This window comes from Clostridioides sp. ES-S-0006-03, from assembly GCF_020662275.1.
Lineage (GTDB): Bacteria > Bacillota > Clostridia > Peptostreptococcales > Peptostreptococcaceae > Clostridioides.
The window spans coordinates 1-115,343 of sequence record NZ_JADGMM010000006.1 but is presented as its reverse complement, the minus strand read 5'-3'; the positions used below and the strand labels follow the sequence as shown (position 1 = coordinate 115,343).

The 115,343-nt window shown below is 29.2% G+C and carries 94 protein-coding genes, 1 pseudogene and 2 riboswitches (1 of these 97 running past the window's edge); of the genes and pseudogenes, 19 read left to right on the top strand and 76 right to left on the bottom strand.

Going from position 1 to position 115,343, the window contains the following annotated elements; all coding sequences use genetic code 11:
- Both IR151_RS10220 and IR151_RS10215 read left to right on the top strand, forming a co-directional pair.
- Nucleotides 1–23 carry the 3' end of a DUF1540 domain-containing protein gene (locus IR151_RS10220; RefSeq protein WP_227434424.1) on the top strand. It extends 301 nt beyond the left edge of the window, so 23 of the gene's 324 nt are visible here — the last part of the coding sequence; its start codon lies off the left edge, out of view; it ends in the stop codon at nt 21–23.
- 284 nt (nt 24–307) lie between these two features.
- Nucleotides 308–1,138, top strand: coding sequence for a putative ABC transporter permease (locus tag IR151_RS10215; protein ID WP_227434423.1), 831 nt, complete (start codon nt 308–310; stop codon nt 1,136–1,138).
- Between the two features lie 106 nt (nt 1,139–1,244).
- Here the strand turns inward: IR151_RS10215 and IR151_RS10210 are convergent, their stop codons facing one another.
- The 3 genes and pseudogenes from IR151_RS10210 to garR all read right to left on the bottom strand — a co-directional run.
- Nucleotides 1,245–2,681: a four-carbon acid sugar kinase family protein gene (locus IR151_RS10210; RefSeq protein WP_227434422.1), complete on the bottom strand. Its 1,437-nt coding sequence runs from the start codon at nt 2,679–2,681 to the stop codon at nt 1,245–1,247.
- 58 nt (nt 2,682–2,739) lie between these two features.
- On the bottom strand, nt 2,740–4,122 hold the full coding sequence (locus IR151_RS10205) for a gluconate:H+ symporter (protein ID WP_227434421.1): 1,383 nt from the start codon (nt 4,120–4,122) through the stop codon (nt 2,740–2,742).
- Between the two features lie 147 nt (nt 4,123–4,269).
- Nucleotides 4,270–5,178 (bottom strand): annotated as a pseudogene (gene garR / locus IR151_RS10200) (2-hydroxy-3-oxopropionate reductase); the annotation flags it as partial.
- 399 nt (nt 5,179–5,577) lie between these two features.
- On the opposite strand from garR, the gene IR151_RS10195 reads away from it, so the two are divergent.
- The 3 genes from IR151_RS10195 to IR151_RS10185 all read left to right on the top strand — a co-directional run bounded on the left by IR151_RS10195 (nt 5,578) and on the right by IR151_RS10185 (nt 7,470).
- A complete protein-coding gene (locus IR151_RS10195) occupies nt 5,578–6,249 on the top strand; it encodes a GntR family transcriptional regulator (protein ID WP_227434419.1) in 672 nt (223 codons plus the stop codon).
- Between the two features lie 100 nt (nt 6,250–6,349).
- Nucleotides 6,350–6,898, top strand: coding sequence for an L-2-amino-thiazoline-4-carboxylic acid hydrolase (locus IR151_RS10190; protein WP_227434418.1), 549 nt, complete (start codon nt 6,350–6,352; stop codon nt 6,896–6,898).
- 263 nt (nt 6,899–7,161) lie between these two features.
- A complete protein-coding gene (locus IR151_RS10185; protein ID WP_227434417.1) occupies nt 7,162–7,470 on the top strand; it encodes a hypothetical protein in 309 nt (102 codons plus the stop codon).
- 144 nt (nt 7,471–7,614) lie between these two features.
- On the opposite strand, the gene IR151_RS10180 is transcribed toward IR151_RS10185, so the two are convergent.
- The 3 genes from IR151_RS10180 to IR151_RS10170 form a co-directional block, all read right to left on the bottom strand.
- The gene (locus IR151_RS10180; protein ID WP_227434416.1) at nt 7,615–9,405 is read right to left on the bottom strand and encodes an ABC transporter ATP-binding protein; all 1,791 of its coding nucleotides are present in this window, start codon (nt 9,403–9,405) and stop codon (nt 7,615–7,617) included.
- Nucleotides 9,405–11,132, bottom strand: a complete 1,728-nt coding sequence (locus IR151_RS10175) for an ABC transporter ATP-binding protein (protein ID WP_227434415.1) — start codon at nt 11,130–11,132, stop codon at nt 9,405–9,407. Before IR151_RS10175 ends, IR151_RS10180 begins: the two co-directional genes overlap by 1 nt.
- A 247-nt stretch (nt 11,133–11,379) precedes the next feature.
- Nucleotides 11,380–11,916 (bottom strand): dihydrofolate reductase family protein, encoded by a 537-nt coding sequence (locus tag IR151_RS10170; RefSeq protein WP_227434414.1) that lies wholly within the window; start codon nt 11,914–11,916, stop codon nt 11,380–11,382.
- Between the two features lie 340 nt (nt 11,917–12,256).
- Between IR151_RS10170 and IR151_RS10165 the strand changes: the two genes are divergently transcribed.
- Nucleotides 12,257–13,369, top strand: a complete 1,113-nt coding sequence (locus IR151_RS10165) for an alanine racemase (RefSeq protein WP_227434413.1) — start codon at nt 12,257–12,259, stop codon at nt 13,367–13,369.
- Between the two features lie 228 nt (nt 13,370–13,597).
- On the opposite strand, the gene IR151_RS10160 is transcribed toward IR151_RS10165, so the two are convergent.
- The 3 genes from IR151_RS10160 to IR151_RS10150 are packed head-to-tail and all read right to left on the bottom strand — an operon-like array spanning nt 13,598 to nt 15,943.
- Complete coding sequence (locus IR151_RS10160) at nt 13,598–14,107, bottom strand: nucleoside recognition domain-containing protein (protein ID WP_227434412.1); 510 nt, start codon at nt 14,105–14,107, stop codon at nt 13,598–13,600.
- A gap of 1 nt (nt 14,108) precedes the next feature.
- On the bottom strand, nt 14,109–14,756 hold the full coding sequence (locus IR151_RS10155; protein ID WP_227434411.1) for a nucleoside recognition domain-containing protein: 648 nt from the start codon (nt 14,754–14,756) through the stop codon (nt 14,109–14,111).
- 14 nt (nt 14,757–14,770) lie between these two features.
- Nucleotides 14,771–15,943: a M20 family metallopeptidase gene (locus IR151_RS10150; RefSeq protein ID WP_227434410.1), complete on the bottom strand. Its 1,173-nt coding sequence runs from the start codon at nt 15,941–15,943 to the stop codon at nt 14,771–14,773.
- 263 nt (nt 15,944–16,206) lie between these two features.
- Between IR151_RS10150 and IR151_RS10145 the strand changes: the two genes are divergently transcribed.
- Nucleotides 16,207–17,568 (top strand): hypothetical protein, encoded by a 1,362-nt coding sequence (locus tag IR151_RS10145; protein WP_227434409.1) that lies wholly within the window; start codon nt 16,207–16,209, stop codon nt 17,566–17,568.
- Between the two features lie 277 nt (nt 17,569–17,845).
- On the opposite strand, the gene IR151_RS10140 is transcribed toward IR151_RS10145, so the two are convergent.
- From IR151_RS10140 to bilQ, 6 genes are all read right to left on the bottom strand, one after another.
- Nucleotides 17,846–18,703 (bottom strand): MerR family transcriptional regulator, encoded by an 858-nt coding sequence (locus IR151_RS10140; protein WP_227434408.1) that lies wholly within the window; start codon nt 18,701–18,703, stop codon nt 17,846–17,848.
- Nucleotides 18,704–19,074: 371 nt separating this feature from the next.
- Complete coding sequence (locus IR151_RS10135; protein ID WP_227434407.1) at nt 19,075–20,634, bottom strand: ABC-F family ATP-binding cassette domain-containing protein; 1,560 nt, start codon at nt 20,632–20,634, stop codon at nt 19,075–19,077.
- Between the two features lie 183 nt (nt 20,635–20,817).
- The gene (locus tag IR151_RS10130) at nt 20,818–21,090 is read right to left on the bottom strand and encodes a CD3324 family protein (protein ID WP_227434406.1); all 273 of its coding nucleotides are present in this window, start codon (nt 21,088–21,090) and stop codon (nt 20,818–20,820) included.
- 209 nt (nt 21,091–21,299) lie between these two features.
- A complete protein-coding gene (gene bilS, locus IR151_RS10125; RefSeq protein ID WP_227434405.1) occupies nt 21,300–21,830 on the bottom strand; it encodes a flavodoxin family protein BilS in 531 nt (176 codons plus the stop codon).
- Between the two features lie 77 nt (nt 21,831–21,907).
- Nucleotides 21,908–23,002 carry a bilirubin reductase gene (gene bilR, locus IR151_RS10120; RefSeq protein ID WP_227434404.1) on the bottom strand — a complete coding sequence of 365 codons (1,095 nt, stop codon included), beginning with the start codon at nt 23,000–23,002 and terminating at the stop codon, nt 21,908–21,910.
- Nucleotide 23,003: 1 nt separating this feature from the next.
- Nucleotides 23,004–23,450 (bottom strand): bilirubin utilization transcriptional regulator BilQ, encoded by a 447-nt coding sequence (gene bilQ, locus IR151_RS10115; protein WP_227434403.1) that lies wholly within the window; start codon nt 23,448–23,450, stop codon nt 23,004–23,006.
- 310 nt (nt 23,451–23,760) lie between these two features.
- On the opposite strand from bilQ, the gene IR151_RS10110 reads away from it, so the two are divergent.
- Nucleotides 23,761–24,951, top strand: a complete 1,191-nt coding sequence (locus IR151_RS10110) for a pyridoxal phosphate-dependent aminotransferase (protein WP_227434402.1) — start codon at nt 23,761–23,763, stop codon at nt 24,949–24,951.
- 166 nt (nt 24,952–25,117) lie between these two features.
- Nucleotides 25,118–26,083, top strand: coding sequence for a DMT family transporter (locus IR151_RS10105; RefSeq protein WP_227434401.1), 966 nt, complete (start codon nt 25,118–25,120; stop codon nt 26,081–26,083).
- A gap of 95 nt (nt 26,084–26,178) precedes the next feature.
- On the opposite strand, the gene IR151_RS10100 is transcribed toward IR151_RS10105, so the two are convergent.
- The 4 genes from IR151_RS10100 to IR151_RS10085 all read right to left on the bottom strand — a co-directional run bounded on the left by IR151_RS10100 (nt 26,179) and on the right by IR151_RS10085 (nt 33,466).
- Complete coding sequence (locus IR151_RS10100) at nt 26,179–26,841, bottom strand: anthrax toxin lethal factor-related metalloendopeptidase (protein WP_227434400.1); 663 nt, start codon at nt 26,839–26,841, stop codon at nt 26,179–26,181.
- 99 nt (nt 26,842–26,940) lie between these two features.
- Nucleotides 26,941–27,027: riboswitch (cyclic di-GMP riboswitch) on the bottom strand.
- 184 nt (nt 27,028–27,211) lie between these two features.
- The gene (locus IR151_RS10095; protein ID WP_227434399.1) at nt 27,212–30,112 is read right to left on the bottom strand and encodes an SrtB-anchored collagen-binding adhesin; all 2,901 of its coding nucleotides are present in this window, start codon (nt 30,110–30,112) and stop codon (nt 27,212–27,214) included.
- Nucleotides 30,113–30,228: 116 nt separating this feature from the next.
- Nucleotides 30,229–30,314, bottom strand: a riboswitch (cyclic di-GMP riboswitch).
- A gap of 120 nt (nt 30,315–30,434) precedes the next feature.
- Nucleotides 30,435–31,613: a cation diffusion facilitator family transporter gene (locus IR151_RS10090; RefSeq protein ID WP_227434398.1), complete on the bottom strand. Its 1,179-nt coding sequence runs from the start codon at nt 31,611–31,613 to the stop codon at nt 30,435–30,437.
- Nucleotides 31,614–31,846: 233 nt separating this feature from the next.
- Nucleotides 31,847–33,466 carry a hypothetical protein gene (locus tag IR151_RS10085; protein ID WP_227434397.1) on the bottom strand — a complete coding sequence of 540 codons (1,620 nt, stop codon included), beginning with the start codon at nt 33,464–33,466 and terminating at the stop codon, nt 31,847–31,849.
- A gap of 482 nt (nt 33,467–33,948) precedes the next feature.
- Here IR151_RS10085 and IR151_RS10080 point away from each other — a divergent pair, with 482 nt between their 5' ends.
- Complete coding sequence (locus IR151_RS10080) at nt 33,949–34,710, top strand: EFR1 family ferrodoxin (RefSeq protein ID WP_227434396.1); 762 nt, start codon at nt 33,949–33,951, stop codon at nt 34,708–34,710.
- A gap of 183 nt (nt 34,711–34,893) precedes the next feature.
- On the opposite strand, the gene IR151_RS10075 is transcribed toward IR151_RS10080, so the two are convergent.
- The 15 genes from IR151_RS10075 to serS all read right to left on the bottom strand — a co-directional run bounded on the left by IR151_RS10075 (nt 34,894) and on the right by serS (nt 56,215).
- Nucleotides 34,894–35,646, bottom strand: a complete 753-nt coding sequence (locus IR151_RS10075) for an EFR1 family ferrodoxin (RefSeq protein WP_227434395.1) — start codon at nt 35,644–35,646, stop codon at nt 34,894–34,896.
- A gap of 497 nt (nt 35,647–36,143) precedes the next feature.
- Complete coding sequence (locus IR151_RS10070; RefSeq protein WP_227434394.1) at nt 36,144–38,918, bottom strand: calcium-translocating P-type ATPase, PMCA-type; 2,775 nt, start codon at nt 38,916–38,918, stop codon at nt 36,144–36,146.
- Nucleotides 38,919–39,186: 268 nt separating this feature from the next.
- Nucleotides 39,187–40,167, bottom strand: coding sequence for an ABC transporter ATP-binding protein (locus tag IR151_RS10065; protein WP_227434393.1), 981 nt, complete (start codon nt 40,165–40,167; stop codon nt 39,187–39,189).
- Nucleotides 40,151–41,155, bottom strand: a complete 1,005-nt coding sequence (locus IR151_RS10060) for an ABC transporter ATP-binding protein (RefSeq protein ID WP_227434392.1) — start codon at nt 41,153–41,155, stop codon at nt 40,151–40,153. Before IR151_RS10060 ends, IR151_RS10065 begins: the two co-directional genes overlap by 17 nt.
- Entirely contained in the window at nt 41,133–42,128 is a 996-nt protein-coding gene (locus tag IR151_RS10055) for an ABC transporter permease (protein ID WP_227434391.1), read from the bottom strand. The genes IR151_RS10060 and IR151_RS10055 overlap by 23 nt, the downstream gene beginning before the upstream one ends.
- On the bottom strand, nt 42,112–43,068 hold the full coding sequence (locus IR151_RS10050) for an ABC transporter permease (protein WP_227434390.1): 957 nt from the start codon (nt 43,066–43,068) through the stop codon (nt 42,112–42,114). The genes IR151_RS10055 and IR151_RS10050 overlap by 17 nt, the downstream gene beginning before the upstream one ends.
- Before the next feature lie 27 nt (nt 43,069–43,095).
- On the bottom strand, nt 43,096–44,742 hold the full coding sequence (locus tag IR151_RS10045; protein WP_227434389.1) for a peptide ABC transporter substrate-binding protein: 1,647 nt from the start codon (nt 44,740–44,742) through the stop codon (nt 43,096–43,098).
- 36 nt (nt 44,743–44,778) lie between these two features.
- Nucleotides 44,779–46,068, bottom strand: a complete 1,290-nt coding sequence (locus IR151_RS10040; RefSeq protein ID WP_227434388.1) for a GGDEF domain-containing phosphodiesterase — start codon at nt 46,066–46,068, stop codon at nt 44,779–44,781.
- A complete protein-coding gene (locus IR151_RS10035; protein ID WP_227434387.1) occupies nt 46,068–47,546 on the bottom strand; it encodes a GGDEF domain-containing protein in 1,479 nt (492 codons plus the stop codon). Before IR151_RS10035 ends, IR151_RS10040 begins: the two co-directional genes overlap by 1 nt.
- Nucleotides 47,547–47,649: 103 nt before the next feature.
- Nucleotides 47,650–49,251 (bottom strand): GGDEF domain-containing protein, encoded by a 1,602-nt coding sequence (locus IR151_RS10030; RefSeq protein ID WP_227434386.1) that lies wholly within the window; start codon nt 49,249–49,251, stop codon nt 47,650–47,652.
- 356 nt (nt 49,252–49,607) lie between these two features.
- Nucleotides 49,608–50,864 carry a serine hydroxymethyltransferase gene (gene glyA, locus IR151_RS10025; RefSeq protein ID WP_227434385.1) on the bottom strand — a complete coding sequence of 419 codons (1,257 nt, stop codon included), beginning with the start codon at nt 50,862–50,864 and terminating at the stop codon, nt 49,608–49,610.
- 186 nt (nt 50,865–51,050) lie between these two features.
- A complete protein-coding gene (locus IR151_RS10020) occupies nt 51,051–52,139 on the bottom strand; it encodes a hypothetical protein (protein ID WP_227434384.1) in 1,089 nt (362 codons plus the stop codon).
- 285 nt (nt 52,140–52,424) lie between these two features.
- On the bottom strand, nt 52,425–53,123 hold the full coding sequence (locus IR151_RS10015) for a response regulator transcription factor (protein WP_227434383.1): 699 nt from the start codon (nt 53,121–53,123) through the stop codon (nt 52,425–52,427).
- Nucleotides 53,124–53,251: 128 nt separating this feature from the next.
- Nucleotides 53,252–54,745 (bottom strand): histidine kinase, encoded by a 1,494-nt coding sequence (locus tag IR151_RS10010; RefSeq protein ID WP_227434382.1) that lies wholly within the window; start codon nt 54,743–54,745, stop codon nt 53,252–53,254.
- Between the two features lie 198 nt (nt 54,746–54,943).
- Complete coding sequence (serS, locus tag IR151_RS10005) at nt 54,944–56,215, bottom strand: serine--tRNA ligase (RefSeq protein ID WP_227434381.1); 1,272 nt, start codon at nt 56,213–56,215, stop codon at nt 54,944–54,946.
- Nucleotides 56,216–56,585: 370 nt separating this feature from the next.
- On the opposite strand from serS, the gene IR151_RS10000 reads away from it, so the two are divergent.
- Nucleotides 56,586–57,128, top strand: a complete 543-nt coding sequence (locus tag IR151_RS10000) for a helix-turn-helix domain-containing protein (RefSeq protein ID WP_227434380.1) — start codon at nt 56,586–56,588, stop codon at nt 57,126–57,128.
- Nucleotides 57,129–57,308: 180 nt separating this feature from the next.
- Here the strand turns inward: IR151_RS10000 and IR151_RS09995 are convergent, their stop codons facing one another.
- On the bottom strand, nt 57,309–58,907 hold the full coding sequence (locus IR151_RS09995; protein ID WP_227434379.1) for an amidohydrolase: 1,599 nt from the start codon (nt 58,905–58,907) through the stop codon (nt 57,309–57,311).
- 398 nt (nt 58,908–59,305) lie between these two features.
- Here IR151_RS09995 and IR151_RS09990 point away from each other — a divergent pair, with 398 nt between their 5' ends.
- Nucleotides 59,306–60,232: a carbon-nitrogen hydrolase family protein gene (locus IR151_RS09990; RefSeq protein ID WP_227434378.1), complete on the top strand. Its 927-nt coding sequence runs from the start codon at nt 59,306–59,308 to the stop codon at nt 60,230–60,232.
- 199 nt (nt 60,233–60,431) lie between these two features.
- On the opposite strand, the gene IR151_RS09985 is transcribed toward IR151_RS09990, so the two are convergent.
- Nucleotides 60,432–61,427: a YhdH/YhfP family quinone oxidoreductase gene (locus IR151_RS09985; protein WP_227434377.1), complete on the bottom strand. Its 996-nt coding sequence runs from the start codon at nt 61,425–61,427 to the stop codon at nt 60,432–60,434.
- Between the two features lie 120 nt (nt 61,428–61,547).
- Between IR151_RS09985 and IR151_RS09980 the strand changes: the two genes are divergently transcribed.
- On the top strand, nt 61,548–61,985 hold the full coding sequence (locus IR151_RS09980; protein ID WP_227434376.1) for a MarR family winged helix-turn-helix transcriptional regulator: 438 nt from the start codon (nt 61,548–61,550) through the stop codon (nt 61,983–61,985).
- Between the two features lie 86 nt (nt 61,986–62,071).
- Nucleotides 62,072–62,659, top strand: a complete 588-nt coding sequence (gene rbr, locus IR151_RS09975) for a rubrerythrin (RefSeq protein ID WP_227434375.1) — start codon at nt 62,072–62,074, stop codon at nt 62,657–62,659.
- 395 nt (nt 62,660–63,054) lie between these two features.
- Here the strand turns inward: rbr and IR151_RS09970 are convergent, their stop codons facing one another.
- From IR151_RS09970 to IR151_RS09775, 40 genes are all read right to left on the bottom strand, one after another.
- On the bottom strand, nt 63,055–64,386 hold the full coding sequence (locus IR151_RS09970; RefSeq protein WP_227434374.1) for an MATE family efflux transporter: 1,332 nt from the start codon (nt 64,384–64,386) through the stop codon (nt 63,055–63,057).
- Complete coding sequence (locus tag IR151_RS09965; protein WP_227434373.1) at nt 64,379–64,813, bottom strand: MarR family winged helix-turn-helix transcriptional regulator; 435 nt, start codon at nt 64,811–64,813, stop codon at nt 64,379–64,381. Before IR151_RS09965 ends, IR151_RS09970 begins: the two co-directional genes overlap by 8 nt.
- Nucleotides 64,814–65,027: 214 nt before the next feature.
- The gene (locus tag IR151_RS09960; RefSeq protein ID WP_227434372.1) at nt 65,028–65,648 is read right to left on the bottom strand and encodes a YhbD family protein; all 621 of its coding nucleotides are present in this window, start codon (nt 65,646–65,648) and stop codon (nt 65,028–65,030) included.
- Nucleotides 65,649–65,655: 7 nt separating this feature from the next.
- Complete coding sequence (locus IR151_RS09955) at nt 65,656–66,426, bottom strand: polymer-forming cytoskeletal protein (protein WP_227434371.1); 771 nt, start codon at nt 66,424–66,426, stop codon at nt 65,656–65,658.
- Between the two features lie 39 nt (nt 66,427–66,465).
- The gene (locus IR151_RS09950) at nt 66,466–67,308 is read right to left on the bottom strand and encodes a hypothetical protein (protein WP_227434370.1); all 843 of its coding nucleotides are present in this window, start codon (nt 67,306–67,308) and stop codon (nt 66,466–66,468) included.
- A 255-nt stretch (nt 67,309–67,563) separates the two neighbouring features.
- Nucleotides 67,564–69,474 (bottom strand): 2-aminoethylphosphonate--pyruvate transaminase, encoded by a 1,911-nt coding sequence (phnW, locus tag IR151_RS20455; protein WP_227434369.1) that lies wholly within the window; start codon nt 69,472–69,474, stop codon nt 67,564–67,566.
- A 241-nt stretch (nt 69,475–69,715) separates the two neighbouring features.
- Nucleotides 69,716–70,501: a DeoR/GlpR family DNA-binding transcription regulator gene (locus IR151_RS09940; RefSeq protein WP_227434368.1), complete on the bottom strand. Its 786-nt coding sequence runs from the start codon at nt 70,499–70,501 to the stop codon at nt 69,716–69,718.
- Between the two features lie 308 nt (nt 70,502–70,809).
- Complete coding sequence (dltC, locus tag IR151_RS09935) at nt 70,810–71,040, bottom strand: D-alanine--poly(phosphoribitol) ligase subunit DltC (protein WP_227434367.1); 231 nt, start codon at nt 71,038–71,040, stop codon at nt 70,810–70,812.
- An 18-nt stretch (nt 71,041–71,058) separates the two neighbouring features.
- Nucleotides 71,059–72,207 carry a D-alanyl-lipoteichoic acid biosynthesis protein DltB gene (gene dltB, locus IR151_RS09930; RefSeq protein ID WP_227434366.1) on the bottom strand — a complete coding sequence of 383 codons (1,149 nt, stop codon included), beginning with the start codon at nt 72,205–72,207 and terminating at the stop codon, nt 71,059–71,061.
- A complete protein-coding gene (locus IR151_RS09925; RefSeq protein ID WP_227434365.1) occupies nt 72,207–73,721 on the bottom strand; it encodes a D-alanine--poly(phosphoribitol) ligase in 1,515 nt (504 codons plus the stop codon). Before IR151_RS09925 ends, dltB begins: the two co-directional genes overlap by 1 nt.
- A gap of 14 nt (nt 73,722–73,735) precedes the next feature.
- Nucleotides 73,736–73,876 (bottom strand): hypothetical protein, encoded by a 141-nt coding sequence (locus tag IR151_RS09920; RefSeq protein WP_227434522.1) that lies wholly within the window; start codon nt 73,874–73,876, stop codon nt 73,736–73,738.
- Nucleotides 73,842–75,032, bottom strand: coding sequence for a D-alanyl-lipoteichoic acid biosynthesis protein DltD (gene dltD / locus IR151_RS09915; protein WP_227434364.1), 1,191 nt, complete (start codon nt 75,030–75,032; stop codon nt 73,842–73,844). Before dltD ends, IR151_RS09920 begins: the two co-directional genes overlap by 35 nt.
- Before the next feature lie 242 nt (nt 75,033–75,274).
- Complete coding sequence (locus tag IR151_RS09910; protein ID WP_227434363.1) at nt 75,275–76,246, bottom strand: Gfo/Idh/MocA family protein; 972 nt, start codon at nt 76,244–76,246, stop codon at nt 75,275–75,277.
- Nucleotides 76,247–76,282: 36 nt separating this feature from the next.
- Nucleotides 76,283–77,302 (bottom strand): Gfo/Idh/MocA family protein, encoded by a 1,020-nt coding sequence (locus IR151_RS09905; protein WP_227434362.1) that lies wholly within the window; start codon nt 77,300–77,302, stop codon nt 76,283–76,285.
- A 195-nt stretch (nt 77,303–77,497) separates the two neighbouring features.
- Complete coding sequence (locus IR151_RS09900; RefSeq protein WP_227434361.1) at nt 77,498–78,031, bottom strand: putative ABC transporter permease; 534 nt, start codon at nt 78,029–78,031, stop codon at nt 77,498–77,500.
- Between the two features lie 101 nt (nt 78,032–78,132).
- Entirely contained in the window at nt 78,133–78,813 is a 681-nt protein-coding gene (locus tag IR151_RS09895; RefSeq protein ID WP_227434360.1) for an HAD family hydrolase, read from the bottom strand.
- 28 nt (nt 78,814–78,841) lie between these two features.
- On the bottom strand, nt 78,842–80,131 hold the full coding sequence (locus IR151_RS09890; protein WP_227434359.1) for a hemolysin family protein: 1,290 nt from the start codon (nt 80,129–80,131) through the stop codon (nt 78,842–78,844).
- Between the two features lie 230 nt (nt 80,132–80,361).
- Nucleotides 80,362–81,036, bottom strand: coding sequence for a flavodoxin family protein (locus IR151_RS09885; protein WP_227434358.1), 675 nt, complete (start codon nt 81,034–81,036; stop codon nt 80,362–80,364).
- Nucleotides 81,037–81,061: 25 nt separating this feature from the next.
- Nucleotides 81,062–82,405, bottom strand: coding sequence for a uracil-xanthine permease family protein (locus tag IR151_RS09880; RefSeq protein WP_227434357.1), 1,344 nt, complete (start codon nt 82,403–82,405; stop codon nt 81,062–81,064).
- A 163-nt stretch (nt 82,406–82,568) separates the two neighbouring features.
- On the bottom strand, nt 82,569–82,916 hold the full coding sequence (locus IR151_RS09875) for a TIGR03792 family protein (protein WP_227434356.1): 348 nt from the start codon (nt 82,914–82,916) through the stop codon (nt 82,569–82,571).
- Nucleotides 82,917–83,035: 119 nt separating this feature from the next.
- Nucleotides 83,036–84,436, bottom strand: coding sequence for a dihydrolipoyl dehydrogenase (gene lpdA / locus IR151_RS09870; RefSeq protein WP_227434355.1), 1,401 nt, complete (start codon nt 84,434–84,436; stop codon nt 83,036–83,038).
- Nucleotides 84,437–84,494: 58 nt separating this feature from the next.
- Nucleotides 84,495–85,502 carry a dihydrofolate reductase family protein gene (locus tag IR151_RS09865; RefSeq protein ID WP_227434354.1) on the bottom strand — a complete coding sequence of 336 codons (1,008 nt, stop codon included), beginning with the start codon at nt 85,500–85,502 and terminating at the stop codon, nt 84,495–84,497.
- Nucleotides 85,503–85,530: 28 nt separating this feature from the next.
- Nucleotides 85,531–86,928 carry an amidohydrolase gene (locus IR151_RS09860; RefSeq protein ID WP_227434353.1) on the bottom strand — a complete coding sequence of 466 codons (1,398 nt, stop codon included), beginning with the start codon at nt 86,926–86,928 and terminating at the stop codon, nt 85,531–85,533.
- 138 nt (nt 86,929–87,066) lie between these two features.
- A complete protein-coding gene (locus IR151_RS09855; protein WP_227434352.1) occupies nt 87,067–88,332 on the bottom strand; it encodes a dihydrolipoamide acetyltransferase family protein in 1,266 nt (421 codons plus the stop codon).
- Between the two features lie 17 nt (nt 88,333–88,349).
- Entirely contained in the window at nt 88,350–89,327 is a 978-nt protein-coding gene (locus tag IR151_RS09850) for an alpha-ketoacid dehydrogenase subunit beta (protein WP_227434351.1), read from the bottom strand.
- Complete coding sequence (locus IR151_RS09845) at nt 89,327–90,307, bottom strand: thiamine pyrophosphate-dependent dehydrogenase E1 component subunit alpha (RefSeq protein ID WP_227434350.1); 981 nt, start codon at nt 90,305–90,307, stop codon at nt 89,327–89,329. Before IR151_RS09845 ends, IR151_RS09850 begins: the two co-directional genes overlap by 1 nt.
- Before the next feature lie 36 nt (nt 90,308–90,343).
- Nucleotides 90,344–91,303: a methenyltetrahydromethanopterin cyclohydrolase gene (gene mch, locus IR151_RS09840; protein ID WP_227434349.1), complete on the bottom strand. Its 960-nt coding sequence runs from the start codon at nt 91,301–91,303 to the stop codon at nt 90,344–90,346.
- Nucleotides 91,304–91,330: 27 nt separating this feature from the next.
- The gene (locus IR151_RS09835; protein WP_227434348.1) at nt 91,331–92,065 is read right to left on the bottom strand and encodes an SDR family NAD(P)-dependent oxidoreductase; all 735 of its coding nucleotides are present in this window, start codon (nt 92,063–92,065) and stop codon (nt 91,331–91,333) included.
- Between the two features lie 133 nt (nt 92,066–92,198).
- A complete protein-coding gene (locus IR151_RS09830; RefSeq protein WP_227434347.1) occupies nt 92,199–94,451 on the bottom strand; it encodes a molybdopterin cofactor-binding domain-containing protein in 2,253 nt (750 codons plus the stop codon).
- Nucleotides 94,444–94,932 carry a (2Fe-2S)-binding protein gene (locus IR151_RS09825; protein WP_413927357.1) on the bottom strand — a complete coding sequence of 163 codons (489 nt, stop codon included), beginning with the start codon at nt 94,930–94,932 and terminating at the stop codon, nt 94,444–94,446. The genes IR151_RS09830 and IR151_RS09825 overlap by 8 nt, the downstream gene beginning before the upstream one ends.
- Nucleotides 94,933–95,306: 374 nt before the next feature.
- Nucleotides 95,307–96,632: a uracil-xanthine permease family protein gene (locus IR151_RS09820; RefSeq protein ID WP_227434346.1), complete on the bottom strand. Its 1,326-nt coding sequence runs from the start codon at nt 96,630–96,632 to the stop codon at nt 95,307–95,309.
- Between the two features lie 1,024 nt (nt 96,633–97,656).
- Nucleotides 97,657–99,258, bottom strand: a complete 1,602-nt coding sequence (locus IR151_RS09815) for an N-acyl-D-amino-acid deacylase family protein (RefSeq protein WP_227434345.1) — start codon at nt 99,256–99,258, stop codon at nt 97,657–97,659.
- Between the two features lie 86 nt (nt 99,259–99,344).
- Nucleotides 99,345–100,022, bottom strand: coding sequence for a hypothetical protein (locus tag IR151_RS09810; protein ID WP_227434344.1), 678 nt, complete (start codon nt 100,020–100,022; stop codon nt 99,345–99,347).
- Between the two features lie 12 nt (nt 100,023–100,034).
- The gene (locus tag IR151_RS09805) at nt 100,035–100,730 is read right to left on the bottom strand and encodes a DUF5058 family protein (RefSeq protein ID WP_227434343.1); all 696 of its coding nucleotides are present in this window, start codon (nt 100,728–100,730) and stop codon (nt 100,035–100,037) included.
- Between the two features lie 50 nt (nt 100,731–100,780).
- A complete protein-coding gene (locus IR151_RS09800) occupies nt 100,781–101,980 on the bottom strand; it encodes a membrane dipeptidase (RefSeq protein ID WP_227434342.1) in 1,200 nt (399 codons plus the stop codon).
- Nucleotides 101,981–102,237: 257 nt separating this feature from the next.
- The gene (locus IR151_RS09795; RefSeq protein WP_227434341.1) at nt 102,238–104,283 is read right to left on the bottom strand and encodes a sigma-54 interaction domain-containing protein; all 2,046 of its coding nucleotides are present in this window, start codon (nt 104,281–104,283) and stop codon (nt 102,238–102,240) included.
- Between the two features lie 197 nt (nt 104,284–104,480).
- Nucleotides 104,481–105,290: an alpha/beta fold hydrolase gene (locus IR151_RS09790; RefSeq protein WP_227434340.1), complete on the bottom strand. Its 810-nt coding sequence runs from the start codon at nt 105,288–105,290 to the stop codon at nt 104,481–104,483.
- Between the two features lie 83 nt (nt 105,291–105,373).
- Complete coding sequence (locus tag IR151_RS09785; RefSeq protein WP_227434339.1) at nt 105,374–105,907, bottom strand: ferritin-like domain-containing protein; 534 nt, start codon at nt 105,905–105,907, stop codon at nt 105,374–105,376.
- Nucleotides 105,908–106,086: 179 nt separating this feature from the next.
- The gene (locus IR151_RS09780; RefSeq protein WP_227434338.1) at nt 106,087–107,436 is read right to left on the bottom strand and encodes a TldD/PmbA family protein; all 1,350 of its coding nucleotides are present in this window, start codon (nt 107,434–107,436) and stop codon (nt 106,087–106,089) included.
- Between the two features lie 11 nt (nt 107,437–107,447).
- Nucleotides 107,448–108,830, bottom strand: a complete 1,383-nt coding sequence (locus IR151_RS09775) for a TldD/PmbA family protein (RefSeq protein WP_227434337.1) — start codon at nt 108,828–108,830, stop codon at nt 107,448–107,450.
- Nucleotides 108,831–109,061: 231 nt separating this feature from the next.
- On the opposite strand from IR151_RS09775, the gene IR151_RS09770 reads away from it, so the two are divergent.
- From IR151_RS09770 to IR151_RS09750, 5 genes are all read left to right on the top strand, one after another.
- Nucleotides 109,062–110,276 carry an FAD-dependent oxidoreductase gene (locus IR151_RS09770; protein ID WP_227434336.1) on the top strand — a complete coding sequence of 405 codons (1,215 nt, stop codon included), beginning with the start codon at nt 109,062–109,064 and terminating at the stop codon, nt 110,274–110,276.
- A 199-nt stretch (nt 110,277–110,475) separates the two neighbouring features.
- A complete protein-coding gene (locus IR151_RS09765) occupies nt 110,476–112,368 on the top strand; it encodes a sigma 54-interacting transcriptional regulator (protein WP_227434335.1) in 1,893 nt (630 codons plus the stop codon).
- Between the two features lie 268 nt (nt 112,369–112,636).
- The gene (locus IR151_RS09760; protein WP_227434334.1) at nt 112,637–113,611 is read left to right on the top strand and encodes a 2-keto-3-deoxygluconate permease; all 975 of its coding nucleotides are present in this window, start codon (nt 112,637–112,639) and stop codon (nt 113,609–113,611) included.
- Nucleotides 113,612–113,631: 20 nt separating this feature from the next.
- Complete coding sequence (locus IR151_RS09755; RefSeq protein ID WP_009891186.1) at nt 113,632–113,907, top strand: UxaA family hydrolase; 276 nt, start codon at nt 113,632–113,634, stop codon at nt 113,905–113,907.
- A 12-nt stretch (nt 113,908–113,919) separates the two neighbouring features.
- A complete protein-coding gene (locus IR151_RS09750; protein WP_227434333.1) occupies nt 113,920–115,083 on the top strand; it encodes a UxaA family hydrolase in 1,164 nt (387 codons plus the stop codon).
- The last annotated feature ends 260 nt before the right edge of the window (nt 115,084–115,343 follow it).

Genomic DNA, 115,343 nt, shown 5'->3' with positions numbered 1-115,343 from the left:
GTTCTAGTTTTAAATGTAAATAAACAAAATATAAATAATATAGGGTGTCAAAGGTAATCAAAACAATATACTGTAGAGTATCTACAGATATTGATTTGATTATACTTGACACCCTTATTTATTTTAAATAAAATCTCATTATTATAGTTTTGCATATAATATTATAATTGCAATTAAATTTGATAAATTTCTATAAATTGGTATAATCAATATGTAAATTAAATTTAAAGTAATATAGTTAATTGTGAAAGAAAATACCAGATATATAGTATTATATAATGTTATATTAACTAGAAATGAGGTGCTTATGAGTACATTTTATATCCAATTTCTTTATTTTGTAATTTATAGTTTTATAGGGTGGTGTTGTGAGACTACATATTGTTCTGTTTTACAAAAACAATTTGTAAATAGAGGTTTTTTAAATGGGCCATTTTGTCCTATATATGGATTTGGAGCACTAGCAATAGTAGCTACATTAACTCCTTTTGTTCATAATATTCCCTTATTATTTGTGTTTAGTATAATTATCACCAGCATAATGGAGTATTTTACAAGTTTTGTATTAGAAAAAATATTTAATATGAAGTGGTGGGATTATTCCAATCACAAGTTCAACATTCATGGAAGAGTGTGCCTAGAAAATTCACTTATGTTTGGTGTGTTGTCATTAATTGTAATGCTGATAATACATCCTATTGTAGTTGATTTCATAGATTATATTCCTAAAAATATACTATTTATTCTTGGTATATCCATAGAAATTTATTTTGTTTTAGATTTAATAATTACAGTACACACAATTTTACAATTAAATGGTAAATTAAAACAAATCAATCTTATAATTAAGGAATTAAAAGATAAAAAGGAATACTACAAAATTATTACACAAGAAACTATTGAGAATAAACTTGAGACTTTAGAGGATAGATTTGAAATATTAAAAGAAAGAGAAAATTATCGTTATGCTAAAAATAGAATTGAAGAACTTAAAAACAAGCTTAATACTCTACTATCTAGCCACAAATTACTTCATAGACGTATTATTAAGGCGTTCCCTAATATAAGCTCTAATAAGCATAAAGATATTTTAAATAAAATCAAAGAAGATATTAAATCAATCAAAAAAAATAAATAATCTAAATTATATGCCATATTATAATATAAATATTTATAAATACAAATAAGGTTTAGAATATTCTAAAACTTACTATTGACTTATCCTTATTTTTAAATCAAATCTTCTAGCCCATTAATACTTCAACAGCTTCTCTAAGTGTACTAACTTCTCCAACATTTCCAGGGAAAATTATATATGGCATATTAGGAAATTTACTTTCTTCTCCTGTCATCCATACTGGTATACCAGGTTTTATTTGACCCATTACAGTAGCCTTTTTTACTTTTAGCGCCTTAGTTCCAACATCACTAGATGTAATTCCACCTTTTGCTATAATAAAATTTGGTCTTACATTAAGCATACCAACTATACTAGTTACAGCATCTGAAATTTCTACAGAAACCATAAGTTGTTTATCTTTATCATTCGTATCTAAATCAAAACGCTCACGTCTAGTATACACAGCAACAGTCTTTCCATTAGTTATTTTCTCTTCTACAACTTGTATAACTCTTTTTACTTCATTTTTTAATCCATCTTCTCTCAAAACTAAATGTTGATTAAACTCTATAAATTCTATAGGATGTTTACAATTTTTAAGTTCTTCTAGTTGTTGAGTAGTTTTATTTACATGTGAACCAACAAGTATAATACCTCCATTAGTATTATCTTTTGATACTAATTCCTCTTTAGTAAGTAATTCCTTATCACTTACACCTCCAAGTATCTTTGTTATAGCAGCAGCGCTTCTAAATATAAATTCTTTGCCACTGTTTACTGCACGTATAAACGCAATTGTAAATACCTTTACATCTACATAATCTATTGCATTTACAATGATTTTGTTGAAATTCTTTGCCATTTTAAGCTTTTCTGTTATCCTATCAATATTTAAACTTCTAAGTTCCTCTAATGAAATGTATATCATATCACTAGATTTATATTCTCCATTTGTTTTTTCTTCACACCATTCTCCTATATCAGAAGATTTATATCCAAAAGATTTATCTTTTGCAAATTCAGTCATTCCCGCTGGTACAAGCATTTCTCCTTCTTTTACATAATGTACATTGTCTATCGTAAATCTTCCACCTTCTTTGAAAAATGGCATTATTATTTCACCATCAAATATTTTCCCTGATAATTTTTCCACCTCATTTTTCAACAGATTAGTTTCAAGAGGATAATGCCCCCTCATTGTTGAATCACTTCGGCTTATAATAATAAAATCCTTATTAACTTTTTGAGAAATATCCACAATATTTTTTGAAATTTTCTTATGCACTTCTGTTGTTTGAGAAACTGTAAATCCCCTTGAGTTAGTAAGTATAAAAAACATACTATTTTCTTCATCAAAACCTTGTTCTATGCTATTCTTATCCCAATCAGTATATACAGAAACATCATGAACTGTTTGTACTCCAGTTGGGTCATCATCTAATACAATAATTTTTCTATTTAAATTTTTAAGTTCATTTACAAGTAATTTATTTAATTTATCTTCATCTACGTTCTTAAAAGTATCGAGTATATCTATGTTAATTGAATTGACTTCTCTCACTAAAAATCCCCCTTTATGCAATTTATTACAGTATGCATATGTTTAATATTTATATTTTTTATAAGCCTGGAAGTGGTATAATACCATTTATAACACTAAGTAATAAAACCATTGCAAATGCTGTAATACCAGCTATTGTACCTCCTATTGTCCATGAATTTAAAGTATCTTTAACTGACAATCCACTAAATCTTGAAAGTACCCAGAATCCAGAATCGTTTGGAAGAGAAAAACCAACACCACCAGCACATATAGCAAGCCCTACTAAAACTGGTGACATCCCAGTTGCTAAAATTGTCGGTCCTAAAATTGATGATGTAGTCACTAGTGCTACAGTAGCAGAACCCTGAGAAATTCTAAGTAATGCACTTAATAAGAATCCAAGTACTACAACTGATATACTAAGACCAGACATAGTGTCAACTAAGAAGTTTCCTATTCCACTAGCATTTATAACACTACCAAATGCTCCCCCTGAACCTGTTATTAATAGTATCAATCCTGCTGAATCGGCAGCTTCAATAACAACATCTCCCATAGGTTTACTTATGTACTTCTTTAAAAATACTATTGCTACCAATATTCCAAGTAATATTGCTATATTCTTATCGCCTATAAAAGCAAGTATTCCACTCATTTTAGAACCTTTTTCTAAAAACATACTAAATACATTTGATACAAGTATAAGAAGTATTGGGAATAATAAAGAAAACATAGAAACTCCAAAACCAGGGACTTTATTAGAGTTATCATCTTCAAGTTCAATACTCTCTTTTTCTTGTTCTAAATTTTTTTCTCTATTATTTTCGTCAATTGCATAAGCTGGATATTTTTCAAAACGTTTTCCATAAATCCATCCTCCTGCAAGAACTGCTGGAAATGCAACAATTATAGAATAAAGTATAAAACTACCTACATTTGCATTTACATTTGCTGCAACAGCTAAAGGCCCTGGTGTTGGTATTACAAGTGCATGACCTACTATTGTACCAACGCCTAATGCACATACAAAAACCATAAGAGACTTCTTAGTTACTCTCGAAACATATTTAACTATAGGCATCATTATAACAAATGCAGCATCCATAAACACTGGAATTGAAATTAAAAATCCTGCTGTAGTTATAGCTAACGCACTATTTTTTTCTCCAGTTCTAGCCAACAATCCCTTTGCAATAGATTCTGTTGCTCTTGATTCTGAAAGTATATTTCCAAATATTATTCCAAGTCCAATTACAATACCAATACTACCTAATGTATTTCCAAATCCAGTTGATATTGTAGTTGAAATTTCATTTATAGGCATTTTAACCATAAATCCTGTAATTATTGATGTTATAAGTAATGCCAAAAATGGGTTTACTTTAAACTTGATAATTGACACAAGCAAAATTCCTATAGATATAATAAATGCTATCAAAAGTCCATATCCTGTAATCATAATCTTTTCCCCTTTATAATTTACTTTATTATCTCTTGACCTTATTTTTTCTTTTATTATGATATTGTAACTCTATCATCTCTGTATAATATAATCTAAATCTAATTTTTATAATACATATCTACTATATCATCAATATCTTTGCCCTTAGTTATTGTGTTTTTTTATTTCAACACCTGCTAATTTTTCAAAATATTGAGCTATTCCACCATGGTCATCTTCTAAGTGTCCATGTACTTTTAATGTTTGCATAATTTCTAATAGCTGACTTGTCATAGGTAGTGGCACATCCAAATTATGTGCTGTCTGCATTACATTTTTTATATCTTTTAGATTGATAGATATTTTCCCACCTGGTTTAAAATCACGATTCATAATCATTGGTATTTTTGCATCCAATATTGTACTGCCAGCTAAACCTCCCCTTATCGCTTTGTACACTTTTTCTGGGTCTGCTCCTGCTTTGGCTGCAAGTACAAATGCTTCAGATACTGCTGCTATTGTAAGATTAACTATTACTTGATTTGTAAGTTTTGTAACACTTCCACTACCATTATCTCCAATTAAGATAGCTGAGCTTCCCATTATATTAAAGAATGGCTCTACTTTTTTATATACCTCTTCTTTACCACCAGCCATAAAAGCAAGTGTTCCATCAATTGCTTTTGGTTCACCTCCACTTACTGGCGAATCTATAAATTCTAAGTTCATTTGCTTTAATTTTTCTGCACATAACATAGATTCTGTAGGTGTAACTGAACTCATATCTACAATTATACTTCCCTCTTTTAAAGTATTTGTTAAACCATTAGCTCCAAATAATATATCTTGAACAATAGCTCCATTTGGAAGTATTGTAAATACAATCTCACACTCTTCACCTATTTCTGAAAGACTTGCATATTTTGCACCATACGATACAAGCTCATCTACAGCACATTTATTAATGTCATATACTAAAAGATTACATCCATCTTTTAGTAAGTTTTTGGCCATTGGTTTTCCCATTATTCCTAATCCGATAAATCCTAATTTCATTATATACCCCTCCATATTTTCATATTTTTGAAAACGTTTTTTATGATTTAAAGTATACTACACACCAGTATACCGGTCAATATAAAATATAAAAGTATTTATTTTAACAATAAAACACGATTTTTAGATTTATATAATAGATTTTATCTATAATCATTATATTTAACGCATACTATTTATGTTAAATAAACCACACTATTTTTATATTATATTTAATCATACTTTATATTAATTATTTTTCTTTATATCAACTATTTTTATCAATAATTAAGTATCATTCAACTAAACCTTTATTTATATCGCCATATCATCCAATATATAATTTAAATTTCAAAGGATTGACCTTAATTTTACTATGTTGTATTCTTAACATTATATAAGTTTTTGTATTTTTACATTGTTTAGGAGGGGTAAAATATGGCTACATTTAAAAGATTACAAGAACAAGCATATGACTATTTAAAAGAATTAATACTATCTGGTGAAATAATAGAAAATGAAATATATTCTGAAACAAAGCTTGCAAGTGAAATAGGAATCTCAAGAACTCCTATAAGAGATGCTCTTCAAAGACTCAGTCAAGATGGTTTTATAGATATCATTCCAAGTAAGGGTTTCAAAATTCATCAAATCACAGCCAATGAAATTGTAGAGATATTTCAAATACGTTCTGCAATAGAAGGATTTTGTACTTTTTTGATTACGAGCCAATACAAAGAGCCTAGAGCAATTCAAACTATAGATAAATTAAAGTATCTTTTAGATAAACAAAAAGAGATTGTATCAAGTGATAAGAATTTAAACACATTTGCAGAATATGATACTTTATTTCACACAACAATCGTCTCATATGCTCAAAATACTGAATTTGATAAGATGTTCAACAGCTATATGTACAGAATAAAAAAATTAGCTCTTGATTCATTATCACATGAGGGAAGACTAGAAACAACATTAAAAGAGCATACAGATATTTTTAATAATATATCTAATGGATGTACTGAAGATATTTACAAAACAACACTTATTCATATGGAGACTCCTAAATACATCAATTTAGAAGATTTTTGTAATAATAAATTATTTTAATAATCTATTTACATTTACTAAAATGTTATTTATCTCAAATCAATTTCTTATTTATAAAAAATACTCTATAATTATAATGTAACTACTATTATTTTAAGGAGTGATTTTTTTGAACAAAGATACTGTAACTAATGAAACTATTGACAAAGATTATGCTATTGAAGAAGTTCGTATGGCTTGTAAACATTTTGGTGATTTATATTTTTATTTTACCAAAGTATTAGTTGAGGAATTTGGAAATGAAAAAACTGCTGAAATATTAAAAAAAGTTTTGTTTGAAAGATCAGAAGAAAGAGCTATTTCTATGAGAGAAAGAGCCAATGAAAATGGAGATGAATTGATTGCTGACAATATTGCTAGTATAACTGATGTTCCATTTTTAGGTTGGGTTCCTGAATTTGAAGAGTTACACTGTCCTTATGGAGCTTCCTGGCTTTCACGCTTTGAAGAAAATCCTTGGTTTAAGCAGTTTGCATCCCTTTATTGTGATGTTACTGATACCACTGTTGCTGAGGTATTTACAGGAGATACATCACATAAAATAACAAAAAATATTCTATGGGGTGATAAAGTTTGTGAGAGAATATATTTTCATGATGATAATATATCTCAAGGTAAATATACTTACGGAACTAGAAACTGCAAGTAAATAATTTAATTTTTCTATATTTTTATACTATATTTTGTACTTTTTCATATAAATATTATAACTAGTCTTTTATTTTACTTTTGTTTAACTTAAAGATAATTTACTTTTAACTTCTATGAATTAACATATAAGTAATAAAAAATTTATCTTTATAAAATTATAGCCTTTAGGTCTATAATTTACATAATATTTATACTCTTTATAAAATTTTTTAGAAGCTTCTATTGTTATACTATAAAACTATCTTGAGAAAGGCTGATTAAATGTTTAATAAAATATATGAAAAAAAAGAATTTATAGTTTTTCAAGTTAAAAAAGGTTATGTAGTTTATAATACTAGAAAGAATTTTGAAGAAGGTCATACACACTTAAAACATTTTGAAGCAGCAAAGACAGCTATTGACTTAGCTATAAACAAAAAAATTCCTCGAAGTAAAGACGGATATTATCTAACTAGTTTAATTCGAATAAGCGATGATTGTTATTACATTGATAAGTTAAGTGAGTTATTATATGTCAGAGAACAAAAAGGTAAAAAAGAAAAATACTGCAATTCTAGCTATCAGATATAACAAGATTAATTGTCAAATATAAATATTTTTAAGCTTAAATATAAAGAGTATCAGTAAGTTTATTAAAAAATAACTTTGCTGATACTCTTTTCAATTCTAACATTATCAATTTAAATTTTAGCTATTATTCATGCAGATATTTTACTATTCAGATTCTGTATCTGCAAATTGGCTATTATAAAGCTTCTCATAAAATCCGCCTTTTTCCATTAGTTCATCATGATTACCTTGCTCTATAATACTTCCATTATTCATAACCAAAATCAAATCAGCATTACGAATTGTAGAAAGTCTATGTGCTATAACAAAACTAGTTCTACCATTCATAAGATTTCTCATTGCCTTTTGAAGCATCAATTCTAATCTAGTATCAACAGAGCTAGTAGCCTCATCTAATATCAATATTGAAGGGTCTGATATAAAAGCTCTAGCTATAGTTAAAAGTTGTTTTTCTCCCAACGATATATTAGATGCTTCTTCATTTAAAAACATATTGTAGCCATCTGGAAGTGTAGTTATAAAGTGATGTACATTTGCTACTTTTGCTGCTTGTATAATTTCTTCCTTAGTAGCTCCAAATCTACCATATTCTATATTTTCAAAAATAGTACCATTAAATAACCATGTATCTTGAAGTACCATTCCAAACATTGAACGTAAATCTTCACGTCTCATATTTCTGATATCTACTCCATCTACTTTAATAGCTCCTCCCTTTACATCATAAAACCTCATCAATAAGTTTATTAATGTTGTTTTACCTGCTCCAGTAGGACCAACAATAGCTACCATTTGACCACTTTTTATTTCTACATTTAAATCTTCTATTAAAGTCTCACTTTCTCCATATCCAAAATTCACATGTTCAAATGTAACATTTCCTTGTACATTTTCTATCTTAACTGGATTTTCAACATCAGGAGTTTCCTCTTCTTCATCCAAAATTTCAAATACACGCTCTATTGCTGCAAAAGAAGATTGTATTACAGTTGATAATTGTGTCATCTGTGAAAGAGGCTGATTTATTTGCCATATGTAACGTACAAATGCTTGTAAATTTCCAACTGTTATCCCTCCACTCACTGCATATATAGAACCAACTACTGCTACTGCTGCAATTCCAAAATAAGTTACTAATGAAACCATTGGATTCATCATACTTGATATAAATTGTGCCTTAAATCCATTTTCACAAAGTTCTTGATTTACTTTTTTAAATTCTTCTATAGAGTCTTCTTCTTTACCATATAATTTTATTTCATTAAATCCAGTATACATCTCTTGTACTTTTCCATTTAATTTTCCAAGAGCATTTTGTTGTAATGAAAATCGCTTTTGTGATTTTTTTACTATAAACTTAGATACAAAATAACTAATTGGAATTATAAAAAGAGCTATAAATGCCATATATACATTAATTGTAAACATCATAGAAATTGCCAAAATTATTACTAAAATTGAGTTAATAATTTGCATAAAACTCTGTTGTAAGGCATTTGATATTGTATCTACATCATTTGATATACGGCTTAGTACATCTCCAAAACTATTGCTGTCAAAGTAACTAATAGGCAGTTTTCTTATCTTATTTTCTACTTCATTTCTTAAGTCTCTCATAGTATTTTGAATAGCATTTGTAAGTAAAAAACTTGAAGCATACGTAAAAATTGCATTAGCAACATATATACATGCTAAGAGTGCCAAAATTTTTACTACATAGTTAAAATTCACAGATGCTCCTGGTATTCCTTTTGCTATACGAATTACATCTTTAGTTAATTGTGTTATTATTAATCCCTCTGTTTTAGGAGCAATTGCATTCATAGTAGCTGCTAAAATTATACATATAATAGCTATAATAAATGAAAATTTATATTGCTTTACAAATGGAAGAAGTCTACCAATTGTTTTTTTAAAACCTTTAGACTTTTTCATTATTCCAATTCCTCCTTTTTCAACTGAGATGTTGCAATTTCATAGTATATTTCACAATTTTTCAATAATTCCTTATGAGTTCCCATTCCAACAACTTGTCCTTCATTTAGTACTACAATTTTATCAGCATCAATAATTGAGCTGATTCTCTGTGCAACAATCAATACAATTGCATCTTTTGTTTCTTTTTTTAGCTTAGAACGAAGTATTGCATCAGTCTTAAAATCTAATGCAGAGAAGCTATCATCAAATATATATATTTCAGGTTTTCTTATAATAGCTCTGGCAATAGAAAGTCTTTGCTTTTGACCTCCAGATACATTAGCTCCACCTTCACTAATTAATTCATCAAATTTTCTAGGTTTTTTTGATATAAACTCATATGCCTGTGCAACTTTGGCTGAATGTTCTAATTCTGATGTTCCTGCTTTATTTTTACCAAATCTAATATTATTTGCTATACTACCAGTAAAAAGCAATGCCTTCTGAGGTATAAACCCTATCTTTTTTCTTAAAGCCTTTAAGTCATATTCCCTTATATCTACTCCATTTATCTTAATACTACCTTCTGTTACATCATAAAATCTAGGTATCAAGTTAATTAAGGTACTTTTTCCACTACCAGTACTACCTATAAAGGCAACTGTTTCACCAGTCTTTGCAGTAAACGAAATATCTTTAAGCACAGAAGCTTCTCCATCTGGATAAGTAAATGTTACATTGTCAAATTCTATAAGTCCTTTATTTTCAGTATCTTTTACTCCATTTTTAGGATTTTTTATAAGTGGTTCTTCTTCTAAAATTTCCTTTATTCTATTTGCTGAAACTTCTGCTCTTGGATACATGATAAATACCATTGAAAAAAGCATAATTGAAAACATAGCATGGAAAAGATATTCCAAAAATGCAACCAATTGTCCAACTTGAATTTCTCCAATATTTATTTTTTCACTTGAAATCCAAAACACAGCCAAAACAGCTATATTTAATAATAAAAAGAATGCGGGTTGAGTAATTGACATAAGCTTAAACAATTTTTTAGAAACATTAGCATAATATGTATTTGTTTCTTCAAATCTTTTTGTCTCATAGTCATCATTCCCAAATGCTCTGATTACTCTTATTCCCGTTAAATTTTCTCTTGATATAAGGTTTAGTTTATCCAGTCCTTTTTGTTGTTTAGACGATATTGATTGAGAAATTTTTGCTATTACTGCTACTCCAATAATTATAAAAGGAACTGATATAGCTAATACCAAAGAAAGCTCTACACTTGTTCTAATTGTCATGATTATACTTATAATAAACATGACTGGAGTTAATAAAGCTGTTCTAAGAAGTATATTTACAAATTGTTGAATTTGAAATGCATCATTTGTAGTTCTTGTAATCATTGAAGAAATCCCAAATTTATTGTATTCAGTGTGTGAAAATTCTTGAGATTTTTTAAATATATCATTTCTTATATCTCTAGTTACTCCTGTTGATATTTTTGCAGAACAATAACCCAATAATACACTACCTACAACTCCTATAATAGAAATAACAACTATTACTATTCCCATTTGTTTTATGTAAGTTGTGTTTTGATTTGCAATACCATTATCAATTATTTTAGCTATTATTGTTGGTATACCTAATTCAACTAATGCAAAACTAAATATAGCCAGTATATTTAATGCTATTAATAACTTATAATTTTTTAAATAATTTAAAATTAATTTCATATTCTACTCCTTTCTTAATTTTTGAGACAGTGTAATTATTATGTAGTAATGCCAAGCTTATGAATACTTGCTTTTATAAAAAAAGGAGAAAAGAGTTAGTGCACTCTCTTCTCCAGCATATTCTTTTTAATACACCCTCCGATAAGTCGCTTCTATGTTACCATATTTGACAAGTAATGTCAATTTATATATAATTTAAGCTTTTAAATACTTTATTTTATAAAATGATAACAAGCCAGCACATACTTTATACTTGTTTTTTACTATATTCTAATTTTACAAGTTGTTCTATATTACTAACCTTTTTAAGATTTAAGTTTGTTCTCTGTATTCCAGCTTTAAATAATGGAATTCCTCTACCTAATATTATTGGCAATACATATACAAAATAATCATCAATTAGATTATCTTTTGTAAATAATTCTACTATTTCACTTCCTCCAATTATCCAGATATCTTTCCCATTTTTCTCTGCTCTAATTTGCTCAATTAGTTTTTTAGGTTCCAAATTGGTATACTTTACATTTTCATTAACTCCACTAGTAGTCTTTGAATACACATAACATTCTTTCCCTTTATAAAACCATTCATTTGGGCTTAGTTCATTTATTATTTGTGTATATGTTGAATTTCCCATAATAACTGTATCAATTGTATCGTAAAAAGTATTATAATCTTCCTGTTGAGAATCTGAAGCTACTTCATCTAAAAAAGCTACACTACCATCTTCTTCTGCTATATAACCATCTAAACTCATTGCAATATAAAGTACCACTTTTCTCATATTTGCTACCTCCAAAATTTATAATATAAGTTTTTTATGCTGAAATAAAATTTTCACTTATTTAAAATACCCTATTAAATAAAACTCAAACAGTTTTAAGTAAAACCACAAAAATAAAACATTATTATATATACAGTTTAATAGTTACATAATTTGATAACCAATAAATATATTGAAAATTCTAATTAATCTAAATAAATATTGCTCTAACCTCATACTGGTTCTATAATATAATTAGAAGATATTTATATTATAAAATTAATCTTATCATAATATTTATTAATATCGTAAAATTAAGACCTGTGATTGATTTTATTTTTATTGAAAGGTGGTAAACAATATGAAAATTTCAGAAATTGCTACACCAAGCTTTTTACTAGATTTAGACCAGTTAGAAGAAAATATAAATACAATACAAGAAATTTGTACAAAGAATAACAAACAGCTTTGGCCTATGCTTAAAACTCATAAAAGTACATATATTGCAAAACTTCAAAAAGATACAGGTGCTACTGGATTTCTTGTTGGAACTCTTGATGAAGCTGAAGCTTTGATAAATGCTGGCTTTAAAGATATTATGTTGGCTTACCCTTACATGGGAGATGCAAATATAAATAGGGTAGTAACCATGGCTTCAAAAATAAATTTAATATGTGCTACAGATAATATAGAATGTGCAAGAGCTTACAGCAAGGCTTTTTCTCTAGCTAAAATTGAATGTAAACTACTTCTTATTGTAGATTGCGGATTACACCGTTTTGGTGTTAAACCAGAAAAAGTAGTAGAACTTGCTATTGAAATTTCAAAACTAGAAAGTATAAAGATTGTTGGAATAAGCTCACATCCAGGTCAAGTATACGGTTGCAGTTCTCCAGAAGGTGTACCAGATGTTTGTGTTCAAGAAAATTCTGCTATGGAAAAAGCATCTAAATTATTAACTGATAATGGATTTAATATAGATATTGTAGCTTCTGGAAGCACTCCAACAGTTGAAACTGAAGCTACTTCTAAAACTATCACTGCTGTAAGACCTGGAAACTATGTATATTATGATGCTATACAAATAGCTTTAGGATGTGCTACTGAAAAGATGTGTGCTCTTACTGTTGTATGTACTGTAATATCAAAAAATAGTGATGGATATTATTTAGTTGATTGTGGAAGTAAATGCCTTGGACTAGATAAGGGTGCTCATGGAAATAGTAGTATTGTTGGCTATGGTATAGTTTGTGGACATCCAGAACTTATTATTGATTCACTTTCAGAAGAAGTTGGCAAAATTAAAGTAAATGGAAAAACTAATATAAAAATAGGTGATAGGATAAGAATCATACCTAACCACTCTTGTTCTACTGCAAACTTAACAAGTAATTTACTAGGCTTTAGAGGAGATACAATAGAAAAAGTCATTGAAGTAGATATACGTGAAAATTCAAAACATATTGTACTTTAAAAATAAAATCATAATAAATTTATATTGATATTAACTAAAAATGAATTTAATTTATTGTTGATTTAAAGATATTAAAACAAAACATAGAAAGTTTTAAAAAAAAGCTCTAAAAACATAGAAAATCTAAAAGAAGTTTACTACTATACTAGTAAACTTCTTTTTTAATTAACATATCATTTTTTAATTAGTACATCATCATGACATTATTATGTTAGTTTTATTTAATTTTTACATTAATCCCATAAAAGTAAGTAAAACTCTAACTATCAACATACCTACCACTGCATCAAATATAGGAACTGCTAATAGTAACATTCTATACTTAGTGCTAGTATTAGCTACAAGAACTATTCTAGCGTAATGACCAACTAGAGTACCCATTAACATACATGGCATAATCAAAATAGTTGCTTGTGATGCTGCAATTATACCTTGCGCAAATAAATTTGCGGCTGTAGCTGCTCCTGCTGCCTTAGCAAAGAAAGCCGCTATCAAAACTACGACTGATTCTCCAGGTAGTCCAAAAATCCCCATTACTGGACCAAAAACATTTCCTAAAATATCAACTATACCAGTCAATTGTAGAAATTGTACTATTACATACCCCATTATCATGGCTGGCAATATTTGTTCAACACCTATGTAAAAACCTTTTTTTGCGCCTCCCATAAATGTTTCAACAACAGTTTTTTTTGGTTTACTATTTACAATTGTACTTCCAGTATTTTGTTGACTCATATTACGCAGCCTCCTTATTTTTATTCTTTTTATTTTTTATATTTATAATTAGTCTAACTAGATTGGCACCAAGTATCTTACAGAATATCTCTATAAGTATTATTGGACCTAATGCCAATAATGCTATTGGCAAAAGTGGAGCTTGAGTATTTATTGTATTTAATATAACTGCTGAACCAGCATATTGATAAGCTACAAATATAGTTCTTTCATCATCCGTTATTTCTCCGCTTTCACATAATTCTTTTGTCATTATTGAGGCTACATCTGAACTAGTAAATGAAGATACAAATGCTATACCCGCTATTCCAGGTATCCCAAGTAAAGGTTTAAGTAATGGATTAAATATTTTTGATGCAGCTTTCATCCCTCCCATAGATTCAACTACATCAATAAGTCCTACAGCAAAACACACAGTTGGTATTAAAGTAAGTGCAAATAAAAAACCATCCTTTGCACCAGTTCCACCCTTTCCCATAAAGTCTACGCCATCTGAAATAGTACCAAATGAGCCAGTTAAGTTAGCAAAGTCTAAAGCTTTTAGAAATCCTTGACTCTCCTTAAAAATACCAGAAAATAGTATTATCAATACAAATAAAGACATATATCCTTTCCATGTTACCTTATTATCTCCAGCTGTTGTATCCATATAAAATCCCCCTTTTATATATCAAATTTATCTAAATTTAAAACAATTGTAGAAATCAATTTTACCCTTTCAAACATAGAATCTACTAATGCATATTCTCTTGAGGTATGATTCCATTCTCCTTTTACTCCAAAAGAACATATCGCAGGAACGTTTGCAATAGTTAAATAGCTAGCATCTGAACTTCCTCCAAGTCTCTTAGAATTTATTTCACCAAACCCATTTTCTTTTGATACTGTATTTACAAATTTGTGAAACTTCATAACATCCTCTGTAGTTTCAAATGGCATCATTTCACTTACAAAATCAACATGTGTAGAGGTTCCTTCTATGTAAGTATCTTCACATATTTCTTGAATTCTTTTTTTAACATTCTCCATTTCTTCTACTTTTTCAAATCTAAGGTCTACTTCTATACTACAATCTTCAGGAATAGAATTTGATACTCTTCCTCCTTTAATTATACTTACACTTGCTGTAGTCCCAACTTCAAGATTAGTCAATTTTTGTATTTGTAATATCTTATTAGCCATTTCTTCTATTGCATTTCTTCCACCTTCAAAATCATTTCCTGCATGTGTTTCTACACCTTTTACATTTATATTACACCCGATTCTTCCTTTTCTACCTACACATAAGCTATTATCTACCAACCCAGTTTCCATATTAAATGCACATAGACCACCTTTTGCTTCTTTTAATATAATGTCTCCTCCGTTTGAATCCTTATGTCCTATCTCTTCATCACCTGAAAAGACTATTTTTATTGGTCTATCTTTGTATCCTATCTTATTTAAAGCCTTGATAACGTATAAAGAAATTACTATTCCACCTTTCATATCTAACACACCTGGCCCATATGCTTTTCCTTCCATTATTTTAAATGGATTTTCTCCAAATGTACCTATTTCAAAGACAGTATCCATATGCCCTGAAAAAATTATTGGTTTCTTATTTCTGTTAGAACCAAGTGTACCTATTAATGTACTGCCATTATTTCCAGCATCTATTAAATCACAATCTAATCCTTCTTTTTCAAACTCACATTTTAATCTCTCAGCCAATTTATTTACACTCTCTTTACAGTTTGTATAGCTTTCAATATTAACAATCTCTTTCCACAGTGAAATTATTTCTTCTCTATTCTCGTCAACAAATTTAGAAATCTCCTTTAAATATGTAATCATAATAATCTCCTTTATTTTTGAATAAAATTTTTTTCCTAAAAGCTGAGTTTATACTTTAGGAAATTCTAAAAGACTAGTCCTTAATTACAAAATAACACAATTATTTTCATCAGTCAACATTTTTTCAGTATATTTTTTATTTTCTGATTTTTCTTTTAATTATTACTTTGTAAAATAAATTGACGCTTTTTATCTACTATTATAAAATGAGGTTATAAATTGATAATTAGTTACAATACTTTCGAAATTTTAAAGGAGGTTTTATGAAATATAAGATTGGCTTTTTAACAACATCTTATTTTATGGCAGATAACTTTAAACAAGCTCTCGAAGAATTAAAAGATATTTGCGAAATTACATACATTGAACTAAAAGGCGAAAATCCTTTTAGTAATTTGCCAAATATATATAATGAACAAGTAGATAATTTTGATGGATTTGTTTGTAGTGGTCTAATTCCATATAGTGAGCTTATAATAAATATAGAGGATATAAAGGTCCCATTAAGTTTCTTAAAGCTTGATGAAAGAGATTTTTATAAATACTTATTTAAACTATTAAATAGTAAAAGAGAGATTGATTTTACAAAATCATTTATTGATTTTTTAAGAGAAGATAATAACTATTATGACATCTATTCATTGATAGATTCTAAAAACTGTCCATATACAATTAGAGATTTCAATATTCCTCAACCTGTATATGACTTTAAAAAATTAAATGATAAATTATTGGAGATACACTTAGATTTATTAAAAAATAATAAGATTAACCTTTCTATTACTAGAAATTATATAATTAATTGTGAATTAAATAGACTTGGATATGATTGTATTTATATGGTGCCATCTACTGAATCAATCTTAAACACATTTAAATCTGTAATAAACGAAATAACATTAAAAAATTTAGATAAAAATAAATCTGCAACTTGTATAGTCACAATAAATAGCTCAGAGTATATAAATGATGACCTAATATTTAAAAATGATGAGATACAAAATCAAATATACAATACTATCTTAAATTCTTTATCAAGAAATGGGTTCTATGGAGTTCAAGTCAAAAAAAATGACATGAAAATAGAAATACATACTACTAAAGAAATGCTAAATAATATGACTAAGGATTATACAGAATTTTTTATTTCAGAAGACTTAAAAGAAATCAAGTATAGCTTAAATATTGGTTGGGGAATTGGCAACACAAATATTCATGCAGAACAGAACGCTCGTCAGGCAAATAGTAAATCAGCTTCTCTAGGTGGAAATTGTACGTTTATAGTAAATGACACTAATAATATAATAGGACCTTTATATTCAAATAAAAATTCTAATGACCTGGAAGAAAGTTCAATAGCTAATAAAGTTGCTTCTTTCATTCCTTTATCTAATGTAAATGTATCTAAAATTATGAGTATGATTAATGATAGAAATTCAAATAATGTATCAGCAGAAATATTATCAGACTATATGAATATAACTCTTAGAAGTGCAAATAGAATCCTAAGTATCTTATATAAGGCTGGTATTGCAACTATTGTAAACACAAAACTGGATAATCAAAGAGGTAGACCACGAAAAATATACAAAGTTGATTTCTTAGCTTTTTTAGATAATATGTAGAGAGATAACATGTAGAGATTGAAGTCTGAATTATTAGCTTTTCCAATAAAAATAATAATTTTCCACTGATTCTCAATAAGCAAAGTTTTTAAATATGAATATACAAAATGCCAGAATCCTCATAAACACTATATTTTTATCAACTCTGGCATTCTTTTTTATTTCGCTATCAAAATTTAAACAAATGATGCTAAAGTAAGCTTTTACTTTTATCTTACTTCATCAACATGGAAAATGTACCTTAGCACGTACCCTAAATTCTTTATGGAAAGTAAGTTCACTCCTTACTCATTTTTTGAGAGTTGCTTGTTTTTTGGTATATTTTATTCCATCCTACTAGTAATAAAATCATAAATACACAGGTATCTACAAAAAGAATAACGGTAACGTTCTTGACAATATTGTAGACAAAAAATATTGAGAATACTTCTACGGATAAAGCTACAAAACATAAAAAGTTCGTCAAATAATCTGCAATAGTATCACTATAGAAAGCTCGTATTTGTAACCATCTACATGTAAATGGACGTAAAATAAATCTGAATACAACACAAATAATTGGATAAGCATAAATAAATTTTTTATCTACACTATTGGCTACACCATTATTCCATTGCACAGGAATTTGAGTTGGCAGTTTTGGAAATGCTATGATTGCAATCAGTAAACAAGCAATGGTTATAATTCCCCATGTAATATTTCCTCCCCACATATATAAGAAACTTACAGAGTCCAGTTTTAAAGTATGTTTATTTTCATTCCAATATTCTGGTATCTCAGTTATATATTCTTCTACTTTTAAATTTAGATAACTTAGTTCATTAAATTTAAGCATTTTTTCACACATAGTTTTTGCATTTTCCAAATCATATATTTGAGTTTTGAGAACTTGTTCCTGTTTTTCAACAATCTCATATAAAGATATTTGCTGAAGTATAATATTACGAATATCATCAATAGAAATCCCTAATGTACGTAAATATGCAATTTTTTTGATGTCCTCTATATTTTCATCTGAATACTCTCTATAACCATTACTCTCATTACGAATGGGCTGAATTAGCATTTCTTTCTCATAAAATCGAATATTAGAACGTGTTAGTCCAGTTTTTTCTTCAACTTCTTTAATTATCATTTTTAAACACCACCTTTCGATTTATTGAATTACCTAATATCTTTCTTTTTTATTACTCTAAGTCTTCTTTAATGTTTTATTTCATTATTTTATTCGCCAATATTCCATTATCAATAATACCACACTTTGTAATAATCTCCTCCTTGTGTGTATCTAAAACTGCTTGATTATTATATAAGATACAGTATAAACATGGTTTACAGTCAAGTATTTTTATCATTTTTTTGATTCTATTAAAAAAGGCATCGCAAATAAATGCCATGCCTTTCTATTAATTTAGTCTTTTCATATCTTTCTCAGTCCAAAAGTCAAATTAGCCTGTCTTATATTAAAATTGATAAAAGATATAACAAGTCGTATAAGATTTTCTATCATATTAAATAATTAATTGCCCACTTCTCACAATCCCAAATTTTATTAACTATATCATTATAAAACTCTGGCTCATGGCAGACTAAAATTATACTGCCTTCATATGATATTAAAGCTTTTTTTAGTTCTTCCTTTGCTTCAGAATCTAAGTGGTTTGTTGGCTCATCTAGTATTAATATATTACTAGGATTATTTATAAGTTTACATAACCTTACTTTAGCTTGTTCTCCACCACTTAATATAGAAAGCTTGCTTTCTATATGTTGATTAGTCAAACCACATCTTGATAGCATTTTTCTTATTTCATATCTTGTGTATGTTGGAAATTCATACCACACCTCATCAATAAGTTTTTTATCACTTATTTCTTTAACTTCCTGTTCAAAATATCCAACATTTTGTTCTTCTCCTACTTCAATACTTCCACTTATTGGTTTATTTATTCCAATCAAGCTTTTTAATAAGGTTGATTTTCCTATGCCATTTGCACCTATTAAAGCTACCTTTTCTCCTCTTTCCATAATTAAATTTATAGGTTTACTTAATGCTGTTTCATATCCTATAACTAAGTTCTTAGCTTCAAATATCATTTTCCCAGATTTTTTGGATATTTTAAAGTCAAAGTGAGGTCTTACTTTTTCCTTTGATATACTTATTCTTTCTATTTTATCTAATTTTTTCTGTCTTGATTTTGCCATCTTACTGGTTGATGCTCTAACTTTATTTTTTGCAATATATTCTTCTAACTTTGATATTTCTCTAATTTGTTTTTCTTGAGCTATTCTTAAATTTCTCTTGTTTTCTTTATACATCTTTTGAAAATTTTCATAATTACCAATATATCTTGTCAATGTCATATTTTCAAGATGACACACTACATTCACAACACTATTTAAAAACTCCAAATCATGTGATATCAATATGAATGCATTTTCATAATTTTGAAGATATTTTCTTAACCATTCTATATGTTCTTCATCCAAATAGTTTGTAGGTTCATCTAAAAGCAATATATCTGGTTCATCTAACAATAATTTGCCTAATAATACCTTTGTTCTTTGACCTCCACTCAATTCTGAAACATCTCTATCAAGTCCAATATGTCTAAACCCAAGACCTAGGGCAATTGAATCTATCTTTGAATCAATATTGTAAAATTCATTGTTATTTAAAAATTCTTGTATATTTGCAACTTTTTCAAGAGACTTATTTATCTCATGTTCATTCATTTCTCCCATTTTACTGTATATGCTATTCATTTCACTTTCCATATAAAAAAGTTCCTTAAAAGATTCTCTTAAAATATCTTTTATTGTATTACCTTTTTCTAGTTTAGTGTGTTGATCCATATATCCAACTCTTACTTTACTACTCCATTGTATATCACCACTATCTGGAATTAGCTGACCTGTTATTATATTCATAAATGTAGATTTTCCCTCGCCATTTTTTCCAACAAGACCTACATGCTCTCCTCTTAACAATCTAAAAGATATGTCTTTAAATAATGTTCTATCTCCAAATCCATAACTTATATTATTTACATTTAAAATACTCATTGTTCTATTCCTCTTCTTAAAATTTAGAAATTCCTCAATAAAATCATATCATTTAAATAGATTATCCCTCAAGTTCATAAACAAACCTGTACTAATTTTGTACGAAAAAAGAGACTTTGTTAAAAAGTCTCTTCTTAATTTTTTGTTATATAAATCTATCTTTAGAACATTAATATTCTATTTTCAATCACTTTTTTCTTCTCTGATTATTCGTCTTATACTATGCTCCGTTAAATAGTAGTCTTTTGTAAGTTCTTTAACAGAAATACCTTTATTGTACTTATCAAGTATTTCCCTATTTCTTTCTTTCAAGATATTTCTTGAACCACTATTTTCGCCCCAAGCTTTTTTATTTTCAGACTTTCGTGGTATATATAAATAACTACCATCTGTATACTCTTGAATTAATTCAAGTATCTCTTCTGGCAATATATTTTGTGCTTTTTCATACTTCATAATACTCTGCTCCCATCTACATTTTTAATTGTAAATAAAAGCAAAGACTGCACAAAAACAATTTAGCCTAAATATTATCTTTATCTATTAGGCTCTAAACAAAGTTTTATTGCAATTGTATTTTGCAGTCTTTGCTTAGAGCCAACTGAAATTATAATATCGTTACTCTCTTTCATATTGCAAACTCCCTTTCTATCTAATTTAAACTATTACATATCACTAACTTTAGCCATTATATCTTTTGTAAATCTAACAGCTTCAGATACATCTTGCTCATCTGGATGACTTTGAGACTCTTCATGACCTTTTAATTGCTCACGAATATGTTCATTTTCAGGATGAAGCTTTAGCATTTCTTCATATTTTACCTTTAAACCTTCTGCAATCTTTCCTTGGCATATAAATGACCCAACTATTTCATTATCTTTCGAAAAGACATCTTTCACTTTGTCCATAATGTTAATTCCATAGTTACCCTTTGTATTTGCTCCCATTGTTCCAAATAAAGCTAGCTTTTTGTTGTGAATATTTTCAAAGACTAGTTTTGAATTTTTATCACAAATACCCTTATCTACCCAATATCCCAAGAATATTATATCATATTTTTCATAGTCAACATTATTATCAGTTACTTCACTGATATTTTTAATTTCTTTTTCGCCTTGCATTGCATCATATATAGATTGAGCAATTTTTTTAGTATTTCCAGTTAAACTTGAATATAAAATTAAACTTTTCATGATATATCCTCCTATATGTTAAGTATTTATCTAAAATTTCTTAATACCATTAAATTTTCAATTACTATAAGATTTTATTAATCTAATATACAACCAAATTGAGAATGTGTCTGTAATGCATCTGCACATTTTTTATTGCAGTAGCAACACTTCTTGATATCATCTACTCTTTCCTCTCTTACTTTCTGCAACCAATCACTGTCTGCCAATAGTTGTCTCGACATAGCAACCATATCTACTCTGTTATTTGATATAACACTTTCTATGAAGTCTGGACTAGATAGCTTGCCAACACCACAAACTGGAAGGTTTGTGTGTTTTTTAACTTCATCAGCTAAATACAAAAAGCATCCTTCATCTTTAAAATAAGGATGATTATTAACTGGTATGGTGTCTTCTAATTTGGAATGATTTGCTAATGTTACATGAAAACTATTTACTCCAAGTGATTCAAATTTTTTTACAAAATGCTCTACTTCAGAAAATAAAACTCCTGCATTGCCATAATGAGGATTTTCTTGTCTAATTGCAAGTTTATAGTCTATTGGAACATCCTTTATATTATTACGAATACTACTAATTATTTCACTTGCAAATCTACTTCTATTATCATAACTTCCACCATATTCATCAGTTCTACTGTTGTATATACTGGATGAAAAGCTTCCTATAAGTCTATCTCCATGAATTTGAATCATATCAAATCCTGCTTTTTTTGCATTCAATGCTGTTACTCTAAACAACTCTATAATATTTTTTATTTCTTCTTTTGTCATATTTGTTACATAATCCTTTACTCCATCATCCATAATTTTTTTTATTTCGTCATGTGAAGTAATTCCCGATTTCATAGTATTTCTGATTAAATTTATGTCATAATCTGAACAAAATATTTGTGCTGAAACTTTCGCCCCTGAATCATGTATTGCATCTACAATTTTTTTATACTCTCTAATTCCATCTTCATTGGATAAGCTTAAAGCCATTTTATGAAAACTAGGTCTAACTGATACATCTCCTATAGTAACTAAAGCTACTCCTGATTTAGCAATTTTACAAAGCTTGTTAATTCGTTCTTCCAGATTAAGACCCATACTTGTAGGTGCAAAAGATACTCTATTTTTTAATTCTAAGTTTCCAATTTTAATTGACTTTAATAAGTTGCTATACATCCTATTCTTCCTCCACTGTTGCCTTTATATCTTTTACTGTATGTAATTTCTTTACTAATTCTTTGTATTCTTCATCCAAAAACTCTTTTTTTATATTACTATCCCACTTTGAAAATATGTTTTTTATATCTCCCAGTACTTCTTCACCCTTATCTGTTACTCTCAATTGAAAAGCTCTACTATCATTAGGGTTTTGAATCTTTTCTATGTAACCATCTTGTTCTAATCTAGAGATAGTTCTTGTAGTATGAGCTTTATCCACCTCGAATTCTGTCGAAATATCATTCAAAGAACAATTCCTATTCTTATTGATATAAATTAAATAAAAATATAGACCATTCGTAAGCTTATATGGCTTTAGACATTTTTCACAATAAAGTTTAAAGTTCCTTTGTAAATAACAAATAATATACGATAAACTCTCATTCTGTAAATTTTTAAAATCCATTTTTAATTTCCCCTCTATAATTCTAATATAATATATTTGACTATATCAACTATATTATATTAAATACTTGATACAGTCAAGAATATTTTGCCTTATAACTGTATAATTTTATACTACCTTATAAAATTATCATAAAATATAATTCTTCTTTGGTTAGAATTTGTAATTTTTTATATACATCATACATAAATATATTTTATATAAAAGTTTATATTTTCAAGCAAATAATTTTTCGAAAATTGTCTAAATTCAGTAAAAATATGGTAATATATACATAAGCAATATAAATCTATAAAAGGGAGTGTTACATATGATATCTAATAAAATGCAAACTTTAGTTGCAAACAGCTCTGTTATAAGAGCCATGTTTGAAGAGGGAAAAAAACTTTCCGATATCTACGGAGAAGAAAATGTTTTTGATTTTAGTATAGGAAATCCAAGTGTTGAGCCTCCAGAAACTATTAAAGCAGTTATAAGCGATATTTTAAATGAAGAATCTCCAAATCTAGTTCATGGATATATGAACAACTCAGGATATGAAGATGTAAGAGATGCTATTGCCAGCCACATAAATAAAAAAAATGGATTAAACCTTACAAAAGATAACTTAATTATGACTTGTGGGGCTGCTGGTGGTCTAAATATCATTTTAAAAACTCTTTTAAATCCTGACGATGAAGTTATTGCTTTTGCACCATATTTTGGTGAATATAAAAATTATACAGAAAACTATGATGGAAAACTAATCGAAGTCCCTACAAACATAGAAACTTTTGAACCAGATTTATATGCTCTAAAAAATGCTATTACTCCAAAGACAAGAGCTCTAATAATAAACACTCCAAACAATCCTACTGGTGTTATTTATTCTGAAGAATTGCTAAAAAACCTTGGAGAATTACTAGATACAAAACAAAAAGAATTTAATACAAATATATATTTAATTTCTGATGAACCATATAGAGAAATAATTTATGATGATGCTAAAGTTCCTTGTATATTAAAATACTATAAAAATTCATTTATAGGATACTCTTATAGTAAATCATTGTCTCTACCTGGTGAACGTATAGGATATATTGTGGCTAATGGAGAAATGGATGATTTTGATGATGTTATGTCTTCATTAAATGTTGCAAATAGAATACTTGGATTTGTAAATGCTCCTTCTCTTTTCCAAAGAGTTATTGCAAGAAGCTTAGATGCAGAAGTTGATGTAAATATTTACAAAAAGAACTTTGACCTTTTATATAATAGCTTAATAGAAATGGGATTTTCTTGTGTTAAACCTAGTGGTACATTCTATTTATTCCCAAAAGCTCCAATTGAAGATGATAAAAAATTCTGTGCTGATGCTAAACAATTTAATTTACTATTGGTTCCAGGTTCTTCTTTTGGTTGCCCAGGACACTTTAGAGTATCATACTGTGTATCTTACGATAAAGTTAAGAGTTCTCTACCAGCATTTGAAAAATTATCTAAATTGTACAATTTAAAATAATTAAATAAATCTAATTACAAATAATTAGCTACCTTAGTGTAGAATTTTATATTCTATATTAAGGTAGCTTATAATTTTATAGCTTATATTTATATACCATTTTATACCAATGTACTTGAATATTGTAGCTTATAGTACTAGTATAAATTACAAGGAGGTGTTTGATTTGAAAAAAGGTTATGTTTATATAATACTAACTACCCTATTTTTTAGTTCAATGGAAATTAGTTTAAAGACAGTTACTAATGACTTTAATCCCATACAAATAACCTTATCAAGATTTTTTGTTGGTGGCTTAGTCTTATTACCTTTTGCTATAAAAAGATTAAAATCCCTTAGTCTTTCTATTACAAAATCAGATTTAAAATACTTTGCTTTTTTAGGTTTTATGTGTGTTGTAGTAAGTATGTCATTGTACCAGTTAGCTGTACTAAACACAAAAGCATCTGTAGTTGCTGTCTTATTTAGTTGTAACCCAGTATTTGTTATGCTTCTAGCTTATTTGATTCTAAAGGAAAAAATCTATAGGCACAATATAATTTCACTTATATTAGAAGTCATTGGAATTATAGTTATTATAAATCCACTGCACACAAAATTAACTTTTAGTGGTATATTCTTAACACTATCTTCTGCCATTATTTTTTCAATGTACACTGTTTTTGGTAAAAGAAAAACGTTAAAATTTGGTGGAATAGTTGTGACTTGTTTCAGCTTTATATTTGGTAGTTTAGAAATGCTTGTATTGGTTCTACTTACTAAGATTAATTTTATATCAAATATATTAAATAAAAAAGGACTACATGTATTTGCAAATATACCTATTTTTAGTGGTTATACCTTACACAACATACCTACTATGATTTACGTATTTGTATTTGTTACAGGTGTTGGTTATGCACTTTATTTTATGGCAATGGAAGCTACATCTACTAGCCTTACATCTTTAGTATTTTTCTTTAAGCCAGTAATATCTCCAATACTGGCATTACTAATTCTTAAAGAATTTATTCCTATTAATATGATTATAGGAATTCTATTGATAGTGATTGGTTCAATAGTTTCTATTATACCTACAATAATAACTCAATCTCATAATAAACATATTGAGTCATTATATAAAAGTCAGTAATAAATATATACATAAGATTAAATTAATTAGTTTTTCACGCAATATAAAAGAGATGCTAGCATACTAGCATCTCTTAATTTTTTTATATAAATTTTCTATTTTGCTAAGTTTTGTAAAAAGCTATAAGTTTGTGGACAAGCTGCTTTTAATTTACTATTTGTGTCTTGATTTAAGTAGTAATATGCAAATGCCTCAGCAAAGAATTCTTCTGGATATACACCTAAATAATTTACATTTCCTAAAGAACGCCCTTCTTTAGCAAATATTTGTTTAAATTGTGCTGATTTAGAAATATCATTTAATGCAAGATGGTCTACTGCGTGTGCTGTTTCATGTAATTCTAAGTTTATTGCATCATGACCTTTACCTTTGTTACTAAATCCTATTCTAAGAGCTACTGTACTTCCACCTAAACCAGGAACATCATCCCAAGTTTTACCAGTATTTTCCCATCCTTTAGGAACTACACCTTTTAAATAAGCATATTCTTTTTCATCTGTTAATTTTCCACTTAATAATTTTATTTTTAAGTTATCTTGTTTTAATACATTTAAATACTTTCCATCTATATTAGCAAGTCTATTTATCATAGCATTAGCTTCTTTTTTATCGTAATTTCCATTTGGAAGAACCACTATTTCACTAAGTGTTTCTTTATTGTTTTTTAAAGTTGCACTATCTGCATGTGCACTTACTGGAACTGAACTTATTAAAAATATTGATATTATAGCGATTAATAATTTTTTACTTGGTTTCATATTATTCCCTCCTTTGAGTTAGGCCGGGAGTAATAAATTTCAAAATAAAAAAGATACCCAAGAGTATCTTTGTATATACAAAAAGAAATTTTTACTCTTTTCGGCAACTGGCTGGCGTAGTTTATTTAAACTTTAGCCCCTATAGCTTTGCGTGACTAGGTTTCCCTAGTTTTGCCTCGTTTAATTTTATATTTATATTATATCTTATATCTGTCTCTTTGTCTATAGTTTTTTGGATTTTTCTTCTAAAAAACGATTGTTTTTTTACATAATACTCCAAAAAAAAATATCTTCTAACAATATTCTCACTTGAAAATATTGTTTTAGAAGATATTTTTTAATATTACTTATATTTTTATAATGTTAGGGTCTAATTGATGTTTTTCTTTCTTCTCAATATAATAAGTCCTACAATAGCTCCTAATCCTAAAAGTATTTCTACAGTAATTGTAGTACTATCACCTGTCTTTGGTGGCACTGGTGGATTTACTACAGTATTATCTTTTACTGTATTATTCTTTTCCTGTGGCACTGGTGGGTTTACTACTTCTGGTATTGGAACAATTTGTTTAACAGGCTTTTCTATTACATCTTCTGATGGTGGTATTGGTGGATTTACTACCTCTGGTATAGGAGGATTTACCACGTTTTCTGATTGTGGTATTGGTGGATTTATTGTTGCTTCCTCTGTATCAGATGGTCTTGATGGTTTACTTGGCTTATCTGTACTTGGTGGCACTGGTGGATTCACTGTTGGTTCATCTGTACCTGGTGGTACTGATGGATTTACTGGAATATTTTCTTGTTTTACATTTTCTATATTCCCAATATCAACAATTTTACCAATATTTTTTCTATCAATTTCCACCTTTATTTTACCCTTTAATTTTTCATATCCACTTGGAGCCATTGTCTCCACTAAATAATATGTTCCTGGATTTTTGACACTAGATTCAATTATACCATCTTCATTACTAACTAAATCCTTAACTACTACTATTCCAAAGGTATTTTCCAAATTAAATTTTGCACCTTCAAGAGCACTTTTATCTGAACTGTCTACCTTCTTAGCTTCAAAAGCATATCCTTGTTTAGTAGTTTCTACACCAGGAGGACTTGAACCATTAATCTGAGCTACATTTTGTATAGTCTCCCCTACTTTTACATCTGTAAAATCTGCATCAAATGTAACCCAACCTTGTACAGGTTCACCTTCTTTTATTTGCTTAAATTCATATTTATTTACTAATCTTATAGTATTTTTTCCATCTTCAGCTTCTTTTTTAAGTTCAAGATTATCAGAGTATTTTATATTAGATATTTTTAATGTTGGATTTACTTCATCTAAAATATTTACTTGCCCTGCATCATAAACACCATAAGTTGACATGTTTATTTTATACTTAACTATTTGGTTATCATTTCCATATAATACCTTTTTATCAACCTCTTTTTTGGCACTTATTAATCCAGAGTTCTTCTTAAAACTTATCTCATCTCTTTTATCTACTTGACTATTATTCGCATCAAGAACAGCTCTATTTGTATAACTATCTTCAATACTAATAACTTTTAATGTATATGCTATAAAGAACTTTGATTCTACTTCTTCTTCACTAAGATTAATTGTAAATCCAGTTATAACTTTTTCTACTTGCCCACTTTCATTTCTTTTTTCTTCTGTTTTATATGAAATATTATTTGCAATTTTTTCTTTACTCCAAGGAGTCCAGCCACCATTCATTGGAACTTCTACAACTCTAAAATCATGCCCAGCTTCTCCAGCAGTAGTTAATCTCATACCTTCTGGTATATTATCTGTTATAACCACATTACTTACTGGTGATTTATCATCATTTATTGAAATCTGATAGTTGATTACTTGACCTACTTGAGTAATATTTGTTGCTCCTGAATGCCCCTTAGTCAAAAGATAATCATTTCCTCTATCAAATATACTTACAATAGCATCATCTTCTTGAACTTTATTACCTGCAGATTCTAATCTAGCTATATTCTTATATTTGTTACCATGTTTTGCATTTTCATCACTAATTCTAGCCTTATACTTAACAGTATACGCTTTATCTATATCTCCAAAAGTAACTGAAATAGAATTTTCACCTTGTTCAATATTAAAATCACTTACTTCTTTTCCATTGCTTGCTACTATACTTACAGAATCTTTTATTAATGTCATTCCTTCAGGGAGTTCGTCATATAAAGTAATATCTTTTAATTCTTCTTCTTTTTCATTTACTTGTATAGTATAATTTACATCTTTATTTTTAACTGGCATAAATACAGTAGTTGACTCTCTTCCTTCAACAAGCTTCTTAAGTGTTCCTTTAGCTTCTTCAATGTCTTCTTTATCGCCAGGTTTTATTTCTATATCCACATCTCCATTTCCACTTTCTATCTTTCCAGTAGTTTCAATATGAATTTTGGCACTTGTTTCTTCATTAACTTTATTCACATATGCTTCTAATCCAATTTTTCCTTGCATTACACTTTGACCATTAGGTAATTCTCTAAATGTAAGCGTATACTCTCCATTACTCTCTGTTTTATCAAAACATTCACTTGTATAATCTAAATTAACTTTATTAAATACATCTGGAACCTTAAAAGTTATTGAGTCACCTGCTTTTATCCCTTTTGATGTTGGAGTATAAGTTAAATTAAATGTAATTTTTTTCATTGACTCTGTTTCTATTGCATCATTATTAATTTTTACGATAAATCCGTGGTCTTCATTATCTTCATTAAGTTCTTCTTCTAAAGTCTTAAGTAAATTTTCATCCTCTATCGAAGTTTGTTCTGGTTTCTTGTTTTCTTCTGGTTTCTCTCCTTCTGGAGTTTGCTCTGGCTTCTTATTTTCTTCTTGCTTATCTCCTTCTGGAGTCTGTTCTGGCTTCTTATTTTCCTCTTGTTTATCCCCTTCTGGAGTTTGCTCTGGCTTCTTATTTTCTTCTTGCTTATCTCCTTCTGGAGTTTGCTCTGGCTTCTTATTTTCTTCTTGTTTATCCCCTTCTGGAGTCTGTTCTGGTTTCTTATTTTCTTCTTGCTTATCTCCCTCTGGAGTCTGTTCTGGTTTCTTATTTTCTTCTTGTTTTCCATCTCCAGTTGGTAAATTATTTGAATTGCTTTGTATAGACCCACTGCCTTCTAATTCTGATGCATAAGATACAGATGGATATATTGTAGTAACTATCATACTTAAAATCATAATTAAACTGATTAATAATGCCTTTTTATTTCCTTTCTTCATATAGATTGCTCCCCTCTAATCTATTTACACTCTTGTAAAATTCCATAAATACCCAATATAATTTAACTTTTTTTATCAAAAAACTATACAAAAAAAGCTATGAAATAAATAAAATTTATATTCATAGCCGGTTGCACCATTGACTCTGTATACCCATAAGGTGCCCAGTAATAGGATATACTTCAACGTCTCTATAATTTTTTTATAAAAATAATTAAAAATTATTATATTCAAATTAAATACAGTTATATATCCATTATATTATGTCTATGTTTTATTGTCTATATTTTTTACATTTTTTTCCTTTATTTTTTTATCATCATTAAATAAAATCCTTATCTACAACAATTACACAATTATAATCAGGATTCATCTCCTTAACTAGCTTTGTTATATCTGCTTTTAGATCTTCTTCTGACATACCTTTAGAAAATTCAGAAGGATTAACTACTATATCAAAGACTAAATTCTTCTTACTTCCTTTTCCAACTATCCTAAAATCATGCATAGATTTTATAAGGCTGTTTTTCTTAAGTATTTCTTCAAGTTCTCTTTTTGATGATATAACCTCTTCATCATCAAGGCATATAGGGTCCATATGAATTACCAAATATATATCCAACTTTTCAGATATTTCTCTCTCAGCAGTATCTATAATTTCATGAATTTCCATTATATCTATATTCGCTGGAATTTCTGCATGTATAGATGCAATGCATCTTCCAACTCCATAATTATGGATTATTAAATCATGTGTACCTATTATATGTTCATAAGATAATAATAATTCTAAAATAGATTTGACCATTTCTTCATCTGGAGCTTCCCCTAGAAGAGGATTTATAGTATCTTTTACAAGAGAAAATCCTGCATAAAGTATTACTAATGATACTACAATACCTACATATCCATCTATAGGTAAATCAGTAAATCTAGCCAAAATAAAAGATATAACTACACAACTTGATGTAAATACATCTCCCAAAGCATCCAATGACACTGCTTTTAATGCTGATGAATTAATTTTATTTCCCATAAATTTATTAAAGCGACTCAACCATATTTTAACCATTATAGATGCAATTAAAAGTATCAGTGGTACTAATTCAAACTTTATAGGAACTGGATTTGTTATTCTTTCTATAGACGATTTCACAAATTGAAGTCCAACCAACATAACCATAAAAGCTACTATTAATGCTGATAGATATTCTATTCTACCATGCCCAAAAGGATGTTCTTTGTCAGCTGGTTTACTTGCTAGTTTAAACCCTATCATAGTTATTGCTGAAGATGCCATATCAGAAAGATTATTAAACGCATCAGCCATTATAGCTATACTTGATGTAAGTATACCTATAGAAACCTTTACTATAAATAAAACTAGATTAGATATTATGCCTACTATTCCGGCTACATAACCATACTTATTTCTAACAACTTTATCTTGAACATTCTCACTATCTTTGATAAATGTTTTGACTAGGATTTTTGAGAACATGAAACTTACCTCCCTGTCTTTTATTTTATTAATAAACTCGAAACTTGATATCTTTACTCATGATAACACAATTTAGATATAAAATTCTTTAAACTTGTTCTATATCAGTAAAATATTCTTAATTTTCTTTTCTTATAGTTAATATGAAGTAGTTTTATATCTCTGACTAAAATTAATAATGTCTAATAAAATTGGTTCTAGATACTTTATACTTTTATCTAGAACCACTTTTATTATTTTATACCAACTATTTTATTTAACATAATTGAACCAGTTTCTGGACTTTCAAATTCAATTGTAACATTCTTTATATTAGATAAATTTATATTTCTAAATTTTTCAAGTGGTATTACTGTATCACTTATTGGAGTATATCTTGACCAGAATTCCATAAACTTCCCTTCTACATATTCATCTTTTATAACTTCTCCTTCAAAATACTTCATAGCAGATACTTTATCATTTTCTACAATGATACTGCTTTCTTTTCCCTTAGAATCAACTAAGCTAAGTTTGAAAGAAACTACATTATCTTTATTATTTAATTTACTAGGAGAGTTTAATGCCCATCTAAACTTTAGTGCAGAATAAGCTCCTAAGTTATTATTATTTAAAGGTAGTTCTATTTTTCCACTTTCAGATTTCCAATCAACTTGTAACAAGTCTAAATCTTCATTCACTCCAGTATTGATAAATATTTTTGCAGTATCTTTATTCAATCTCTCTGATTCAACCAATTCTTTTATATCAACATTACTTGAACTTATATTTTTAAATGTCTTTTTATTGAATAATTCTACAGATTCACTATATTTAACTTTATTTAAAGTCTGATATCCATACATTTTATAAGGCAATCCTTTTTTATTGAAGATAGGTGATTCACTACTATCAAACTCAAAAATAGATTTCATATAGTCAACTGCATAATTAGAGAAAAAATCTCTATGTTCTTCTTGTCCTAATTTCTCAGGATAAGTTCCATTAGTAGTCTGTGGCTTAGAAAACTCTTTTTCTCCTAAAACTGAGTTGTATGCATTATGATTTCCTCCCACTAGATAAGTTAGACCCAGTGGGCTTTTTCTATTTTTATCTAAAGATATATCATAAAAAATATCATCTCCACTATGAACAACATCTCCATCATACTCTGAAACTATTATTGCTGTTGGTATATCAGGAAACTTTTCTATCGGACTATTATACGCTGGTGTAAGTGATATAATTCCTTTTATCCCTTTGAATCCTTTTTGTATTTGGTCTTCTGCTATTTTAATTACCCCTGAACCTGCTACAGAATGTCCTATAAGACCAATTCTATTTAAATCAACTTTATCTTTGAGGTATAACCCAAATCCATTTTTCTTACCTTCGTTTATGTCTTTAAAAGTTTGTATATATGTTTGAGCTAAATAAGTTATTCTTTCATTTTCCACTGGTTCTCCATACTTAAAAGTATAATTTACTGAGGTATCAATAGATAATCCTATTATACCATTTTTTGCCAAAGCCTCAGTAAGATATTTAAATCCATCTTCAAAATCATTTTCTCCATCTCCATGTTGTCCATGAAAGATTAATACTACAGGTGCTTTTTCTTTTATATTTTCAGGTACTGATATTATTCCTTCCATATTAAATGGTATAGATTTACCTCTTATAACCATTTCTGATGTTCCTAAATTAAATTTATTAGTTTCAACCTTATTATTGCTATTTTTTGTTGAATTTATTTCATATGATATTTTTTCATTTGATACTGTATCCGAATTAGATTTATTTGTGCAACCCACAAGAAGAGCACTTATAACTATTATAGATAAAATTATACTGACCCACCTTTTAAACTTCATAAATATTTTCCTTTCTATATATCCCTTTAGATAAAATTTTTAAATTTTTATTAATTGCATTTATTCCTTAACATTCACTTATTAAGCTTTCTACTATTATAACCTATAGTCACTTCCTACTCATATAAATATAAAATAATATCACAAACAAATTCTCTATTATATTTTTCATAATACTAGTTATTTATATGCATCTTAATTGACAACTTTTATTTATTAAGTAGCATAGAAATATCTTATTTATAATCAAACCAACATATTTATAACAGATTTTTTATATTAATTTATATCTAAGTAAAATAAAAAATTCTTTATTAACAACATTTTTAAATCAATAAAAAATGCTCTATTTTCTACATATCAAAATTAATTCACATAACTTTTGCTCAAATATCTATTCAAAACATAAAAAAATGACTTTTAAATATACTCATGGTAGAATAAAACAAATAAGTCAATAAATTAAGATTTGGAGAAAAATTATGCTAGGAATATATTTCAGTGGAACAGGCAATTCAAAATATTGTATAGAAAAGTTTTTGCAGGAATATGATATGACATCAAAAGCATTTTCTATTGAAGATAAGCAATTGTTACATCAAATTAGTCAGCATAAAGATATTGTATTTAGCTATCCTACACAATACAGCAACATACCTAAAATATTAAAGGACTTTATAATCAATCATCAAAATTTATGGAAAGACAAGCGAGTTTTTATTATTGCAACAATGGGGTTATTCAGTGGAGATGGAGCAGGTATCTTAGCTCGTTTGCTTAAAAAATATGGTGCAGTCACTATTGGAGGTTTACATTTAAAAATGCCTGATAGCATTGCTGATGAAAAGGCATTAAAAAAGACTTTAGAAAGCAACAAGAAACTCATAACAAATGCAGAGCAAAAAATAAAGCATGCTGTAAGAAAAATACAAGATGGAACTCCACCACAAGATGGAATCGGAATTTTTCATCATATAGCAGGTTTATTTGGACAAAGGTTATATTTTATTAATAAAACAAAATACTATTCAGACAAATTAAAAATAAGTGCTGATAAATGTATTGGCTGTGGAAAATGTGCAAGCCTATGTTGCTTGAAAAGTATTGTTGTGAAAAATGGTGTTGCTATACCAGGAAATCAGTGTACTATGTGTTATCGCTGTGTTAATAATTGCCCAAAACAGGCAATTACCTTATTAGGTAAACGTGTAATTGAACAAAGTAAAATTGAAAAATATCTATAATACAAGTTTCATTATAATTTAATTATGATGACTAATTAATTTAATTGATTAAAAAAAGACAGCTGACTATTTATCAACTGTCTTTTAAGTTAATACTCCATTAAATAAAATCTATGTTATATAATGATTGCTTTTAAAGCACCCTCATCAAAATACATCAGGATTAATTTAAGTCATTTATTTTTATATTTCCTTTGGGCAAATATAACGTGCCATCCCCTTGCTATGTTCGCCATATTCAATAGCTTCTTTTGGACATCGACATATACAAGCCATGCAATGAGTGCAATGATTTCCCCAGTTTGGCTTTCCATCATTAAGGTGTATATTTCCAAGTGGACATACATTTTCACATTTCTTACAAGAAACACAAGCATCTGTCACATAAAATTTTTTAGAATGAACAAATACTGGATAAAATATATTATTGACCAATCCACTACTGAATTTAGCCTTAAATGTTGCTTTCGATTCTGGGAATGCTATATCAGTTCTAATACATTGTATTGTAGATGATATTTTCTGCTCAGCTTGTTCAATCGTTACTAGAGCTTCTTCTTTACTTGGTGTACTAAAAAGCGCAATATAGTTTTCTGGCATGACTACAGAAGCACATCCTCTGTAATTCATCCCTTTTGCTTTACACAATTTCTTCAAGTATGTGCCTGAATTGCCAATATCAGCCCCACAGGTCATTACAAAATAAATATTCTTATTTCCTCTAAGTTCTGTTTTCATCAACCATTCATGCACAATACGTGGAATACGCCATGCATAAGTTGGTACAACGATAACCCATGGTCTTTCAGATGCTAAATGAGAATAATCCCTAGTTCGAATTTTTTCAAATATATTCAATACTTCATTCTGAAGCTCTTTACCCATTCTTTTTGCTACATATTCACTATTACCAGTCCCAGAAAAATATACAATCATAATTTTAGCAACTCCTTTATAAAATTCCTATTTTTAAACCCATACATATTTTTAACTTACTTAAATACTCAGATATACTTTTTATTTGTATTTTTACTCTTTTAGTTCTCCTCAATATGTTTCGTTAATGTTCTTTAACCATTATATCAGACAAAATAAATATTGCGACATTGGTAAAGAAACTCTTTACCATTAAAAGATTATATATCATTATTTCATATCAAATACTTTTAAAATTATGTTGTTTATCAGTTTATATCTTCAAGACTCTTTACATCATATCAGGACTCATTTAATGGCAGTAAATTAGTAGCAATAATAATCTTTAAATCTCACGAATATTTTGCTAAATACCATATTTTAATGGTCAATCATCTTTTTAAGTATAATAATGTACCATACAAAAAAGTGATAAATAGTATTTTGAAATCACTTACACAAAAACAAATAAAACCGCAAAAGCGTAGTATTAATACGATTTTGCGAAATTTTATAATCTAATTTTTATTATTAAGATTTACTTTCTTACTATTTTTTACTGTTCTAAGAAGTAATTTTACAAATTCATTTGACAATAGAATAGTCGATGCGAATAATATTATCTTTATCCACATATCAAACCCTAGTGACACTGAATTGAAGAAACTTTGGAATACTTGGGTAAATATTATTTGAATCACCCCTGTCACAACTATTACTTGTAATGCTAATTTATTTTTAAATAGATTTGGTATTGTACTGTTTAATCCAAATTCTCTACAATTTAATGCATTAAAAAGAGCACTGAATGCAAATAATGAAAATATAACTGTACCTTGTTCTTCTGGAGTTGCTCCCAATATATTAAAAGCTGATTGTGTAAATACAATTGTAATCATAAGTATAGCATTTATAATAATATTAACAGACATAGACCTAGCTATTATTCCAGAATGTCTATTTATTGGCTTTCTTTTCAATACATAATCTCTAACAGGTTCTAATCCTAATGCAAGAGCTGGAGGACCATCCATTATTATATTTACCCATAATAATTGTATTGTAGTAAATGGCATATCTTTACCAGTAAGTTGAGATATTATAGCAATTATAAATGCTACTATATTTACAGTAAGCTGGAACTGTATAAATCTTTGGAAGTTTTCATAAATACCTCTTCCCCATTTTATTCCCTCTACTATTGTACTAAAACTATCATCAGTCAATATTATATCTGCTGCATTTTTAGATACTTCTGTACCTGAGATTCCCATAGCGATACCAACATCTGCTTGACTAAGAGCTGGAGCATCATTTATACCATCACCTGTTACGGCTACAACCTCACCACTTTTTTGAAGTGCAGAAACTATTCTCATCTTTGTATCTGGTTTACTTCTTGCGACAATAGATATTCCTTTTATTTCTTCTCTTAACTCTTCATCTGTCAGTACATCTATATAGGTTGCTTCAACTGCCTTTTTACCATCATTTAATAATCCTAATTCATCTCCAATAGCAGTTGCTGTATTGATATTATCCCCTGTAAGCATTTTTACATCTACACCTGCATTAAATGCCTTATCAATAGACTCTTTAACACCTGCTCTCAATGGGTCTACTATTCCTACAAAGCCACTAAATACTAAATTTTCTTCCTTCTCATACCCTCTTGGATTTCCGATTAAATTCAATTCTCCTTCTGAAGTTATTGCAACTTCTGTTCTAGATTTAGTCATCTTTTTATAAGCAAACCCCAATGTTCTCATAGATTTAATTTGTAGTTTTTTAATTTCATCGAGAATACCTTTTTCTATTTTAGGAGTTATTGGGACAATACTTTTTCCTTGTTGTACATAAGAACATTTCTTTAATAATACTTCTGGAGCTCCTTTTGAAAGTAGTATATCCGAATCCTCTTGACGAATTAATGTTGACATTTTTTTTTCTTCTGAACTAAAGGGGATTTGTGATATTAAATAAGTTTGTTTTCTCATTTCATTATAATTTTTATCGTTATGATATAAAAGTAATGCACACTCTGTTGCACTTCCAATATATTTAAATGAATTGTCTCCCTTTTCTATATCAGCTGTTGAATTCACTATACAGTTTTGTTCAAAATAACTATTACTTTGATATTCTCCACTACTTATATACTTACCATCAACATATGCTACTTCTACCATCATCTTATTTTGTGTCAAAGTACCTGTCTTATCAGAACATATTACAGAGACAGAACCTATAGTTTCACAGGCTTCTTTCTTTGTTACTAATGCATTTATCTTTGCCATCTTTTGCATTGTTATGGCTAAAGTAATATTTATCATAGTTGGTAAACCTTCTGGTACTGTTGCAACTATTAAAGCAATACAAACCATATATGCATTTTTAGCAGGCTCTAATGATTGTAAAAAAGATAAAATACTGCTTGTATCCAAAATTAGCATACCTCTTCTTTGCATTTGTATAATCATAAACATACATAATAATGTAGCTATTACACCTGATATACCTGCTATTTTAGCACCTAACTTACCTAATTTAATTTGAAGTGGAGTTTGCTGGTCATCATTTGATAAGTTCTGTGCTATCTTACCCATCTCTGTCTTATCACCAATATGAGTAACAACCATTATCCCTCTACCATATGCTACAAGAGTTCCCCCAAATACCATATTGATTTGTTTTGCGGGTATTGTATCTTGTTCAATTATTTCTGTTTTAGAATAAACTACCTCCATATCTAATATAGCATCAGCATTTTTAGCTACATCATCAGATTCGCCTGTTAACATATCTTCTCTAAGCTTTAGATTTATAGATTGTATAAGCCTTCCATCTGCTGGTATCATATCTCCTGTTTCTATATATACAATATCTCCTGGTACTAAATCATTTTTTGATATTTTAACTATCTTTCCATTTCTAAGTACCTTTACCTCTATATTCTCTGTTAATTTTGATAGAGCATGAGCAGCTTTTTTAGATTTCCCTTCAGTTATTATACCTATGGAAATACCAATAAAGATAGCTCCTAAAATACCTAATGCATCATGCAATTCTCCCACAAATGAGCTTATTACTGCTGCTCCTATAAGAATTAATATCATAGGTTCTGTCAGACTTTCCCCCAACTCGTCCCAAAATGTTCGTCCTTCTTTTATCGTAAATTCATTTAATCCATATCTAAGCTTCCTCTCTTCTACCTCATTATCAGCAAGTCCAACTTCTGGATTTGTCTTTAAGTATTTTAAGACTTCTTTGGTAGGTTTATTATAATACCTCATAACTTTATCCCCCTTGTTAATTATCTATAGAGAATTATATGCTTATGATAGCTTGTATATTACTTTTCAAAAAAAATAAGGAGTTGTCTAAAAATTGATTTTTTTCTAATCAAATTTTAAGTTCAACTCCTCTGTTGAATTTTTATAAGCTATTTTTTACTACTTCTTTTTTAATTAATATTCTAGATTTTAATATTTAAGAAATTTGAGTACAAGAGGTAAAGCATATGTATTTTAAATAAAATTAATTTATCATTACACTAAAAAATTACTTTTTATAATAGCTAAATCCTTCACTTGCCATATAGCAAGCAACTAGATGATTCTGTTTATGTTCAAATAATTCAGGCATTTCTTTTCTACAATATTCTGCTGATACTGGACAACGCTCCACAAAAGGACATCCTTTTTCAGAATTCGAAAAAATTTTGACTTCGTCTTGTACATCTACTTCTTCATGTAGTATATTTCTGCTATTCGGATTTGGAGTCAAAACTGCACGCAAAAGCATCTGTGTATATGGATGTAAAGGTGTATTGTAAACCGCCTCAGCATTTCCAGTTTCCACGATTCTACCAGCATACATCACAGCAATCCTATCAGAAATATAACGTACCATGCTTAAGTCATGTGAAATAAATAGATAAGTAAGACCAAACTCCATCTTTAACTTATATAAAAGATTTATAATCTGACTCTGAATAGAATTATCCAGTGCTGACACTGGTTCATCACATATAATAAAATCTGGCTGAACCACGAGTGCACGTGCAATACTAATTCTTTGTCTTTGCCCTCCTGAAAACTCATGTGGGAAACGTCCTGCGTGTTCTCTCAAAAGCCCAGTCATTTCTAACAATTCATATACTTTTTGTGTTCTTGTATTTTTATCCAACATCCCATGAACCTTCAAATTTTCTGCAATAATAGATTCTACTGTCATATGTGGTTCTAAAGACATATATGGGTCCTGAAATATCATTTGTGTATGTTGTGCAAATGCCTTTCTTCTACTTTGTCTATGTAGTTCTAACTTTTTGCCTTGAAATAATATTTCACCTTCGCTTGATGGATATACACCCATAATAACTCTTGCAAGAGTTGATTTTCCACAACCAGATTCTCCAACAAGCCCTAGAGTTTCACCTTTATAAATAGTTAGGTTCACATGATTGACAGCAATATTTTTGCGCTTTCTTCCTAGAGGGAAGCTCTTGGATACATTATTTAATTCAAGTAATTTTTCCATCATCCAATTCCTCCTTTGGAAAACTTTCATGCAGACGCCAACAAGAAGCACTGTGACTATTTGAAACCTCAAATAAAGGTGGCTCTTCTCTCAAACAAATCTTCATACAATATGGACACCTCTTTGAAAAAGAACAACCGACTGGCAAATCAGATAAGTTTGGTGGACTTCCCAATATAGATATGCGTTCCCCTATACCACCTGATGTAGGAAGTGTTCTTAACAGTGCCTGTGTATATGGGTGTGTTGCTCTATTAAAAAGTTCTTTCACACCACTTTCTTCCACAATTTTTCCAGCATACATCACTGCTACACGGTCTGCCAAGTTTGCTACAACACCAAAATCATGAGTAATCAAAAGTACAGCTGTTCCCATCTCTTTTCTAATTTTAGCAATCAATTTCAAGATTTGCAGTTGTGTAGTAACATCAAGAGCTGTTGTTGGTTCGTCTGCAATAAGTAGTTTAGGATTGCATGCCAAAGCCATAGCAATCATTACACGTTGTTGCATACCTCCTGAAAATTGATGAGGGTACTGTTCTGCTTGTAGTTCAGCATTTGGTATCTGTACCATTTCAAGTAATCTAACTGCCTCTTTCTTACAATCAGATGATGACATTTTCTCTTTTCTATATAGTGACTCTGTAATCTGCTTACCTATTTTCATTGTAGGATTCAAACAGGTCAAAGGGTCTTGAAAAATCATACTTGCTAAAGTACCTCTTATTCGTTCCATCTCTTTTTCTGATGCATTCAAAATATCAAAATTGAGAAGTTTCAATTCCTCAGCCATAATTTTAGCTGGTGGTGAAGGATTTAGTTGCAAAATTGACTGTGCCATTACACTTTTACCACAACCACTTTCACCCACTAACGCAAGAATCTCGCCACTGTTCATGGAAAGCGATACACCTCGAACTGCATTTACTGTTCCTTCGTACATATCAAAAGATACATTTAATTCCTTAATTCTTAGAATGTCGTCCATAATAAGCAGACCTCCTTAATCTAGGATTTAGAGCATCTTGAAGTTGGTCTCCCAAGAGATTGAAAGAAAGCATTATCAGACAAATAAATAATCCTGGCACTACAAGCCTTGCTGGATAAGTCTGAAAAACAGCAACACCTTCATTTGCCATAATTCCCAATGATGGATATGGTGGTGGAACTCCCATTCCCAACATTGATAAGAATGCTTCTGTAAATATAATTCCTGGAATGCTCAATGTCATGTGTACAATTATAATACCTAACATATTAGGAATTAAGTGGAAGAAAATAATCCGTCCCATACTTGCTCCCATAATTTTTGCAGCAATTATAAATTCTCTCCCCATAAGAGAAACCACCTGTCCTCTTACCAATCGTGCCATACTAGTCCATCCTACAAGGGTATAGGCAATAATCAAAGTTCCAATTCCCTGTGGAAGCACTGCCATAAGTAAAAGAACAACAACAAGGTATGGAATTCCACTAATGATTTCCAATGTACGCATCATTACATTGTCAACCATACCACCTATATATCCAGAAATACTACCATATACTACTCCTACTATGCAGTCTATGATAGCTACCACCCCTGCTACTAGAAGTGATACTCGTGTCCCATACCAGATACGTACAAAAATATCACGCCCAAGATTATCTGTACCAAAGATATGAGTAAAACCACTACTTATATCTTTACTAAAAAAGGGGTTATTTGCATATGCCACATTCTGAGATGAAAAATCAAAATTACAAAATATTGGAAAAAATACTGAACCTATCATAAGAATAAGTATCATTATAAATGATACTACTGCAATTTTATTGTGGCGTAGTATGGATATGGTCTCCCTTGCAAAACTCATAGAGGGATACACCTGTTCGTTATTAGTCATATCTGAATTACAGCCATCAATAGATGAAAAATCTTCATGAACAAGTACTCTTTTACTACTATCTATTTTCCTCACCTCCTAATCTCACGCGAGGGTCTATACAGCTGTTCAAAATATCCACGATTAGATTACACAACACAAGAAACATACCAAAAAATAATGTTGTTCCTATAATCACTGGATAGTCATTGGCCTGTACTGAGTCCACAAAGTATTTTCCAAGACCTGGAATAGAAAATACATATTCTACAGCAAATGTCCCAGTCAACAGAACTGCTGTCATAGGACCAAGAACTGTTATCACTGGCATTAATGCATTGCGTAGACAATGATGAAGGATAATATCTTTTTTCTTGATTCCTTTCACTTTTGCTGTACGAATATAATCCTGCCCAAGTACATCAAGCATACTAGAACGCATTAATCTTCCAATACTTGCCATAGAGCCAAAAGCTAGCGCAAATGCAGGTAAAATCTTGCTATTTTCACTCCCCCATCCTATAATTGCAAAAAAATGGATACCAGTAAATTGAAACAACACAATTCCAAAAAAATACTGCAACAAAGCACCAATAATAAATGATGGAACAGACACCCCAAGAAGCACCAAAATCATCATCAATGTGTCCCACTTTGTCCTATGCTTCAAAGCAGCTGTAATACCTGACAAAAATCCCAAAATGATTGCAAAAATCAAAGCCCGTATTCCCAGTTCTAAAGAAACTGGGAATGCCTGGGCTATAATATCTGTGACTTGACGACCAGAAACAATTGAAGAACCAAAATCTCCATGTATCAAATTATTCAAATATATTCTGTACTGCTCTAATACAGGTTTATCTAGACCATATTTTGTGGCTAAAGAAGCTTTTATCTCAGAATTAATTACCTTAAGTCCAGAAAAAGGGTCTCCTGGAAGCATCTGCATCAGTAAAAATGTAATGGAAATCAAAACCCATACAGTAAGTACCGCATAAATAAGTCGCTTAGCGATATACCTCATTTGTAAAGACATCTTGTCTGCTCCTGTCATGTTTTTTATTTACTTAATATGTGCATTTAAAACGTTAAAGAATTGAAATGGTGTACGTACTAGACCAACTAGTTTTTTAGAAACTGCATAAGTAGTACATGTAAAATACATCGGTCCTATAACCATATCATCCATTAGAATTTTTTCTGCCTGTATCAGTATCTCTTGACGCTTTTTAGAATCACTCTCATGAGTTGAATCCTCAATCAACTTATCATACTTTGGATTGGAATACTTTCCATAATTGTTCATATTTTCTGTTGTATAGTTCTCCAAAAATGTAATTGCATCATTCTCAGAAGGACCCCAAGCATCCACTGCAAAACTATAATCACCATTTCTTTTTGCTTCAGACAAAGCTTTGACTGCTGTAGATTTCAGTTCTACATCCAGTCCAAGATTTTCTTTCCATTGTTGTTGCAAGTAGGCAGCCTGATTCTGATTATATGTTGTATCTGATGTCCAAAATACAAGTTTAATATCTTTCTTTTCTATCCCAAGTTCTTGAAGTGCCTTATCAAGGAATTCCCTTGCCTTATCTTTGTCATACTTAAATAAGCTACCACGTTTTTCTGCATAACTTTTACCATCAACACCTTTTATAACACCTGGTACAAGACCATTGGCTGCTATAGAACCATCATTAATTACATTATTAAGTAGACTTTGTACATCAATAGAATAGGCAAGTGCTTTTCTTAGGTTTATGTTAGAAAGATACTCATTTTGTGTATTAAATCTTAAATACCAAGAGCCTCCATCTATATAGGATTGAATAGTATCTTTACTTTTGTCTCCCACGAGTTTAATTTGTTCGTTATATAGGTTACAAAGGTCAATTTCTCCAGCAGTAAATGCATTCAAACTTGTATTTGCATCTCCTATCATAACCAACTTAACTTTAGGAATATTAATTTCTGATGCATTATAATATTCTTCAGCTTTCTCCATTGTAATATGGTCATCATGAACCCATTCTGTTATTTTATATGCACCATTTGTTACCATTTTATCGGCCTCTTTAGCGTACTGTTTATCACCAATTGCCTTATAAGCCTTTTTATTTATTGGCAAAAAATATGGCTGTGACAAATAAAACAAGCCATTAGTCATTGGATGAGACCATTGAATTTCTAATGTATAATCATCTAATACTTTTAACCCAAGCTGTGATTCGTCAATCTCACCCTTATAAAATGCTTCTCCATTTTTAATATTCTTGTATATATACGAAGCAAATATACTTCCAGTAGAAGGCGTCATCTGTGTCACCCAGGAATAGTAAAAATCATTCGCGGTTACTGGGTCTCCATTTGACCATTTTGCATCTTTTCTTAGATGCATTGTATAAATAGTGTTCGCATCATTTATATCCCAACGTTCTGCTAAATCAGCCACTGGCTCATCCTTCTCATTCAACTTTGTGAATCCAGCCATGCAATGATAGAGAATACTTTGTGCAATAGTATCACTCATTCTCATTGGATTCAATTCTGTTGGCTCAGATGTAACATTTAACGTTACCATTTCTTTTCCTTGAGTCCCCTGAAAAACTGAGCCTTTTGTTGCATCTCCTTGAGTAGGTGTGGAACATGCCACCAAATTTAGTGCAAGTATAGCTACTACTAATAATGTTATAATTTTTTTGTATCTCATATTTTTCTCCCTCTAAATAATTAATTCATATAATTCCTAACAATCATCCTGCACATCCAATATCATATTAAATGAATCAATTGACATAGGTTTATAATAATAATAACCTTGAACCATATCACATCTATACTCTTTTAAAAACTCTATATGTTCTTTAGATTCTACGCCTTCAGCAATCACTTTCATATTTAAAGAATGAATTAAATCTATAATAGTCTTTATTACTAGACTACTATTGCCATTTAAGTTATTTAAAAAAAACTGACGGTCCATCTTGATAATATCAAAATGAGCATTAAGTAATACATTAAAAGAAGAATAACCATCTCCAAAATCATCTAGTGAACATGTAAACCCATATTCTTTGAAATCAGATACTACTTTTTTTAAACGTTCAGTATCATTTAAAGAAATTGATTCCATAAATTCAATTTCAATATAGTGCTTTGGAATATCATATTTTTCAAACACATCAATGTAATTTTGAACAATCCCTGGGTCATAAAAATGTGACTTTGAAATATTAAAACTAATTGGCACAACTTTCTGATTGTTTTTTATTCTTGTATCCAAGTACTGACACATTTGTTCAAAAGTATCAATATCAATTAATTTAATGTAGCCATTTTGGTTTAAAATAGGCAGAAATTTATATAATGGGATGCTGTTTCCATCTTTATCAAACCAACGAAGTAATGCCTCTGCACCTATAACCTTTCCATTTATTAGACTGATTTTGGGCTGTAAGTACGTGACAAATTCATAACCTTTATATGCATCTGCTGTCTCTATTTCCAGTTTCATACGGTCCATATAACTATTATAAAAAGAATCACCATAAAGTTCTATACAAGAACTTCTATTAAGTAAAGCTTCACTTTCTTTCCTACACAAATTCGCATAATTTAGTGCATCATAAAATGAGACTTCTGGGTTAATAATCACATAAATACCCATAGACATAAAAAGATTTCTATAAATCCGCTCATCATCTATACGATATAATATGTCAATTAGTGGTATCAATCGTTCATATATAAGATAGTTAGAATCATCACACCTTACTAAAAAAGCAAAGTTATCCGCATATAAATATGCAGCGTACTCCTTTTCTTCTAAAAATGTGGTTATTTTTTGAAAAACCAATGTCAGGATTTCATCACCTGCTTTACTTCCATACTTTGTATTAAAATAGCGAAAATTTTTAATGTTCAAGTGTATTAAAGCATATCTTTCATCACTACCTTTTATCCTACAATATTTTTCCAAAATATATGAAGTATCATACATATCACGCTTTAAGGTGCTATTATTTTCCGTTTCCATTACGATTGGCTCCTTTGTTTATAAATTGTATATACATTTCTTCCCTTCTTTTTGGATTGGTATAAGGCTAAATCAGCATTTTTAATAAGAGTTAATTCATCACAACCATGCATATGTATCTCATTATATATCCCAAAAGATAAAGTGAGCTGTTTGGAATTTTTACTTTTTAAATGTACAATATTTTTGTCTCTCAGCTCTTTTTGAACTGATTCAACAAATGTAATAATTTCATCATCACTTCTATCAACAAATATACAGGTGAATTCATCTCCTCCATATCGTGCAGCAAAAGCATTGTTTGGTAAGTTCTTCTTTAATAAAGTAGTAACTTCTTTTATTGCCTCATCACCTTTTAAATGACCATAGTAATCATTATATTCTTTGAAAAAATCGATATCAACCATAACATATCCAATGGATAAAACCTCATCATCTTGGATTAATTTACTTATAAGTTTACTACAGTATCTTCGATTATAAATTTTTGTAAGTTCATCTATATCTGCTACTGTTTGTAGACTAACTTGCTTTTCCAACATAAGATTCTGTTCTTTTTCTCTTTCATAGAGAGAAAGAAGACTTTTGAAGCTTTCGCCCATTGATATCTTACTGTCCATTTCTCCTTTTAATATGGTTTCATAAAAAGTTTCATAAAGTTCATCAGTTTCATGCCCAAATAGAATTGAATATTGAACATGTAATTTTTGAATTTGTATCATTATATTTTGATTCGTATTTTTATACAATGTGTCTAATTGGTTTAAGCACCATGCTGCATCTTCTTCTCTTTTCAACAAAAGCAAAAATTCCATTAAATATAAATAAATGGATTTCAGTAAAAACGCTTCTTCCTTATTTTTAATCAACTTATTTATCAAACTATCTATTTTATGTAACGCTTCTGTTTCCTTATTTTCTAATAATAAAAGACGTATTTCTCCTTCCATAAATAATAAAGGTAAAATGCCAACTTCACATTTTACGCTTAAACATTTTTCATGATACTTCAGGGCTTTATCTAATTCTCCTTGAACACAAGAAAGGTGTAATAGATTCACAAGTATAGACTTGTAATAAAAAAGCACACTTTTTATAGGAATATATTTTATAACATCTAATGCTTTTGTATAGAATTGCTCTGCAATTTTATATACACCACTTGTGTAAAATATATCAGCAATATTGTTATAGAAAATAGCACATGATTTTTTATCTTTAATTTTATAAGCAATTTGGATTCCTTCTAAATATATAGTAAGAGCTGCTATTTCGTCACAAATAGTAACATTTCGCAAGCCCTCTATTTTAAAATATTCAATTAAAACATCAAAATAATTTTTATTCTCAGCAATTTCTCTTGCCTTCTCTGAATGAAAATTATAAGCATCTACATCCCATTTCATTTGAAAATATTGTGCCAAATACACATGAGCCAATGCTTGTCCATAGAAGTAGTTTAACTGTTCTGATATCATTAGTAACCTATCACAATCGTGTTTATTAAACCTAGAATTATGCTCAAAACGACACTGAATTCGATCAATCAGCAATTGAATTTGTTCAAGTGCTACATTATAGTTATTCATTATGCACCTCTTCCATAGCAATTATTGATTTAGCATTATTTCTACCATTATTCTTTACATCATATAGTGCTTTATCTACTTCATCAAATAAATTAAGTACATCAACTTTAGTTGAAACTGTCTTATTACCATATCCAATTGACAATGTTATTATTTTTTCACATCGTGAATGTATATGTTCAAGACTTTTTTCTTTTATTGCTTCTTTTACTTGATTAACATATTCAGCCATTTGTTCAAAATTCAAATCCCAGCTAAGACAAACAAATTCATCACCACCATAGCGAAAGACTGCCATTTGTTCATTTGCCTTTTCTTTCAAGCTACTTGCTACTTGTTTTAATATTTCATCACCTTCCAAATGACCATAATAATCATTGTATTCTTTAAAGTAATCAATATCAAATATTGCAAGACCAATATTAGTATATCTATTACTATTGAGAATTTCATCTTGCTTAATATTAAAATAATAACGATTGTATACATTAGTCAATTCATCATAATTTACAAGGTCATATAATTCTTCTAATACTTTTTTTGATTGAGTATACTTAGTATAAGTGTCATTCAATTCAATTTTTGCACGTAAACCTTCTACTTTTAATAGATTTACTTGATTCTGTGCTTTTAAATATAAATCATAATACTCGTGGTAATGGTAATATAATTCTTTTTTTGTCTCAAATTTCTGTGAATACTTAATATTCAATTTACATAATTTCAATAAAGGCTCTGGTTCATCTTCTTTTATTAGCTCTTGTAAGGATTGTAATAATTCACTTGATTTTACTTTGTTTTTGATAGATATCATTGCTTCTAATGCATTCATCAAAAATTCTATGAGATAAACACGATTTGGAAAAGTCATAAGTCCATCATTCTGCATTTCCTGTAGATAATATAAACTCTTTTCTTGATTCTGTATCTCTGCATAATAAAGCAAATATGCATAATCAACATATATTTTTAAATCTTTCTCTTCGAAGGGAAGTAAACTCAATTCTTCAATAGTTGATTTCATCAATTCAAGCTTACCTAATTTTAAATATATATTAATGAAATTAATTAACAGCATTCGCAGAAAACGTGGCTTCGTATCTGGCAAAGAACGCAATACTTCCATTGATTTATCTAAATAGAACAGTGCTTCATCATATAATTCATAGTCCAAATAATAAGCACTAATATTCCCATAATTTATACCAATGCGATGTCTGATGTCTAATCTTTCAGAAACATCCAATGCTTTTAAAGTGTATCTAAATGCAGACTGTTTATCATATGAATTTAAAGAAAGTAAACTACACAGTGCATAAAATTTTTCTAATAATTCACTTGGATTCTTTTCATTAATATACTCTTGTGCATACTCCAACTCTTTTGATACGCATTTCATATTTGATTCCACATAGAAATAATAATCGGCACGCCATACATGTCCAAAAGCCACACTTTGCCAATCTTTACTTTCTTTTGAAATCGAAATCAGTTTATCACAAATCCCACAAATAACATCATCGTTCACATTAATGTTTTCATGTATTTTTCTCTTTAATTCCTCAATTTCACACAAAACGTAGTTTTCAATCATGGCATTACTCCAAATTTATTTTTTACAACATTATAACACACAAGTGCGGCTTTCCACAATGAGATCTACATTTGTGTATCATAAGTATTAAATAGACTATACTGCTGTCCATTGTTGGCAATAACATACCTATTTTCCTCTTATATCAATGGTTCACAGTTTTTTAAGATTTTAAATAAACTTTCATTTAAATTATTACATAGATTAGGAGTTCTTAGAGATTCCATTTTCTATTTTTCTACAAAAAAAGGAGATGATTCAAAGTTTTATTTTGAGGCATCTCCTTATAATAATTATATATTATTGGGTTTTATGTTATAGGCTTTATAGGTTGTGAGCTATATAAATCAATATACTTAATCTTCAAAATATCCTTCTGGATATAATGGGAATTTAGCTATAAGTTCCTGAGCTTCTACCCTACATTCATCTAATACTTCTTTATTATCAATATTTTCTGCTACCTTATTCATTATTCCTGCTATTTGCACAACTTCTTTTTCTTTAAGACCTCTTTGAGATATTGATGTAAGACCGATACGAACGCCACTAGTTACAAATGGTGATTGTGGGTCATCAGGTATAACATTTTTATTAACCGTTATTCCTACATATTCAAGAGCCTTTTCAAACTGCTTTCCTGTCAAATTTTTACTTCTTAAATCAACCATTACTATATGATTATCAGTTCCACCACTTACTATACTAAATCCGTGAGAAATAAGTTCAGCTGCCAAAGTTTTAGCATTTACTACTACTTGCTCCATTATTTTACGAAACTCATCTGTCCCTAAATACAATAGCGAAAACGTTTTCGCTGCAACTGTGTTAAGATGTATAGAACCTAATGTTCCTGGGAAAACACCTTTATCAAGTTTCTTTGCATGTTCAGCTTTACAAAGCACAATACCACTTCTTGGTCCACAGAAAGTTTTTGTTGTAGATGAAGAAACAAAATCTGCATAAGGTACAGGACTAGGTATTACTTTTGCTGCCACCAAACCTGCAACATGAGCCATATCTACCATAAAATAAGCTCCTACTTCTTTTGCAACATTTGATATTCTTTCATAATCTATCAATCTTGGATATGAACTCGCTCCTGCAATTATAAGTTTTGGTTTACACTCTTTTGCCTTCGCTTCAAGAGCATCATAATCTATACGACCAGTATTTGAATCTACACCATAAAATTCATATTTATAAATATCATGTAAGAAGTTTACTGTACTACCATGTGTTAAGTGTCCCCCTTGGTCAAGACGCATACTTAAAACAGTATCATTTGGCTTTAATATTGCTGAATATACACAATAGTTAGCTGTAGAACCTGAGTAAGGCTGTACATTTACATGTTCTGCTCCAAATATTTCTTTTGCACGTTTTATTGCTAGATTTTCAAGTTTATCTGCTTCTTCAGAACCTGCTTGGAAACGTGCTCCTGGATAACCTTCTTCTGTTTTATTTGTAAATACACATCCACTTAATTCAAGTACTTCTGTTGGTGCTGTACTTTCAGAAGCTATCATCTCGATATTATGCTCTTGTCTAACCAATTCACCAGCTACAATTTCGTATAACTCTGGGTCTGAAATTCTTGTTGTTTTTAACATAATAACACCTCTTCTTAATTTAATTATTTTTATAAATTTAATTAATTTTTATTTATATTTATATTCTACTATAATATTTTAATTAATTATATTATCAAAATTTGCAATTTATTTAACTATTTTGACTTTTTTATAATTTGTATTACAATAAGAAATTTTCTCAACTATCAATTATCCTAACTATATTTATTCCTGACTTTGAGTTGATTTTTCTCTACATGTAATTGCCCTATATACCATGCAAACTAAAATTAAAAGTCCCATATAACCTGTGTATGGATATAAAATATTTACTAGCTTACCAAATGGTAAAAAGCCACCAATACAAGCCAAAATAGCTACTACTGTTGTAACTAATTTAAATTTAGGGTGTTTGTCTTCAACAATTCTATTAGTCACAGACCATAAAAGTGGAACAGCAGTTGTATAGATACCTAATATAAGTGCAACTGAGAAACATACACCTACAATAGGAGATATATTATCTGCTAGATAAAGGGATGGTATCTCTTTCATATACAGGTTACCTATATCTGAAATCATAGCTAGATACATAACTATACCAGCAGTCATAAAAACTACACCACCTAATAATCCTCCCCAGAAAGCATCTTTTTTATTTTCAACAGAAGCTCCCATACCTGTTAAAAATACAATCATTACAATTATATTTAATGTATTGTAAATTACACCTGAAACTATTGGGCTTCCTGATGCTTTTGTAACTTCAATATTTTTCATTGCCTCTCCAACAACAGGTAATCCATCTAAGTGCTTAAATAAACTTATTAATCCAACTGCAATAGTAAATACTGCTATTACTGGTCCAATGCGCCCAAGTATATTTACTAATTTTTCAAGACCCATGGATACTGTGATTAGTGTAGCAATAGACATTAATACCCTTCCTAAATAAGGATTTATTCCATAATATTCAGTTAAAGTTGAACCAGCACCTGAAATCATTACTATCAGAATTCCAAATAAAAATATTGGACTAAACCATTCATAAAATTTTCCTAGAATCTTTCCACAATAAAAAGTGTAAATTCTTGTTGGCTCTTTAAGTTTTAACTCTCTCCCCCTTGTTATGACTTCAACACCAAGAAATGAGAATAGTACCATCGATATTAATGCTCCAATCAATCCCATATATCCTTGGGATGCAAAAAATTGGAGTATTTCTTGACCAGTCGCAAATCCTGAACCTATTGCTGTTGCTAAATAAGCACCTGCAATACAGATAACATTTTTAATATTTACTTTGTCTGACATATCAACTTACCTCCATTATAAAGTTACCTTCTTTAACAAATATAAATTTACAGCGAACTTAAATGAATATTCTGTCTTTTTGGAATAATATTTAATTCACTTTTTTTATTTTGTATATTTTTTAATTTTTATTTATATATATTTTTTTATATATATAGGTACATCTTTTATAAGGTTCAATGTTATTAAATATGTTTAAAGCGCTTTAATTTTTGTTATTAATTAAAGTATACTTATCCAGACATTTTCAAACAATTATCTATATTGACTTTTTATTTATCAATTTCAATTTTTAATATTCAATTTATAAACTTTGGGTGTCATCCCTTTTTCTATCTTAAAATTCTTATAAAAGTTATTTAGACTGTTATATCCAACTATTTCCGCAATCTCATTTATACTTTTTTTTGTATTTTCAAGCAATTCTATAGATTTTTCTATTCGTATATGATTTAAATATGATATAAAGGTAGTATTCAAATTACTTTTAAAAATCCTAGATATATTGGATGGATTAGTTAAAAATAATTTAGCACAATCATTTAATTTTAAATCCTCACTATAATTTAAATTTATATACTCTAGTATTTCATTTAACAAATCATTGCTAGTATACTGATAACCAATAATCTTTTCTACAGACCTAGTAAACTCCTTCAAGTCTAGTGGTTTAAGAAGTATATCTTTTACATTTAATCTTAAAGCTTTTTGGGCATATTCAAAATAATCAAAGGCAGTTATTACTACAAATTTTATTTTTTTAGATATGTGAGATGTTCTTTCTATTACTTCCAACCCATTATATATCGGCATCTGAATGTCTATAAATACTATATCTGGCTCTAAACTAATTATCTTTTCTACTGCTTCGTCACCAGAAGTTGCTCTCCCAACAATTTCTATTGGCATATCTTTCATCTCTATAAAATGTGTTATTATTTTTAAAACAGCTTCTTCATCATCTATTATTAGTGCTCTTCTCATGAGAATTCCTCCCTTTTAGCTTAATGATGTACAAAAAAGTAAGATGTAAAAAATAATATAGAAACATCTAATATATTTCTTTATACTGATAAAACTTATTAATTTTATCTAAGTTTTATACATATTCTTTATTCATTTTCAAGAGGGATTTTAATAATTATATAAGTACCTTCTTTACTATTTGATTTAATATTCATCTCAAAATCACTTCCATAAGCAGATGTGAACTTTGTATATATTAAAGATAGACCATGACCATTATTACTATGAATACCTGTTTTCACTTTTTCAATAGTACCTTCATCCAAAATAGTTCCATTATTACAGATTTTTATAACAGCATACTGACAATCTACACTTGCAACTATTTTAATTTGCTTTTCTTTATCAATATCTCTAAAACCATGTGTAAAAGCATTCTCTACAATAGGTTGAATAAAATTGAAAGGTACAGAAATCTTATATAACTCTTTTGGAATAACATATTCAACTTTTAATGCATTACCATAACGTAACTTTTGCAAATTTAAATAATTTTTAATATATAATATTTCAGCTTCTAATTCTACAAATCTTAAATCCGACCTCATTGTATATCTAAACATTTTAGACAAATCTATTATTGCACTATATAAATCATAGCAACCATCATCAAGTGCTATACTTGCCATTGAATTTAAAGTATTAAATAAAAAATGATGATTTATTCTCAAATTAGTAACCGTATCCTGTGCTACCTTTAGATTCATTTCAAGTTGTTCTCCATAGTGATATGTTCTTGCAATAGTTTGTTCTTTCTCTTGTAAATCTTTTCTTATATCATTAAATGAACAAAAATTTATTATGTTTTTAGATATTTGCTTTAATAATCTTTTTATGCTTCTAGCAGCACCTTCTGGAATATCATATAAATTACTATGAGTAGTATCTAGATTTAAATCAGATAACAATACATATCCTCCTCGAATAACTCCAATACTATTGTTCTTGTATAATATTGGAATATTATATATAGTTATCCCATACTTACATATGAATTGATTGCTACTTTTTTGATTCATACAATCGCAATTTTTAGGAAACTTCATAGGGTTACACTTTTCAAAACAAAATAATGGAAAATATGGATTTTTTAAAACTATGTTCCAAGAATCATCATATATAATCAGTGGAATTTTAAATGGATCAATAAACTGACCACGAATTGATTCTACTGCTGCATATAAATTTAAAGTACTTTCACTATAATTTATTAAGGTCTTTTTTAAATCACTATTAGGATTGATTTCTATAACTTCACTTTCTCCTATATTTCCTACATTATTTGAAACAATAAGTTCTTTTATTGGTCCATCTCCTGTATTTATAGACTCATGTGTGCTACCAGATTCTATGTAAAAAATCATACCTTGCGAAAATGGCTTCCAAACTCCATTTATAATATATAACCCTTCTCCTTCTAAAATATATATCATCTGTTCTTGACCATAATGAACATGATTAAAATGTTTTTTACCTGGCATAGTAACTGCAATATATATATTCATAGCTTGTTTTGGGTTATTCTCATCATAAGTATGTTTCCATTCAATATATCCCCACTCAGTATTTTGAATCTTCATAAAAAAACCCTTTCTGTTTATAGATTATTTATATTCATTTACCCTTAAATAAATTATCAAATAAAAATGTGCACATACTCTTTCATATGATAGCTATACTATATCAATATTCATTAGTTTGTACACATTATTATATTAATTATTATTTTTTAATTATTTATAGCTTACTTTATTATTTAAAAATATATATTTTAATTGTTATTTAATAACAGAAACACCCATATATGGTCTTAAAGCTTCTGGAACTATTACAGAGCCATCTGCTTGTTGGTAATTTTCCAATATAGCTGCTACACTTCTTCCAATAGCCAGTCCAGAACCATTTAATGTATGTACATATTCAGCTTTAGAATTTTTGTCTCTTTTAAATCTTATTCCAGCTCTTCTAGCTTGAAAATCTTCACAGTTTGAACAAGATGAAATTTCAACATATCTGTTATAACTTGGCATCCAAACTTCTACATCATATTTAAAAGAAGCTGTAAATCCTAAGTCACCTGTACATATTTTTACTACTCTATATGGTAAATTTAATAATTGTAGCATAGTCTCAGCATTATTAGTTAATTTTTCTAATTCATTGTAAGATTCTTCTGGAGCTACTATTTTTACCATTTCTACTTTATTAAATTGATGTTGTCTTACCAAACCTCTTGTATCCCTTCCAGCAGAACCAGCTTCTGACCTAAAACAAGGAGTATATGCTGTATAATTTATTGGTAGTTGCTCAAATTTAAGTATTTCATTAGCATGTATATTAGTTAAAGGAACTTCTGATGTTGGAATTAAAAAGTAATCTAATCCTTCTATTTTGAACATATCCTCTTCAAACTTAGGTAGTTGTCCTGTACCCAAAAAACTATTTCTATTTGCCATAAATGGTGGAATAATTTCTGTGTATCCATTTACTGTTGTATTTGTATCTAGATAAAAATTTAATAATGCCCTTTCTAATCTAGCTCCTAATCCCTTATAAAGAGTGAATCTTGAACCAGTTATTTTACCAGCTGTTTCAAAATCAAGTATACCTAACTCAGTCCCTATTTCCCAATGAGCTTTAGATTCAAAATCAAAATTAGACGTCTTACCCCAAGTTCTCACCTCAACATTATCTTCATCGGTTTCCCCTTGTGGTACTTCTGAATGTGGTACATTTGGAATTCTCATTAACAAGTATTCCATTTTTTCCTCTACATCTTTAAGGTTTTGGTCTATAACTTTAATCTTGTCAGATAACTCTTTTAGCTTAATTTTTTCATTTTCTACATCTTTACCTTCTTTTATAAGATTTGGTATATTTTTAGATGCAGTATTTAATTCGTTTTTCATAACCTCAACTTCTTGAAGAATTTTTCTTCTTTCATCATCTAACTTAACTACTTCATCAAGATTAAAGGCTTTTTCACCTCTTCTTTCCATTGCTTTTTTTATACAATCTAAGTTTTCTCTTATTCTTTTTATATCAAGCATTTTTTCCTCCTCAATACTTTAAGATTGGATGTTATCTCTTAATCTCAGTTAACTTTGATAATAGTATATTTGCTTAAGGTTAAGAAATCTTTTTCTGTCTTATCCGAACCTATTATTTTTATTTAGTTATATTTTACTCACTTTTTTACATATTGTCAAATTATATTTAATTAAATTAATATAATTTAATTTTTCATCATTAATCTTACTTTTACTTTCATTATAATTATGCTAATTTTAGCAATCAATTATCTATTTTGACTTTTTTTTTATCAATCTTATATAATTATCAATTTTCATATAAATTTTTTTACCTTATGATATAATTCTTTATATATTCTTTGTCAGATGTTAGAATAGGAGGATTTTAATGAGTAATTCAAGTATAGGTAAAAAATTGACTTTATGTAGAAAAAAACAGAACATTAGTATAAAAGATTTATCTAAATTAATTAAAGTTACACCTTCTTTAATTAGTCAAATAGAAAAAGGAAGCGTAAATCCATCCATAAATTTTTTAAAATCAATTTCAAATGCTTTAAATGTACCATTAATTACTTTTTTCGTTCCTTCTATTGATGATTCAGAATTAATTGTAAGAAACAATCTTAGAAAAATAGTAATTTTTCCAGAATCAGAAAATATTTTATATGAAATGTTATCCAATAATCCATTTAATAAATTCGAATTTGCCATTATGAATTTGTCCCCTAAGTCTTACTGTAAAGAAAAAAATGGGCATGCTGGAGACGAAGTTGCTTATATACTTAAAGGAAGTGTTGAACTTAGTTTGGAAGATGATATATTTGAATTAAATGAAGGTGATAGTGTAAAAATACCTTTTGGTATGAGACATAAATGGGGAAATCCAAGTGAAGTTGAAAGTAAGGTAATCTACATAGTTGTGTCCTAAAAACACAAATTTTCAAGGCAGAATTAATAAAATTATGGCAATGAACCTTTAGACCTAATAAGCTAGCCCTTCAGTCACATATAATATTATTTAACTCTACCTATTTTATTAGATTTTATTTTTACATAATATTTTTTATACAATACTTTTACATAATATTTAAAAGAATATAATTCATATCTATTTTAATGAATATAATACTTCCCCTTCTACTATTGTTTGTAAAACTTTAATATCTTTTATTTTAAGAGAGTCAACAGTAAGTGGATTTTCATCTAGTATTATTAAATTAGCTAGTTTACCTTCTTTGATTGAACCCTTTTTATCTTCTTCAAAATATTGATATGCTGCATTTATAGTAACACCTTTTAAAGCTTCTAATGGGCTTATTTTTTCATTTTCACCTATCAATACTCCTTTTTTTGTAATTCTATTAACCGCACACCATATTGTTTCAAGCATATTAGGTGCTATTACAGGTGTATCTTGATGTAAAGTATAAATTAAACCTTTTTCTATAGTTGTTTTAATTGGACTAATCTTAAATGCTCTATCTTCCCCAAGGTTTTTAATATGAATATCTCCCCAATAGTATGTGTGAGCTACAAAGTATGAGGGTATCATGTTTATTTTTTCCATTTCATCAATTTGGTCTTCTCTTACAGTTTGAGCATGTATCATCACAGGTCTCATATTATCTTTAATATTTTTTCCTGTTATAACTTTTTCAAATAAGTTTATCAACTGGTCTGCCGCTGCATCCCCATTACAATGAGTTAAAAGTTGCATTTTTTCTTCTACTGAAATGTTTATAAATTTCTCTACTTCCTCATCTTTATATATAGAATACCCACGATAACCATCTTCTGAATTTTCATATGGTTTCGTTAACCATGCTGTCTTTCCTTGAGGAGAACCATCTAAAAATATCTTATATCCTCCTATTTTAAATCTATTTACATATTTCTTTACAAAATTTTTATTATCATCTTTTACAGATTTACTATTTTTTAAATCTACATATCCTACAATATCTATTTTTAGTCTATTTTGATTTGACATTAGTTTTAAGAGATTAAATTGATTATCTGCCATTAATCCCTCTTGTGCTGTTGTAATACCATAACTTAAATAAATATCTTGTACTTTTTCAATTAGATTACAAACTTCATCTAATGATGGTTGTTTTATTTTAGATGATACTTTAAAAAAGGCATTTTCCTCCAAGTATCCATTTGGCTCTTTACTCCCTTTGACTCTGCCTATATGCCCTCCTTCTGGGTCTTGTGTTTCATGAGTAACACCTAATTTTTTTAATCCTAAAGTATTTGCAACTCCCATGTGACCAGAAGCATGTGAAATTAGTATTGGATTTTCTAAAGATGCACTATCTAATAAATCTTTATCTGGATGAATATTTTCTTCTAAAAAATTGTTATCATACGAAAAACCAATTATCCATTCACCCTTTTTTATATCATTTGAATCTTTAAAATCTTGTATTTTCTTTACTATATCTTTAAAGCTAGTTGCATCTTCTAAAGGAACTAATCTTAGGGTAGTAGCAAAAGCTGTCAAATGACTGTGTGAATCTATAAAGGAAGGCATCAATGTTTTACCCTGCAAATCTATGACTTCTGTTTCATTATTTTTTAAAGCTAGAATTTCTTCTTTTGTTCCTATTTTTTTTATTATTTTATCTTTTATAAGAATAGCATCTCCACATATTGAATCTTCCATTGTAAGGATATTTCCATTATAATAAATTTTTTCTTTCATAAAGTTCTCCTTAAATTGTCTATTTTGATAAATTTATTTTAGTATTTTATAATTAATTATTCGTATTTCATTAAGCTTATTTTTTTTAATATTAACTAATATTAATATATAAAAATCTCATTTTTAATTATTGTTCGCCAAGAAATAAATACTATTCATTATAAATATTATAATTTAATAGTCATAATATTGATGTGAAAAATTAATATTATATGTTAATAAAAAAAAGTACTTAATATGAATTATTTTTTTGTATAATTGTAATTTGCTAAATCATGATGTATCATTTTAAATATACAGTTACATCATTATTTACAAGATAAGATACTTTTTTCTCAAATAAAACCTGATGTAATCTGTTCAAATCAACAAATTCAAATATTTTTTAGGAGGTTTTTATGAACAAAGAAAATAAAAATGTAAGAATTGCTGTTGTTCAGGCATCACCAATTATAATGGACTTAGATAAAACTGTTGAAAAAGCATTAGAATTAATTAAAGAAGCTAGTAGAAAAGGGGCAAATATAGTAGTTTTCCCAGAAGCATTTATACCTGCATATCCAAGAGGACTTTCATTTGGATTTGTTGTTGGAAGTAGAACAATGAAAGGTAGAGAAGATTGGAAAAGATACTATGATAATTCTGTACCAGTACCTAGTGCTACAACAGATTTATTAGGAAAAGCAGCCCAAGAAGCAGGAGTATATCTATCAATGGGAATAACAGAAAGAGATGGAAACGATATAAATTGCACTCTTTATTGTACAAACTTATTTTTCTCACCAGAAGGTAAACTTATTGGTAAACATAGAAAACTTAAACCTACAGGAACAGAAAGATGCATTTGGGGTGAAGGTGATGGAAGTACTCTTACAGTTGTTGATACTCCATATGGGAAAATGGGTTCATTAATTTGCTGGGAAAACTACATGCCACTAGCTAGAACAGCTCTTTATGCTAAAGGTGTAAAACTTTATATAGCCCCTACTGCTGATTCAAGAGAAGAGTGGCAATCAACTATGAAGCATATCGCTTTAGAAGGAAGATGCTTTGTTATTGGATGCAATCAATATGTTGAAAAAAATATGTACCCAACTGACCTTAACTATTATAAAGAACTTGATGCAGAACCAGAGATTATGTGTCCAGGTGGAAGTTGCATAGTTGACCCTTTTGGAAAATATGTAGCAGGCCCTATTTTCAATAAAGAAGAAATATTAATAGCTGATTTAGATTTAGAACAAATAGTTCTTAGTAGACTAGATTTTGATTCAGAGGGTCACTATTCAAGACCTGATGTATTTGAATTAATTGTTCACGAATAGTCTTTTTATCCAAAATCTTTACATAAACTTTTTACATAAAAATCAAAATGAGATACTCTTAAATAAAATAATTTTAAGGTATCTCATTTTTTATTTTATGATTTGATGTTATAGTTTTACATTAAAACTTACTTAACTATATATTAAGAACCAATTATATATTCAGAATCAGTTAACTTAACTATAAACCTAACCTTCACTACAATCCTAAATCAACTACTGTTCTTCCTACATGCTTTCCTTCTATTATTGAATCTATGCTTTTACTCAATTCATTTAATGATACTACAGTTACCATGTCATCTAAATCTTCTAGCTTCCATTCATTTGACAATAAGTCCCATATTTTTAATCTCAAATTCATTGGGCAATCTACAGAATCTATACCATATAAAGTAACACCTTTTAATATAAATGGATATACTGAACTTGTAAAATCAATTCCACCTGCATTACCACATGTTGTAACTGCTCCACAATAATTAGTTGTCTTTATTGCTGTTGATAAAGTATTTCCTCCTACTGTATCTATTACTCCAGCCCATCTTGGTCTAAGTAGAGGTCTCCCTGAATTATCATCTACTTCTGATCTATGTATAACATCTTTAACACCTAGTTTTAATAATGTGTCTTTTTGTTCTTCCAATTTTCCTGTTGAAACTGCAACTGAATATCCCAATTTAACTAATATTTTAGTTGCAATCACAGCAACTCCTCCAGTACCACCAGTAACTAGTACATCTCCCATATCTTTGTCTACAGTATTTACAAATTTATATACAGATAAAGCTGCTGTAAATCCTGCTGTACCATAATCCATTGCTTTTTTTAGAGAAAGATTAGTTGGAAGTTTGACAACCCAATTAGAAGGAACTCTTATATATTCTGAAAATCCTCCAGAGGTGTTCATTCCTAAATCATAACCTGTTACCAAAACTTCATCTCCAACTTTAAAATCATCACAACTACTAAATTCTACTACACCAGATGCATCTATTCCTGGAGTATGAGGATATTTTCTAGTTACACCCTTATTTCCATTTGCTGAAAGTGCATCCTTATAATTTAGTGAAGAATATTTTACTTTTATCAGAACATCTCCTTCTGGTAGTTCATCTATATCTCTTTCGATTATATTTCTCTTAAAACGTCCCTCTTCTTCTGTAATATATAGTGATTTAAAATTTTTACTCATAAATTTCCTCCCAATACATTTAGTTTTATGTTAAACTAATTATAGTTGAAAAATAGTTTTATGTCAAACTACTTTTTATTTCAAAGTACCTCAAATAATTTAAAGATTGGAGATTAATTTATGGAAGATAAATATATCATACATTTTATAAGTAAGACAAAAGCTAATATGCTTAAATTCATTGAAAATAAACTCAATAAAAACGGTTTAAATGAATTGTTGCCTACACATGGAAATATACTCACTGCACTTTATGAAAATAATGGAATACTTACAATGAAAGAAATTGCAACTAAAATAGGAAAAGACAAATCTACTGTTACAGTATTAGTTAATAAACTTATAAGTCTAGGATATATAGAAAGACAAAAGAGTGACAATGACAAACGTATTACATATATAAAACTTACAAAGAAAGCAATGCTAATAGAGGATACATTCAATAGTATTTCATCACAAGTTAAAGAAACAGCCTACTGTAATATCACAGAAAAGGAAAAGCAAGAATTTCTTAGAATTTTAAAAAAAATCAATAATAATTTCAAAAATGCTGACTAAATTGAGCATAATTATATCTAGTTTTGGAATAATAAATAAAAAGAATCAAATATTGTAAAAATTTATTGTTAATAGAGAGGTATAATATGAATTTAAAAGACAGTAAAACTAAAGAAAATTTATTGAGAGCTTTTGCAGGTGAAAGCCAGGCTAGAAATAGATATAATATTTCTGCATCTGTAGCAAAAAAAGAAGGATTATATATAATAGAATCTTTATTTAATTATACTGCTGACCAAGAAAAGTCACATGCAAAACAATTTTTTACTAAATTAAAAGAATTTGCTGGAGAAAATATAAGTATATCAGGAGCATATCCTGTAGATTTATATGATAAAACAGCTCAACATCTTAAAGCTGCACAACATAATGAGCTTCAAGAGTGGGATGATGTATATAAAAACTTTGGAAAAACAGCACGTGAAGAAGGTTTTGAAGCTATAGCTAAATTATTTGAAAATATAGCTGAAATAGAAAAAGTTCATGGTGATAGATTTGGTAGATATGCTACTGATTTAGAAGAAGGTACTTTATTTAGAAGAAATGAAGATATCCAATGGATATGTACAAACTGTGGACATATTCATATTGGTAAAGAAGCTCCAAAAGCTTGCCCTGTTTGTCTTCATCCACAAGGATATTTCTTGGACTTTAAAAATTCATTATTTGAATAAGTAAAAATAATCTACTGTATTTAAGCAATTTATTATATTGATACTATCTAGTTTTATAAATATTAGATTATTCTAATATGAAATTATATTATAAAAATGATATTATCCATTAAATACAGTATTCTAAAAGTATAAAAAAACTTGAGAACTAATTTTACCACTTATTTAATATTTATCAAAGACTTTGATACAATAAAAATAAAGAGAAGTGCAATTATTAAAAATGGCACTTCTCCTTTTGCTGTTTCAATTTGTCATTGAATTTATATCCTACACCGCATATTGTAACAATATGTTTCGTATTGTTGGGGTATACTTCTATCTTATTTTACAACTTGCTTTTTACATTCTTATCTGTTGTAGTATGAGTAATAGGATTGACCTTAATTAAGGTTTTATTTACAATAGCCATAATGTTTTTTTCTAATCAAAAATAAAAGAGAAATAAATAATCCTAAAAATTCTGCAACAGGGACAGCTATCCAAACTCCTATTTCTCCAAATATATTTGGAAGAATAAGAATAGCACCTAAAATAAAAATAAACGTTCTAGAAAAGGATATAATAGCTGATGTTTTCCCATCAGAAAATGCTGTAAACATTGCAGAAGAAAAAATACCAAATCCCATAATCACAAAAGCTAGAGAATAGAAGGAAAAACCATAAAGTGTAATATTGTAAACATCACTGTTAATTGAAGTAAAAATAGTCAATGACTTTGTTATAGTCAAATGAATTAAAATATTCGATACTATTGAACTAATAATCAAAAATAATATACTGTTCTTAAATATATCTTGTAGTTGCTTTTTATCACCATGTCCATATTTAAAACTGATAATTGGAGCTATTCCATTGGAATAGCCAAAATAAATAGCTGTAAAGATGTATTGGAAATACAGGATAATTGTTATAGAAGCAACACCATTTTCACCATAATATTGCAAAAAAGTATAGTTAAACATAAATGTTGTTACAGCATTTGCTAAGTTTGTTACCATTTCCGATGACCCATTTGTACAAGAACGAAAAAGCACATTCCAATTTAGTTCTGGTTTTACAAAGTGCAGAGGATTATTTCTTGCAAAAAAGAAATAGGCTAAACCTACAATTGCAGGAATACAATAACCTAATCCAGTTGCAATCGCTGCACCAGCAATACCCATATTCAATGGAACCATAAAGATATAATCCAGCACAATATTCACAACTCCAGCTAACAACGTAACAATCAGACCAAGTGTTGGTTTACCAGAAGTAACTAGAAAAGTCTGAAATGCTGTTTGAAGAAAAAATGCAGGTGCAAAGCTAAAAAGTATTTTAGCATAAGTAATACACAAAGGAGCTTGTATTGAACTTGCACCTAAAAACAAAATAATTTCATCAATAAACAAGTTTCCAATAATAGCAATAAAAATACCAATCAATATTTCTACAATGATTAAGAAACTCAAATTTTTTCTTGCTTCCTCTTGTTTTCCTTCCCCCATCTTTCTAGCAACTATAGCACTTCCACCGGTTGCAACCATGATTGCTACAGCCATTTCAAAACTGATAGCTGGATATACCATATTCGTAGATGATAATGCTATTGTACCAAGCAAACGAGAAATAAACATACCATCAACAATAATGTACATAGATAAACTAATCATCATAATAACATTAGGAATTGCAAAAGATAGTAAAGAAGTAAATGTAAATTTTTTAGCTAATACATTATCCATTTTTAATTTCCTCCTTTAACAATTCATAGTATGCAGTATTACAAGCAATAAGTTGATTCCATTTTTCATCTCCTAATTTTTCAATAGCCTTTTCTTCCATGCTATGAAGTGGTTCTAATATTGAATCAGTAAATTGTTTTCCACTCTTTGTAAAAGAAACCAGACGCTCTCTTTTATTTTCAGAATTAGACGAAATAGTAATATATCCCTTCTTTTCAAATTCCATCAAAATCCCATGTACCGTCTGTTTAGGTAAAGCCCACCACTCACAAATTTGCTTTTGCGTACATACCTTATACTCATCTAAAGTATATAAGATAACTAATGCATTATAATTTAAATCATGCTTTTTAGCCCATACCCTGTATAAATCTAAAGTTCCACTTAAAACAGCATTTACAAGTTTAATTTGTTCACGAATTTCCATAATATCCCTCCCAATATAAAAGTACTAATCAGTACTATTTTAGTATAGTACTAATTAGGACTATAGTCAATAGGATATTTAAACTCTCAAAAAAATGTAGTATTTAAGAAAATTTATAGAAAAATAAAAACGCACACTTTTGCATTAGTGTGCGTTTTCCACATACTTAAATCCTAACTCTTTTCCTACATAATAAGTAATCTACAATAATCTACTATGATAACTTAATACTTATATCATTTATTTCTTTCATTAAGTCAATTTCAACAATTTTAACTACATCCTTTTCAAATTTTACTTGTTTATAATCCAAGCATCCTATTACAAATGGAACACCAAACTTCCTAAACAAATAAATTCTTCCATTTTCATTGTATATTGATTTAAAATTTTCTTCTATTATATTTACTATTAATTTTAATTCTTCAAATGTTATTGTGGATTTAACTAAAAATTTCTCTATTATACTCAATATAAGCAATTCCTTTTTGCCTATACTCTGTTCTTTTTTATATAAATTTTGAAATATTTCTTTTGTGTAATTACATATAGCTTCCTTCTCTAAAATAAAGTCAATGTCAAACTCTTTATTGGTATCTTTTTTTGTAAACATGTTTGCAATATCATCAAGAGATGTATCTTCTTTCATAGATAGTATTAACTCTATTCTTTCTAGTATTTTATCTCTTGGAAAAAACGTCTCTTGACCTGTAAAAGCTGATTTTTTTATAAACCATTCTTCTGGTATTATATTTTTTCTTTTCCATCTATATAGCTGCCCATAAGATATATTAGTTTTGCTTAATAAATCTTTCTTAGATATCAATTCTTCCATAATTTTTCTAGCCCACCTTTGTACTGTTTTTTACACTCGAATTATCTGAAACTAACAACTTGTCACTGTATTCAATATTTTCAACATCACAATTGCTTACTAAGGATATGCTTTTTCCTCGTATATCTTTTATTGAAACATCTTCTAATTCAATAGAATCTCCCTCTATCAAATTGCATTTAAATTTGCCTGAAAAAATGTTAATAAATTTAATCCCAAATGTAAAAATATCTTTACTTCTACCTATTTCTATATTAGTTGCTCCTATCTCCTTACAATAAGAACCTCCTCCTGAATAGATATATATGTTTTCTCCATTTAAAAGACCATCACATTTTATTGCTCCGTGAACCTTTATATCTTCACATTCTATATTTTCTTTATTTCTCATTTCACCATAAACTTTTATATCCTGTGCATAAATACTTTCACTTACAATTAATTGACCTTTTACTGTAACATTATTACACTTTAAATTTCCATTAATTTTCTGTTGAGCAGTTATAATCAAGTCATCTATTTCTGCATCTCCATCTATACTAAGTTGCCCATTAACCCTTACACGTTCAGCTTTAAGACTCCCTTTTATAGTAGCTTTTCCATTTACTACAAAGTTTTTTATATTAATATCTCCATCAAACTTTACATTTCCAAATACATTTACTTCATTACATTTTACATTTCCTTTTGACCTAGCACTTCCCATAATTTTTATACTTTCATATTCTCCACTATTGATAAATCCTTCTCCAAGTATTTTTATAGTTCCATTTTCCATATCATTACCTCATTTTAAATTTTATTTTAAGCCTAAATATTACTTATCTTTATTTAGATTTACTTTTTCATTATTTAGACTTACTTTTCCATTTACATTCTTTATTTCAACAACTATTGAACTTTCATCAATATCTATGTTTTCACTGTACTCCAAACTCTCTATATAACAACCTTTGCCTATGTTAATATTTTTACCTCTTACAATTTTAACTTCACTATTTTCTAAACTGATTTCATCTGCTTCTATAACATTTGCTAATAATCTACTTTCTGTATATTTTTTAACTGACAGTAGACCTAGATTTCTAAGATTAGAAGATGCCTTTTCAAAATCTCCACTCTTTTTTTCGGCTCTATAAAAGCTTTTACAATAATCGCCATGTCCCTTTTTTATATTTACACTACATGCACCAACTTCGTTTAGATTAGAAGTTCCATGCAAACTTATCTTGAGTTCTTCACAATTTAAAAATCCATTACAATCTAAAATTCCACTTAAGTCAACACTTTCGCATTCTATGCTCTTATTGATTTTTAGACATCCTTCTCCGCTAATAATATCTGACTTTAAGTTTCCTCCAACATTGATAATTCCTCCAGATTTAACTTTACTTGAATTTATGTCTCCAGTACACTTAAGAAGTCCAAATATTGTCACTTGTGATGCAAATATATTTCCTTCAATTTTACTCAATCCTGCTGTAAAAAACTCATTACATTCTGTTGTTCCAATCACTTTTGCTGAACCTGAAGAATCAAATTTATTACATTTTATATTTCCATCTATTTTTCCTGTACCTGCTATATTAACTTCATCAAAAATTCCACCTTTACATTTTCCCATTCCATTAAAATTTAGCGAACGTAATTCTCCATCCATAATGATTTCCTTTCAATAACTTATTTTGTTCTTGAATATAATATAACAAAACATTGTTACGTTGTCAAGTATAATAATCTCGATGAATAAAACAATGCTCCTTTAAAGATAGACAAAAAAATAATAGAGGAAATATTTTATATGAACTATGAATCTTTCTTAGATTTCCAATTCAAATAAAATACTACTCTATTATTTAACTATTTACATATACTTGTCTCTAAACTTTATAACCTATCAATGAACTTATATAATCTACATGTTGATAAATTTCTCGATTACCTCAGCTAATCTATCCATATCTTTTGGATAAACTTCTCCTATACTTCCTATTCTGAATGTATCTACATCAGTCAATTTACCTGGATAAATAACAAATCCATTTTCTTTTAGATAAGTGTAGAATTCCATAAATTCAAATTTTGCATTCTTAGGATATAGGAAAGTTGTTATTACAGGTGATTGAGCATCATCATTCACCAATGTATCAAACCCTAGAGATTTTAATCTCGAAGATATTGTAAATTGATTTTCTTTATATCTAGCATATCTTTTTTCAACAGAACCTTCTTCCTCTAGCTCTAGTAATGCTTGATAAAAAGCTCTTACAACATGTGTAGGAGAAGTAAATCTCCATTTACCATTATTATTCTCCATAGTTTCCCATTGAGCGTATACATCAAGAGATAAAGATTTAGCAATTCCTTTGCATTTAGCTAATTCTTCTCTGTTAGCTATTATAAAACCAAATCCTGGTACTCCTTGTATACATTTATTAGAGCTACTCACTAAAAAATCTATATTAAAGTCTTCAACATCAATTTTAATTCCACCAAAACTACTCATTGCATCAACTATGTAAACTTTATTATATTTTTTTGCAATCTTACCTATATCTTGTATAGGATTTAATCTACCTGTAGTAGTTTCACAATGAACCATTGATATATGTGTAATATCTTTATTTTCTTTCAATAAATTTTCCACTCTGTTTAAGTCAACTGCTTCTACATCACTAAATGTACAGTCAACATATTCTATATTTAAATAACTGCATATGTCCTTCATTCTCTTCCCATATGCTCCATTTGCAATTACAAGAAGTTTACCATTCTTTGGGATAGTGCTTCCTATTGTAGCTTCCACTGAGAAAGTACCACTACCTTGCATTAATACACTTGTGTATTTTTCTGTATTTTTTGTAGCTAAAGATACTAGTCTTCTTCTAACATCTTGTACTAAATCATTATATTCAACATCCCATGTACACCAATCTTTTAACATAGATGCTCTTACTGATTTAGTAGTAGATAATGGTCCTGGTGTAAGTAATATGTAATCATTTTCTGGTACAAAATCTGACTTAATTGTTTCATTTTCTATTTTTACTAAAACATCTTCTAATTCAGCCATAGTTTCTATAACAAAATGTGCTCCTGCTTCTTTAAATTTCTTTGAAACTGCTTCCATCTTAACTTTTAATTCTTCTTTATCCATATTTTCTACTTCTGCTTGTGTAAGTCCTAATTCACTTGAACCTTTTATTACAGCAACACTCCACATTCCAGCATTTACACCTTCTTTTACATCACTTAATGTATCTCCAACTTTTACCATAGCACTCATTGGAGATACTCCCAAAGCTTCAGCGTTTTTATAACACATCCAAGGATATGGTCTTCCTTGAGATACTTCTGATGGAGTTACAAGAAAATCTGGTGAATATCCCTTTTTAGCTGCATTTGGTTCAACTATATTCATCATTTCTCTTGTATAACCTGTTGTAGAACCTATTTTTAATCCATTTTGTCTTAATCTCTCAATAGTTTCAACAACATGAGGAATTGGAGTTGTATACTCTTCTAGAGTTTCAAATAACATAGGTTCAAATTCAGCATAAAGTTTGTTTACATCTTCCTCTGTTGGAAATCCTCCAAAATTCTCTGCCCAAATATTTTTTATTCTATCCATTTCGCACATTTCTCTTATATGATCTATTTTTAATTTTCCCATAGGTTTTCTTGCTTCTTCCATTGTTACATCTATACCTCTTCTTTTAAATATCTCTATAAATACATTAAGAGGTGCAAAACATCCATAATCTACTGTTGTTCCAGCCCAGTCAAATACTACTGCCTTTATTTTTTCTCCATATAACTTTTTCATATTTATAACCTCCATAGATTCTCATTTAGAATTTTTGTGTTTTTAATTGTTTTTACTTTTAAAGTATAACTTTTTCATGTTAATTATACATCATATTTAGGTTAAATGTATATTAAATTTATGTTTTTAGTTGTTTTTACTTGTTTTTAGTTTTCAATATAAAAATCACATTAAAACTCTATACAAAAAATTAAAATTTGTAATCTTCTTTCTAGGTTAAATCTATGAATTTTTATCATTTCTATTTTGCTTCTATCCATGTTATATTTGATTCATTTAATTTATCTCTCCATTCATTTGGAGGTTCTGCATCACAAATAACAAAATCTAATTCATTCAAATCAGCTATCTTGTACATACTTACAATTCCTATCTTAGAACTATCACATAATACAAAACTTTCCTTTGAATTTCTTATATACTCTTTTGACAATAAAGCTTTACTTTGGTCTATGCTACTAATTCCAAAGCTGTCAATTATACCTTCACTAGATATAAATGCTTTATCTACATATAAGTTTTTCATAGCATCTATTGACATCTGACATGCTGTTCTTTGATGTTTTAAATTTACTTTACCACCAATGAATATAACTTCTCCATCAAATACGCCTTGGTTTTCATATGAAATCAACTTTGATAGCACAGGATAAGAACTGGTGATAACCTTTAGATTTTTTATAGAAACTATGTAATCCACAATTTGTAAATTAGTAGTCCCTTCATCTATTACAATTGATTCATTATCATTCACAAATTTAGCTGCATACTTAGCAATACTTTGTTTCTTTTCTAAATTAGTGCTATTTCTTTTTATATGTTCTGGCTCAATTACTCCATAATTTATTTTTACAGCACCACCATAAACCTTTTTTAACTTATTTTCACTTTCTAATTCTTCCAAATACCTTCTTATTGTTTCCGATGATACTTCTAGTTTTTTTACTAATTCTTTAGTATTCACCTTTCCTTTTGCATCTAGCAGTTCTAATATTTCTTTTTTTCTATCTATTGAATTTAAAGACATTAAGTTCTCCTCCTAAATATGTATTCTACTTTTATAAGATTATAATTAACATCTAAGCTCATAAAGTAATTCTAATATATGACAAAAGATATTTCACTCAATTTAATATAGTATATCTTACAATAGATATTACTATTAATTTATATAGCATGCAATCTTTCATTCATACCTTAAACTTTTCACTATTTTATTATTTATACAACTAAGTTATATCTCTTTACAATAAAAAAATCCATCAAATATCAATATTAGATGGACTTTATAATCTTTTATTATGTAAATTAATAATTAAACGTTTAGTTATTAATTTATTTTCTTGTTTCTAAGAATTTTACTAAATTATTTACAGTAGACATGTCTTTTCTTTCTAAATCAGTTGGTTGAAGTTCTATTCCAAGTCTATTTTCAATCTCAAGTAAAACTTCAATTATAGCTAATGAGTCTAAAAGCTCTGTTTCAAATAAGTTAAGGTCTAAATCATCTCTTATCTCATCAGTTCCTAATACATCTTCAAATATTTCTATAACTGTTTCCTGCATAAATTTGCCTCCTTAAAATTAAGCTAAATATCCTGAGAATATCAATAATCCAAAACATACAATATGGAATGTAATGAAAATTTGAACTCTCTCAAACCATTTTTCTTTTTTATGTTTCTTATAAAATTTAGATTTTCTCTGATATATATCAGTTAAGACAAGTGCTAAGCCTTGATACACACCATAAGCAATGTAAAACCAAGTTAGTCCATGCCAAAATCCCATTGTTATCATTGTTATCATCTGAGCTACATGAGCAGCAGTAGTTCTTTTCTTAAATCTTTTCTTTCTCATTGAAGACATAACAAATCTTGAAAAAATATAATCTCCAAACCATCTTGAAAGACTTATATGCCATCTTGTCCAAAACTCTTTCATATCCTTACTTATAAATGGTTTATCAAAGTTTATAGGTACTTTTATTCCAAATATATATCCTGTACCTATAGCAAATAAACTGTATCCTGCAAAATCAAAGAACAGGTATAAACTATATGCATACATATAACTTAAAATGTTTATAAACCTCATATCTTTAGGTATTATTGACACCCAATATGTATTTATCAAAAATGCTATAACAAACTTATAACCTACTCCCATAACAATGTTTTTTATTCCAGGCAATAAGTATTCTTCTAGATACTCTTTTCTAGATATTTTCTTCTCTAAATCCTGTTCAAATCGTCTTGACCTGTCAATAGGACCAGAACTCAGTGTTGGAAAAAACAACATAAAATAAAGCATATCTGAAATCTTAACTTCTTTTATAGCACCATCATAAATTTCAATAACCATTTGTATAGCCCTGAAATTTAAGTATGATATTCCAATAAATCCAATCAATCCAAAAGATGTAACTGGAGATATTTTATTAATTATTATCGGAAGCATTGATGCAGACAAAAATCCCCAATATATATATTTGTTTTTAGTTTTTCTTCTTACATATTCGTATCCTTTGACTATTATTACTTCTAAAATGATAAATATCAACAAGTATTTAAACTGAACATCTATTCCTACAATCAAAAATATCATAAATAAACTTGCCAACATACCATAATACTTTATATTTTTACCCATTAAACCTAAAATCACTGCTGGTATTGATGTTAATAATAATATGTAAAGATAAAAATAATCTCCATACTGTGAAAAAATCATTAAATTTCCTCCATAAGTTTCTTTCTGTCTATTTTACCATTGATATTTGTTGGAAACTCAGAAATTATTGCAATATTTCTTGGAATCATATACGAAGGTATATACTTTCCTAGTTCCTTTTTTATCATCATCCCATTTTTGATATTACCTAAATCATTCTTCTCATTTAACTCAACAATACCTTTTAAATAAGCAATTTTTTCATCCTTATATATTGGTAAAACTACTGCGTTTTTTACATTATGAACTTTTCTCAAATTATTTTCTATATCTTCTATTTCAATCCTAAATCCATTTAACTTAATTTGAAAATCTTTTCTTCCACAATAGTATATATTTCCATCTAAGAGATATCCCATATCACCAGTTTTATAAGCTCGCCACTTTACACTATCTATTTCATCATAGAAAAATACTTCTTCAGTCTTCTCTTTATTATTAAAGTAACCTTTTGAAACTGATGGTCCAACTATTATAATCTCACCTTTTTCATTTTCTTTCAGTTCATTTCCATTTTCATCAAGTATTTTTATTTTACAATTTTGCATAGGATATCCAACTGGAAGGCTCTTTTCATCATCTATAGCTTCTTGAGTCATATCATTTACACTTACGCCAACAGTAGCTTCAGTTGGTCCATATCCATTGATAACTCTTGTATTTGGAAATCTACTCATAAGTTCTTTAGTAAGATTTTTTGAAAGTGCTTCTCCTATAAATATCATGGATTCAAGTTTAGGAAGCATCTTACTATTAAACTCTTTTTCTGTTACACATACACCTGCAAAAGAAGGTGTTGATACCCATACTGCAATATTAGATTCGCCAAATTGTTTGAATAGCTCTTTATAATCTGCTAGTACATCTTTTGATATTGAAAATAATGTAGCTCCATGAACAAGACCAGGATATATTGTTGTCACTGAAAGGTCAAAAGAATATGCTGCTTGATTCATTATTACTTTTTCACTTCCATCTATATTTAAATAAGGACTTATCCAATCTACAAAACTATCTAAGTTATTTGAACTTATTTGAACCCCTTTTGGCTTTCCAGTACTACCTGATGTAAATAGTATATATGCATTCTCGTCACCTTTTACCCAGTTTTCTTTATGTAATGACTTTCCTTTATACTCACTTATTATATCATTTAATTTATTCTTATCAATTACATTGATATCTCCAAAGTCTTTTTCATCACTAAAGTTAAATAATACTTTTGGCTTTACTTCCTTAGTAACTTCAAAAACTCTATCTAGTGGAAAACTAATATCAAGAGGAACATATGCTCTACCTGATTTTAAAGCTCCTATCATACATGCCATTATCATATTTTCTTTATTACCATAGATTACTATAGGAGTATCTTCTTCTTTGTATACATTTTTTAGAAAAACTGATATAGCATCTGAATACTCATTTAAATCTTTATAAGAAAGTTTATCTCCATTACATGTCAATGCTATTCTATTTGTATTTGAATATTTTTTTATTCCTTCAATAATTTTCATATAAAAATTCTCCTTTAAAATCCATTATAAATAAATGGCAACTCTTTAAATGGTGTAAATGTTAAAACACCTATTGCCAATATTATAATCATAGTTAAACAAATACTAGTTACTAATTCTTTATTGCTCTTTAAATATTTTAAATAATCTCTCACAGACATCTACCCATCCTTTCGTTCCAAGATGCATTACATCTCTTAAATAATATTTCTCTTTACCTTTATCTTTAAGATTCATAACTTCAAAGCCTTTACTTTCTGCTATATTCTGTGCCTTATCATAAAACTGATTTCTTTCTTTCTCAGAGATACCAGTTAAATCATAGAATTTGCCCATACTTGGAATTAGTACAACAACTGGTTTAATATCTAAGTCCTTGCATACATTTAATAAAAGCTTATAACTTTCAAATTCCTTAGATGTTACTAAGTCTATGCCCTTGTCTCTTCCTCTATATTGCTCTAGACCATCTTTAAAATGCTCATTGTAATAATACTTGTCAATGTTTAGAGGATTGTTACCTACTCTCTTCTTAGCATCTTCAATAGCTTTCTTTTTCTCATGTGACCAATTTATAGGTTTTTTTCTTCCTTCTTTTTTGTGTTTATCTAGCCTAATTAATTTCTTATAAAGTATCCCTTTTTCTTTAAGCTCTATACAGTATTTTCTCCCTTGAAAATAAGGCTCTAATAACACCTTCTCAGCTTTCTCATACACTGTCTTAGGTTCATATAGCTTGGCATACAATGCTTCTGCCTTATATTCGTCACTACCCCATAAAAGCTTACTTGATTTTTTTATATATTCAATCTTATTTTGTTTAGATATCTTTGGATTATCTAAAAAACGATAAAATTGTATTGGTGAAAACCTAGACTGGTAATGGTGACTTGTGACTCCATCTTTTTCCATAAACCATTGCATAGAAATTAACAAGACAACCTTCTTATTATCAATATTAGGATTCATACTTCCTAACACTGCAGCATCTTGTAATGTCTGAGTATAAGCTCTACCAATTGCAAATACTTTGTTTTTGCTCCTATCTGTATTAAAATAGTACTTTGGATGTTGTTTTGTTGAATTACTAAGTTCTGATGACCCCAAAATCATAATATCTTTTTCTCTCAAAAAATGATTATTTGCTGTAACACCTTTATCCTTTATATCACTTAAAGTATCATCCATAATTGGAAGTAGATTTTTCTCCCTCAAAAGTTCATCAGTTTTAGAATCAAGAAATTTGTCTAACCCAAATAAAAATACTACGCCTATTATAAATGGTGTAATAAAGTATATCAATTTTCTCATATTTTCTCTCCTCTAAAAATATTCAAATTTATGTTATTATTAATCATATTAGTTTTAATGTATATATTCAACTACAAAATTGTAATAAAATCTCCAAAACTTTTTTTTATTCTGTTACAAATTTGTAAAAAAAAAGAAGAAATTCACTGAAAAAGGAATCTTTTTAGTGATTTTCTTCTTTTTATAATTTGACATTTTAATACTTAATTGTGTATATAATTTAACTTATTTTAAAATTAAATTTACTCAAAAGTATATCTTAATCCCCATTGCTTTCTTATTTCATCCATTAAATTCATGACATCTATAGATGATTCTAGAGTATTGGCTTTTATTTTATTTAATATACAATTATTGACATATTCAATTTCATACTTTAAAGCTTTTTCTGTATCACCATATTCTAGAGTTTCAATTCTTCCACCATCTGTATAAATTATTGTAGCTTTTGATGCTCTTGGGAAATTTTCTACAGTTATAAATCCTAATTCACATGCAAGAATACCTCTTTTTGGCATCTTAGCTCTCATAGTTAATGATATTACAGCCATCTCATTCTCAGAATTCTTTAAAATTATTCCAGATTGTTCATCCACACCTGTTTCAAATTTCTTAACAGTTGTTAAAATTTCATTCGGTTGAGATGACATAAAGTACCTAGCAAATGAAAGTGCATATGTACCAATATCAAGCAATGCCCCACCAGCTAAATCTTGACTAAAAAATCTATTATTAACATCATAATCCTTGCAACTTCCAAAGGATACTTGTATCATTTTAATTTTTCCCAAACTTCCAGACTCTACTATCTCCTTTAATTTTTTATATAAAGGCATATAATAAATAGTCATCGCCTCTGCTACTATTAAGTTCTTTTCAATAGCTAAAGTTATAATATCAGTTAGTTGACTTCCATTTACTGTTATAGCTTTTTCACACAACACATGTTTACCATTTTTTAGACTTTTCATTATATATTCATAGTGATTGCAATGTGGAGTAGATATATACACTACATCTATATTCTTATTCTCTAGCATTTTATCATAATCATCATACACATTTTCTATATCAAACTTATTTGCAAAGTTTTTTGCTCTTTCAAGACTTCTTGAAGCAACAGCATACACTTTACAATTCACCTCACTCATAGCTTGTGCAAATTCTGATGCAATAGTTCCAGGACCCAATATAGCCCAATTTATATTCTCCATATTTACCACCTCATATCCTATATATTTTTAAATAAATTACAGACTGTCAGCTGGATAGACAATCTTTCCTTGTCTTCTTATCTCATCCATAATTCCCATTACTATCTTTGAATTTTCATGTGAGTTTATACCAGACTCTATTTTATTATTATTTATAAGAGTTATAAACTCAATAAGTTCATGATATATTCCTTCTATTTCTCTAGGTTTCTCTTCTTCTTTTTCCTTTAAAATAGATATATCTTCTTCAGTTCCATCTTTATATCTAATAACCACCCTTTCAAACAAATTAAGTTTTTCAATTATTATACTTCCCTTTTCTCCTTGTATCTCAGATGGTATGTAAGAATCAGCTATTTTAGAATACTGAACTACTGCATCCATACCATCATATTGGAATATAGCCAAACCTTCTCCATCTACTCCAGTTTGAAGCATATGAGAAAATGATTTCACACATTTTGGAGCACCAAATAGATTTATCATAGGGTGTATGCAGTACACTCCAATATCCATCAATGAACCATTTGACAGTTCTTTTTTAAATGCATTTTCTATAATTCCATTTTTATATTTATCATATCTTGAAGAATACTGACAATAGCTTCCAAAAAATCTTCTTATTTTACCTATCTTATGTAAATTTTCTTTAACTGCTTTAAAATTTGGAACACATGTAATTCTCATAGCTTCCATAAGCAATACATTATTGTCTCTTGCAACCTTTATCATTAATTTTACTTCCTCTAAGTTAGATGCTAATGATTTTTCACACAACACATGTTTTTTGTGTTTTAGACAGGTAATAGCTTGTTTTGAATGCATTGCGTTTGGAGAAGCTATGTATATAGCATCTATACCATCTGATTTAGCCATGGTTTCTAAATCGTCAAAAAACAGACTTGCCCCATGCATCTTTCCAAATTCCTTAGCTTTTTCTAAATCTCTTGAATATACAGCAACTAGTTCAAACTCTTCAATCCTAGATGTAGCTCTTAAAAATAGTTTTGATATATTACTTGTACCAATAATACAAAATCTTATTTTACTCACCATTCAAACACTCCTCATTCTTTATAATTTATTTTAAATAAGTAATACCATATAATAAATAATACTCTATATAAACTTTTGAAACTTATTAGAATGTTAACTTCATCAAATAAAAAAGAAAGCCAACTTTAAATGATTTCACCATTTTAGCATAGCTTTCTTTTAACTACAATCTAAACTTACCTTATACTTCTAAAGTTATATTATATCTCTATTTCCTCTCAGGAATTTTATAGTAAAAATTTCATCCACAAACAATGCTATCAATAATACAGTTGCTATAATTGGCCAATAAGGTATTATTAAACTATATAAATTATCAACTACATACACTTGAAGATACCTTACTCCAATAAAAGTCAATATAGTCCAGTACATAGAAAATTTTAAACATATTATTCCTCTATTATTGTACTTATAGTCTGAATAATCCCAATATACCTTATTAAAATATACCTTCATAATTATGCCTGTGATGTACTCTACTGTTGTTGGCACTACTAAACATAGTAAAAGCAATGCAAATATATTATTTGGGTCAATAAACCTTGAGACCTCTATTATAATAGACATTGCAATTGCATACATTGGTTTAAACGGACCATTCAAAAATCCATCTTCTTGAAAATGACCTTGAGTAAAATAACTATATAAATTTTCAATTATCCAACCTATAAAACCATACAAGAAAAAATTAAATAAAAAATATAATAGAGAACCTACACTATCCATGAATATTCCTCCTAATTGTTTATAATTATTTTTTCTCATATTCATGGATTTATTCTAAATCAAAGAAATTAAATTTAAATTCTTTGATTTAATATTTCATATTATAGGCTACAACATTCTTTAGATTCTAAACTTTTTAGGTATTCTCTAACTTCCAATAAATTTTCAAGTATCTTATGTGATTGTTCTTTAATTTGTTCATCTGGCTCTTTTAAGTCAGGTACATTTATACATTTTATACCCCCATTATAAGCAGCCTCTACTCCCATAGGGGAATCCTCTATAACAATGCAATTTTCTGGATTAACATTTATCTTTTTGGCTGCCTTTAAGAATATTTCTGGATTTGGCTTAGAGTTTACAACATCATCTCCACAAACTATAGCATCAAAGTATTCTTTTAAATTTGCTTTGGCTAATCTTTTAACTGCTCTTTCTCGTTTTGTAGAAGTTGCAACTGCCATTTTATACCCATTTTTCTTTAAAAAAGATATTAATTCATTAACTCCTAATTTGATAGGAGCTCCTTCTCTATCCATAAATTCAATCATATTTTTAGTTTTCTCATCATACAAATCTAATATCGGCACAGAGCTATCATATATCTTAGTAAGACCTTCTATTATCCCTTTACGATTCCTTCCCATAACAGATGTATATATTTCTTTAGTCATAGTATATCCATACTTTTCAAATGTCTCTATCCAAAATTCAAGAGAGATTCTCTCTGAATCAAACAAAACTCCATCCATATCAAAAATAATTCCTTCTACTTTTTGCATACAATTCCTCCAATATTTTTTGATATAATTATATTACACTTTTTATGATTAATTTTACAACCCTCAATTTATCCAATTCTAATATAGTAAAATTGTAATTTTCAAAAGTTACACTTTGATTTACTTTAATGTTTGAACCAAGCATATAGGATATCCAACCACCTATACTATCAAATCCATCATGTTCTATATCAAGCCCAAAGTATTTATTGATATCATTGATTGATTCAGTTCCATCAACTAAGTAAGAACTTGTTCCTATTTTCTTAATATGAGTTTCTTCTTTATCAAATTCATCTTGAATTTCTCCTACTATCTCTTCCAGTATATCTTCAATTGTTACTACACCAGATGTACCACCATATTCATCTACCACTATAGCAAGTTGGAGTTTTTCTTTTCTTAATTTCTCAAGAGCCTTATCTATAGTACAATTTTCTGATATATATATAATATCTCTAAGTATTTCTCCTAGTTCAATTTTATTTCTGTTTATTTTTTGATTATACAAATCTCTTATATGTACAAATCCTAATATATCATCTTTATTTTTCTTACATACTGGATACCTAGTAACACCTTCATCTCTCAAAATAGATAATATCTTTTCCTCCGAGTCACTTTCATATATACAAATCATATCAGTTCTAGGTACCATTATCTCTCTAATTTTCTTTTCTTCAAATTCAAAAATATTGTCAACTAATCTTTGCTCTGATTCATCTATAAGCCCACTTTTATAGCTTTCTTCAACTAATAATCTTATTTCATCACCTGTATGTGGCTCATCAACTTCATCTGCTTGTGAATATCCAAATGGCTTAAGAAATAAATCAGTGCTTAGATTAAAAAAGTATATTATTGGATATGTCAATTTATAAAATCCAATCAACAAAAAAGATGTACTTAGCATTATTCTCTCTGTATTATAAAGTGCTAAGGCTTTAGGAACAAGCTCCCCTATTACAACTTCTACCATTGTTATAATTAAAAAGGAAATAGAAATTGATATTGTATATATAACACTTTCACTAAGATTAAATATACTTATTATTGGCAATATTAACTCTTTAACTGTAGATTCTCCCATCCATCCTAGTGCAAGTGAACAAAGTGTTATCCCAAGTTGACATGCAGAAAGATATGAATTTAGATTATCTTTTATTATTTTACACCTTTTAGCATTATTATTACCTTCAGCTATCATAGTATCTATCCTAGAACTACGAAGCTTTACCATAGCAAATTCACAAGCTACAAAAAATGCATTTATTAAAACAAGTACTATTATAAGTGTTACATTTAATAACTCCCGCATAAAATATTGGCCCTTATAATCTTATAACATAAGAAATTTATAAGAACTCAAAGTTCCCCCCTTATATTTATAAAATTTAATTTATAATATATATTCTATCATATTTATTAATATATCTTATTTTATTACAAATAATTTTAAATACAAAATTACCCCTCTTAATATTTATGATGGGTTGTATAATATATTAAGAGGGGCTAATTAAATTTTACGTATGGGCAATATAAATTTTAGTGGTCTTTTACAGGACTTTTTTCAGTTTCACTTGTTATTCCTAATTCTTCTTTTTCAATATTCCATTTTTCAAGACCATATTTAGATATTTTAACAGCTTCTGCTAGACCTCTCCCAAGTCTTTTTATCGTATTCATGCCTACTTCATCATCTTTTGCACCTTGTTCTTTTGCATCTTTACTCCAAATACTAGCACCAGTGTATCCTCCAATAAGTCCTCCTGTTACCAATACCTCATGCATTAAAAAGAAATTTATTATTGGTAATCTGGCCATTTCTTGTCCACCATATCTAGTTCCACCAGTAGTTATAGCAGCTCCTACTTTATTTTGCAAATTACATCCATGTACTAAATACATATGTCTTAATCTATTTAACACAGCAGTCAATTGAGCAGTTATTCCCATATCATAAACAGGAGAACCTATTATAAATCCATCTGCTTCTAACAATTTTTTCTCTAGTTCGCCCATATCATCTTGTATAGTACATTTTTCTGCTTTTCTCATACAAGCATCACAATGTATACATGGACCTATATTTTTTCCTCTTACAGTCCAAAAGTCAGTTTCTATTCCTGGTATTTCTTTAGCTTCCTCTAAAGCTTGTAGTATTGCATATTCAGTTGCTCCTTTTCTTGGACTTCCACATATTCCTAGTATCTTAGCCATAACTATACCTCCCACAAATTTTAATTTAAGCCTCTATGTTTATATCATTAGACTTATTCGATTTTATTGATAATATATATTTAATTATCATTGCTACAATAAATACTGATACTATACAAGAATTTCCAACTAAGGTTCTAATAATCTCTGGAAACTTTTCTAAAGTCTGAGGAACTGAAGTTATACCTATACTTAAGGTAATTGAAACTCCTGCTATAAGATTGTTATCTGACGTAAATCCACATTGACTTATCATATCATAACCAGCCATAGCAATTGATGAAAATACGATTAAAGCGACCCCTCCTATTATGCATGAAGGTATAGTAGTTATTATTGCACCCAATAATGGCGAAAATCCAACTAAAATTAATACTACTCCTGTAATTGACAATACAAATCTACTAGTAACTTTATTTATAGCTACGATTGCAGCATTTTGACCAAATACTCCTGTTGGTATTGAACTAAATACAGATGCAATTATAGATGTTAATGCATTTCCCATTGTAGCAGACTCTAATTCTTTATCTGTAACCTCTCTATTCATAGCTCCCATTGTAGCAATTGTTGCTGCTCCCATCATATCAGCTATAGCTACCATAAATAAAATGGCAAACATTAATATTAAATCAAGTCTAAATTCTAGACCAAATGCCAATGGCTTTGGAAAAGAAAGTATTGATGTCCCTTGAATTGCAGAAAAATCAACCAATCCAAATGCAAGTGATACTAAATAACCAAATATTATACCTATTAAAATTGCAGCATCTTGAACCAAACCCTTGCCAAATTTCATAAGCAAAATTATGACTACAACAACTATAAGTCCTATTGCGAAATTTATAGGTTCTCCAAATGTGGCTGAGCCTTCTCCCCCAGCTAAATTTTTTACAGCGGTTGGAAATAGACTAATACCCATACAGGCAATCATTGTACCTGCTATAATTGGAGTAAATAAATGTCTTATCTTCTTAATTCCAAAGGCTATAAAAAACACTACTATTGCCCCTCCAATTTGAGCTCCAAAAAGAGCTTTAAGCCCATATTTTCCAGCTACTGAAAGACATGCACCTAAAAACACATAATTTGTTCCCATTATTACAGGAAGCTTTGAACCAAGCCTATGCCCTTTAAATAGTGGTATTGAGTACAATTGTAGTAAAGTTGCTATTCCAGCTACCAACATAGCACCTTGCATAAGCATAGTTGACATCTGTTTATCAAGCCCTACTATATTCGATATAAGCATAGCTGGAACCATATTACCAGCTATCATTGAAACAAAATGCTGTAATCCTAAAGGTAAAGCTTCCTTAAAAGGCGGTTTCCCCTCTAGATGAAATTTTGATGTATCGTGCTCTTTCATAAAATAAATCCTCCCATAAATTTTATTTTTCTTTACGACCATGAATTTATTAACAATTAATTTTGAGCTATACACATCTTAATCTAGTTAATTCTTAACTTAAATGATATTTATTTTAACTAAAATATTATTTATGTATAGTTGTTTAGTGCACTTAATCTTATTATTTATATTCTCTAAGTTTATACTTTTTATTGACATCATGCTCTGCTCTTACAAACTCTAAATTTCCTTCTCCCATTAATTCAGACATTCTTTTCTTTCTATCATTTAGCCAATCTTTATCAATATTTTTATAGTACTTGTAATCTGTCCAATATATTATTGATGTTATTTCTCCTGGATTACTTTCACTAATCCATATCTCAGAACCAGCAAATCCTTCTAATAATTCTAGACCTTTAATCCAAATCTCATAATCTAATTGTAAGTACTTTTCTATTAATTTAGTATCTATCCTAAAAGTTAGCTCTTCAATAAATAAAGGTCTTTCAAATGATTTTAATTTCATATTATATACTTCCCTCTTTAATATTTGACTACTTTTTTATTTAAATGCTTTTTACATTTAAGTACTTTTAACATAATATTCTTGCATATAACCACTCTTCATTTTTACTTCTTGCAAGACTACCTTCTAGCAGGAGGTACATGTATTGCTTTACCTACTATTCCCATAGTAGCTTCTGCAAAAGCTTCTGATAAGGTTGGATGTCCATGCATAGTACTTGCAACTTCTTCAACTGTCAACATTGCTTTCATTGCAATTACAGCTTCATGAATTAAATCACTAGCATTAGGCCCTATGATATGAACCCCATATATTGTAGTCTTATCTTTTGAAGCAATTACCTTAACCATACCATCTGAATCATTCATTGTAAGAGCTTTTCCATTACCAGAAAACTGAAATTTACCAACGACATAGTCTAAGTTTTTATTTTTGGCTTCTTCTTCAGACAATCCAACTGTAGATACCTCTGGAAAAGTAAAAATGGAATTTGGTACTAAGTCATAATCTACACTTGTTTTTTCCCCTACAATTCGTTCAACAACTACTTTGCCTTCTTCAGATGCAACATGTGCAAGCATTATTCCTCCAATTACATCTCCAATTGCATAAATACCTGGTACAGATGTGCAGTAATTTTCATCGACTTTTATTCCCTTTTTATCATATTTGATGCCTAAATTATCTAGATTTAGTCCATCTACATCTAACTCTCTTCCTGTAGATACAAGTACATTATTACAAGCAATCTTTGTTTTTTCTCCATTCTGATTTATATCTACTACTAGTTCTTTATCACTCTTAGATATTTCTTCTACTTTTGATGAAAGTAGTATTTTAATCCCCCTTTTATTAAGTAGTTTAGTTAACCTACTAGATACCTCATTATCAACCATAGGAATTATATTATTCAAGAACTCAACTATAGTTACATCTGAACCAAATTCATTTAAAATTCCTGCAAACTCAATTCCTATAACTCCACCTCCAATTATTACTAATTTCTGAGGCAACTTAGTTATTTCTAAAGCTTCTTTACTTGTTATTACTCCCTCCAAATCAATCCCTTTAATAGGAGGCTTAGAAGATTTTGAACCAGATGCAATTAAAATATTTTTTCCTTTAATTATCTTCTTTGAGCCATCTTCTAATTTTATCTCTACAGAATCCTTACTTATTAACTTTGCTTCTCCCTTTTCTACAGTCACTTTATTTGCTTTTAATAATCCTTTTACACCACTAGTTAAGGTCTTAACTATATGTTTCTTTCTTTTCTGAACTTTTTCCAAGTCTAATTTATATTCATCAACTTTTATCCCATATTCTTCAGCATAATTAAAATAATTTAAAACCTGTGCATCTTTAAATAGTGTCTTTGTAGGAATACAACCTGTATTTAGACAAGTACCTCCAAATTCATTCTTTTCTACAATTATAACTTTTAACCCCAGTTGAGCTCCTCGAATCGCTGCAACATACCCACCTGGACCACCACCAATTACGATTAAATCAGCGTTCATATTTATTTTTCCTCCTTTTAAGTTATAGATATTAATATCTATAATTAAAATTTTAGTATCAATATTTATAGCTTGTTAAATCTACTTTATTTTTAATACCATAACAAAGTTTCTGACGTGTAAAAATAAAATTATTTCTATGCATTCCTACTATCAATAGTTCCGAATGTGGATGTTCTAAATGGCTATAAGCTGTTGTACAGCCTGGAGTCATTTTCCCACCAACAAATACCATGGAATAATTCATAAAATATTCGTCTAATAATTCATTTTCAATTAGGTGAGTACAGTATGAAGGAGATTCGATACACATTTTTTCTATCCCTAGACTTTTAAGTACATAAAGTAATATCTTAGAGTCTGGAGTACTATCTTTACCAGTAACAATTACAGGACAAACATCAAAATCTTTGTATAATTCTTCAAATTTATAATCATCAACATCCTTAATTGAATTAAAACTCCCTATACATATGTGTTTTAAAGGAGAATTTTCTTTTATATAATCCCAACCATTTGGAGATGTGGCTATAACCATTTTATATTCCTGACTCTTATCAACTCTAAATGTATAATGGTCAAATGGAATATCTCTAGCATCAAAAGAAACTACTACTCCACATGGCTGATATTTTTTATTTAAATAGTCTTTTCTTTGCTGTGTCAAACTTTCATCAAATACATGACATGTTATCCCAGGTTCATTTTGCAACGTTCTAGCCCCTATAATTACAGCATCTGAATATGCTCTTAGAACATTTAAAACCCAAAAATCTGCCAAGGCTCCATCTGGATCAACAAAATTATTTTTTCCAATTAAAGGGCCTGCTTTATTGTCTTCATATGCCATTTTTCCATCAGATGAAAGCACCATAGATGAAAATATATATGGTCTTTTATCTTTTGATTTTGGAAAAAACAACTCTGTATAATACTCTAAAGCATCTGGTATACAGATATTTTCATTAGATTCTTCTTTTAGATTGTCTAATATCTTTTCATTTCTATTTAATACATTTATTTTTAAGTTATGTTTTGGTATATTGAAAAACTCAAGCTTATTCATACTTTGACCACCTTCTCTCAATTATTTTTTATAATCCATAAATTCTTTTTCCCCATTGCATATTTCCTAGACCAACATCCTCTATTAACTTACTTGATATTTTTTGAGTTTTATAGATTACTTTTTCTTCATCTATATTAACTATTTGATTCTTATCCATAACTACTTTTCCATCTATAATAGAAGTTTCTATATTATTTGGAGTAGATGAATATATTAATGAACTAATTGGGTCGTGAACTGGTATAGAAATTGCACTTTTATATGGATTATAAATTATAATATCAGCATTTTTTCCTATCTCTATTGACCCTAAGCAGTCTAATTTATTTATGGATTTTGCTCCTCCAAGTGTTGCCATTTCCAGTACACTTGACGAAGGTAAAAGCTTTGCATCTCTATGAGTAACTTTTTGTAATAATGTAGTCATTTTCATTACTTCTAACATATTTTGAGTATCATTACTCGCTGAGCCATCACAAGCTAAACTTATAGTCAATCCATTTTCAATAAGCTTTGGAATTGGTGCTACTCCTGCTGCTAGAACCATATTAGATACTGGATTATGAGATATTTTAACATCATATTTTTTAAATAACTCTATGTCTTCATCTGACATTTGTATGCAGTGGACTGCAATAAAGTCAGGCCCTAAAATTCCTACTTTTTCAAGATATGGCACAGTCTTCATACCTCTATCTTCTAAACAGTATTTATCATCGTCCTTAGTCTCAAGTAAATGCATAGTTATTGGAATATGAAGCTCATTGGCTATATTTCTCATTTCTTTGTATCCTTCTTCTGTGTTATCCCATATAATACCAGGAGCTAATGCTAAACTTATTCTCGAGTGGTCTCTATATTTTTTATCTAATCTTCTGACATCATCAAAAAACTTTTGTTCTGTATCATGATAGGTACAACCAAATTCTTTTGGGAATTTGCTTGTATCTGTAAATCCTCTACCAAGTATTCCTCTTATTCCTAAGTCTTCAAATGCTTGAATTATACTATCATCAAGACCTTCTTTTCCATGACAGTACATATAGTCAAGTATAGTAGTTGTACCTGTTCTAATTGCTTCTATACATCCTGTTAAAGCTGCATAATAGCAACATTCTTCATCTATTTTATGTATAGCTCTTCTAACAGAGCTATCAAGCCAGTCTAACAATAATTTATCTCTTCCTAATCCCTTTAGCAAAGTCTGAAATAGATGAGAATGAGTACTTATAAATCCAGGTAAAACAAATTTCCCTCTAGCATCTATAATTTTTTCAGAGATGTATTTTTCTAGTAAATTCGTCTTTCCTATATCAATTATCTTGTTCTTTTCAATTATTATACAAGCATCATTTAGTATTTTCCTCTCATTATTCATTGAAATTAGATAAGCGTTTTTAATTATCAAATCTACTTTTCTCATGTAGTAACCTCCATATAATTTTTTGCTATATCTTAATTTTGACAGATAGTTTGGAGAGAAAAAATCTTTCGAGAAACGCATAACAAACTATCTGTCAGATTACTGGTATACTATAAAATCACTTTAAATCTGGCTGAATTACATCCATCTAAAATCTAAAAGATTTTGTGTGACTTCTTGAAGAAAACGTGCTCCAGGAGCTCCGTCTACTACTCTATGGTCATGAGTTAAACTCATATTCATTGTTGAACCAGCGTAAAATGCACCATCTTTTACAAGAACTTTTTCTATTATACTTCCAATACCTAAAATTGCACTTTCTGGTGTATTTAATACTGGGGTAAAGTATGTTATTCCAAACATCCCTAAGTTAGTTATAGTAATAGTTCCATTACTCATTTCATCAGAATTTAACTTGTTATTTTTAGCTCTATCACTTAAATCACTTAGTTCAATACATATTGTTTTTAAATCTTTTAAATTTGCATTTTTTATTATAGGTACCACCAAGCCATTTGGAATGTCTACAGCTACACCTATATTAATTTCGCTACTTACTTTAAAATGATTTTCATCAACTATTTGTGTTCTAAGTTTAGGATGATTTTCAAGTGCTTCAGCTACAGCCTTTATTATAAGAGCTGTATAACTTAATTTAACTCCTACTTTTTTATACTTTTCTTTCAATCCTTTATATACTTTTGATAAGTTAGTAATTTCTAATTCAGTGGCAATTGTAGTTTGAGCTGTTGTCAATAAACTCTCATGCATTTTTTTTGCTATTACATTTTGCATTGGTGTCATCTTAGTTACCAAATCATTTTCTCCTATATTTACCTTAATGTTATTAACTTGAGAAATATTGGTAACTTCTTGCCGTACTTCTTTTTCTACTACTTTATTTTGATTGACTTCCATAACTTCTTCTACTGGATTATTGTTCATGAAATTTTTCAAATCATCAATTGTTATTGAACCATGTATTCCTGTACCCTCTATATTTGAATAGTTAATTCCTTTTTCCTCAGCTATTTTTTTAGCTCTCGGAGTTATTTTTTTGTCTATATTTAAATCTTTTTTCTTAGTTGCATTTTCTAAACTTAAAATATCTACCTCTTTTTCATTATCAGTTTTATCTATCAAATTAAATCCACTAATATCTTCATTGGCTTCTGCAATTATACAAATTAGTTCTCCACAATTAGCAATATCGCCCTCTTCAAAAAATTTTTTTCTCAATACCCCACTTTCTGGTGCTTCAACAGTATTAGTAATCTTGTCAGTTTCAACTTCTAAAATTTCATCACCCTTATTTACTACACTTCCTTCTTCAATCAACCATGTGCCAATTGTTCCTTCCTCCATAGAAAGACCAAACTTCGGCATCTTAACCTCTGTAATCATTGTTTATCCTCCCCTAACTAATATTGCATAACTTCCTTACAAGCCTTAATTAGATTTTCTAATTTTGGTAGAACAAAATCCTCTAAAACTGGTGCATATGCTACTGGAGCATCAATTGATGTAACTCTTTTTATTGGTGCACTTAGATACTCAAATACATCTTCATTTATCATTGCAGATATTTCAGCAGCCCATCCTCCAACTCTTGGACCTTCTTGAGCAATAACCAATCGACTAGTTTTCGCAACTGACTCTACTATAGTTTTTTTATCATAAGGAAATACAGTTCTAAGGTCGATTATCTCTACACTAATCCCTTCTTTTTCAAGTTGACTTGCTGCTTTATGTGCTAACCCTAACATCATTTGAGTAGCTACTATAGTAATATCACTTCCAGTTTTTTCAATCTCAGCTTCATATAGAGGAATTTCATATGGCTCAACTGGCACTTCTCCTTTAACATTGTATAGCATTTTATGTTCTAAAAATAATACAGGATTATCGTTTTTTATAGCTGAAAGCAACATCCCTTTAGCTTCATAAGGTGTTGTTGGTGAAACTACTACAAGCCCAGGTGTATTCATAAACCATGACTCTGCACAAACTGAATGATGATATGCACAGCGTATACCACCTCCCTGTACAGCACGAACAGTAATTGGGCAATGTGCTTTTCCTTGGAACATAAAATTTAATTTTGCTGCATTATTTACAAGTTGGTCAAAACAAACTCCCAAAAAATCTGCAAACATTATCTCTGGAACTGGTCTTAGTCCACAAAGTGCTGCACCATTTGATAATCCCAATATAGCTGATTCTGATAAAGCTGTATCTTTTATTCTATTTGGCCACTTAGCCATTATTCCTTTAGTAATCCCAAAATCTCCACCCATTTTAGCTACATCTTCACCTAGTATAAAAACTCTATCATCATTTTCCATAGCTTGATGAAGTGCTTCATTTATTGCCATTCCATATGAAAGTTTTCTTCCCATTATCTTATCTCCACCTCTCTATCAACATATGTGTGTGTAACTGCATCTTTAATATCTGGTGATGGACTCTCCAATGAGAATCTCAGCATTTCTTGAACATCAGCCTCTATTTCTTCTTCTATTTGCTTAAGTGATTCATCTGACATACCTTCTCTTTCAATAAGTATCTTTCTAGTTAACTTGATTGGGTCTCTATCTTTCCAATACTTAACTTCTTCTTCAGGTCTATATGCTGCTGGGTCTCCTGCAAAATGACCTTGCCAGCGATAAGTGAGAAATTCTATTAAAGTTGGTCCTTCACCTTTTCTTGCCCTATCTGCTGCTATTTCCACTATCTCAATTACTGCTTCTACATCATTTCCATCTACCCTATAACTTGGAATCTCATACCCCTCTCCCCAAGTTTTTAATTCTTTTTGAGGATGTGAATCTGTATAGTGTGTAGATATAGCATATTGATTATTAAGTAGGCAATATATTATAGGAAGTTTCCATGTTGCTGCCATATTAAGACTTTCGTGGCAAGTTCCTTCTCCTAAAGTTCCATCTCCTAGAAATACTGCTGTAACATCATCTGTTTCTTTATACACAGATGCAAAAGCTGTACCAAGACAAGTTACCATAGTTGAACCCTGTATTCCATTAAACCCCATATTTCTACATTCAATATCATTTATATGCATTGAACCGCCTCTACCACCATTTATTCCTGTAGCCTTAGCAAAAATTTCTGCCATTACAAGTTTTGGGTCAGTACCACAAAGTGCTATAGTTCCATGACCTCTATGGTCTGGAAATTTATAATCTGTTTTTCTAAGTGCATCAACTATGCCTGCTTGACAAGCTTCTTGCCCTATACTTAAATGAACAAATCCTGGTATTGTTCCATTGGCAGCATATACTTCTATTACTTCTTCAAATCTGCGAATCATAACCATGTCACGGTATAATTTTTCTAATCTTAACTTACCTAATGCCATCTTATCTCCCCCTGAATCAATAAATTTTTAAGTTGTTTATTTTAAGAAACTTTTTTCAAGTACTGAGTAATTTATTTCTCCTGCCGAAAATGATTTCCCAGTATTTATATTATGTATCTGTATTTTGCCTATTGAGTGTACATCATGGTCTACATAGAAAAAGTCTCTTCCTGCCTTCTCAAATACATCTTCAAACAACTCTCCATAATTTGGAGACGAAGTTTTCCCTGCCAACTGGTGTATAGTTTTTGCAATAGCAGTATCAGTCGAATCCACCCAAAACTCAGTTTCACTACCATAAATCAATGCATCATTTATTCTTCCCATAGTCTTAAGTTCATCTTTTAATACAGGTGCGATTGGTGCTTTTCCTCTAGCAAGTACAATTTGACCTGCATCAAAGTTTTTTTCAAACATCTTATGGCATACTTGCTCAATAATTCTTGCTGACACTTGCATTGATGCTACAATACATGTACTTGGTGAAATTAATATATATGTGTCTTCTGGTTTTACTTTACAAGCATTTGCAACCTCTAAGACCGTTTCATCATTAGGATATTTTATATCTTGGATACATAGGACTGCCTCATGATAAGTGTCTTTATATGGAGTCATTTCAAAATACCAGTCTGATTTAACTCTTGCTAAAGCTCTTGCTGGTCCTGACCCAATAGTTGCAAATTCACCTTCTCCAAGTTTCCATCCAGCAATCTGTGAACCCATACATGCAATCAATGGTTTATCTATAAATACTTCAACTGCTGAGAAAGAATATTCATCATTTAATTTAAAATCTCCTAATGATACTGTTCCTAGGTCGCCTATAGAAGCCCTAGTAAATAAAACACCTGCTTTCCAGCTTCCACTACAATTTAATCCCATATCAATTATAGTTGCTCCACAATCCATCTTAACAACTTCACACCCTAATGCTTCTGCATCTTCCAGTATCTCTCTTACTACCACCATAGCTTTCTTGTTTAAACTTATCATCTTTATACCTCTCAATATATATTTTATTTATGCCTTCTTCCCACATACATCAATTGCAGCTCCCATTATTGGACTTGCTTCATCAGATGCTAAGAAAGTTACAACTTTTGATACTTCTTCCACTTGCAACATTTCTTCAAGTGGTATCGTAACTGCATCATCATAGTCAAATCTTTTTCTTGTATATTCAGTATTAGTCATACCTAAATATATTGCATTTACATTGATTCCATACTCTTTTACTTCTTCTGATAAAGTTTGAGTAAAACTTACCATCCCACCTTTAGAAGCAGCATATGCCCCAAAACCCGGAAAAAAATGTTTTGCTGCTGTAGAACTAATATTTATTATTTTTCCATACTTTTTATCAATCATTGTTCTAAGAACAGCCTTAGTACAATAAAAAGTTCCACTTAAATTAGTCTTTATCTGAGCATCCCAATCTTCAATTGTAGTATCAACTACTGGAGCTGATTTATGGAGAGCTACATTATTAATCAATACATCTACACGCTCAAATTTATCTATTACTTCACTAAAACAAACTTCTACTTCTTCTGGTTTGCTTACATCACAAACTGAAACAAAGGCTTTACCACCAGATTTAATGATTCTTTCTGCAACATTATCCAATTTACTTTTAGTTCTACCAATTAAGACTACTGTTGCTCCTTCAATAGCAAAATCTAAAGCAAATCCTGCTCCTAATCCTTGCCCTCCTCCTGTTATCACAACAACCTTATCTTTAAATCTTAAATTCACAATCCATCACATCCTCTACATTCTTATAATTCAAACTTATATTTAGAAAAATATCTTACATTACAATATCTAAAGTATTTTAAATAAATATCTTTTTACTTTGTATAACTAATTTCTTTTGTATAAAACAACATTAAATATTTATATTATCCATTAAAATATTTTTCTTTAATGGCAAACTATAAAAATCACAGTTTAACGCATTTGCTACTGCATTTGCTACTGCTGGTGCTGATGGTACAACAGAACATTCACCTATACTCTTAGCTCCAAATGGACCTCCAGGTTCTCCACATTCTATCATTCCAACTTTTATTTGTGGCATTTCACTAGCCTTTATCATATGATACGAGCGAAATGAATTAGCTTTTATTCTTCCTCTATTATCAAACTCAAGCGCTTCAGTTAACGCATATCCTATTCCCATTTGAATTGCTCCTTCAATCTGACCTTCTACAGACATTGGGTTCAAAGCTTTACCCACATCATGTACTGCAACATATTCTAAAACTCTTACACTTGCCAGTTTAGTATCAACCTCAACTTTAGCAAAATGTACACCATATGAACTTGCTCCAGTTTGAGATGCAAAAGTTTCAGCTCCTATAATCTCTCTTAAACTTACCCTTTGAGCATGTATCATGACATCGCATAAAGTGGCTTGTTTGTTGTTATTTTTGATAGAATAAACTCTATCGTCCTTAAATTCTATATATTCTTCATCCTCTTTTAAGAGTTGGGATGCTTCTTTTAAAAGCTCTTTTTTTACTGAGTTTGCTACTTTTAAAGCTGCATTTCCGGATACAAAAACTCCTCTACTTGCGTAATCTCCTAAATTCCATGGTGATGCTTCTGTATCTGCCTGTATACATTCTATTTTTTCCTGGCTTATTCCAAGTACTTCAGATATAATTTGTACCTGCACACTTACAGATGCATTTCCCATATCATGAGTACCTGTATATAATACAGCTGAACCATCTTCATTCATTTTCAACATTAAAGCTGTTATATCTCTATGTGCCCCAAAGCATCCATTTCCATGTGAACCAACTGCCATACCTACACCAATTAAAAACCTACCATTTGATTCATTTTGCTGTCTTATTTGTTTTTTCCAGTCAAACATTTCAGCACCTTTTTTTATACAGTCTATTGGTCTTGGATTACCATGAGGACTTTTAAATCGTTGGTCTATTCCATCTGGTTCAACTAAGTTCTTAAGCTGTAAATCTAAAATATCCATATTTAGTTTTTTTGCAATTTTATTTAGTTGGGATTGTTGTGCAAAAAAAGCTTGTGGAGAACCATATCCTCTCATTGCTCCTGCAATTGGTGTGTTTGTATACACTGGTATTCCTGTATATCTCATATTTTCAATCTTATATGATTTAAATACTTTATGACTCATTGCTCCAATTACATTTAAAGCACTTGATGCATATGCTCCTGTATTTGTTAGAACTTTCATATCTTGTGCTACAATTCGACCATCTTTCATAACACCTGTTTTTAGATATACAACTGCACCATGTCTAGTTCTTGTTGAAGCAATAGTTTCTCTCCTGTTAAGTTCTAGTTTAACTGGCCTACCTGATAGTTTTGCTAATAATGCTACAATTGGCTCAATTGTAATCTCTAATTTACCTCCAAAAGCTCCTCCAATAGCTGGACTTACTAGTCTAACTTTATTCATTGGTACTTCAAATAACTTAGATAAGATTATCCTAAAGCCAAAAGTATTTTGATTAGGACTATAAACAGTAAGTTTTCCATTGTAATCATAATCTACAATAGCCACATGAGTTTCTATTGCACCATGATGTATAGCTGGAAGTGTATACTTATCTTCAAAAATATAATCAGCTTTTTTCATAGCTTCTTCAATATTTCCACACTGTTGTACACTTACTGCAAGCTTGTTTCCACCTTTATGGATTGGATATGCACCCTCTTGTATTGCTTCTTCTGGATTAAATACTGATGGTAATTCTTCGTATTCAACCTCAATAAGCTTCAATGCTTTTTCAGCAGTTTGTAAATCTTCAGCTGCAACAGCTGCAACTTTATCACCAACAAAACGAACAGTATCATCAAAGATATGTTCAACCTCTGGCAACTCATGTTCATAAAATCTCATGGCACTATTAAAGGCTTTTTGAGGTGAGTTTTTATAAGTGGCTATGGCTTTTACACCTTCTAATTTTTCAGCTTTTGATGTGTCTATTTTTTTAATTTTTGCATGCGCTATAGGGCTGAATAAAACCTTAGCATAAAGCATATTTGGAATTTTCATATCCGCAGTATATTTAAGTTGGCCAGTAGCTTTAAGTACAGCATCTCTTATTGGGACTCTCTCACCAATAATTTTAAATTTATTACTCACAGGTTATACCCCCCATCCTTTTTGCTGATAAAAGTATAGCCTCAACAATTTTTACATATCCTGTACATCTGCAAAGATTGTTATCTATAGACTTTCTAACATCTTCCTCAGAAGGATTTGGATTTTTGCCTAGTAAGGCTTTTGCCGACATTATCATCCCTGGAGTGCAATATCCACATTGAACAGCTCCACAATCAATAAATGCTTGTTGAATTGGATGTATATTGATTCCATCTGACAACCCTTCAATTGTCAATATCTTTTTCCCAACTGCGTTTCTTGCTAGAATCAGACATGAATTAACTGCTTCTCCATCTAAAATTATTTTACAAGCTCCACAATCACCAGTACTACATCCACACTTACTTCCAGTTAAATTAAACACTTCTCTTAAAACATAAAGTAAAGTCCAGCTTTTTTTTATACTCACCTTTCTCAATCTGCCATTTATATCAAGTTCAATAACATCTATAATCTCCACCTTCTCCCCACATAATTTAAATTTTAATATTTTCTATGAAATTTAATCTTTGATTAATTTATCCAAGTTATTTACTCTCCTTTGACAAGTAAAATCCATAATTACTGTTAAAAAAGGAGGGGCAAGGCGCTCCTCCTGGATATCCTTTCAGATTATACTTTTATTAAAATGAGTATCATATCTTTTGATTATTTAGTTTTTTAAGGTTTTTGGGTAAAAAAAATAGAAGCAAGGCGCTCCTTCTTGGATATCCTTTCAGATTATATTCTGCTCAAATGCAAGCTATTAGGTTTCCTTCAAAGTTCAATTCTATTTTTGGTAAAAAAAATAGAAGCAAGGCGCTCCTTCTTGGATATCCTTTAGAATTACATTCTCTAAGCTTTACAACTTACTTTACTTTCCACTACATCTTCTTTTTCCTTAGGCAATACAATATTTAGTATTAAAGATAATAAAGCTGTTCCAGATATACCAGTCATTAAAGTGACTACAATGCTTGGTAAAAATGCTAATGCAGCTTGATTAAAATAACCACCCATACCAATGCCCAATGAGACTGCTAAAATTGTTATATTACGATTTGTCATCTTTCCCATTCCAATAACCTTAATACCTGATGATGCAATTGTTCCAAACATCATAACTAATGTTCCTCCAATAACTGGGTCTGGTGTTAAAGCTAATATCTGGGCAAACTTTGGGAAAAATGCTAATACGCCTAACATTACTCCTCCAAGTGCTACTATGTACCTACTTGCAACTCCTGTCATACAAATTATTCCTATGTTTGGACTACCTGATATAACTGGAAGCCCATTAAACAAAGCTGCAAAACAACTTCCAACTCCATCTGCTCTCACAGCTCTCATCAATTCTTTTTGTGTAGGTAGACGGTTTTCAACAGAACTGACAACACCTGTCGTATCTCCTATTATTTCCATAACTGTAACAATATGAATTGTACATATGGTTATAATAGCTCCCAAGTTGAACTCCAATCCCCAGTATATAGGTTTTGGCATTGCAAACCAATTTGCTTGTGCCATACTAGAAAAGTCAACCATACCAAATATTATTGCTACTACATACCCTATTACTATTGAAATTATTATGGATGCTACTTTTAGAAAACCTTTTCCAAATTGATTTAAAATGAGTGTTAATAATAATGTGAATATAGCTAAAGAAAAATTAGCAACTACATTAGGTCCATGAGCATCAAAAGATACTGCGTAGTCAAATGAAGAACTCATAAGTGATAACCCTACTGCCAAAACAACACTTCCTGTAACAGTAGGTGTAAAATATTTATGTAAATATTTTACTGCAAGAGGTCCTACTAAAGTTAAAACTAGACTTCCTACAAGTACTGCTCCAAAAGCTCCAGCAATACCAACATCATTATTTGTACTTAAGGCAATTAATGGTGCTACAAAGGTGAAACTTCCACCAGTAACAATTGGCAACCGTGACCCTATTGGTCCAATTCCCATAGATTGCAGTATGGTGCTCACTCCTGCAATCAACATCGAACATTGAATCAAAAATGCAGTCTCACTTAGTGAGAGACCCATGCCCACAGCTACTAAAATAGCACCTGACATAGTACCTGCAAAAGCAGAAAAAACATGTTGCATACTAAGCGGTATTGCTGTTAGAAGCTTTGGCTTGTCATTAAATCCATACTTGTAATTTTCCATATCTTACCCCTTATCGCTCCCGCCATTGCCGCCAAATGTATGGAGCTATGTAATAAATTATTAGTAACCTTAAAAGTTAGAGCCTAATAAATATTGCACAGTTACATTATGAAGTTTTAGTAATACATTTTGAAATTAGAAAAGCTCTAATTTAAGGAATGGCGGAGGATTAGTTACTAAAAAAATAAAACGTTTGCTTTTAGCATCATTTTTATTTTTTGTAAGCTAGGTAATTAATCCGATTTTTAATTGTATTATACAGTCACGATTTTATACTGTCAAGATTATTCTGACAATTTAATTTTAGTTTTATTTAGAATTATTAAAGTAAAAATAATAATCAATTTGTAGAATAAAATCAGTATTAAAATACTTTAATTTTCAAATTTTTGTTATTTTATTATCGAAATTCAGTTTAATATTTATTTCTATAAAATATATACAACTTCTTATTTTAGCCATATAACACTATTTCAGTAAATATAATAAATAAAGATATATATAATAATCATAAAAATTTTAATTATTGGATAAATATAAATATTTTATTGTTTATTTAATTAAATCAGACATAGTATATACATTTTATAATACAATATTATTTTAATATATATAAAAAAAATAATTATTTTTTATTATTTTCTCATTCTCTGATATTTAAATTCTCTTCTATTAGATATTTTTTTAACATTTTTTCATAAAAAGTTTATCTTTACATACTTACAAAAAATTTATTTTTCAAAATTATAACCATTTATTTTCCCAATTTTTCTACATATTTCAATAAATAAAAATCTTAATTTTTTATTATAAAAGTAAATTATTTTTTGTACATTTCTTATTACTCATGCTTTTTATTATTGCTATAAATTAATATCTATTACTATTACGAGAAAAAACGAAGAGTGATTTTTATTTAAATAATATTCAAACTTCGTTTTTTCTTACTAGCTATTTATTTAATTTCTAAATTTCTATTATTTTTTAATACTTTATCTTTTTAATAATCTATCTTTTTAATAATCTATCTTTTTAATACTTCACCACATGGATTTTTAGTAACTTTACCTTCTTCTAATGCAATTTTTCCATTTACAATTACATATTCAACACCTTTGGCTAATAACTGTGGATTTGAGAAGTCAATCTCTTCAGACCTAGGATAGCCGTAGTTTTCCATATCAATAACCGCTATATCAGCTATTTTACCCTCTTTAAGTATACCTCTATCCTTTATTTTAAACTGGTTAGCTGGTAATGAAGTTACCCTTCTTACTACTTCTTCCAATCTTACACCTGATTTTTTATACATATCAAAGAAAATTGGAAATGCCCCTCTTCTTTGAAGCTCAAACCATGACATATCTCCACCTACACTAAACAAACAATCTGAACCAACCATAACAAATGGATTATTTATTATCTTTTTATCATGTAATTTATCAGGAAAATCTCCCCTGTACATTCCTCCTAGACAAAATATAAGTTCTTCATCTCCATATAAAAGTAAATCTAGTAATAACTTATTCTCATCTATACCTTTTTGCATAGCTATTTCACGTATTGATTTCTTTTCCATATCAATATCATTGGTATTTAGAAGTATTATACTTCCTCTATCTCCAAGTATAAATGCCTCTTTTAATATCAAAGCTCTTCCTTCTTCATTACTAAGAGCATCCATAACTCCATCCATACCTAATTCAAACAAACTAGATGATATTGCCATAATAAATTGAAGTACTCTTTTTTTCTTCATACAATGTCCAGAACTTCTTGGTACTGTATCAACCATTATATCAACACCATTGTATCTAGCTTTTAATATCTCATCAAAGGCTTCTATTTCAACTGGACTTAAATGTGATACTTGAACTCTAGCACCACTTTTTTGACCTACCTCTATAGTTTCTTTTACTGCATTATATCTTCCTATGTAATCTCTAATATGGGATGTATATATACCATCATGTTCCTTAATTAACTTTGCAATATCAACAAGTTCATCAATATCAGCATACTTACTTGGTATATATGCCAATCCAGTAGATATTCCAAAAGCACCACTTTTCATGCCATCATTTATTATATCTGTAATTTCATTTTTTTCTTTTTTTGTAGGAGGTCTATCTTTAGACCCTCCCATAACACTCCATCTTATAGTCCCATGACCCAATAAAAATCCCATATTAATAGCTATTCCACTCTTAGATATAAGGTCACAATATTCTATAAAACTATCCCAATGCTTATTTTTATCTATAAGATACTTTTTTTCTTCTTCAAGTAATAGACCATTTTTATACATATATTCATATATATTTTCAGAAGAATATGGTGTTATAGAGTGACCACAATTACCATTTATAGTTGTTGTAACACCTTGTTTTAGGAATTTTTCAAATTTACCATCTAGTATTGCTACTATTTCTTCATGAACATGAGGGTCAATAAATCCAGGTGTTACAACTTTTTTATGACAATCTATCATTTTATTTGTATCATCATTTATCTCAGAATCTATTCTTACTATTAAATTATTTTTTATAGCTATATCTCCATAAAAACCATTTTCTCCAGTACCATCTACTATAAATCCATTTTTTAAAACTAAATCATATGCCACATTATTCACCTCTTAAAATATAATTTTATTGCAGTAGCCTTTACTATAATTCTTTATATTTTAAACTTTTTACTTCTTTAATTTTACTAGTCTCTAAGTTTATCTTTATGCATAATTCTTGCAATCAATATAGTACCAAATACACATATAAGAACTACTAAAGATTGTGGTATTATACCTTGCTTTGATAATATAATAGTCAATACAGCTATTACAATTGCTACTAATCCTAGTTTTTTATCTTGTAAAAAAACTTGTCCAAACACTGACCCAAATAGAGCTGGTAAGATTAAATTCAATTTTTCTACTACTTCAGGTGGTATTTTAGACAACACACTTCCTCCTAAAATTACTCCAAAAGTCAAAATACTTATATTTACTAGAATAGATACAGCTATTCCTATAGTAGATATTATTGAACCTTCTTCTGTTCCAGATTCAACTTCTGCTGCTTTTTGAGCTGCTATTGAACATGGCAGTCTCATATTAGATATATTTCCAGAAAGAAAACTCATATAAGTTCCTGGTATCCCTAAAATTGGTGAATAAGAAACTGGCTCTATTATGTAGTTTGGTGCGCTCATACTAACTATTGCCATTGTACTTGCTAATAATGCTGATATTGGAGGCATAAGACCAAATCCAAAACTTAAAATTATTCCAGGAACTAATGCTTCTATAATACCTAAAGATAATGTCAATCTACCATACCTTATCATAAAAGGTAAGTACTCTTCATTGTATATAGATTTTACTTTACTCATAAAACTCCCCCCTTATATTATTGAACCTATTATCATCCCACTAAACATTGATATTGTAAGACCCCACTCTCTCAGCCATTTTATATTTTTCTTTTTTTCAATCATACAAAGTATTACCATTATTATCATTCCACTTATACATGCAATTGTTCCATTGTCAAAACGCAACACTCTATCAGCATTTAGGTATGCAAATGAACCTAACATTGCTCCTACAGATATTATTGGTATAAATGATTTCTTACCACTAGAAATAACATTCGTTATTTTATCTAACTTATGCCCAAACAATAATGTAAATATTATCCACCCTAAAGAACCTAATATCATAGTCCAAACTGCATTTGTAAATGCTACTTTTGTCATCTCAGGAGAACCCAAAGTTATCCCTAACGCATCTGTTCCAAACCCAGCTGACATAGATTCAAAAATTACAGAACCTATAAATGATAATCTCATCCATGCTATAGGTCCACCCATAGTTACTATAAGTGAAACCATCCCAGCAAATATAGTCATTGATGGGCCTATAGCTGAAATAGCACTACTCTTAATAGCTGATTTTATTTGCTTATCAGTTATTCCCATCGTCTTCCCAACTTTACAAGATTTTATAGCAAATACAAGAGATTGTACTACTACTATTGATACAGCTACTGTACTTGCTATCCACAAAAGTGGATGATTGGCTAATTTTAAATAATCCATTGCAAAAAACCTCCCTATAAATCCTCAAATTTTATTAAAACATTTAAGCCTTATTTCCAAACCTTATTCAATACTCTAAGTATGTTTCCACCCAACACCTTTTCTATTTCCTCATCACTATATCCATGTTTTACTAAATATCTGACAATATTTTTTGAAGTTTCAGTTGGATTTTCAAGACCTTTTACATACTCTACTTTAGGATGCTCCTTTGTCCCAGTTATTTTTTTAATATCAAATTTAGCAGCTAACACTGAATGTAATTTAACATGGTCACCGTATACTGTATCTGGTCCAAAAGCCACATGGTCTATCCCTACTAGATTTTTAATATACTCAAAATGTTCCATAAATGACTCTATTGAATGTTCTTTGTTTTTTTCAGTTATTGTAGTATGTGGTGCTGCTTCTACACCTATAACCCCACCCTTTTTCGCACATGCTATTAGTACTTCATCTGGCGTTAATCTATTTGTGTTCCACAGACTTCTTGCCCCAACATGACTCAATATTATTGGGTCCTTACTGTGTTCTATAACATCAAGTGTCGTTTGAACTCCAACATGAGAGCAATCTATTGCCATTCCAATCTTATTCATTCTTTCAACAGCTTTTCTACCAAAATTCGTAAGTCCACCATCTTTTTCTTCTTTCAATCCTGAACCCAATGCATTAGATTCACTATATGTTATACCCATTAACCTTATGCCAAATCCATACAAAATATCTATTCTATCAAGTTCATTTTCTATTGGTGCAGCTCCTTCTAAAGTAGGTATCAAGGCCACTTTTCCTTCTTTTTTTGCTCTGTATATATCTTCTACTTTTTCACACTTTATAACAAAATCTTGGTGTGCTAAGTCACATAATCTCATACCTAAATCTATTAATATATCATCCCACTTCCATCCTGAGCTTGATGTTATTGTACATACACCATCCATTAAATTATCAAATATAGCATCGTAATATCCTCTTGATAATGCTTCATAAGCACATCTTTGTTTACCCTCTCTATTGTATTCAAATATATCTCTTTCTAAGTGTTCTGGAAATAAAACTGGATGTTCATGTAGTGATATAAATATTTTGTCATCCACTATATTTTTAACCTTAGCTTCTTGAATATCATCTAACTCGATAAGGTATTCTTTTACTCTCTTATCTCCTTTACACATCTCAATAGATGAGATATCTTTTCCCTTTTCTAAATAACTATAAGCTTCATAGCCTTTATAAGCTGACTTCATAACAATATCCTCCAAATTCTACAGTTTTTTATATTTTCACTATGTAGCAATTGATATGCCAAAATATAAATTTTAATTGCATACTAAATCTTTCAAAAATAAAAACAGTAGTAAAGTGATGATTTACTACTGTTTATTAGAAATAATATTTTTTATTTTTAATTTAATATTTTTAAAATTATCTCAATATTTAAAATAATTTTAATTATTTAAGATTATTATAGGGAGTTTTTAGGGGATTTTACATTTATATACCCCTATATTTCCCCCTTAAATTTTATATATGATATAAAATTCTTTCCTTCATCAGTTATAAAACTCCCTTGTTTTTTTACTCCAGATGACAGCAATCCATGATTTTTTAATTTATCTATTCTTTTTCTAATTTGGTCTACACTTAATGTCATACTTTTTTCTTTTAAGATTTCTTGTAATTTATTTCTTCCTAATGATATATTTTTATTATTCCAAGTTTCTATACTCATCAATATACAAATACTTTCATTAAAGAAATTTGATTGTTTGAAATCCAATATAATTGAATCAAAGTTTTCATTAACTAAAGTATTGTTATTTTCAAATTTAAATTGTTCCGGCAAATGCTCATAGTCTACTCTATCTTCCTCCACTATAGTGTCAATATAATAAATCAAATTCTTAAGCTCCCTTACATTACCTGGCCACTCATACAATTTTAATACTTGCATTGATTTTTCTGTAAAACATTTATTACTATTTATTTCATCCAAAAAATACTTACTTATAAGAGGTATATCTTCCTTACGCTCTCTAAGCCTTGGTATTTCTATATGTAATACATTAATCCTATAATACAAATCTTCCCTAAAAGAACCTTCTTTAATTTTTTTCTTTAAATCCTTATTTGTAGCAGCTATAATCCTAACATCTACTGGTATAATTTTACTTCCACCCATTCTCATAACTTCTTTTTCTTGTAAAACTCTCAACAATCTTTGCTGTACCTCTAGAGATATATCACCTATCTCATCTAAAAAAATTGTTCCTGTATGCGCTCTTTCAAATATCCCTATTTTTCCGCCTTTTATCGCACCTGTGAAACTTCCTTCTTCATAGCCAAAAAGCTCACTTTCAATAAGTGTATCTGACAAAGAAGATAGATTAACTGCAACAAATGGCTTGTCTTTTCTTAGAGATTCATTATGTATTGCCTGAGCAAATATTTCCTTTCCTGTTCCATTTTCTCCAAGTATCAACACAGAAAAATCTGTAGATGCTATCTTTCTTGCGATATTAATTTTTTCTTTTATTATTTTAGTCTCACCTACAACATTCTCAAATGTGTACTTTGATACAAATCCCTTTGTATGAAATTTATTTTGAATCTTATCCTCAAGCATCTGAATTGCACTTATATCTTTAATGCTTATAATACTTTTTATTCGCTCATTATTTTCATACACATTTACTTTATTAATTATGAGTTTTTTGTTATTTAGGCTTACTACTTCATCACTGACTTCATCCTCTTGAAAAAATATTTTTTTGATAATTTTATCACTAAATAAATCCATAAAATTATTAGATATAATCTGATTTTGGTCTACTCCAACTAGATTAGAAAATACTTTATTGCAATATATAAACTTCCCTAATTTATCAATAGAAGCAATCCCTTCATCGATAATCTCCAAAAAACTCTTCATAGTTTTATTCATAGTTGTATAGTATCTATATCCACTTACTGTGTCTTCATTATATTTTTCTTTGATAATATGTAATTTATCTATAGATATATTAAGTTTTGTAAAGATTTCTATAACTGTATTTATATCTATTATTTTAGCACCTATATCTATTATTTGCTTTAAGTTCTGTGGTACTCTATTTCTACTTCCTGTAATAATTCCAATCTCACATTTAGACTTATCACATCCTGGATAATATGGTATTAAATTAATATGAATTAATCCTAATTTTCTAATTATCTTGGCTGTTTCATCTGCTGACTCTTTATAATCATCTATAACCATAACTTCAGAATCATTTTCTATACTTATTATCTGGTTTATATTTTCAATATTTATTGTACGATGTACTATTACAATAGGTATATTTTTATCGATATTATTGTGTATATGCTCTTTTATCTCATTATCTGAACACACTATAAGTTCATACTTTAATAGTTCAATATTTATGCTATCCATATAGACTAAATTATCTATATTACAAAATTCTCCAAATATATTTTCTAATTGTTTTGAGATATCTATATTTATTTTGTCATCAGTTGATACAAATAAAATATTATGTTTTTTCATACCATCACCTCCTGTTTAGTTAATATAGAAACTAATAATTTGGTCTATTGTAGCACTTTTTAAAAAAATTTTAAATCTTAAAAATCATATTTTATACTATTTGGTAATATTTTCTACTCAAAAATAAAATGGTATAGAATTTAATCTATACCATTTTATATAATATCACCATATTTTTAATTATTAATAAGATATTTCTATTCCTCTAAAAACTGCAAGAATTCTTGATTAAATAGTTTAAGTTCATCATAGAATATTGCATGACCGCTATACTCAAAAGTATATAAAGTTGAATCCTCTATTTTTTCATTCATAAAAACTGCAAATTCATATGGGCATACTTGGTCTAATTTCCCATGAAATATACCAGTAGGCACTCTTACACATTTTAAATCATTAAACAATTTTTCATCTCTTAAAGATACAGCTGTTCCAATAGTTCCAATACCTGATGCACTAAAACCAATGTCGTTAAACCACCTTCTAAAGCTTTCTGATGGATTCGATGCAAATACTTTTTCTCCAAAATTACTTACCATTTCTGGTCTATCAGTACATGCCTGAGCTATCAGTTTATTAACATCCTCACGTGTCATACCATATGGAAACTCTGGAGGTCTTTGTACAAACGATGGTGCAGCAGCAGCAAGTAATGCTAATTTTGATACTCCATAGCCATGAAACAGACTCATATATCTAAGTACAATTGCTCCTCCCATTGAAAAACCAACAAGGGTAAAATCTCTTAATCCAATGGCATGTACCACCTTATAAATATCATCTGCTAATTGACTATAATTATACCCTCCTGATGTTGCAGCAGACTTACCAAACCCTCTTAAATCAATTGAAACGGTTCTATATCCGAGTTTTGGTAATATATTTGTTTGATATTCAAATATCTTATGTCCTAATGGCCAGCCATGTATAAAAAGTACTGTTTTTTTAGCACTCGGATTTAAATCATAAACTGCTATATTTATATCATTTACATATACATAATACATATCAATAGCAACTCCCTTCAAGAAAATGTATGATAGTCATTTTATATATATGAATAAAATGATGAATAAATAAACTTTCGAGTTTATCTGCAATACTTTTCTATTGCTTTTTTAAACAAACCTACATGGACCTTTTCATCTAAAATTATTCTATTTAATATAGCTTTTATATAAGGGTCTTCAATAATACTTATATCCTTGTAATAATTCTCAATAGCCACATACTCTAAATGTAAATCCGATTTTAATCTACTACAAATAGAATCTCCATAAAATACAAAACCACCATTCCAATATGCACCACAAGAACTTGTCGAACCTCTATATATAGGATTTCCACCCAATAATCTTATAGTCTTTGCTAATATCTCCATATGTAACATTTCTGTTATAGATATATTTATCCACATTTCACTCAGTTCTCTATAATTTTCATCTAAATCAAAGTCATGGTATAAGTACTGGGTTACACTTGTAAATTCACTCGCTACACCAGAATAATCATCCATTAATAGCTCTGCATAATACTTATTCGGCCCTAAAACTTTTATTTCTGGATACGGCTCATCACTTGAGTAGCCCTTTCTCTTGTGCATATCGTAATGTGCATCACTCATAATACATCCTCCTTTAAAATTAGCATATGATATTAATTGTATTCATCAAAGCTTTGACATATAACTTTATTAGGATAGTTAGGGTTTAATAAATAACTTAAATTAATAAAAAATCCATGCTAATAAAAATTAACATGGATTTATATTTACCTTTATATTTGTGCAATTATTTTCTGTATCTATTCATCTTTTCCTGCTACTGATAACTCTTTAATAACAACTGAAGGTGAACCTATACTACTCATTGGAAATTCTAAATCGTCTCCTATAACTTCAATATCTTTTAATAAATCGAAGTAATTACCAGCTACTGTAATTTGCTCTACTGGAAATGCTTTTTTACCATCTTTAATATAAAAACCTTTAGCTGCTAAAGAAAAATCTCCTGTTACTGAATTTGCCCCTGAATGAAGACCTGCAAAACTAGTAACCATCAATCCTTCACCTATATCCTTCATAATTTCATCTAGAGATTTATCTCCTTTCTCTATATAAAAATTAGTGGGATATATGCTTATAGGTGATGAATACGAAGATTTTATTCCATTTCCTGTAGTCTTTATATTTGCCTTATTGGCTGTCTTTAAGTTATGAAGTAAAGTTATAAGCTTTCCATTTGAAACAACTTCTTTTTTAAATGTAGCTACTCCCTCATCATCGAAAGGAGTAGATGCCATACCATTTTCTAAAAGTGGGTCATCAACTATTGTAACTATAGGAGATGCTATCATATCTCCCTCTCTATCTTTCAACAAAGATAATCCTTTTTGGGCTGAATCAGCATTAAATATTCCAGAAAATGTACTAAGTAAAGATACCATTGCTTCATTAAACAATATAGTTTTATATTTGCCTGATGGTATACTCTTTCCACCTATTTTAGATAAAGCATTTTCAACTCCAAGCTTTGCTATCTCACAAGGCTTTATTTCTTCAATAGAATTTGCTATATTATATCCCACTCCATCATACTTTTGTCCATTGTCTTCTATGATAGGAACTACAAACCCTATAAGCATATTAGTTTTATTACTTAAATCAAGACCTTTAGTATTATATATACCATTACTTGATACAGAATAAGATATAGTGCATCTAGATAAATTTACTACCTTATCTGAATAAGCTTTAGTCTCTCTTTCCATTTCTAGAGCTAAATCAATCAACTTATCTGCTTCTAAATTTTCTAACTCTTTAGAATAAGTCTTTACATCATTATAGTGCTTATCGCCTTCATATATAAATTGTACATCTTCATTTTCGATAGCTCTTACCCCATCTTTTACATTTTTTATCAACATATCAACAGCTTTATCATCTAAAATTTCTGTATAAGAATAACCTACCTTTCCATTTACCTTACCTCTAAAAGATAAACCAAAAGACTTATCAAGATTGTATTTCTCAACTTCTCCTTCATATATATTTATACTTAAATTTTCCCCTGTGGAATAATACACTTCACACTCTTCAAATCCTTCACTTAGAGCTTTTTTAAATAATATATCCTTAAAACTTTTAAGTTCCATAATTATCCCTCCTATCTTCCACCTACAGTAATTTCTTTTACCCTTATCATAGGCTGACCTACATTAGTTGGTATACTTCCTGATGATGAACCACACATACCCTGAGCTTGTTTTAAGTTATCACCAACCATATCTATATTCATAAGTACATCGCTACCTTTTCCAATTAAACTAGCACCTCTAACTGGCTCTTGTATTTCTCCATTTTTTATCAAGTAACCTTCTGAAACTGCAAAATTAAACTCTCCTGTTACAGGATTTACAGACCCACCACCCATTTTTTTAGCATAAAGTCCATCTGATATTGACTTTATAATATCTTCTGGTTTATCTTCTCCAGCAGCAATATAAGTATTAGTCATTCTCGAAGTAGGAGCAAATTTATAACTCTGTCTACGAGAACTTCCTGTAGGATTCATTCCCATTCGTCTACCATTAAGTTTGTCTATCATATAAGACTTCAAAATCCCATTTTCAATCAGTATATTTTTTTGAGCTGGATTTCCCTCATCATCTATATTCATAGAGCCCCAGTAATTTGGTATTGTACCATCATCTATAGCTGTAATCTTCGTAGATGCAATTTGCTGACCTAATTTATCTGCAAATACGGAGTTTCCCTTTGCAACTGATGTAGCTTCTAAAGAATGTCCACAAGCTTCATGAAATATTACTCCACCAAAGCCATTATCTATTGCTACCATCATATTACCTGCTGGACAATTTTTAGCATGCAACATAGTATGTGCTACTCTAGCTGATTCTTTTGCATAGTATTCTGGGTCTATATCTTCAAATATTTCAAATCCTTTACAACCTCCAGGTCCTTCAAATCCAGTTTGATTTTCATTACCTTTAGATGCAATTGAACTTATTCCCAGTCTGGTTCTTATTCTTCTATCTTCAACATATATACCTTCAGTGTTTGCAATTAATATTTTTTGGTCTTTATCTGAATAGCTAACACTTACTTGAGATATATCACTACTAAATTCTTTTGCACTCTTATATGCAACCTTCATAACATTTACTTTATCTCTATTACCTATTGAATTTGGATAAATTTTTATATTATGTATGTTATTTATTTTAATACTGTCATTTAATATTACACTTTTTCCATCTTCCAATTTACCTAATGCAACAGCAGCTTTATACGCTACATCCAACAAACTATTTAATGAATTGTCACTTGTATAAGCATATATACTCTTTAACCCTTTAAATATTCTTATTCCTATACCATAGGTTCTTCCACCTATTGCATTTTCTACTTTATTATCTATTAAGCCAATAGAATTATTTATAGTGTCTTCTTCAAAAATCTCAGCAAAATCTCCTCCAGTAACTAGACACTTTTCTAATACCTTTGAAGCAATATCTTTTGAAAGCATAAATTTACCTCCTATTTTAAATTTTTATTTAACTTTTATTCAATCTTTTTTACTTGTTAATCATCATTATATACCAAATTGCTTATGAATATATTATACATATGTTTTACACTAAAATGTTATCACATTTTTATTTATACATACCCATTTATATAAGAAATTAAAATGTATAATATTATTTACTATAGAAAATAATACACTCATACATAATAAATTTTAGGAGTGAAATATATGAATCAAGAATATGTAAAAGGTAAACCTATTTTTACCAGTATAAATAAAATTCCAAGACAATTTCCATACCTTACTGATGATATTGATACAGATGTTATAATCGTTGGAGGCGGCGTAACAGGATGTATTTGTGCATACTATTTAGCTAAAAATAATATAAAATCAGTTATCCTTGAAAAAGGAAGGATTGCGCATGGAAGTACTAGTGTAACCACATCACTTTTACAGTATGAATTGGATGACAATTTGATAGATTTGACAGAAGTAATGACTCTAACTGATGCCTTAAAATCTTATAATCTTTGTGTATCAGCACTTGAAGAGTTAGATAAATTTATAGAATTGCATGGAAATAAGTGTGATTATGCAAAAAGAGATACTTTACTTTACACTGCCAATAAACTTGAAATAAAAGCTATAAAAGAAGAATATGATTTAAGAAAAGAAAATGGATTTGATGTTGAGTATATTGATGAATCTACAAATCCTTTTGGTTTTGATTTAAAGTCAGGATTGATAGCAAAAAATGGTGGACGAGAACTAGACCCATATAAATATAGTCAGCATCTCATTGATGTAAGTCTAAAAAAAGGTCTTGAAGTATATGAAAATACAGAAGTAAAAAAAATAGACTTTTCAAATGATAAAGTAACAGCTGAAGTGTCTTATGGTTATAAAGTTTATGGTAAAAAACTAATTGTGGCTACAGGATATAATACAAGTTTATTTACAAATAGAAATTTTGCAACTAAATCTAATACCTTTAATATAGCTACAAAACCACTTAAAGATATTGATTCTTGGAAAGACAATATTCTGATTAGAGACAATTGTGACCCATATAATTATCTAAGAACCACTAAGGATAATAGATTGATTATAGGTGGCGAAGATGTAGACTTTAGTGATATAGAAGATGAGGCTTTAGCAAATAAAAAATATGATATTTTAGAACAAAGGCTAAAGGGCATGTTTAAGGATATAAAAGATATACAAATTGAGTACAAGTATTGTGGTTGCTTTGCTTCTACTTTAGATAACTTAGGTTTTATTGGACCTGATAACAAAAACCATAACTTATGGTACTGTTTAGGCTATGGAGCTAATGGAATACTTTTTGCAATATTAGGAGGTATAATGCTTAGTAAGCTATACCTTGGAGAAGAAGATAAAAATATGAGATTATTTAAGGTAAATAGATTTGACAAATAGATGTTATTATATATTAAAAGACTGTACTAAAAAAACTTTAGAATTCTAAAATCTTATTTTTAGGCAGTCTTTTATAATAATTTATTTAAAAATACTTTATTTAGAATTAAATATAAAGTAAAATATTAAAATATCACTGATAAAATTTAGTTATGATAATAATCTTTAAGTTTATTTGATGAAATATGGAGGAATTATTATGAAAGAAATACTTGTTATTGCTCCTACTAAAGGAACCTATGAAAAATCGATTCACATAGTAAAAAAATATAAGTATACAAACATTGATGTTGTATTTGGTAATTTAAAAGAAGGAATACCACTCGCCGAAAAAAGTATTAACCATGGTACTAGAATTATCATAAGTAGAGGTGGAACTTACAATATGTTAAAAGAAACATATAACATACCTATAGTTGAGATTAAAGTAGATGCTTATGATATTATAGAAAGCTATAAGGAAGTTAAAAATTCAAATGAACCATTTGGGATAATTGGATTTAATAATGTTATATATGGCTTTGATATTATAGAAGAAATATTGAATAAGAAAATAACGATGATTGAAATTGAAAAGGAAGAAGAAATTTATGATGCTATAGAAAAATATAGAAAAAAAGGCATCAATACATATATAGGTGATACTACTGTTGCACATATTGTTGAAAGACTTAATTGTAAGGGAATATTAATTGAATCTAGAGAAGAAAACATACTTAGAGCCATTCAACAAGCTGAACAAATACTCGACGCAACTAAAGATGAGCAAAAAAGAAGATTACAGATAGAAGCTATGACAGATTTTGTACATGATGGAATAATAACAGTTGATAAAAATTTTAAAATCACATTATTTAATAAGAGTGCTGAAAAAATATTTGGTATAAAAAAAGAAAATGCACTTTATCATAATGTTATAGATGTTATTCCAAACACAGTTTTACCTCAAGTAGTTGAAACCATGGAACCACAAATTGGTGAAATACAGAATATAGGAAGTACAAAAATCATTACAAATAGAGTTCCAATTATCGTTGATGGTCAAATTCAAGGAGCAGTTTCTACATTTCAAGACAGTAAGGAAATAAGTTCATTTGAACATACAATAAGAAGAAGTCTATTAAACAAAGGTCTATCTGCTAAATACACATTTGATGATATAATCTATGCAAGTGAAAAAACAAAAGACTGTATAGAAGTTGCAAAAAAATATGCTTGCTATGATACTCCAATGATTATTACAGGGGAATCTGGTGTTGGTAAAGAGTTATTTTGTCAAAGTATTCATAATTATAGCAAACGTAAAAATGCTCCTTTTGTTGCTGTAAACTGTGCTGCAATACCTCCATCTTTAATAGAAAGTGAGTTCTTTGGATATGAGGAGGGCTCATTCACAGGAGCAAGAAAAAAAGGAAAAACAGGTGTATTTGAATTGGCACATGAAGGAACAATCTTTCTCGATGAAATAAGTGAAATTCCAATTGAACTTCAAGGAAGATTATTAAGAGTCTTGCAAGAAAAGCAAGTTATGAGAATTGGTGGTGATAAAGTTATTCCCATAGATGTAAAAATAATTTGTGCTTCAAATAAAGACTTAAAAGATATGATGCGTGACGGTTTATTTAGACGAGACCTTTACTTTAGAATAAATATATTAACATTGTATCTTCCTTCACTCAAGGAGAGAAAAGAAGACATCATAAAATTATCAGAATTTTTCATAAAAAAATATTCAGCTAAATACAATAAGATACCTTTAATTATCACTCCAAATATCAGACAAGCTCTTCTTGAAAAAGAATATGAAGGAAATATAAGAGAATTAGAAGGAATAATCGAGAGAGCTGTTATTATAGAATCATTTGATTCAATTTTATCAGAAAAATACAATAGTGAATATGCAAATACTATAAATGATACAGATAAGGCTGATTTTAAATGTAATAACTTAGACTTAAAAACACTAGAAAAGAAATATATCTATAAAGTCTATAATGAAAATAATAGAAACACTACAAAAACTTGTGAAATACTAAAAATCACTCGCTCCACCCTATGGAGAAAGTTAAAAGAAATTGAAAGTGATGTTTAAAAATAATACATATATAATATATCGAAACGTTTTATGTTTAATTTTAATACATAAAACGTTTCTTTATTTCTATTTAAAATTCTACTACATAATAAATAGATTATTTTTTTTTGCTACATTTTTCCATATAATTTTTTTAATCTAAGCAATCTACAGTATTTTATACGAATATTAAAAATACTTATAAAAATAAAAACTATATAACACCTCTATTGGCATAGTAATTGCTTTTAAGTACTTATATAAAAATTAAAAGGAGTGATACTAGATGCATATCTTAAAATCGGTGAAAAAGATACCAGGAGGACTTATGGTCTGTCCCCTGCTATTGGGAGCACTATTTAATACAGTATGTCCACAGGCTCTTGAAATTGGAGGATTTACAACTTCCTTATTTAAAACTGGTGCAATGAGTATACTTGCTCTATTTTGTCTATGTAATGGCGCTCAAATCAACATAAGACAAGCAGGCAAACCTTTGACTAAGGGCATAGTACTCACGGCAACAAAATTTGTAATTGGTGCAGTACTAGGTATTATTGTTAGTAAATTCATTGGGCCTAAAGGCATAATTGGTATTACACCTCTTGCTATAGTTGCTACTATGACTAATTCAAATGGAGGTCTATTTGCTGCTCTTGCTGGTGAATATGGAGATTCTACAGATGTTGGTGCTATATCTATCTTATCTCTAAATGATGGTCCATTTTTTACGATGCTTGCCTTTGGAGTAACTGGACTTGCAAATGTGCCTATAGTAGCTTTATTTGCAGCACTCATACCAATATTACTTGGATTTATACTTGGTAATCTCGATGAAGATATACGAGAATTTCTTGCACCTGGTACAACATTGTTAATACCTTTCTTTGCTTTTCCTTTAGGAGCTGCATTAAACTTTAACCAAATTATAACTGCTGGATTCCCTGGAGTTATACTAGGTCTTGCTGTAACTCTAATAACAGGTATGGGTGGATATTTTGTAATGAAACTTATACGTGCAGAACATCCAGCAGTAGGTGCAGCTACTGGTACGACAGCAGGTAATGCGGCTGGTACTCCTGAAGCTTTAGCCGCTATTGACCCTACACTTGCTACAATTGCGGCTGTTTCAACAGTACAAGTTGCTGCAGCTATCATTGTTACAGCAATATGCTGTCCAATGCTCGTCTCCTATTTGGATAAAAGAGAAAAAAGAAAAAAAGCTATTTTTAAAACAAATAAAAACATAGAAGTAAACTAATATTTTTAGGAGGTAAAAATATGAATGCAATTATTCATGCAAATGAAAAAGACAATCTAGTTACATGTGTTAGACCTTTAGTTAAAGGTGAAAAAGTTTCAATTGATGGAAAATCTTATATAGTAAATGATAATATTCCTGTTTTTCATAAAATGGCTACAGAAGATGTGAAAAAAGGTGATGTTGTTTATAAATATGGAGAGATTATAGGAATTGCAACAGTTGACATAAAAACTGGTGACTATGTTCATGTACATAATATTGAAAGTACGCGTGGTCGCGGAGATAAAAAATAGGAGGTAATAAAAATGAAATTAATGGGTTATTTAAGAGAAAATGGACAATATGGTATTCGTAATCATATTTTAGTTATTCCAACATCTGTCTGTTCAAGTGAGACAGCTACAAGAGTTGCAGCACTTGTTCCTGGAGCAATAGCTATCCCACACCAACATGGATGTTGTCAAATTGGCTCTGATATAGAGCTTACAGAAAAAACATTGATAGGATTTGGTAAAAACCCTAATGTAGCTGCTGTTTTAGTAGTTGGACTTGGATGTGATGGTATTCAAGCAAAAGATTTAGCATCTGAAATATCTACAACAGGAAAAAAAGTCGACTATGTTGTTATACAGGAATGTGGTGGAACACTAAAAGCAATAGCTAAAGGTGCTGAAATAGCAAGTCAGATGGCTCGTGAAATATCAAAAGAAGTAAGAGTTGAATTTGATATGAGCGAAATTACATTGGCACTTGAATGTGGTGGCTCTGACCCAACAAGTGGAATTGCATCAAACCCTTCAATAGGAATTGCATCAAATCTTCTTATAGATGAGGGTGGCAGTAGTATATTAAGTGAGACTACAGAAGTAATTGGTGCAGAACATTTATTGGCTACTCGCTTTGAAGATGAAAACATGAAAGAAAAATTTCTTAAATTTGTAAATAATGTAGAAAAAAGAGCAATTACTATGGGAGAAGATTTACGTAGTGGTCAACCTACTCCAGGTAATAAAGCTGGTGGATTATCAACAATTGAAGAAAAATCACTTGGCTGTATGTATAAAGCAGGGAACAAACCATTCAAGGGTGCTCTTGAATATGCTGAGATTTTACCTTCAGATAAAAAAGGTTTATATTTTATGGATACTCCAGGTCAAGATATAGATTCTATCACTGGTATGGTTGCAGGTGGTGCACAGATTGTAATCTTCTCAACTGGTAGAGGTACTCCAACAGGAAGCCCAATTTCGCCAGTTATTAAAATTACTGGAAACAGTGATACATACAATAAAATGATAGATAATATCGATATAAATGCAGGTAGGATTATAACAGAGGGCGCTAAAATTAAAGATATAGGTAAAGAAATATTCGATGAAATAGTGGAAGTATGTAATGGTAAACAAACTAAAGCTGAAAGCCTTGGCCATAGAGAATTTGGTATTTACAGAATTGCATCTACTTTCTAGTTTGTAATAAATATAAGGTATTGTTTTATAAATTCAATATTTATACATATACTATAAATTAAAAATCCTTTATAAATGTTTTTTCAACCCCAAAAAGGACTGTATCAAAATAGTTAAAATAATTTTGAAAACAGTTCTTTTTGGTACTATAAAAGTGTAATTGTTTACATCGGAAACGATGATACATTTGCACTTATTTTAATTTATAATATAGGTGTAATTTGTTTGACGAGGTTCTTTTTGGATTAGTAACATCCGGA

Coding starts and splice junctions, on each gene's coding strand:
- IR151_RS10215 (WP_227434423.1), top strand. CDS start 308: ATGAGTACATTTTATATCCAATTTCTTTATTTTGTAATTTATAGTTTT.
- IR151_RS10205 (WP_227434421.1), bottom strand. CDS start 4,122: ATGATTACAGGATATGGACTTTTGATAGCATTTATTATATCTATAGGA.
- IR151_RS10195 (WP_227434419.1), top strand. CDS start 5,578: ATGGCTACATTTAAAAGATTACAAGAACAAGCATATGACTATTTAAAA.
- IR151_RS10185 (WP_227434417.1), top strand. CDS start 7,162: ATGTTTAATAAAATATATGAAAAAAAAGAATTTATAGTTTTTCAAGTT.
- IR151_RS10180 (WP_227434416.1), bottom strand. CDS start 9,405: ATGAAAAAGTCTAAAGGTTTTAAAAAAACAATTGGTAGACTTCTTCCA.
- IR151_RS10175 (WP_227434415.1), bottom strand. CDS start 11,132: ATGAAATTAATTTTAAATTATTTAAAAAATTATAAGTTATTAATAGCA.
- IR151_RS10170 (WP_227434414.1), bottom strand. CDS start 11,916: ATGAGAAAAGTGGTACTTTATATTGCAATGAGTTTAGATGGTTATATA.
- IR151_RS10165 (WP_227434413.1), top strand. CDS start 12,257: ATGAAAATTTCAGAAATTGCTACACCAAGCTTTTTACTAGATTTAGAC.
- IR151_RS10160 (WP_227434412.1), bottom strand. CDS start 14,107: ATGAGTCAACAAAATACTGGAAGTACAATTGTAAATAGTAAACCAAAA.
- IR151_RS10155 (WP_227434411.1), bottom strand. CDS start 14,756: ATGGATACAACAGCTGGAGATAATAAGGTAACATGGAAAGGATATATG.
- IR151_RS10150 (WP_227434410.1), bottom strand. CDS start 15,943: ATGATTACATATTTAAAGGAGATTTCTAAATTTGTTGACGAGAATAGA.
- IR151_RS10145 (WP_227434409.1), top strand. CDS start 16,207: ATGAAATATAAGATTGGCTTTTTAACAACATCTTATTTTATGGCAGAT.
- IR151_RS10140 (WP_227434408.1), bottom strand. CDS start 18,703: ATGATAATTAAAGAAGTTGAAGAAAAAACTGGACTAACACGTTCTAAT.
- IR151_RS10135 (WP_227434407.1), bottom strand. CDS start 20,634: ATGAGTATTTTAAATGTAAATAATATAAGTTATGGATTTGGAGATAGA.
- IR151_RS10130 (WP_227434406.1), bottom strand. CDS start 21,090: ATGAAGTATGAAAAAGCACAAAATATATTGCCAGAAGAGATACTTGAA.
- bilS (WP_227434405.1), bottom strand. CDS start 21,830: ATGAAAAGTTTAATTTTATATTCAAGTTTAACTGGAAATACTAAAAAA.
- bilR (WP_227434404.1), bottom strand. CDS start 23,002: ATGTATAGCAACTTATTAAAGTCAATTAAAATTGGAAACTTAGAATTA.
- bilQ (WP_227434403.1), bottom strand. CDS start 23,450: ATGGATTTTAAAAATTTACAGAATGAGAGTTTATCGTATATTATTTGT.
- IR151_RS10110 (WP_227434402.1), top strand. CDS start 23,761: ATGATATCTAATAAAATGCAAACTTTAGTTGCAAACAGCTCTGTTATA.
- IR151_RS10100 (WP_227434400.1), bottom strand. CDS start 26,841: ATGAAACCAAGTAAAAAATTATTAATCGCTATAATATCAATATTTTTA.
- IR151_RS10095 (WP_227434399.1), bottom strand. CDS start 30,112: ATGAAGAAAGGAAATAAAAAGGCATTATTAATCAGTTTAATTATGATT.
- IR151_RS10090 (WP_227434398.1), bottom strand. CDS start 31,613: ATGTTCTCAAAAATCCTAGTCAAAACATTTATCAAAGATAGTGAGAAT.
- IR151_RS10085 (WP_227434397.1), bottom strand. CDS start 33,466: ATGAAGTTTAAAAGGTGGGTCAGTATAATTTTATCTATAATAGTTATA.
- IR151_RS10080 (WP_227434396.1), top strand. CDS start 33,949: ATGCTAGGAATATATTTCAGTGGAACAGGCAATTCAAAATATTGTATA.
- IR151_RS10075 (WP_227434395.1), bottom strand. CDS start 35,646: ATGATTGTATATTTTTCTGGGACTGGTAATAGTGAATATGTAGCAAAA.
- IR151_RS10070 (WP_227434394.1), bottom strand. CDS start 38,918: ATGAGGTATTATAATAAACCTACCAAAGAAGTCTTAAAATACTTAAAG.
- IR151_RS10065 (WP_227434393.1), bottom strand. CDS start 40,167: ATGGAAAAATTACTTGAATTAAATAATGTATCCAAGAGCTTCCCTCTA.
- IR151_RS10060 (WP_227434392.1), bottom strand. CDS start 41,155: ATGGACGACATTCTAAGAATTAAGGAATTAAATGTATCTTTTGATATG.
- IR151_RS10050 (WP_227434390.1), bottom strand. CDS start 43,068: ATGTCTTTACAAATGAGGTATATCGCTAAGCGACTTATTTATGCGGTA.
- IR151_RS10045 (WP_227434389.1), bottom strand. CDS start 44,742: ATGAGATACAAAAAAATTATAACATTATTAGTAGTAGCTATACTTGCA.
- IR151_RS10040 (WP_227434388.1), bottom strand. CDS start 46,068: ATGGAAACGGAAAATAATAGCACCTTAAAGCGTGATATGTATGATACT.
- IR151_RS10035 (WP_227434387.1), bottom strand. CDS start 47,546: ATGATATCAGAACAGTTAAACTACTTCTATGGACAAGCATTGGCTCAT.
- IR151_RS10030 (WP_227434386.1), bottom strand. CDS start 49,251: ATGATTGAAAACTACGTTTTGTGTGAAATTGAGGAATTAAAGAGAAAA.
- glyA (WP_227434385.1), bottom strand. CDS start 50,864: ATGTTAAAAACAACAAGAATTTCAGACCCAGAGTTATACGAAATTGTA.
- IR151_RS10020 (WP_227434384.1), bottom strand. CDS start 52,139: ATGTCAGACAAAGTAAATATTAAAAATGTTATCTGTATTGCAGGTGCT.
- IR151_RS10015 (WP_227434383.1), bottom strand. CDS start 53,123: ATGAGAAGAGCACTAATAATAGATGATGAAGAAGCTGTTTTAAAAATA.
- IR151_RS10010 (WP_227434382.1), bottom strand. CDS start 54,745: ATGAAGATTCAAAATACTGAGTGGGGATATATTGAATGGAAACATACT.
- serS (WP_227434381.1), bottom strand. CDS start 56,215: ATGCTTGATATAAAAAGAATAAGAGAAAACTTAGATTGTATAAAAAAA.
- IR151_RS10000 (WP_227434380.1), top strand. CDS start 56,586: ATGAGTAATTCAAGTATAGGTAAAAAATTGACTTTATGTAGAAAAAAA.
- IR151_RS09995 (WP_227434379.1), bottom strand. CDS start 58,907: ATGAAAGAAAAAATTTATTATAATGGAAATATCCTTACAATGGAAGAT.
- IR151_RS09990 (WP_227434378.1), top strand. CDS start 59,306: ATGAACAAAGAAAATAAAAATGTAAGAATTGCTGTTGTTCAGGCATCA.
- IR151_RS09985 (WP_227434377.1), bottom strand. CDS start 61,427: ATGAGTAAAAATTTTAAATCACTATATATTACAGAAGAAGAGGGACGT.
- IR151_RS09980 (WP_227434376.1), top strand. CDS start 61,548: ATGGAAGATAAATATATCATACATTTTATAAGTAAGACAAAAGCTAAT.
- rbr (WP_227434375.1), top strand. CDS start 62,072: ATGAATTTAAAAGACAGTAAAACTAAAGAAAATTTATTGAGAGCTTTT.
- IR151_RS09970 (WP_227434374.1), bottom strand. CDS start 64,386: ATGGATAATGTATTAGCTAAAAAATTTACATTTACTTCTTTACTATCT.
- IR151_RS09965 (WP_227434373.1), bottom strand. CDS start 64,813: ATGGAAATTCGTGAACAAATTAAACTTGTAAATGCTGTTTTAAGTGGA.
- IR151_RS09960 (WP_227434372.1), bottom strand. CDS start 65,648: ATGGAAGAATTGATATCTAAGAAAGATTTATTAAGCAAAACTAATATA.
- IR151_RS09955 (WP_227434371.1), bottom strand. CDS start 66,426: ATGGAAAATGGAACTATAAAAATACTTGGAGAAGGATTTATCAATAGT.
- IR151_RS09950 (WP_227434370.1), bottom strand. CDS start 67,308: ATGGATGGAGAATTACGTTCGCTAAATTTTAATGGAATGGGAAAATGT.
- phnW (WP_227434369.1), bottom strand. CDS start 69,474: ATGAAAAAGTTATATGGAGAAAAAATAAAGGCAGTAGTATTTGACTGG.
- IR151_RS09940 (WP_227434368.1), bottom strand. CDS start 70,501: ATGTCTTTAAATTCAATAGATAGAAAAAAAGAAATATTAGAACTGCTA.
- dltC (WP_227434367.1), bottom strand. CDS start 71,040: ATGCAGGAAACAGTTATAGAAATATTTGAAGATGTATTAGGAACTGAT.
- dltB (WP_227434366.1), bottom strand. CDS start 72,207: ATGATTTTTTCACAGTATGGAGATTATTTTTATCTTTACATATTATTA.
- IR151_RS09925 (WP_227434365.1), bottom strand. CDS start 73,721: ATGAAAATTATTGAAGGAATAAAAAAATATTCAAATACAAATAGAATA.
- dltD (WP_227434364.1), bottom strand. CDS start 75,032: ATGAGAAAATTGATATACTTTATTACACCATTTATAATAGGCGTAGTA.
- IR151_RS09910 (WP_227434363.1), bottom strand. CDS start 76,246: ATGGAGAATATAAATTGGGCTATATTGGGTCCTGGAACTATTGCATCA.
- IR151_RS09905 (WP_227434362.1), bottom strand. CDS start 77,302: ATGGTGAGTAAAATAAGATTTTGTATTATTGGTACAAGTAATATATCA.
- IR151_RS09900 (WP_227434361.1), bottom strand. CDS start 78,031: ATGGATAGTGTAGGTTCTCTATTATATTTTTTATTTAATTTTTTCTTG.
- IR151_RS09895 (WP_227434360.1), bottom strand. CDS start 78,813: ATGCAAAAAGTAGAAGGAATTATTTTTGATATGGATGGAGTTTTGTTT.
- IR151_RS09890 (WP_227434359.1), bottom strand. CDS start 80,131: ATGCGGGAGTTATTAAATGTAACACTTATAATAGTACTTGTTTTAATA.
- IR151_RS09885 (WP_227434358.1), bottom strand. CDS start 81,036: ATGGCTAAGATACTAGGAATATGTGGAAGTCCAAGAAAAGGAGCAACT.
- IR151_RS09880 (WP_227434357.1), bottom strand. CDS start 82,405: ATGAAAGAGCACGATACATCAAAATTTCATCTAGAGGGGAAACCGCCT.
- IR151_RS09875 (WP_227434356.1), bottom strand. CDS start 82,916: ATGAAATTAAAATCATTTGAAAGACCTTTATTTATTGAAGAGCTAACT.
- lpdA (WP_227434355.1), bottom strand. CDS start 84,436: ATGAACGCTGATTTAATCGTAATTGGTGGTGGTCCAGGTGGGTATGTT.
- IR151_RS09865 (WP_227434354.1), bottom strand. CDS start 85,502: ATGAATAAGCTTGAGTTTTTCAATATACCAAAACATAACTTAAAAATA.
- IR151_RS09860 (WP_227434353.1), bottom strand. CDS start 86,928: ATGAGAAAAGTAGATTTGATAATTAAAAACGCTTATCTAATTTCAATG.
- IR151_RS09855 (WP_227434352.1), bottom strand. CDS start 88,332: ATGATTACAGAGGTTAAGATGCCGAAGTTTGGTCTTTCTATGGAGGAA.
- IR151_RS09850 (WP_227434351.1), bottom strand. CDS start 89,327: ATGGGAAGAAAACTTTCATATGGAATGGCAATAAATGAAGCACTTCAT.
- IR151_RS09845 (WP_227434350.1), bottom strand. CDS start 90,307: ATGGCATTAGGTAAGTTAAGATTAGAAAAATTATACCGTGACATGGTT.
- mch (WP_227434349.1), bottom strand. CDS start 91,303: ATGATAAGTTTAAACAAGAAAGCTATGGTGGTAGTAAGAGAGATACTG.
- IR151_RS09820 (WP_227434346.1), bottom strand. CDS start 96,632: ATGGAAAATTACAAGTATGGATTTAATGACAAGCCAAAGCTTCTAACA.
- IR151_RS09810 (WP_227434344.1), bottom strand. CDS start 100,022: ATGAGTAAAGTAAAATCTATATACAATGAAGAGTACTTACCTTTTATG.
- IR151_RS09805 (WP_227434343.1), bottom strand. CDS start 100,730: ATGGATTATTTAAAATTAGCCAATCATCCACTTTTGTGGATAGCAAGT.
- IR151_RS09800 (WP_227434342.1), bottom strand. CDS start 101,980: ATGAAGTCAGCTTATAAAGGCTATGAAGCTTATAGTTATTTAGAAAAG.
- IR151_RS09795 (WP_227434341.1), bottom strand. CDS start 104,283: ATGAAAAAACATAATATTTTATTTGTATCAACTGATGACAAAATAAAT.
- IR151_RS09790 (WP_227434340.1), bottom strand. CDS start 105,290: ATGTATTATGTATATGTAAATGATATAAATATAGCAGTTTATGATTTA.
- IR151_RS09785 (WP_227434339.1), bottom strand. CDS start 105,907: ATGAGTGATGCACATTACGATATGCACAAGAGAAAGGGCTACTCAAGT.
- IR151_RS09780 (WP_227434338.1), bottom strand. CDS start 107,436: ATGGAACTTAAAAGTTTTAAGGATATATTATTTAAAAAAGCTCTAAGT.
- IR151_RS09775 (WP_227434337.1), bottom strand. CDS start 108,830: ATGCTTTCAAAAGATATTGCTTCAAAGGTATTAGAAAAGTGTCTAGTT.
- IR151_RS09770 (WP_227434336.1), top strand. CDS start 109,062: ATGAATCAAGAATATGTAAAAGGTAAACCTATTTTTACCAGTATAAAT.
- IR151_RS09765 (WP_227434335.1), top strand. CDS start 110,476: ATGAAAGAAATACTTGTTATTGCTCCTACTAAAGGAACCTATGAAAAA.
- IR151_RS09760 (WP_227434334.1), top strand. CDS start 112,637: ATGCATATCTTAAAATCGGTGAAAAAGATACCAGGAGGACTTATGGTC.
- IR151_RS09755 (WP_009891186.1), top strand. CDS start 113,632: ATGAATGCAATTATTCATGCAAATGAAAAAGACAATCTAGTTACATGT.
- IR151_RS09750 (WP_227434333.1), top strand. CDS start 113,920: ATGAAATTAATGGGTTATTTAAGAGAAAATGGACAATATGGTATTCGT.